A 115,343-nucleotide genomic window follows, 5' to 3' on the forward strand; every position below is an offset into this window, starting at 1 on the left:
GCGGCCGAGCACGCGCAGCGTCGCGCCGTCGGTGGTCCACCGCTGGTTGGTGCCGCCGTTGCAGTCCCAGATCACGGGGCGTGTGCCGTTGGCCGTGGCGCCGTTGGGCGCGTCGAGGCAGCGGCCGGACGCGGCGCTGACCAGCGTCGTCGTCGAGCCCGTCGGCGGCGGGGTCGTGGTGCCGGGGGTGACGCGGTACAGCGCGACGCCGTGCGCGGGCACGGTGGCCGTGATCCGGTCCGACGTCTGGCCGGTCGCCCCGGTCCACAGTTCGCGGTACGTCGCCGTGCCGGCGCCCAGCCCGGCCTCCGCGAGGGTCGCGGAGATGCTGCGGCTGCTGCCGCCGCGGTTGAGCAGGGCGACGGCGACCGAGCCGTCGGCCAGCGGCTTGGCCCAGACCTCGGCGTCGCCGTCGTCGCGCACACGGTCGGCCTGGCGGACCAGCGGGTCCTGGTCGATCGCGAGCACGTCACGGTTGGTCAGGATGCTGCGCACGTCGGCGCTCATGTTCCGGATGTCGTTGCCGGCGATCAGCGGCGCGGAGAGCATCGCCCACATGCTCATGTGCGCGCGGTTCTCGGTGGGGGTGAGGGTGTTGCGCACGCCGACCATGAGCATGTCGGGGTCGTTGTACTGGCCCGGCTTCGTCCACTCCCGCATCGGCTCGATGATGTCGAGCGCCTCGGTGATGCCGACGAAGCACCAGTGGTCCGACGGCGGGCAGCCCGTGGACCACGCGTCCTTGAGGTCCTCCGAGGTGCGCCACATGTCCGCGAACGCTCCCCAGCCGGAGTAGGTCGGCGCGGTGTTGGTGTGCGCGCTGTTCGGGTTGATGGAGTAGACGATGGGCCGCCCCGTGGCCTTGAGGGCGTCGCCGAACTTCTTGAACAGCGCCGCCTGCTCGGTGACGGTGCCGCGCGGGTCGCACCAGTCGTGCTTGACGTAGTCGACGCCCCACGAGGCGAACAGCTGCGCGTCGCGCGTCTCGTACCCGTTGGACGACGTGCCGGGTCGGTTGCCGAAGTACTGGTCGCAGGTCTTCTCGCGGGGGGCGTGGTAGATCCCGAACTTCAGGCCCTTGCTGTGGATGTAGTCGCCCAGGGCCTTCATGCCGGACGGGAAGCGCGACGTGTTCGCCCGCAGGTTGCCGTTGGCGTCGCGGGTGTCCTGCATCCAGCAGTCGTCGACGACGACGTACTGGTAGCCCGCCGCGGCCATGCCCGAGCTGACCATGGCGTCGGCCGCCTGCCGGATCATCTGCTCGTTGATGTTGCAGTAGAAGGTGTTCCAGCTGTTCCAGCCGAGGGGCGGCAGCGGTGCCGGCTCCTCGACGGTGGGGGTGGCGGCCGCGGCCGGTGCGGCGGGCGCCGCGAGGCCGGCCGCGGGGGCGACGAGCAGGGCCAGGGCGAGCGCGAGGACGCGCAGGCGGGGACGGGTGCGGGACACGGAGGTCTCCTCGGCGGACGCGGCCCGGGTGTGGGCCTGGACGACCCGGCGGACGTCGGTGTCGCGTCGGGGCGTCACGGCAGGGGCGGGGCCCGTGGCGTCGTGGCCCGGGCGTGGGTGCTGCGAGCACCTGCCGTGAACGTTCACATCACTGCTGAGCGTAGGGCGGTCCGGCACCGGGTCCACCGGTGAAACGGTTCGAGACCGGCGAGACCGCCGCGCCCTCGGGCCGGACGCACGACGGGCCCGGCAGCAGCTGCCGGGCCCGTCGCACGTGCGGGTGGTCCGTCGTCAGCCCTCGACGACGAACGTGGTGACGCTCTGCGCCGGCAGCGTCGCTGTGAACGCCCCGCCGGAGACCGCGATCCCGGTGCGCGGCGCGAGGTTGCGCGTCGCGTCGGTCGTGTACGACGAGACCTTCGAGGCCGTCGCGCCCTTCACCGAGAGCGGCTGGGTGACGCTCGCGTTGTTCTGGTTCACCACGACCACGGCGATCTTGCCGTCGGTGTTGCGGTACGCCGAGACGTACACGCCCTGCCGCGGCTCGGACTCGGCCTCCAGACGCACGGCACCGGGCCGGACGTACTTCGAGAACGCCGCCATCGCGTACCCGCGCTTGCTCAGCGTGCCGTCCTCCTGCATGGGCCCGTACCCGCGGCGGATGTACCACCACACGTACGCCTGGAACTCGGCGTCGGCCATCGCGTGGTGGATGTGCCGGGCCACCGACAGCGACTCCGGCCACGCGTTGCCCGAGGTCATGGTCGAGTTCGGGTAGTACACCTCGGTCATCCACAGGTCCTTGCCCGCGCCCTTCTCCTGGAAGAGCGGGTACGGGAAGTCCGCGTACGACGTGCCGTACAGGTGCGCCCCGAGGATGTCCATGTTCGCGAGGGCCTTCGGGTCCTCGAGGATCGGGTCGGACACCGACTTGGTGTACTGGAACGACTCGGGAGCGATCACGCGGGTGGTGATGCTGCCGGCGTGGTCACGCATGAACGTCTGGATCTCCGTGGGGGTCCACGCCGTCCACTCGTGGGCGTAGTCGGGCTCGTTCTGCACCGAGATGGCGTACAGGTCGACGCCGTTGCTCTTCATGAACGCCACGAAGTCGTTGAGGTGCTTCGCGTAGTCGGCGTACTTGTCGTGCCGCAGCCGCTTGCCCGTGGACTCGACCCAGCCGGTGACGCGCACGCTGTCGACGTTCGGGCCCTCGGTGCCCGTGGTCTCCAGCCGCACGGTGTTGCCGCCGATGCGCATGGGCACCTGCACCTGCACGCTGCCCCAGCTCGCCCAGCCGCCCGTCGGGTTGAAGGTCACGCCGGTCAGCGCCCGCGTCCCGTTGACGTAGACGTCGAGCGTGCGGGCCGTGGTGCTGCCCAGCGCGTACCGGATCGCGAGGTTCTTGGTCCCCGCGGTGCCGATGCTCACGTTGTCGAGCTGCATGCTCGCACCGCTCGCCGCGCTGAAGTCGACGAACCCGGTGCCGGTGTACCCGGTGTGCTCCGACCTCACGGCCGCGCTGCGCAGCGTCGAGCCCGTCTCCGCCTGGTACAGGGTGCCGGCGCCCTGCGGCGCGCCGACCGTCGCGGTCTCGGTCATCGAGGCCGGCGGGTTCCACGGGGACGCGAAGACGATCGCGCCCCGGTCGATCGCGGCCTTGGCGGTGGCGACCTCGCGGCTCCACTGCGAGCGGTCGTCGCTCACCCAGATCCGCAGCACCGACATGCCGAGCTGGTCGGTGCCGTTGCCGAATGCGGTGGCGCGCTGGGAGGCCGTGAGGTCGCCGATCCACAGCGGGTGGTTCATGCCGCCGAACCCGCGGATCGTCTGGTGCTTCGTGCCGGCGTCGACCACCACGGCGGGGCTGGTGACGGCCGTGACGCCGGGGGCCGCGCCGACCGACGTCGCGGCCAGCGGGACCGCCAGGGCGGCGGCGAGGAGGGTGCCGAGGAACGCCCTGCGGCGCACCCCGTGCGGACGGGTGGGACGGGTCATGGTCGTGCTCCTTCGTGTGCGGGAGGTCAGTGGCGCGGGCCGGCGGACCGGCGACCGGCGAAGGCGCCCCGGCTGCGGGCCCACAGCAGGGCCCCGGTGCCGAGGGCCAGGACGAGCGCGGCCAGGGCGACGACCGTGAGGGTCGTGCGCGTCGACGTCCCCGTGGCGGCCAGCACCTCGGAGCGGTCGTCGGCGGTCACGTCGGCCGTGGCGGACGCCGTCGGCGAGGGGGTCGGCGTGGCCGCGGCCGTGGCCTCGGCGGTCGCGACCGTCGTGGGCTCGGGCTCGACCTCCTCCTCGGCGACCGGCTCCGGGTCGGCGGGCGCCGGCGCCGGGACGGGCTCCGGCTCCGTCGGGGCCTGCGGGGCACCCACGGAGATCGGCGCGCCGATGATCGCGTCGAGGTCCAGGCCCGGGTCGGCCGACGTCGCGCCGGTCACGCACGGGGTGGACGTGTCCGGGCCGCCCGTGCCCCACTGCGTCACGCCCGAGCCGGTGCCCGTCTCGCTGCACGACATGGCCTGGCCCCACGGGTTGCCCGCGGAGTTGGCGACGAACACGGTGTCCTTCGCGGTGAACCCCTTGCCGAAGAACGCACCGCCGTGCCCGGCGGCCGTGTTCTCGGCGTAGAGCATGTCGGTGCTGCTGTGCCCGTCGCCGAAGACCGCGCCGCCGTAGCCGCCCGAGGAGTTGCGGGCCACCGTCGAGCGGCGGAAGTCGCACGTGGCGTAGCAGTCGACGTAGAACGCGCCGCCGTTGCCCCCGGACTCGTTGCCCACCGCACGGCTGTCGGTCACGGTGATCGACCCGGGCGTCGTGGAGTCCTTGCCCGTGCTCAGCCGCGCGGCACCGCCGATGCCCTGGCTGTTGCGCCCGTTCGGCAGCGCCTCGTTGCCCTCGAACACGGTCTTCTCGATGACGATCCGGTCCGGGGCGTACGTCCACAGGTACGCGCCGCCGCCGCTGCCGTGCCCGGTGTTGTTCTTGATCGTGGCACCGCAGATGCGCACGTCACCGCCCTGGCCGATGTCGGCGGCACCGTCGGTCGCGATCGCGCCGCCGTCGCCGAGCCCGCCCTTCGTGGTCGTGTAGTTGCCCTCGAAGTCGGAGTTCACGATCGTCAGCGGCGACAGCAGCGTGTACACCGCACCGCCCAGCCACGACCAGTTCTCGCGGAACTGGCTGCCGACGATGACGGTCGAGCCCTGCACCCCGCCGTACACCGCGCCGCCGCCGTGGCCGGCGCTGTTGCCGACGAACGTGCTGCCGATGACCTCGATGTGCGAGCGGAACATGCCCGCGATCGCCCCGCCCGCACCCTCGGAGCGCTCGAAGCTCTGCTTCGCGGCGCCGCCGACGAACGTCAGGTTGCGGAACGACGACGTGGTGCGGTCGGCGGCCTGCATGATGCGGACCTTGCCGCCGCCGTCCAGCGTGACCTTCCCGCCGCCGTCGATCACGGCGTCCTTGGTCACGACGATCGTCGAGGTCACGTCGATGGTCACGGGGTCGTCCCCGCAGTCGAACTCGATGCGCCCGCCGCGGCCGGCGGCGGCGCGCAGCACCTGCTCCGTGCAGGACGCGGCGGTGCCGTCGCCCACGGTGGTCAGGGCCTGCGGGACGGGCAGCGGGGTCGGTGCCTCGCACAGCTCGGCGGCGCTCGCGGTGGTCGCGGTCCCCATGAGCGTCAGCACGAGCACGAGCCCGGCGAGGATCCCCCGGCGGGGGGTCGATGTGGTCACGGCGTCTCCAGGTCGTCGTCGGTGTGCGGCGCAGGGGCGGGGCCCAGGACCTCGCTGCTGCGCCGTTCCCCCCACGAGAGGAGACGCGTGCCGACGACCGGGCGTAACGGATATCCCCGACGCACCGTGCGACGCCGTGCGGCCCGGGCGTGCCGGGCCGGGGCTCAGCGGTCGGCGTGGGCGTCGAGGAACGCGAAGACCTCGGACTCGTCGACGCCCGGGAACGTGCCGCTCGGCAGCGGCGCGAGCACGTGCGCGTGCACGGCCGCGCTCGGCCAGGCGTGCGGCGCCCACCGGCCGGCGAGCGCGGGGTCGGGCCGCCGGCAGCAGGCCGGGTCCGGGCACGTGGAGCGGGTGCGCACGCGGGTCTCGCGGCCGCGGAACCACGTCGACGACGCGTAGGGCACCCCGATGCTGATGGAGAACCCGCCCGCCGCGGTCGTGCCGGTCTGCGTCGAGGCCCAGTAGGTGCCCGCGGGCGTGTCGACGTACTGGTGGTACTCGGTGGTGCGGTCGCGGCGCGTGAACGCCATCCGCGCCGGCCACTGCCGGCACACGACCTGCCCCTCGATGGCCCCCGTGCCGTCGGTGGGCAGCGGCATGCCGTCGTTCTCGTACCCCTTGTACAGGGCGCCGTCGTCGCCGACGCGCATGAGGTGCAGGGGCACGCCCAGGTGCGACGTGAGCAGGTTGGCCATGCGCTGCGCGGCGGTCTCGTGGGTGACGCCGAACGCGTCGCGGAAGTCCTCGACGGCGAGGTTCTTGGCCTTCTTCGCCTCGGTCAGGTGCGCGACGGCCGCGTGCCGGGGCACCAGGCAGGCCGACGAGAAGTACGCGATCTCGATGCGCTGGCGCAGGAAGTCGCCGTAGCTGCGGGGGCGCTCGTGCCCGAGCACGCGGTGGGCGAGGGCCTGCAGCGCGAGCGCGCGCAGGCCGTGCCCGCCGGGGATCGACGCCGGCGGCAGGTAGATCCGTCCGTTCGCGAGGTCGGTGACCGTGCGCGTGGAGTGGGGCAGGTCGTCGACGTGGATGAGCGTGAAGCCCAGGTGCTGGGCCATGAGCGCGACGGAGCGGTGCGTGAGCGCGCCCGAGACGTACCCGCCGTGGCGCAGCATCTCCTCGGCGGCGTCCTCGACGTCCGGCAGGTGGTTGTCGCGCTCGCGCATCCACAGGCGCAGCGCGGTCATCGCCCGGCGCGCCTCCTCCGGGGTGGCCAGGGCGGCGTCGTCGCGGCGCGTCAGCTCGGCGTGCAGGCCGACCAGCGCCTCGAGCGCCTCGGTCGGCAGCGACCGGGTCACGCGGACCGTCGGCAGGCCCGTGGCGGCGTACAGGGTGGAGCGCTGCGCCCGGTCGAGGGCGATCTCAAGGGCCGCCCGCCGCGACGGCGGGGTGGGCTGCAGCAGGTCGCCGACGTCGGTGCCGAGCGTCCGGGCGATCGCCTGCAGCAGGGACAGGCGGGGCTCGCGGTGCCCGTTCTCGACGAGGGACAGCTGGCTGGCGGTGGCGCCGACGGCTGCGCCGAGCTGGTCCAGCGTCATGCCGCGCTGCGTGCGGCGGTGCCGGACCCGCCGTCCGAGCGTGAGGAGGTCCGCCGTCGTGGACGGCGTCGGGTCCGGGTGGCGGTCCGGGTCGGGGACGGCGATGGCCGGGTGGTGCGCGTCGTTGCCCACGCCTGTGACGGTAGCGAAACTTCTGCCGATCTTGCAGCCCTCGCGGCCGCCACGTCGGCCCGTCCGTGGCGCACCGTGGACGGACCGGCGGCCCGCTCGTGGCCCCGTGACGAGGAGGGCACGATGACTGCGGTGGAGCCGTTGACCCGACCGACCCCGCCCACGGGACCGGCGGCGCCCGCGGAGCCGGTGACGCCTGCCGGACCGGCGGGCCTGCCGCCGACCGCGCACGGCCGGCTGCGCGCCTGGGTGGCGGAGATCGCGGCGCTGACCCGCCCGGACGCGGTGGTCTGGTGCGACGGGTCGACCGACGAGTACGACCGGTTGTGCGACCTGCTCGTCGACCGGGGCACGTTCGTGCGCCTGGACCCCCGGCGCCGGCCGCGCAGCTTCCTCGCCCGCTCGACGCCCGACGACGTCGCACGTGTCGAGAGCCGCACGTTCATCTGCTCGGAGCGGGCGCGCGACGCGGGGCCGACCAACAACTGGCGTGCGCCGGCGCAGATGCGCGCCGAGCTGGACGCGGTGTTCGACGGGTCGATGCGCGGCCGCACGCTGTACGTGGTGCCGTTCGCGATGGGGCCCGTGGGCTCGCCGCTCGCGCAGTACGGGGTCGAGCTCACCGACTCGCCGTACGTCGTCGTCAGCATGCACCTCATGACGCGGGTGGGGACGGCCGTGCTCGAGCACCTGGGCACGGACGGCGCGTTCGTGCCCGCGGTGCACAGCGTGGGCATGCCGCTCGTCGACGACGCAGGCGGGCCGGTCGCGGACGTGCCGTGGCCGTGCAGCCGCACGAAGTACGTGGCGCACTTCCCGCAGACCCGGGAGATCTGGTCGTTCGGGTCGGGCTACGGCGGCAACGCGCTGCTGGGCAAGAAGTGCTTCGCGCTGCGGATCGCGTCGGTCATGGGCCGCGACGAGGGCTGGCTGGCCGAGCACATGCTGCTGCTGCGGCTGACGTCGCCGCAGGGCCGCGCGTTCCACGTCGCCGCGGCGTTCCCGTCGGCCTGCGGCAAGACGAACCTCGCGATGATCACCCCCACGCTGCCGGGCTGGACGGCGCAGACGATCGGTGACGACATCGCCTGGATGCGCCCCGACGCGGACGGGCGGCTGCGGGCGATCAATCCCGAGGCCGGCTTCTTCGGGGTCGCGCCCGGCACCGGGCCCCGCACCAACCCGGCCGCCGTGGCGATGGTCGCGAGCGACACGATCTTCACCAACGTCGCCCTGACCGACGACGGCGACGTCTGGTGGGAGGGCCTGACGCCCGAGCCGCCCGCGCACCTCGTCGACTGGCAGGGGCGGGACTGGACGCCCGACGCGGGACGCCCCGCCGCGCACCCCAACTCCCGGTTCACGGTGCGCGCGGACCGCTGCCCGACGATCGCGCCCGACCGGGACGACCCCGCCGGGGTGCCCGTCGACGCGATCCTGCTCGGCGGGCGCCGCGCCTCGACCGTGCCGCTCGTGGTGCAGGCGCGCGACTGGGCGCACGGCGTGCTGCTCGGCGCGACGATCGCGTCGGAGCAGACCGCTGCGGCCGAGGGCACCGTGGGCGAGCTGCGGCGCGACCCGTTCGCGATGCTGCCCTTCACCGGGTACCACGCGGCCGACCACTGGGCGCACTGGCTGGCCGTCGGCGAGCGCCTGGGCGCGGGCGCGCCCGCGGTGTTCTGCGTCAACTGGTTCCGCACCGACGCCGACGGCCGGTACCTGTGGCCGGGGTTCGGCGACAACGCGCGCGTGCTGGCCTGGGCCCTGGGGCGGGTGGCGGGCACCGCGGCGGCCGTCGACTCGCCGGTCGGGCTGCTGCCCGCGCCGGGTTCGCTCGACCTGACGGGCACGGACGTCACCGACGACGACCTCGCGGCCCTCCTGGCCGTCGACGCCGACGCGTGGCGGGCCGAGACCGACCTCGTGCTGGAGTGGTTCGCGGGGTTCGGGGACGCCGTCCCGCCGCAGGTCCTGGACGCGCTCGCGGACGTCCGGCGGCGGCTCGCCGGGGCCGGGTAAGCCAGTCCTGCCTTGCTGGCGTGATCCACGTCACGCCCTTACCGTCGAAGGGTCAGGCGCCGTCCGACGCCCCGCACATCGTCCCGGAGGTCCTCATGAGCACCCTCGCAGAGCTCCCCGCCGTCGCCGAGTGCTCGGTGGCCGGCTGCTCCTACAACGACCACTCCAGCTGCCACGCGGCGGCCGTCACCATCGGCGGCGCCGGCGACGCGCAGTGCGCCACGTTCATCCCTCTGGGCGTCAAGGGGGGCCTCGACCGCGTGGTCAGCCACGTCGGGGCCTGCCAGCGGCAGGACTGCTCCCACAACGACCACCTCGAGTGCGGTGCGCCGTCCGTGCGCATCGGCGCCGGCCACGACATCGCCGACTGCCTGACGTTCGCCGCCCGTCCGGCCTGACACCGGCACGTCCCGTCCGTCGCACGCCCCGCGGCCCGTGGTCGCGGGGCGTCGTCGTGCGCCCGCGGGCGGCGACGCCCCACAGGACGCGCCGACGGGACGGCGCGCGGCCAGGCCCGTCGCGGTGGGGCGCGGTCAGGCGGTGCCGTGCTGCGGCGGGGGCGGCTCGTCCTCCGGCCGGCTCGCCACCTGCACCAGCGCCCGCACCAGCTGCGCGGACCGGGTCACCAGCTCCCGCTCGCCCGGCATCAGGCCCGGGTCGACCGCCCGCAGCGCCGCGGCGTCGTCGAGCGCCGCCAGCGGGTCCGTCTCGGTCACCGCGAGGAACGCCGCCAGCAGCGCCCGGGCCGCCTGCGAGTACTCGCCGTCGGAGTCGGCCGCGACCTCGCCGATGAGCAGCGCGGTCGACGACACGTCCAGCTCCGGCGCACCGGCGCGGGCCTTGGCCCAGTCCACGAGCGCCGGGCCCTTCGTCTCGGTGAGGATGACGTTGCCCGGGTGCAGGTCCAGGTGCACCACCGCGGAGCCGCCCAGGTGCGGCCAGTCCGGGTCGGGCGGCGTGCGCCACGACTCCGGGGCGGCGATCCGGTGCAGCGCCCGGTGCAGGTCGTCCAGCACGCGCGCCGCGTCGTGCAGCGAGATCTCGCCCGCCCCGAGCGCCTGCAGCAGCGTCGGACCGTGCAGCCGCTCCAGCTCGGCGTCGGGCCCGCCCAGGTGCCGGGCGGCCGGTGCGGGGAAGCCGTGCGCCACGACGTGCTGCAGCAGCTCGACCTCGGGGCCGGCGTCGCGACCGCCCCGGTAGCGGCGCAGCACGTGCTCCTCGTCGATCGCGAAGACGTCGGCCGAGGTGCCGGCGGCCAGGAGCGGGCCAGGGGCCTCGGCAGGCGCTGCCGAGCCCTGCGGCGCCAGGTCGGCGGGGGGCATGGGTCGACGGTAGCCCCGGCCGGGCGATCTGTCGCGCCGTGGTGCAGGGAGGTGCGGGCCCGCGCGGCGCCGGGTGCGCGGGGGTGGAGCCGGCACCGCGCGGAGGTCAGGAGCCGGTGCTCGGGCGGGGCACGCCCGTCCACGGCTCGGGCCGCGAGAGCCGGTCCAGGCGCAGCACCGCCTCGGCGTGCGTCGCCGGCAGCGGCTCGACCCACAGCCGCACGGGCTGGCGGGTGGCGCTGCGCACGTCGACGTCGGAGCAGCGGCGCGCGACCTGCGCGCGCAGGTCCGCCAGGCGCCCGTCCACGTCGCTGCCGACCGACGTCAGGACGACGAACACCCCGCCGCCGAGCGTCGCCATGGGGTGACCGGTGCCGAACGTGTCGCGCAGCGCCGCCCCGACGACCGCCGACCGCGCCGCGCGCACCAGACCCGTCACGGGTCCGGCGGCGACGTCGACCACCGCGAGACCGTGCAGCATCGCCGCGTCGAGGTCGGCCTCCTCGGCCCGCAGGTACGCCTCCGCGAGGCGCACGCCCAGGTACTGGCGGGTCGGCAGCCCCGTCTCCGGGTCCACGCACGAGCCGGTCGTCACCAGCGCCGCCTGCGCGTCCGACCAGCCCTCGCCCAGCGCGCGCACCGCGTCCATCGGCGGCGTCGGGCGTCCTGTCGACCGGTAGAGGCAGACGAGGTCGTCGAGGGCCTCGCCCAGCCCCACGCCGTACTCGCCGCGCGCCTGGCCGAGCTCCCACGCCGGACCCGTCGGGTCGGCGTCGTCGAGGACGGCGAGCGCGAGCGCGTCGACGGCGGGGTGGTACCAGTCGGAGGGGCGGCGCCAGACGCTGGCGACGCTCTCCTCGCGCCAGCGCTCGCGCAGGCCGTCGGGGAACGCACGCCCGTCCTTGCCGGTGTTGGTCGTCACGTGGGATGAGAGTGGCCGAACCGGGGGGCATGACGCCACTTCCGCGAACTTTCACCCGCAGCGCAGGTGAGGGGGCGTCACAGCCCGTTGACGTGGCGTGTCATCACCCGGTGACCTGATGGCGGCGGCACGCGGGCGGCCGCATGGTGGAGGGGCGGTTCATCCGTTCGGTCCGATATGGCAGGCTGACTCGGACCAGGTGCAGGCTGACGGGACGACGCGGCGTGGTGCAGACCAGAGGAGTCGACGGCGTCATCGAGGATGACGCCGCCCTGCTGCATGCCACGCGCGAGGGTGACGCCGACGCCTACGGCCGGCTGTACGAGCGGCACGCCGGTGCGGCGCTCGTGGTGGCCCGCCAGTACGTCGACTCCGCGGCCGACGCCGAGGACGTCGTGCACGAGGCGTTCGCCAACGTGCACCGCGCGCTGCTGGGCGGCGGGGGTCCCGAGGTCGCGTTCCGCGCCTACCTGTTCACGGCCGTGCGCCGCACGGCCACGGTGCACCGGACGGCGGGCCGCCGCGCGGAGCCCACTGACGACCTCGCGACCCTCGAGGCCGGTGCCGGCGCGGTCGAGGCCGCCGAGGAGCCGGCCCTCGAGACGTTCGAGCGCGGCATCGTCGCCCGGGCGTTCCGCTCGCTGCCCGAGCGGTGGCAGGCCGTGCTGTGGCACTCCGAGGTCGAGGGGCTCACGCCCGCGCAGATCGGCCCGATCCTCGGCCTGTCGGCCAACAGCACCGCGGCCCTGGCGTACCGCGCCCGCGAGGGCCTGCGGCAGGCGTACCTCCAGCACCACCTGCAGGACCCGCTCGACGAGGGCTGCAAGGCGGTCGCCGGGCGGCTCGGGGCGCACGTGCGCGGCGGCCTCGGCGCCCGCGACACCGCCCAGGTCGAGGCGCACCTCGACGGCTGCGGCGAGTGCCGCGCCCTCGTGCTGGAGCTCGGCGACGTCAACCACGGCATGCGGGCCGTGGTCGCGCCCCTCGTGCTCGGGCTCCTCGGCCTCGGTGCGCTCGCGCACGAGCTGCCCGTCGGCGGCGGGCTGGCCGCGGGGGCCGCGAGCCTCGGGGCCGGCGGCCAGGGTGCTGCCGGAGGCGGCGCGGGTGCGTCCGGCGGGGCGGGCGGCGGTGCCGCCGCCGGCACGGCCGCGGCACCCGCGGGAGCCGGTGCGGCGGGAGGGGCCGCCGGCCTGGCGGTCGCCGGCACGGCGGGCACGACCGCGGGCGGGCTCGGTGCACTCCTCGCCGGCATGAGCGGCACCGCCATCGCCGTCGCGGTCGGTGCGGTCGCCGTGGTCGCCGCCGCGGTCGTGGCGGCCGTCAACCTCTTCGGCGGCGAGCCGGGTCCGCTCGCGGCGACGCCCACGGTCGAGGTCTCCGCCGGCACCTCCGCCGCGACCCTCGCACCCACCCCCGCCGCGACGCCCTCGTCGACGGCGTCCGCCACCCCCTCGCCGACGCCGACGCCGACGCCGACCGCGATCCCCGACGAGCCCGCCGACGAGGGAGCCGGCACCCCCGCCGTCGACGGGGGACCCGCGCCGACCCCGACGCCCGAGCCGACCGTCGACCCGACGCCGGACCCCGAGCCGCCCACGCCCCCGGCCCTCCCCGAGCTGACCGTCGTGGCGCCCGACGCGGGGATCGCCCTCTCGGCCGGGACCGAGCAGAACCTCGTCGTCTCGATCGCCAACACCGGCGACGGCGTCGCGCTCGACCTGACCGCCGAGGTCGACCTGCCCGACGGTGTGACGTTCGTCGACGTGACCACCGGGTTCCGGGTGGTCGGCACCTTCGCGCCGCCCGTCGTGCCCGGCTGGGCGTGCCTGCAGAGCGGGGCGTCCGCCTCCGCGCGCTGCAGCCTCGACGAGCTGCCCCCGCGGACCACCACGCAGCTCGTGCTGCGCGTCTCCATCGACGAGGGGTACGCGCAGGAGCAGAGCGGGGCGCTGTCCGTGCGGGTGCGCGGGGCCGGGCTGTCGTCGGCGCCGTGGGCCCTGCCCGTGCACGTCGAGCGGACCGGTCCGCGGCTGGTCCTGGTGGATGCCGACCGCACGGTGGACCTCGTGGCGGGGCGCCCCCGCGCGATGAGCGTCGAGGTCCGCAACGCGGGCGGCACGAGCACCGGCCCGGGGTCGGACGGTCGCGGCGCGGGCGTCGACCTGGCGCTGCCCGCCGGGTCGCAGGCGGTCGCCACGAGCGACGGCTGGGCGTGCGGCCCCACCCCCGCGGGGGCGACCTGCTGGCACGTGGCCGGGCTCGCGCCCGGTGCCCGCAGCGTGCTGACGGTCGACCTCAGCGGCCCCGCCGACGCCACCGCGGGCTCGGGCGCCTTCGAGGTCGCGCTGCGCCCCGCCCGGGGTCTGCCGTCCCGCTTCGGCGTGCCCTACTCCGTCGCGCGCCCCGCCGCGGTGGTCGTCACCGCGCCCGCGGACGCGCGGCTCGCCGCCGGGGTCCGGGCCGACGTCCCCGTCCAGGTCACCAACGACGGCGACCTGGTGGCGCGCGACGTCGAGGTGCGGGTCGACCCGCCCGCCGGGTTCACCTGGGCCGGCCCCGTCGGCACCCCCGCGGGCTGGTCCTGCACGGCCGCCGAGGGGTCCGGGCCGGTGACCTGCACGGTGCCGACGCTCGCCCCCGGTGCCGAGGCGGCCGTCACGCTCCCGGCCACCGTGCCGACCGCCACCGGCCCCGCCCTCGGGGAGCTGTGGGTGCGGGGGACGGCGTCCGACGGCCCCGGCCACGAGCACGTCGGCCCGTCGCGGGCGTCGACGACGCTCACCGCGGTGCTGCCGACCCTGACCGTCGAGGACCTCACCGTGCTGTCCGCGCAGGGCTCGCGGGCCGCGACCGTCGCCTTCGCCGTCACCGCGCCGGCCGCGCGGGGCGGGACAGACCCGCGGCCCGTCGTCACCGGCGCGACCGCGGACGTCCGGCTGCCGGCCGGCGTGCGGCTCGACCCGTACCCCGAGGCGCCGGTCGTGGGCGCGTGCGCGGCGACCGACGACCCCCGGACGGTGCGCTGCGAGCTCGGTGACCTCGTGAGCGACGACGGGGGCAAGGCCGTGGCGGGAGCGTCGTTCGCGGTCGAGGCGGGCGGCGCCCTGAGCGGCACCGTCCGGGTCACCGCGTCGGCACCCGGTGCGGCCGACGCCACGGCCGGCGCGGCGGTGCGGTTCGGGTCCGCCGGCCTGCTGCCCGTCTTCGCCGGGACGGGTGACCTCGAGGTCACCGAGGTCGGCGCCCCCCTGCTCACGTGCCTCCAGCGATCGACCGCCCCGTGCGCGGCGGTGCGCGACGGCTCGCAGGACAACAACGCCCTCACGATGGTCCCGCTCGACGAGCTCGCGTCCTCGCCGGCCGGGGTGCCCGGGTCCCGCGCGTCGGTGCCGGTCTCGTCCGGCGCCACGCTCGCCGTGCCACAGGGCCGCGACGTCGTGTGGGCGCGGCTGTACTGGTCGGGGGTGCGCGCGCCCGGCGACACGTGGTCGACGTCGACGGGCACCGCACGCCTGCGCGCGCCCGGCGGGCAGTGGTCGCAGGTGCAGGCCCGCGAGCGCACCACGAGCGTGCGGGACAAGGACGGCCGCGAGTACTACCAGTCCGCGGCCGACGTCACCGAGCTGGTCCGCGCGGGAGGCGCCGGGGAGTGGGGAGTCGCGGACGTCGCGGTCGCCGCGACCCGCACCGACAAGACGCCGACGTACTACGCGGGCTGGGCGCTCGTCGTCGTGCACGGCACGCTCGCCGAGCCCGCCGACGGCGCACCGGCCGCGTCGGCCGTGACCGTGTACGACGGCGGCACGTGGGTCGGCAGCGGTGCCGCGACGGCGCCGGAGTTCACGTTCGTCGCCGAGCCCGGCTCGCAGGCCCGCGTCGGCGTCGTCGCCTGGGAGGGCGACCGCGGCGGGTCGGGGGACCTCGCGACCCTCGGCAGCACCCCGCTGGTGCCGCAGCGCTGGGACGGGACCCGCTTCGTCGGCGGCGGCTCGGGGCAGAACGCGTTCGACTCCACCGCGACCGGCTCGCGGTACCTGCACTCCCTGGGCGTCGACGCCAAGGGCTTCCAGCCGGCGGCGCTCTCGGCCACCGGCGTCAGCACGCTGCGCCTGACCACGACGAGCGACCAGTACCTCGTCGGGGCGGTCACGCTGCGCACCGTCCCGCGGGACGGCACCACGGTCCCCGAGCCGTAGCCGGCCGGGCCCAGCCGGAGCGCCCGGGCGGACGCCTCGGTCATCCGTGCGCCTGCCGTGCGAGCGCCTGCCGTGCCGACGCCTGCGGTGCGGGCCTGTGCCGTCCGGACGGGTCAGGCGTCGTCGGGGGAGGCGATGAGGCGCAGGTGGGTGAGCCGGTCGCCGAGCTGCCGCACGTCGCCGCTCGTGCCCGGCACGAGGGAGAGGGCGGCCGACGTCTCGGCGTCGGGCAGCAGCTCCTGCGCGAACTCCCGCAACGTCTCCGCCGCCTCGGCGAGCGCGGTCGCGGACGCCGCCCGGGCGTCGTCACCGCCGGGCAGGCTCACGTACAGGACCAGGCCGGCGCGCGGCCGGTCGTCGGCGGGCTGAGGGGTGCGGCGGGGCGCAGCCGGAGCGGCGGCGGCGAGGCGGGCGGGACGAGCCATGAGGGTCTCCGTGACGACGGGTGACCGCGGTGCGGTCGGGCGGGTGGTGGTGGACGCGTGCGGTGCTGTCAGCGGTGACAGCAGGGCGTGGAGCGATACCACCCGCGTACGAGCACGTCACGCATGCCGGCGGCATGCGTGGACGACGTGCACGTGCGGAGACTCACACGACGATCGTGGCACGGGGCCCGCGATCGTCCCAGGGAAATCCGTGACCGTCTCAGGCTCTGAGAACGGCTCACCCCGCCCGCGGGGCGGCGCAGCGGTCAGACGATGCCGTAGAGACGGTCGCCCGCGTCGCCGAGGCCCGGCACGATGTACGCCTTCTCGTTGAGGCGCTCGTCGACGGCCGCGACGACCACCGACACGTCGGCCCGGTCGCCGACGAACTCCTCGACGAGCTTCAGCCCCTCGGGCGCGGCCAGCAGGCACACCACGGTGACGTCGCGCGCGCCGCGCTGCAGCACGTAGTCGATCGACGCGACCAGCGTGCCGCCCGTCGCGAGCATCGGGTCGAGCAGGAAGCACTGCCGGCCCGACAGGTCGTCGGGCAGGCGGTTCGCGTACGTGATGGCCTCGAGGGTCTCCTCGTCGCGCCGCAGGCCCAGGAACCCGACCTCCGCGGTCGGCAGCAGCCGCGTCATGCCGTCGAGCATGCCGAGACCGGCGCGCAGGATCGGCACCACGATGGGGCTCGGGTCGGCCAGCTTGATGCCCGTCGTCAGCGCGACGGGCGTCTGCACGGGCACCTCCTCGGTGCGCACGTGCCGCGTCGCCTCGTACGCCAGGAGCGTCACGAGCTCGTCCACCAGCTGGCGGAACGTGGGGCTCGGCGTCGAGACGTCACGCAGGACGCTGAGCTTGTGGGCGACGAGCGGGTGGTCGGCGACGTGCAGGCGCATGCCGCGAGCCTAGTGCGAGGATGCGGGCGGGCGGGACGGGCGACGGTCCCGGGCGGACAGCCGTGCGGCGCGACCGGCGCCGCGACGGGCGGCACGACGAGCGGGCGGGAGGTGGCGCGTGGACGAGCACGACGGCACGACGCCCGTCGTCACCCCGGCGTCCCCGGGGGCGACCGCCGCCGAGCACGCCGCCATGGGGCTCGCGCTCGACGAGGCCCGTGCCGCGCTGGGCACCGGCGACGTCCCCGTCGGTGCCGTCGTGCTCGGGCCCGACGGCGCCGTCGTCGGCCGCGGCCGCAACCTGCGCGAGGCCGACGCCGACCCCGTCGCGCACGCCGAGGTCGTCGCCCTGCGCGCCGCCGCCCGCACCCTGGGCCGCTGGCGGCTCGACGGCTGCACGCTCGTCGTGACGCTCGAGCCGTGCCTCATGTGCGCCGGCGCCACCCTGCTCGCCCGCGTGCCGCGCCTGGTGCTCGGCGCGTGGGACCCCAAGGCCGGCGCGTGCGGCTCGCAGTGGGACGTCGTGCGCGACCGGCGCAGCACCCACCGCGTCGAGGTGCACGGCGGCGTGCGCGCCGCCGAGTCCGCCGACCTCCTGCACGGCTTCTTCGCCGCGCACCGCTGAGGTCGCCCTGCTCAGGGGGAGGGCAGCAGCTCGACCAGGTCCGTCAGCGTCTCCGACGTGCCGGCGTCGAGGGTCAGCGTCGCGTACCGGTCCCCGCGCGTCGCCCCCCGGTTCACCACGACCACCGGCTTGCCCGCCTGCGCCGCGTGCCGCACGAACCGCAGCCCCGACTGCACCGTCAGCGACGACCCGGCCACCAGCAGCGCGTCGGCCGCGTCGACCATCGCGTACGCCCGCTCGACCCGCTCCCGCGGCACGTTCTCCCCGAAGTACACGATGTCCGGCTTGAGCATCCCGCCGCACGCGCCCGGCAGGCCGTCCGGGTCGTCCGCCCAGCACGCCTGCACCCGGAAGTCCGCGGTCTGCTCGACCACCGCGTCCGCGTCGGGCGCGATCTCCACGTCCGCGACCTCCCGCACCCGCTCGACGAACCCCGGGTTCAGCGCCTCCAGCCGCTCCGCCAGCGCCGACCGCGGCACCACCGTCCCGCACCGCAGGCACACGACCCGGTCGTACCGCCCGTGCAGGTCGATCACGTGCCGCGACCCCGCGGCCTCGTGCAGCAGGTCCACGTTCTGCGTGATCAGCCCGTGCACCACCCCGCGCCCCTCGAGCGCCGCCAGCGCCCGGTGCCCCGCGTTGGGCAGCGTGCGGTGCACGTGCCGCCAGCCCACGTGGTTGCGTGCCCAGTAGTGCCGCCGGAACGCCTCGTCGCCCACGAACTGCTGGAACGTCATGGGCGTCCGCGGCGGGGAGTCCGGGCCGCGGTAGTCGGGGATCCCCGAGTCCGTCGAGACCCCCGCACCGGTCAGCACCGTCAGCCGGTGACCGCGCAGCACGTCGACGACCTCGCCCACCGACGCCGCGCTCGCGGGCCGGGCGGCGGGGGTCGACGGGGTCGTGGTCGGGTGCGGCACGCTCACCCGCCCACGGTACGTCCGCGCCCGCCGCGTGCGCCCGAGGAGATCGATTGGCTGCCCGGTACCCCGAGCGGGTACTGTGTGCCGCCGAGGTAGCGTGTCCGAGCGGCCTAAGGAGCACGCCTCGAAAGCGTGTGTGGGTGAAAGTCCACCGTGGGTTCAAATCCCACCGCTACCGCCGAACGAAGGGCCCCGACCAGCGGATCTCCGCAGGTCGGGGCCCTTCGTCATGCAGGTCGAGGGGCCCTCGCGTGCGGGTTCCTCTCCGCTGCGCACGGGCGGTACCGTCGTCCTCAGGACGTGAGGAGGTGAGGGGTGTGACGACCAGGCCGTCGGAGGAGCTCGCGCGTCATCGGGCGGAGGTCCTCGAGCTGGTGCGTTCCGCCGGTGCGTCCGACGTGCGTGTCTTTGGTTCCGTCGCCCGGGGCGACGACCGTCCGGGCTCAGACCTCGACCTTCTCGCCACGCTCCCCGAGACGATGGGGCTCGTCGAGCTGGTGGCCCTCGAGCAGGCCCTCGAGGACGTGCTCGGCGTCCGGGTCGACATCGTGGATGACCGCTCCCGCTCACGGGTTCTTGAGCACGCCCTCGTGGAGGCCCGGCCACTGTGAGGGACAGCGGTGCCGCGTCGGACCGCGACGCCCTGGTGCTCCGGGATCTCCTCGAGTTCGTCGAGACGGCAGCGGACATCGTCGGCCGAGGGCACGACGCCTTCGTCGCGGTCGATGCCGACGGCAGGCTGCTGCGCTACGCGGCACGGACCGTCGTGGTCAACGTGTCGTCCGCCGCGGACCGCCTGTCCGACGGGTTCCGTGCTGCACACCCGGACGTGGACTGGCGTGCGATCCGTGGCATGCGCAACCGCATCGCCCACGACTACGCCGGCGTGAACGACGAGATCGTCTGGGTCGCACTCCTGCGCAACGTCCCGGCGTTGGCCCAGCAGCTCCACCTGGAAGGGGCCGACGGGCAGAGCTGAGCAGCGCGTGGTGCACATGTCCACGTCGCCGGAGGTCATGCGCGGCTGACGTCCCTGCAGATCGTCATGCCACGAACGTCGCTGTCGCGACCAGGCCGCCGTTGGCGCGGGGGACGAGGGTCAGGGTGCCGCCGTGGGCGCGGACGATCGACGTGGCGATCGCGAGGCCGAGGCCGGCGCCGGCGTGGTCGGGGGCCTGCGTGCGGCCCGCGCCGCGGCGGAACGGTGCGGCCAGAGCGGCGACCGCGTCGGTGGTCAGGACGGGGCCGGTGTTCTCCACCGTCAGGTGGGTGGCGGTGTCGGTGCGGTGCGTGCTCGCGCGGACCCAGCCCCCGGTCGCGGTGTTGTGGACGACGGCGTTCTGGAGGAGGTTCGTCGCGAGGTGGTGCAGCAGGGTCGCGTCGCCCGGGACGACGGCGGGCCGGGAGTCGAGGTGGATCGTGGTGCCGCGGGCGTCGGCCGTGCCGGCGAGCGTCTCGACGGCGTCCTCCAGGACGAGGGAGAGGTCGACGTCGTCGCGGCCGACAGGTGCGGCGTCGGTCCGAGCGACGAGCAGCAGCGCCTCGGTGACGGCGACGGCGCGCGCGTTGGCCGCGGCCAGCTGCGCGAGCACCTGCGGGACGTCGGGGTCCGGGTCGGCGGCCGCGACGTCGAGGATCGCGCGGGTGGTGGCGAGCGGGGTGCGCAGCTCGTGCGAGGCGTCGGCGGCGAACCGGCGGTACCCCTCGACGCTCTGCTCGACCCGGGCGAGCATCGTGTCGAACGTGTCGGCGACCTCCCGGAACTCGTCGTGGGGCCCGGTCAGGTCGATCCGGTGGTCCAGCGACCCGGCTGCGGCGCGCCGTGCGGCGGCGCCGATCGCGGTGAGCGGCCGCAGCACCCGGCCGGCGAGGACCCAGCCGCCGAGCAGTCCCAGGCCGAAGGCCGCGAGGCCGGTCAGTGCGGCGGCGGGCGCGAAGGTGCGCAGCAGGTCGGACCGGTCGGGTGCGAACGCCGTCGTCCCGCCGATGTCGAGCAGGACGAGGTCGCCCTCCGGCACGTACCGCAGGAGGAAGGCGGCGACGACCGTCAGCAGCATCGCCTCGACCACGGTCACGAGCGCCGCGTAGCTCAGGGCCAGCCGCCACCGGACGGACAGGCCGCGCCTACGCACCGCCGGGCCCCGCCGTCTCGATGCGGTAGCCCACGCCGGGGACCGTGCCGATCAACCAGGGCTCGCCGAGGCGCTTGCGCAGCGACGAGATGGTGATGCGGACGGCGTTGGTGAACGGGTCGGCGTTCTCGTCCCACGCCCGCGCGAGCAGGTCCTCGGCGCTGACCACGCCTCCGCCCGCAGCCACGAGCACCTCCAGCACCGCGAACTGCTTGCGCGTGAGGGCCACGTACCGGCCGTCGCGGAAAACCTCGCGCCGGAACGGGTCGACGCGCAGGCCGGCCAGCTCCAGCACCGGAGGCGTGGGGGCCGGCGCCCGCCGCGCCAGGGCGCGCACGCGGAGCACGAGCTCGCGCATCGCGAACGGCTTGGTCAGGTAGTCGTCGGCACCGATCTCGAAGCCGCTGGCTTTGTCGTCGAGCCGGTCTGCGGCCGTCAGCATGAGGATGGGCAGGCCCGACCCGGAGGCCACGATCCACCGGGCCACGTCGTCCCCCGACGGGCCGGGGACGTCGCGGTCGAGGACCGCCACGGCGTAGTCGTGGACGCCCAGCAGCTCCAGCGCCGCGTGGCCGTCGGGCGCGACGTCGGCGGCGACCGCCTCGAGCCGGAGCCCGTCGCGGACGGCCGCGGCGAGGTCCGGCTCGTCCTCCACGATCAGCACACGCACGGGCCGACCCTAGGCGTGGCGGTGTGTCGTGCGCGTATGCATCGGCGCATACGCCGTGGCGACGCGGCGTCCGGTGGTCTCGTCGCATGGACGACACCACCCTGCTCCCTCCTCGCGCCCCGGCGACGGGCGCCGAGCGGCCCCGTCCGCGACGGCGTCGCGCTGTCGCGGTCGTCGGCGGACTCGCTGCGCTCGTCGTCGTCGCGGCGGCCGCCACCGCCGGCCTGGCGGGCGGCACGGTCCCGCTGCCCGGGCCGACCGCACCGAGCGAGCCGACGACGGCCGACGGACGGATCCCCGACGGCGAGACCGTCTCGCCGTTCGACGACTCGCTGCCGGCGATCGCAGGACTCGACCCGGCCCTGCTCGCCGCGCTGCGCGAGGCCGCCACCGCGGTCGGCGTCGACGGTCGCACGCTGCACGTCACCAGCGGCTGGCGGTCGGCGGCCTACCAGCGGTGGCTGCAGGACGACGCCCTGCGCACGTTCGGCAGCGCCGACGAGGCGTCCCGCTGGGTGGCCTCCCCGGAGGACTCCGCGCACGTCACCGGTGACGCCGTGGACGTCGGCCCGTACGCGACCGCCGAGTGGCTCAGCCGGCACGGGGCGCAGTTCGGCCTGTGCCAGGTCTACGCCAACGAGGTCTGGCACCTCGAGCTGCGCCCTGATGCCGCCGACGAGGGCTGCCCGCCGATGTCGGCGGACGCGGCGGGGTGACGGCGCCCGGACGTCGCGTCGTCACCCCGTGCCGATCCCGGGGCTATGCGCCCACGTCGCGCAGCCACTGCGCCACGGTGCGCGGCTGGAGGCCGAGGCGCTCCTGGGCGCTGTCCTCGCGCGCGATCACGTCACCGGGCTGCGTGGCCCGCCAGTGGTACGACGCGACGACAGGGGCGATCGCCTCGGCACCGAAGATCGGTGCGACAGCCGTGCCGAAGTCGTCGGGGTCCTGCGCCTCGAAGCGGACGTCACGCCCGAGGTGCTCGGCAAACCCCGTGGCGAGATCGGCCCCGAGCAGCCCGGGCAGCGCCCCCACCGCCACGGTGCCGGTGGGCGCGAGGTCGTCGAGGAGGCGGACGGCGACGTCGGCGACATCCAGGTGCGAGCTCCAGGAGACGGGGTAGTCGGTGCGGAGCGGATAGGGCAGCACCCCGTGCTCGCGCGCGGAGGCGGTGACGGGCGGCAGGAGGAGGTTCTCGAGGTACAGGCGGGGGGCGATCACGGCCGTGGGGACGCCGGAGCCGCGCAGGCCCCGCACGAGCACCGATACGGGGCCGTCGTCGGTCCCGTCCTCCGCGAACGGGTAGCCGCTGGTCGAGACGACGACCCTGCCGGGACGCCCGTCCTCGACGCCCTGCACGATCGCCCGAGCGTGCGCGAGCTGCTGCTCGGGCGTGCCCAGGGGCAGGTGGACGAAGACACCCTCGGCGCCCCGGTAGGCGGCGGCAAGGGTGCCGGGGTCGGCGTAGTCGACGGCGACGGCGTCGCCGTCGTACGACTGCGGGGTGCGGACGGCGGCCGTGACGGACCTGCCTGCGCGGGCGAGTGCGGCGGCCACCGGGCCGCCCTGGGCGCCGGTGGCGCCGTGGACGATGAAGGTCATGTCTCCATTAGTGCATGCACTGCATCAGTTACGTCAACTGCACTATCGGGTACCCTGGCGCCATGCCGTCCCCCGGAGAGACCTGGCCCGAGTGCGGCGTCGCCCGCTTCCTCACTCTTCTCGACGGGCCGTGGGCCACGCTCATCGTCCGCGAGCTCCTGCACGGGCCGCTGCGGTTCTCGGAGCTGAAGGACGCCCTGCCCGGAGTCAGTGCGCACACGCTGACCAACCGGCTCCGGCGCTTCGAGACCTACGGCATCGTCACCCGGTCCGTGTACGCAGAGGTGCCGCCGCGCGTGGTGTACGAGCTGACCGAGGTCGGCCAGGGGCTGAGCGTCGTGCTCGACGCGATGAACACCTGGGCGCTGAGCGTCCCGCGTGCCACCGGTGACGACGCCGTCCCCCTCGCCTCCTCCTGCGACCCCGCCCCGCCCGTGCGCGCCGTCTGACGACTGCTCAGGCGCCTGCGGCCTGGCGGACGAGGGCTGTCGCGGCCTCGACGACCCGCGCCGGCATCGAGTAGCGGGCGCGGTGCTCGGCGACCTCGTCGAGGCGCGCGGCAGGGTCGGCGCCGTGGTCCGCAGCGAGGAAGGCCTCGAACATGTCGCGCACGAGCGCGGCCGGGACGTCGTGCGCGCCCGCGTCGCCGGCCTCGCCGTCGACGCCGAACAGGACCGCTGCCGCCAGCACGACCGCCGTGTGGCCCACGTCGGTGTCGCGGTGGCCGGGCCGGCCGGACGCCCAGTCGATCACGACGGGCCCGGACGGGCTGAGCAGCACGTTGGCGGGGTGCAGGTCGAGGTGGACCACGCACGTGCCGGCGAGGGAGCCGGGCGGCGCGGGCAGCAGGTGCAGGTCGTGGTGCAGGCGGGCGAGCACCGCGGCGGCCTGCGCCGCGGTGGTGGTGCCGGCGAGGAGGGCCTCGAGCAGCGTGGGACCGACGACGCGCTCGAGGAGCATCCCGCCCGGCTCCTGCCGCAGCACCTGCGGCACGGGGTAGCCGTGCGCGCCCACGTGCCGGTGCAGCGCGACCTCGGCCGTCGTGTCCCGCCCGTCGAGGTAGCGGCGCAGCACGAGCCCCGGTCCGGCGTCGAGGACGACCGCTTCCCGGCCCCGCGCGACCACGTCCATCGGGGCATCGTAGGGCGGTCGGCGCCCGGCGCGAGGGCCGGCCGACCCGTGCCCCGACATCGATCGCATATACCCTGGGGGGTATGCAGATCTCTCGTCGCCCCGCCCTCGCGGCGCTCGCCGTCACCCTGACCGTCGCCGCGCTCGCGGGGTGCTCGGGCGGCGGGGCCGTCACCGACGTCGACGTCGAGGACGCCGCCGCCCTGCTCGAGGACCCCGACGTCACGGTCGTCGACGTGCGCACGCCCGCGGAGTTCGCCGAGGGGCACCTCGACGGCGCCGTGAACATCGACCTGTCCGACCCCGCGTTCGCCGACCTCGTCGCCGACCTGCCGCAGGACGGCACGTACCTCGTCTACTGTCGCACCGACAACCGATCGGGCACGGCGACGGACCTCATGGCGGAGGCGGGCCTCACCGACATCCACGACCTCGACGGCGGCGTCGTCGCGTGGGCGGAGGCGGGCATGCCGCTGGTCGTGGGCTGACGCGCACGGCGCCCCCGGCGCGACGGAGGCAGCACCGTGACCGCTCCCGCGGCAGAGCAGGTGGACCCGCACGGGGTTGCGGGCGGCGGTGCCGTGAGCGTCGTCGAGCGCCTCGTCCCCGTGCCGCTGGCCGACGGCACCGTGCTGCGCGCGACGGTGCACCGGCCCGTCACCGACGCCCCGGTGCCGGTGGTGCTCGCGCTCACCCCGTACCCGGTGGACGGCGCCCGGGCCGAGATGGGGGAGGACGCCCTCGTCGAGCGGGGTCTCGCGGTCGTCGTCGTGGCGCTGCGCGGCACGGGCGCCTCGGACGGGACCTTCGAGCCCTGGGCCGGGCACCGCGACGACGGCCGCGACGTCCTCGACTGGTGCGTGCGGCAGCCGTGGTGCTCGGGCGCCGTCGTGGGGTGGGGGCGGTCGTACCTCGCCCAGACGCTGCTCGCGGTCGCCGCGGCGGGCCACCCGGCGCTGCGCGCCCTGCACCTGGGCGTGGTCCCGGGCGACCCCGTGGGCGTGGTCTACCGCGGCGGCGCGCTGCTGCTCGGATCGGCGCTGGGCTGGGTGACGGCGATGGGGCGGGGCGAGATCCTGCGCGCCGCGGCCGCCGGGCAGGACGTCGCCGCCGACCTCGCCGCGTGGGAGGAGCTCGCGGAGGCGGGGGAGCGGGTCGCGCTCGACGGCGTCGTCGCCGACCACCCGGTGCTCGCCCGCTGGTTCCCCGCCTGGCGGGACTGGGTCACGCACCCGCCGGCCGACCCGTGGTGGGCCGAGCGTGCCCTGCCGCCGCGTCCCGCGCTGCCGACGTTCCTCGTCGCGGGCTGGCACGACATCTTCCGCGACCTCACGCTCGACCTGTTCGCGACCTGCCCGCCCGGCTCCCGCCTCGTCGTCGGCCCCTGGGGGCACGGCCCCGCCGGGCGGGCGATCGGCGCGGTCGACCACGGGCGCGCTGCCGCCCGCGGCGCCGAGGAGGTCGGGGCGCAGGTCCTCGACCACCTCGTCGGTCACGCCACGGGGGAGCCCGTCGCGGACGCCCCGCGGGTCCGGGTCTTCGTCATGGGCGAGGACGCGTGGCGCGGCCTGGAGACGTGGCCGCCGCCGGCGAACCCGACGGCCTGGTACCTGCGGCCCGGCGGGTCCCTCGGCCCGGAGCCCGCGCCGGCCGCGGCACCGTCCGCCTTCGTCCACGACCCCGCCGACCCCGTCCCGACCGTGGGCGGTCCCAACCTCTTCGCCCGCGGCGACGCCGCCCGGGGCACCGGCGCGTGGGACCGCCGCGTGCTCGACGGCCGTGCCGACGTCCTGCGCTTCGACTCCCCGCCGCTCGCGGACGACGTCACCGTGATCGGGGACGTCGAGGTCACGCTCGTCGCGTCGACGGACGCGCTCGACACCGACTGGACCGCCACGCTGGTCGACGTGCACCCCGACGGGACCGCCCTGGGGGTGGTCGACGGGGTGGTCCGGGTCGGGCAGGTTCTCGGCGCGGTCCCGCCGGACGAGCCCCGCGAGGTCACCGTGCACCTCGGGGCCACCGCGCAACGCTTCGGTGCGGGGCACCGGCTGCGGCTGGAGGTGGCGAGCTCGTCCTTCCCGCGGTTCGACGTCAACCCCGGCACGGGTGCCCTGGCGGCGCTCACCGGCCCCGCCGGGCGCCGCGTCGTGCACCAGCGGGTCCACCACGACGCCACCCGTCCGTCCCGGCTGGTCCTCCCGGTCGTACCGGACCTGCCCTGACCCGCTCAGTCCGCCCGCTGCCGCGGGTCTAGTCGTCCGGGTGCCCGCGACGGGCGGGTGCCACGAGCCTGGAGGTCTGCGTGACCGCGACGATCGTCTCGACCCTGTTCATCTCCGTCGACGGTGTCGTCGAGATCGACCCCGCCTGGCACTTCCCGTACTTCGACGAGCAGATGGGCGCGGCGGTCGCCGAGGACTACGAGGACGTCGACGTGCTGCTGCTCGGGCGCGTCACGTACGACAGCTTCGCGGGGGCGTGGCCGGAGCGGGAGGCGGCGGGCGAGGACGACGCGACGTTCGCCGCGCAGCTCGGGGACGTGCGCAAGGTCGTCGCGACGCACGGCGACCAGGACCTGGGGTGGCGCAACGTCGAGCCGACGGCCGACCTGCTGGGGACCGTGCGGGCGGTCGCGGCGGAGCCCGGGGTGCGCAAGGTCCTCGTGGCCGGGTCGCCCTCGGTGGTGCGCCAGCTGCTCGCGGCCGGGCTGCTCGACGAGCTCCGGCTGCTCGTGCACCCCGTGGCGGCGCGGCACGGCGGTCGGCTGTTCGACGAGGGCGACGTCCAGCCGCTGCGGCTGCTGCGCTCCGAGGCGTTCGGCTCGGGCGTGCTGCGTCTGGTCTACGCGCCGGGCGAGCTGCCCGCGGCGGCGGAGTACGAGGACGTCGTCGACAAGGTGCCCGGCGAGCGGGACTGACGCCGCGCGGCGGTGACGGGCGCCGGCCGGGGGCGGGGTGGGTGCCAGCACCCAGCCGGGACGTCGGGAGCAGGTGAAGTCCGCGTGCGCGGCTTCAGCCCGTCGCGGCCGCACCCGAGGCAGGGGGGTCATGCTCCACCGATCCCCCGAGGTCTCCTTCATGCGTCGAGCCGTCCCGCACCTGTCCCGTCCCGCCCTCCTCGCGATCGGGGGGATCGCCGTCGTCGGGGCGATGGCAGCCCCTGCACCGGCCTCCGGCGACCCGGGCCCCGCGGCGCCGCACCCGGACGTGCAGGTCGCGCTCTCGTTCAGCACGGCCAGCCCGTGGGGCGACACGGACCTGCGCACGGGCGACGAGCTGACGTACTCGCTCGTGGTCGAGAACCAGGGGGACGACACCGCGACCGGCGCCGTGCTGTTCGACGCGGTCCCGACGGGCACCACGTACCTGCCGGGGTCCCTCACGCTCGACGGGGACCCGCTGACCGACGCGGACGACGCGGACGCGGGCCGCTTCTCGCCGGCGGACGGTGACCTCGGCGCCGTGCACGTCGACCTCGGCGACATCGCCCCGGCCGCCGACGGGGGACCGACGCACCTCGTCACGTTCACCGTCGTCGTGGACGCGTCGGCCGCCGGCTGGCAGGCGCTCGTCAACGGCGCCCAGACCAGCTACCGCGGGGCCACGTCGGGGGTGGCCGACGGCACCGTCACGAACATCGTGCTCGGCAGCGTGCGCGGCGGCTTCGGGGACCTCCCGCCGACGCTGGTCGACCACGTCGTGAGCATCCGTCCGACCGCCGACGCGCCGTCCCTCGTGGTCGACGTCCTCGGCGGGGCCCAGACCGCAGCGCCCGAGGTGCTCTCGCTGGTCGGCTGGACGCCGGCCGCTCGCGGCACCCTGGCCGCGGGCCCCGGCGGCTCCGTCGTGTACACGCCCGACGCCGACTTCGCCGGTGACGACCTGCTCACGTACACGGTCACGGGCGAGACCGGCAACGCCACCACCGCGACGGTCCTCGTCGAGGTGCTGAACGACGCGCCCGCACCGCAGGCCGACGCCGTCACCCTCGACGGTGCCGAGCAGGTGACGGTCGACGTCCTGGCCAACGACACCGACCCCAACGGCGACGTCCTGACGGTGCGGACGGTCGGCGCGGGTGCGGGCGCCGTGGCGTCGGGGACGCTGCTGACGTCCCTCGGCGGGCGTGTGACGTTCGACGGGACGACGCTCCGCTACGCCGCCCCTGCCGGAGGGCTCGAGGCCGGCCGGACGGACACGTTCGTCTACGTGGTGGCCGACCCGCGCGGCGCCACCGCCGTCGGCTCCGTCGTGGTCGCGGCGGGCGAGAGCGCCGGCACGAGCGCGGGTGGGGCGGCGACCCCGGCGACCGCCGACCCCGCCGCGTCCCCCGGGGCCGAGCTGGCCGACACGGGCGTCTCGGGGACGGCGACCGCCGCCTCGGCCGCGGCGCTGCTCGCGCTGGGGCTCGGCCTGGTCGGGGTGGCGCGCCGCCGACGGGCGTGAGCGCCGGGTGTGGCCGTCGTCCGACGGCCACACCCGGGCTGTGACCCGCGTCACCGCAGGTCAGGGGCGGTGGGGGTGCTAGCACCCGGGACCTGGGTCCTAGCGCCCAGGGAACTGAGACGGAGCGGGCGAAAGAACGTGGACGGGCGTTCAGTTCGCCCGCTGCGGGGTCGATCGACCGGACGTCCCCACCCGTCGACCCCTCTCGAGGTCTCCGCATGCTGCACGCCGTCCTGCGCCGCGCCCGCGCCGTCGCCGTCCTCCTCGTCGGCACCGCCGTCCTGGGCGGTGTGCTCGCCGCGCCCGCGCAGGCGGCGAACATCGACCCGTTCGCCGCGGTGTTCTCGGCCAACGCGCACGGCACGATCGTCATGGCCGCGAACACGCTCATGACGTGCACCGTCTCCGGGGCCAACGGCGACAACTGCAACGCCGCGCGCACGTCGACCGACACGAGCATCTCGAGCACCGCCCGCAACAACAACTACACCGGGCAGTTCGTCGACGTGCTCGCCGACGGGGCGACGACGTTCAGCTCGTCGTCGTCGACGCTGACGGTCCCCGCGGGCGGGTCCGTGCTGTTCGCGGCGCTCGTCTGGGGCGGCCGGGTCGACACGGTGCAGGCCGGCACCGCCGACCCGGCGCTGCGGGACCGGGCGTGGCTCGCGGTCGACAGCGCCACCGGCACCGACCGGGCCGGCGCCACGATCACCGCCGACCACTTCGCCCAGGCGGGCACGGCCTCCGGGTACCAGGCGTACGTGGACGTCACCGACGTCGTCACCGCCGCCGGGTCCGGCACGTACACCGTGGGGAACGTGCAGTCCTCGACGGCCGGCACCAACCAGTTCGCCGGGTGGTCGCTCGTCGTCGTCGTGGCCGACCCCGCCGAGCCCATGCGCAACCTCAGCGTGTTCCGCGGCTACTCGGAGATCTCGAACTCGACGGGCAACAACGACGTGTCGTTCGACGTCAGCGGCTTCCTCACCCCGCCGTCGGGCACGGTCCTGACCACGCTCGGCGCGGTCACCTACGAGGGCGACCGTGGCCTGTCCGGCGACCGGTTCAGCCTCAACGGCACCCACCTCAGCGACCCGCTGAACCCGGAGACCGACGTCTTCAACTCCACCATCAGCAACCGCGGCACCCGCGTCAGCGCCGGGCAGAACCCCGACTACGCCAACCAGATGGGCTTCGACTCCGACCTGATCGCCGCCGACGGGATCCTCGGCAACGGCGTGACCAGCGCGACCCTGAGCGCCACGACCTCGTCCGAGCAGTACTGGATCGGCATGGTCACGTTCGCCACCGAGCTCTACGAGCCGAACGTGCACGGCGCCAAGTCGTTCAGCAGCAACAGCGTCCGGCAGAACCCCGACCTGCGCGCCGGTGACGAGCTGACCTACTCCGTGGTCGTCGAGAACGACGGCCTGGACGCCGCGACCGGCACCGTCTTCTTCGACGCCGTGCCCACGGGGACCACCTACGTCCCCGGCTCGATCCTCCTCGACGGCAGCCCCCTCACCGACGCGGACGACGCCGACGCGGGCCGGTTCCTGCCCGGCACCGGCACCCCCGGTGCCGTCCGGGTCGACGTCGGCGACGTCGACGTGCTCGCCGACGGCGGCGCCTCGCACGTCGTCAGCTTCACCGTCGTGGTCGACGACGACGTCGTCGCCGGGCAGACCCTCGTCAACGCCGCCCAGACCACGTCGCGCGGCTCCACCACCGGCACCGTCGCCGGCACGGTCACCAACATCGTCCAGGCCGTCGTCGAGGGCGACACGGGCGACGCGCCGCCCGCGCTGCGCGACCACGTGGTCGCGCACACCCCCACCGCGGCCACCCCGTCGGTGAGCATCGACCTGCTGGCCGGTGCGGTCGACACCGGGGGACCGGTCATGCTCGTCGGCACGACGCAGCCCGCCCGCGGCACCCTGACCCTCGACCCCACGGGCACGGTCGTCTACACCCCGGACGCGGACTTCGCCGGCCGCGACGTGTTCACGTACACCGCGACCGACTCCACCGGGAACGTCAGCACCGCCACCGTCATCGTCGAGGTCGTCAACGGCGCCCCCACCGCCCAGGACGACGCGCTGACGCTCGACGTCGACGTCCCCGTCTCCGCGGCGACCACCGTCGACGTGCTCGGCAACGACACCGACCCCAACGGCGACGCCCTCACGGTCCGCTCGATCACGGTCGACGGCACCACCGCGACCTCGGGCGCGCTGGCCACCGCCCAGGGTGGCACGGTCACCCTCGCCGGCGGGACCGTCACCTACACCAAGCCCGCCGGCGGGCTCGCCGCCGGTCGCACCGAGGTCTTCGGGTACACCGTCGAGGACGCCCGCGGCGCGTCCGACGTCGGCGAGGTCACGATCACGTCGGCCCAGGTCAACAGCGCACCGGTGGCCGTCGACGACACCGCCGACGCCGTGGCCGGTGCCGGGCCGGTGACGATCGACGTCGCCGCCAACGACACCGACCCGGACGGCGACACCCTCGTCGCGTCCGCCGTCGGGACGCCCGTGGACGGCGACGGCACGACGCGTGGCACGACCGCCGTGAGCACCGACGGCCGGGTCGTCTACACGCCCGCCGCCGGCTGGGGCGGGACCGTCACCTTCACCTACACCGTCACCGACCCGTCGGGCACGACCTCCGACGCCACCGTCACCGTCACCGTCGACGCACCGCCCACGGGCGTCGCCGACACCGCGAGCACCGCCGCCGGCACCCCCGTCGACGTCGACGTCCTCGCCAACGACTCCGACCTCGACGGCGACCCCCTGGAGCTGCTGTCCGTCGACGACACAGCCGCCGTCGGCACCGCCGTCGTCGTCACCACCGACGACGGACCCCGCGTGCGGTACACGCCCGCGGCCGGGTTCGTCGGCGACGACACCGTCACCTACACCGTCGGCGACGGCCGTGGCGGCAGCACCGACGTCACCCTCACCGTGACCGTCGCCAACGCGGCACCCGTGGCCCAGCCCGACACCGCCGGCACCACCGTCGGCGTCCCGCTCACCGGCGTCGACGTGCTCGGCAACGACACCGACGCCAACGTCGACGCCGGCTACGGCGACCAGGAGCTCACCGTCACCGCCGCCACGGCCGACCAGGACGCGACCGTCACCGTCAACCCCGACGGCACGCTCGACGTCACGCCCCTGGGCGCCTTCGTCGGCACCGTCACCGTGACCTACACGCTCAGCGACGGCGTCACCACGACCACCGGCACCCTGACCGTCACCGTCGGCAACGGCGCACCGGCCACCACCGCAGACACCGCGACCACCCCCACGTCGACCACCGTCGTCGTGGACGTCCTCGCCAACGACACCGACCCCGACGGCGAGACCCTCGTCGTCGCCACCGGCTCCCTCACCCCGCCGGTCGACGCCGACGGCACCCCCCGCGGCACCGTCGAGATCGTCCGCGGCGGCGTGCAGTACACGCCGCCGACCGGCTGGACCGGCACCGTCACCTTCGGGTACGCCGCCAGCGACGAGCACGAGAGCACCCCCGGCACGGTCACCGTCACCGTCACCAACGCGGCCCCGACCGCCGACGCGACCACGGCCCGCACCGCCTCGGGCACCCCCGTGACCGTCGACGTGCTCACCCACGCCGCCGACCCCAACGCCGCCGCCGGGTTCCAGACCCTGCGCGTCACGTCCGCGACCGCAGACCACGGCGCCCGCGCCACCGTCGGCACCGACGGCCGCATCACCGTCACCCCCGCCCGCGGCTGGGCCGGTCCCGTCACCGTCACGTACGTCGTCTCCGACGGCCTCGCGACCGTCACCTCGACGCTCGTCGTCACGGTCGACAACGCCGCACCCGTCGCCGCCGCCGACCAGACCGTCACCGCCCCCGGCAGCCCCGTGCGCATCACCCTGCTGCGCAACGACACCGACCTCAACGGCGACACGCTCACCGTCGTCAGCGTCGGCACTCCCGTCGACGCCGACGGCCGCACCCGCGGCACCGTCACCCTCGCCGGCGGCGTCGCCACCTACACCCCCGCCGACGGGTTCACCGGCGTCGTCACCTTCCCGTACACGATCAGCGACGGGCAGGCCACGAGCACCGCCGACGCGACGATCGCCGTCGCAGCGGCCGGCACCCGCGACGGCGACGCCTGGGCCACCCCCGACGACACCGTCCTCGTCATCGACGTGGTCGGCGACGGCGAGGAGCTCGTCTCCGTCACCCCGCCCGCGCACGGCACCGCCGAGGTCGTCGACGGCCGCCTCGTCTACACCCCCCGCCCCGGGTTCGTCGGCACCGTCGAGGTCGAGGTCGTCGTCCGTGACGCCGACGGGGCCGAGACCACCCGCACGGTGCGGATCGTCGTCACCGACCCCGACGCGGAGGTCGCCGCCGCACCCGCGCTCGCGGCCACCGGTGCGCAGGCAGCCGCCGGTGTCGCATGGGCCGCGGCGCTGCTCCTCATCGGCCTCGGCCTGGTCCTCGCCGCCCGCCGCCGCCGCGCCTGATCCGGCGTCGAGCCCGTCCGCCCTCGCGCACGCGTGAGCGCGGACGGGCTCAAGCCCGTCGGCCGGTCCTGGCAGTCGGTCGTCGCGGGCTACGTCGCCCTCTTCTCGGTGGTCGTGTGGGCGCTCGGCCCGCTGAGCCTGGGGCTGGGCGTCTGGGCGATGGTCAGGGCGCGGACGGGCGGGCACGGCCGTGGTCGTGCGGTGTTCGCGATCGTCGTCGGCGTGCTCAGCAGCGCGGCAGGGCTGTGGGCGCTCGTGCAGATGTCGTGACCGGCAGTCATCGCGGGTGCGAGTCATCGAGCTGCTTCTGCGCGCAACCGCGGCGCGTCACGCCAGAGTCAGCGCTTCGATCGGGGCGTCGTTGCAGTTCACGGCACTGCGTGTCCTCCGATCGGGTGATACTCGATCAAGTTGCCTCAGGCGATGCACAGGGTGCCCTAAGGTCCGTGACACCGGGATCACTCGTGTGGCCTTGGGCATGACTCGGGTGGTCCGGTCATGGGGGAGCGGCACCGCTGGTGCGGTGCTGGAGGTCGACAGGAGTGCCCGTGACCGGGTGTGTTCGTGCTGCCCGGAACCGGGTGGCGGTCGTGCTGGTGGCGGCGCTGGTGGCCGGGGTGGCGGGTGCGCCGGTCGCGTCCGCGCGCGCGGCCCAGGAGCCGGTGGCGGGTGCGGCGGAGGTGCCGTGCGTCGAGGAGGCCGCGGACGATGTCGCGATGGCGACGGCGGTGGCGTGCGACGCCGATGTCGAGGTCGTGGACGAGCGGACCGAGTGGAACACGGTGTTCGCCCAGCCGGACGGGCAGATGCGTCTGGACGTGTCGGCGCTGGCGGTGCGCACGCTCGCTGACGGGCGGTGGGTCGAGCCGGACCCTGACCTGGTCGAGCAGGACGGTGTGCTGACGCCTGGTGCGGGTGTCGCTGCCATGGTGTTCAGCGGTGGTGGTGACGAGCCGTTGGCCACGATCGCCCGCGACGGGCACGAGCTGGCCCTGGACGTGGACCTGGACCTGCCCGCCCCGACGGTGGACGGTCCGCAGATCACGTACGCGGACGTGCTGCCGGACGTGGACCTGGTGGTGACGGTCAACCAGGACGCGACGGGCTTCTCCGAGGTGCTGGTGGTGCACACCCCGCAGGCTGCGGAGCACCCCGAGCTGGACGAGCTGCGGTTCGCGCTGCAGACGTCCGAGGGGCTGACGACCGCGGAGTCCGCCGGCGGGTTCGTCGCGACGGCCGGCGAGGAGGAGGTGTTCACCGCTCCGGCGCCGCTGATGTGGGACTCCTCGGGCGTGGAGTCCGAGCACGTGACGACGTCGGCGCCGTTGGGCACCGACGCGCTGGAGACCATGGACCTGACCGTCGAGGCGGACGCGGTCGTGGTCGAGCCCGACGCGCAGATGCTGACCGACCCGGGCACCGAGTTCCCGGTGTACATCGACCCGGGCGTGAGCGCGTCGCTGAACGACTGGACCGCGGTGCGCGACACCTACGGTGCGGACTACCGGTTCGCCCCCGACCAGGGCATCGGCCTGTGCTCCACGGCGACGTCCTCGACGTGCTCGAAGACGTTCACGAGCCGCATCCTGTGGAAGTTCACGGGCCTGGCGACCGTGAACAACCTCGCACCGGAGAACGTCACCGGGGCCACGTTCCGCGTCTTCGGGTCCCACTCGTACGACTGCACGGCGCGCCCGGTGACGCTCTACCGGGTCGACAACTTCACCTCGGGCACGGGCTGGCCCGGCGGTCCCACGTGGATCTCGCAGAGCTCGGCGAGCGTGGCGCACAAGGACTCGTGCGCCGGTTCCCCGACGCGCTGGATCGAGTTCAGCGCGATGGAGGCCGCACGCGCGGTCGCGAACTCCAGCAGCGGTCAGCTCACGCTGGGCCTGCGCACCGACGAGTCGTCGATGGCGTCGTGGAAGAGGTACCGCAACGACGCCCAGCTCTCCATCACCTACGAGCGGGCGCCGAACAAGCCCACGGGCGCGAAGTTCTCCCACCCGGGGACATCGGCGTGCACCACGGGTAGCGGTCGGCCGGTCCTGCGCTCGCTGAACCCCCACTTCTACGCCGTGTTCTCCGACCCCGACGGTGGCAACGTGCACGCCAACGTCGACGTGTACAAGGCCAGCGCCGCGTCCGGCTCGGCGAACATCCTCTGGCACGCCCGTCCGGCGGCGCAGGCCTCGGGCAAGGGGCAGTCGATCGTGCTGGGTGGGATGGTGCACGGGCAGATCTACCGGGTCCAGGTCAACGGTGTCGATGGCACCGGCCGAGGCGGAGCCGCCGTCTCCTGCGAGGTCGAGATCGACACCGTCCCGCCGAAGACGCCCACGGTGACGCCCGTCGCGGGGCAGCCGGCGGTGTACCTGGAGGACGTCTCCTCCGGCGGGCCCAACCTCAAGGGCCGGTTCGCGCTCGGCAACGGTGGGTCCAGCGACATCGTGACGTACCAGTACTCGTTCACCAGCAGGACGGCCTTCGACAACAGCGTCACGGCGGCGGCGGCCGCGTTCGACTTCACGCCGACCTCGCGCGGCGCGAAGACCCTGTACGTGCGGTCGGTCGACCGTGCGGGCAACACCAGCCCGGTACGGCTGTACACGTTCGACGTGAACGAGGCCCAGCGCACCTGGCTGCTGGACGACGGGGGCAGCACCGCCGCCCCGTGGGAGGAGCAGCCGGTCCTCGACGTGAGCGCCTCGACGGCGTGGGCCCCGGGGCCGCTGGCTGAGTCGGGCTTCAGCCCGAACGACAAGGCCCTGCTCTTCGACGAGGACAGCGACGCTGTCACGGGTCCGGTGTGGGCGGACACGTCGACGGGCTACGGGGTGATCGCGACGCTGCGGGCCGACGACCTGGCGGCGAGCCGCGCGACGGCCGTCAGTCAGGACGGGACCGCGGTCAGCGCGTTCGAGCTGGGCTTCGCGCCGTGCGCTGACGGCGACGGACGCTGCTGGGCGTTCACGGCCAACTCGTCCGCCACGACGGCCTCCGCGGTCAGCGCCGTGTCGACGATCAAGGTGACGCCGGGCCGGTGGGTCAGCGTCACGGGGACGCACGATGCGGCGGCGGACCAGATCACGGTGCGAGTCTGTCCGCGCGGCCAGTACCCCGACGAAGGCGTCGCAACGTCGTTCACGACGCCGTGGTCAGCGACCGGATCGACCGTGATCGGCCGGGCGCAGGGTGGCACGTCGAGTCCATGGCGGGGTGCCGTGGCGGATCTACGGGTGTTCAGGGGGCTTCCGATGGCTGATGACCTGCTTCGTGCGTGCCACGGCGTGGTGCCCGAGTGAGCGCGCGACTGGCCGGGATCGTCCCGGCGCGGGTCCGGCGCTCCGCCGTCGGCATGGCGGTGGCATCCGCCCTCTTGGTGACGCTCGGTCTGTCGCCGACCGCTGCCGAGGCTGTGGCGGCCGACGAGAATGCGCTGCCCTCGCTGGAGGAGCGGCGTGCGGCGGGCGAGGAGGTCGCGCCCGACGTCGACTTCAGCGACCCGATCGCGGTGCGCACCACCCCGCGCAAGGGCGCGACGGACCCCGCTGACGTCCCGGGTGAGGAGCTGGGCACGGCTGAGGTCGTGGCGCCCGACTGGCCGGAGGCCGACGAGGCCGTGGCGATGCCCGACGCGGCCGCGGACCTGGGCGTCGTGACCGTGGACGTGGTGGAGGAGGGCGACGCCGACGGGGTCGCGGTGCGCACGCTCGCGCAGGACGACTCCGAGGACCTGGGTGTCGAGGGCGTCGTGTTCGAGCTCTCGCCCGTGCAGGAGGTTCCGGCCGAGGGCGCCGTGGCGGAGAGCCCCGAGGCAGCGCCGTCGGCCGACGCCACGGCGCCGGAGCCGACGCCGTCGGACGAGGCTCCGTCGCCCGCGGTGCCGACCGAGGAGCCGACCGAGGAGCCGACCGCGACGGTCGCCCCGGAGGCGGCGACCGCACCGGTGCCGTCGCCGACGGGTGAGACGCAGGAGCTCGTGGTCGAGCAGGCCGCGTTCGTCACTGCTGTGGACGAGCCGGCGCCGGACGTCGTGCCTGCCGACGAGGACGTCGCGGTCCCGGCCGTGGACCTCACGCTGGACTACTCGTCGTTCGCGCAGGCGTACGGCGGCGACTGGGCGTCGCGGCTGCGCGTCGTCGAGCTTCCGGCGTGCGCCCTGACGCACGGGGTGCTGGCCCGCTGCCGCGTGCAGACGCCCGTGGACTCGGTCAACGACCCGGTCGCGCGGACCGTGACGGCGTCGCTCGCCGCGTCGTCGACCGGCGTGGTCGCGCTGGCCGCGGCGCCGGGCGGGTCGTCCGGCTCGTGGGGTGCGACGTCCCTGTCGCCGTCGTCGTCGTGGGACGTGTCGGAGCAGACCGGTGACTTCTCGTGGTCGTACCCGATGCGGGTGCCGCCGTCGCTGGGCGGCCCTTCGCCGGAGCTGTCGCTGAGCTACTCCTCGGGGTCGCTCGACGGGCGCGTGGCCTCGACGAACAACCAGACGTCGTGGGTCGGCGACGGGTGGGACCTGTCGACCGGGTTCATCGAGCGGCGGTACGTGGCGTGCGTCGACGACGAGAAGAACGGCAACAACGTCGACAAGCCCACCGGTGACCAGTGCTGGAAGTCCGACAACGCCACGATGGCGTTCGCCGGGCACTCCGGAGAGTTGGTCAAGGACGCGTCGTCGGGGCAGTGGCGCCTGAAGAACGACGACGGCACGCGCATCGAGCGCAAGACCGGCGGGTGGAACGGTGACGACGACGGTGAGTACTGGGTCGTCACCACCACCGACGGCATCAAGTACTACTTCGGCCGCGGCAAGCGGTCGGCCGACGACACGCTGGAGCTGAACTCGGCGTGGACCGTGCCGGTGTACGGCAACCAGGCCGGCGAGCCCTGCTACAAGGCCGACTACGACTCGGCCTGGTGCCAGCAGGCGTGGCGCTGGAACCTCGAGTACGTCGTGGACCCCTCGGGCAACTCCATGACGTACGTGTACGCCAAGGAGACCAACAAGTACGGCCGCAACCTCGACGACGCCGTCTCGACGTACGACCGCGGCGGGTACCTCGCACGTATCGAGTACGGCCAGCGGGCGGGGTCGGAGGCCGACTCCGTGGCCCCGGCGCGGGTGGTGTTCGGTGTCGCCGAGCGGTGCCTGCCCAAGGACGGGGTCAGCTGCGAGCCGGACACGCTGACCAAGGACACGGCCAAGTCGTGGCCGGACGTCCCGTTCGACCAGATCTGCACCTCGGGCACCACGTGCGCGTCGCAGATCTCGCCGTCCTTCTTCACGCGCAAGCGGCTGACCACGGTGACCACCCAGGTCCGGTCGGGCAGCGCGTGGCAGGACGTGGACCGGTGGTCCCTGACGCACACGTACCCGGACCCGGGCGACTCGACGAGCCCGGCGCTGTGGCTCTCGAAGATCGGGCACGAGGGACGCGTCGGTGACGCGATCACGCTGCCGGACGTCACGTTCGAGGGTGTGCAGATGGCTAACCGGGTCGACACGACCGGTGACGCCGGCCCGGCGATGAACCGCTACCGGATCTCCTCGATCACGGCGGAGTCCGGCTCGACGACCTCGATCAGCTACACCCCGCAGGACTGCACGACCGGCAGCCTGCCGGCCTCGGCGGACTCCAACACCCGTCGCTGCTTCCCTGTCCGGTGGCAGCCGGAGGGCTCGGGCAAGGAGGTCGTGGAGTACTTCCACAAGTACCTCGTCGACACGATCGCCGAGAACCCGAACGACCTGATCAGCCCGGCCATCGAGACCGCGTACGCGTACCAGGGCACGCCCGCGTGGGCGTACGACGACAACCCGCTCGTGCCGGAGAAGCAGCGCACGTGGGGCCAGTGGCGCGGGTACGCGACGGTCGACATCTACACCGGCGCCAAGACCCTCGCGAGCAGGTCGTGGGACCGCAAGCGGTTCTTCCGCGGCATGAACGGCGACCACCTGGCCGACGGGTCCAAGCGGTCGGTCAGCGTCGACGGGATCGCCGACGACGCGCGCCTCAACGGGTTCGTGCGTGAGGAGATCACGTACAACGGCGTCGGCGGCGCCGAGGTCGAGGGCGTGGTCAACACCCCGTGGGTGTCGCCGCCGACGGCCACGAGCAGCGACGGCGTGAAGGCCACCTTCATGTCGACCCGGACGGTCGAGTCCCGCACCATCGGCAGCCAGCTGCCCGGTGGCAAGCGCGTCACGCGCACCGTCACCACCTACGACGACACCTACGGGCTGCCGGTCTCGGTGGACGACCAGGGTGACGTCGCCACGGCCGCGGACGACCGGTGCACGCGCACCGAGTACGCCCGCAACACCGCCGCGCACATCGTCGGGGCGATGCGTCGGACCGAGACCGTCGGGGTCTCCTGCTCGGCCACGCCCGCCCGCCCGGGTGACGTGCTGGCCGACATGCGGGTGTCCTACGACGGGCAGGCCTACGGCGAGGTGCCGACGCGCGGGCAGGTCACGCGCAGCGAGACGCTGAAGTCGTACTCGGGTACCACCCCGGTGTACGTCACGGAGTCGACGTCGACGTACGACGCCTACGGGCGCCCGACGTCCAGCACGGACGCGCTGGGCCGCAAGGGCACCACGGCGTACACCCCGGCGACGGGCGGGCCGCTGCGGTCGGTGACGACCACGGCGCCCGACCCCGACGGGTCGGGACCGCTGACGGCGGCGTCGTCGACCACCGAGGTCAACGCCGCGTGGGGTGCACCCACCAAGGTGACCGACCCCAACGGCAAGGTCGCCTCGGCGACGTACGACGCGCTGGGCCGCACCACCGCGGTGTGGATGCCGGGCCGTACCCAGGGCAAGGACACCGCGGACCAGACCTTCGCGTACAAGCTCGCGCGGAACGGGGCCAACTCGGTCACCACCAAGACGCTGACGGCGTCCGGGGCATACCTGACGTCGGTGGCGATCTACGACGGCCTGCTGCGCCCGCGTCAGACGCAGTCGCCGTCGGCGTCGACGGAGAACCCGGGCCGGCTGATCACCGACACGATCTACGACTCGCGCGGCCTGGTGGAGTGGGAGAACGGTGCCTGGTTCACCACGGGTGACCCGGCCGGCACGGTCGTGTTCCCGTCGGTGGCGGTGCCCACCCGCACCCGGTACGCCTACGACGGCGCCGGGCGGGTCACCGCCCAGATCAGCGACGTCGACGAGAAGGAGGACGTGCGCACCACGACGTCCTACGACGGCGACCGGGTGAGCGTGGACCCGCCGACCGGTGGTGTGCCGTCGATGTCGATCACCGACGCCGCCGGCCAGGTGGTCGAGCTGCGGCAGTTCACCGGTCTGGCGCCCACCGGCACGTTCCGGTCCACGAAGTACGCCTACGACCGGTCGGGGAACCTGACCTCGCACACCGACCCGGCGGGCAACGTGTGGTCGTACACGTACGACCTGCGGGGCCGGCAGGTCACGGCCAAGGACCCGGACAAGGGCACGACCACCTCGACGTACGACGACGCCGGGCAGCTGGTGTCCACCAAGGACGCCCGCGGGGTCACGCTCGCGTACGTGCGTGACACGCTCGGGCGAGTCACGGAGCTGCGGGAGGGCTCGGCCACCGGGACGCTGCGCTCCTCGTGGACGTACGACACCCTGGCCAAGGGGCAGCTGACGTCCAGCACCCGCCACGTGGGGACCAACGCCTACACCACGGCCGTCACGGCCTACGACGACGCGTACCAGCCGCTGGGCCAGTCGGTCACGCTGCCCGCGTCGGAGGGTGCACTGGCCGGCACGTACACCACGGGGTACACGTACACCGCGGACGGTCAGCTGGCGACGATGAAGCTGCCTGCCGTCGGGTCGCTGCCCGCTGAGACGGTGACGACCGAGTACAACGCGCTGTCGCAGGCGATCTCGCTGAGCGGCGGTGACGGGTGGGGCACGTACGTCGCCAAGGCGGTGTACGACACGACCGGTGAGCTGCTCCAGCAGGACCTGGGCAACTTCAAGTCGTACTCGCAGAACTTCGCGTACGAGAAGGGCACCCGCCAGCTCGCCCGCACCTGGTTGGTGCGGCAGGGCGCGTCGGGTCGTGACTTCGACAAGACCTACACCTACGACGACGCGGGCAACCCGACGAAGATCGTCGACAGCCCCACGGGTCAGGCCGTGGACGCGCAGTGCTTCGCCTACGACGGTCTGCGGCGCCTGAAGGAGGTGTGGACGCCGGCGAACGCGGACTGCTCGGTCGCGGCGTCGGCCGCCGGCCTGGGCGGCCCGGCGCCGTACTGGAAGGCGTACGCGTTCGACGTCGCGGGCAACCGCACGAAGGAGGTCATCCGGTCGGCGTCGAGCACGACGACGAACACGTACACGTACGCGGCGTCGGGTGCGACGGCGGTGCAGCCGCACGCGGTCACGTCGATCACGTCGGTGACTGGATCGACGACCAAGACCGGGTCGTACACGTACGACGCGAACGGTGCGACGGCCACGCGCACGCCTGCGGGTGGGACGGCGCAGACGTTGACGTGGGACGCCGAGCAGCGGCTGACCACCGTCAAGCAGGGCACCTCGACGGTCGGCTCGTACGTGTACACCGCTGATGGTGAGCGGTTGATCCGCAAGCAGGGTGGCAAGACGACGGTGTACCTGCCCGGTGGGCAGGAGCTGACGTTGACCACGTCGTCCGGTGCGCTCGCCGCGCAGCGGTACTACGCGTTCGCGGGTCAGACGGTGGCGACGCGTACGGGCACGGCGGCCTCGACGGTGTCGTCGTTGTTCGCCGACACGCAGGGCACGGCGTTGGTGTCGGTGCAGAACATCACCGACACGGTGACGGTGCGTCGGACGGATCCGTACGGGAACGTGCGGGGGACGAACCCGTCGTGGCCGGGTGACCACCTGTTCTTGGACAAGGTGCGCGACTCGACGGGTCTGACGCAGGTCGGTGCCCGGTACTACGACGCGTCGATCGGCCGGTTCGTGTCGGTGGACCCGGTGCTGGACCTGAAGGACCCGGCGCAGTGGTCGGCGTACTCCTACGGCGAGCACAACCCGGTCACGTACTCCGACCCCACCGGCATGCTGTCGTGGGCATCGTCGTTCAAGAGCGGCCTGTCGAAGATCGGGTCGGCGGTCAAGAACGGCGTCTCCTCGGCGTGGAAGTCGACCGGCAGCTTCGTCAAGAAGCACCAGGCGTCGATCGTGGGCTTCGCGGCTGGTGCGATCGTGACCGGTGGGTGCTTGGTCGCGACCGGTGGTGTGGGGTCGGTCGGGTGTGCGGCGCTCGGTGGTGCTGCGGCCGGGGCGGCGTCGAACCTGTGGCGGACCCAGGTGCAGAAGACCTCGCGGTTCACTGTCGGTGGGTTCGTGCGCGAGACGGTCTTCGGTGCCGCGATGGGCGCGATCGGTGGGGCTGCGGCTGCGGCCAAGCCGCTGGCCTCCGCGGCCGCGTCCTGGGCGGGCCGGGTGGTCGGGCCCGCGGCCCAGCGCTTCGGTGCCGGCGCGCTCTCAGCAGCACGACAAGCAGCCTCGAAGGCCTCCCAGGCCCTGGCCCAGACGGCCCAGAACATCCGCACCCAGGTCGTCCAGCAGGTGCGATCGGTGGTTCAGAACGCCTCCCGCCTGCTACCGTCCCGATCAAGCGGTGCCGCAAATGCCGCGGACGATTGGGTCAACGTCAGCGGGATCCTGCGTGACGCGGTCCGCGGGAAGGGCAACTTTGGCCTGGGCTGGGGCACCGCCGCCGAAGCTCAGACGGCGGGGCGTGCCTGGGTCGGCGAAGGCGCGCGCCTTGCGAGCGATGGGAAGACTCTGTTGAGTCAGGATGGCTTGCGTCAGTGGCGCCCGCCGAGTTTCAAGCCCAAGTGGCAAGGGGGGTCTTGGCAGTCCAACTTCGAGTCTCGATGGGTTCCACGTGGACAGTGGCAGACCAACGGTCACCTCAATATTTCGGACATGCCATGAGAGCTGAGATCAGATCGATCTTCTCCAGTGATGTGCAGAGCCTGGAAGATTTTCGACCGCCAGAAGACGCCTTCGCCATCCCCATCCGACTCCAAATCGGACCCGCGGGGCAGGATGGTGAGGAGTCTTTTGACTTCACTGTCTGCTCGGCGGCCTGGCTCAACAAGCAGGTCGAGCAGATGCCGGTTTTCGATGCGCGCCATCATCTTGTCGTTCGCGATTTTCACTGGGCTGTGATACGACGCTACATCGAGGGGCGGGTGTCTCGGTGCGTGGGCAAGGATTGGGAAGAGCTTGCCCAGCAGTTGAGCCGATTCGCATACTGGGAGTTCGAGGACTACTCGTGACGGCTCCCGAGGTCAGTCACCAGAGTTCTCGGCCGACTGCTTGTCTACGTGTTCGGCGCCTTGCGTGATGCGGACGTCGCCCTCCGCAGTCAGGTCGAATTGTGGTTGCAGCTCCGCATCCTGCTCGATGCCGTGGACGCGCCTGTCCGCCGTGGGCGGTGCGGCCGCGGCGGCGGCGGGAATTCTTGCGCGTCCGGGTGGCATGTTTTGGGAGATTTAATTCCGCTGTGCAAAATGGATTCGGCGGGCGTTGCGGGCAAATCTGAAGGGCAAGTGGCAAGAGGTGTCACCTATCGGTGCAGCACGTCCTGCCTGGTGATGATCAACTCGGCGCCGAGTCGCCTATTCCGGCGCGTTGATGACTGACCTCTATCCCGAGCCGCCTCATCTGTCGGCTTTTATCGCGCCCGGGTTGGATCGTTCCGAGGCCCTTGTGGCCGCATGGGACGTGCTGACGGCGGCTGGTTGCGTCTTCACAGGTAAATTCTTAGTGGCTCGCGGTCAGGAGTGGTTCCAGTACGTCAGCGATGTCGATCGCGAGGTGATCCGACATGACGGCTCGCCTCGTGACTTGTTGGCGAGCCGTCAGGTTCTCCGAATCGAGTTCCGTCATCGGAGCATGGGCATCGTTGTGCTGGGGCTGTCCTCCGCAGTCGAACATGGGGAGCCTCATCCTCTGGAAGTGGCGATCCACGCCGGCCCGTTCTCCTTGCCGGACGAGATGTGGTCCCCGTCTGACCGGCGAGCGGCGAAGCGGGTCATGGGCTGGATGGAGAGACTGCTGCTCGCTCTGACCGAACCGGTCCAGGCGCAGTACGGTGCGATCGGGATCGAGGCCGTGTTCCCGACCCCGGTGTCGCTGGCGAGGGCCCAGCGGTCGGTGCTGTGGCCCTCAACGTGGTTCTGGTCCTCGGAGCTTGGCTCGCGCGCGGAGTCCGCGGAGGAAGATCTGTTGTCGTCCTTGCGCCCCGGTGCTGTGACCCGGTCACGAGAGGGCACGCTCTTTCGAGCGTGGCGCCCTTGGGCCGAGCCGCGGGTCGACGAGCCCGGTCTCGGCCTCGTCTTGGCTTTTCTGGGCCGGGTCGTCAGGGCGCCGCGCTAACGTCCGGGGCCGCGGCAGAGCAGGTCACGATGGTGAGCGAGGGTGAGATGAGCGATGAAGGAGAGAGGCGGAACAAGGAGTACGTCGGGATCATCTGGATCGGCGACGGCCCCGGTATTCGATTGCGAGTCTTCGCGCCGTCGGCACTCGAAGCGCGAGCTCTGGTGGTCGAGGAGTACGGCGAGGGCCACGTGATCACCCTGCGCAACGAGGGAGACGCGAGTCGCCCGCGGTGAAGCCGCGGTGGTAGCGCGTCGCGCGGCCGCAGCGGCGCCCGTCCGAGACTGCATGCACGTCTCCTGGTTGCGCACTTCCTCAACCCGACGACGGGCTTGAACGTCATCTTGCCCGGCGGGATCTTCGTCAGTGGACGAAGACTCACATCGAATCCGCTCGCCAATGTCCCCAGGGACGGGAGTCTCGGTTGTGGATGACGACGTGTCAGTCAGCCTGAAACGCGATCTTGCGCTCGTGCTGTACGACTGGCTCGCGCGCACCTCGGCCGCGGGCCGGCCTGTGGAGGTCGCCGACCAGGCCGAGCAGCGCGCGCTCTGGGACCTCGAGTCGGCCCTCGAGTCGATACTCCCCGAGACGCTCCAGGAGGGCTACGCCGAGCGCGTCGCTCGGGCTAGGCATCGAGTCAGGGATCAGGGGGCGTGAGTGTGGTCACCTGATCTGGCCCCGCCTGGGGCATTGTCCGGCCTAGGCTGTCGACCGTGGTGGTGGACTGGGAACAGCTCGACGTCGCTCGGCGCCGTTTCCCGGTGGGCCGCCAGGTCCCCGGCACCGTCACTCGGATGCCGCAGCCCGGCGCAATAGGTCTGTTCGTCAGCCTCGGCGAGACGCCCGAAGGCTTCGTCGACGTTCTGGCCCTCCCAAGAGACCCGCACCTGTGGCCGCCTCCAGGCACGACGATGGGTTTCGAGGTGCTTCAACACCGTCCTGGCCAGGTGCGCCTATGGCCGGTCGATCCTCGCTGGCGACACGCGGATGCTCGTGACGACCAGGAGAGCATCACCTGGGCGCGGACGAAGTCGCGCTACCGCGAAGGCCAACTGGTGACTGCTCGCGTCACACACGTCGTCACCGGCAACCGGGAGTACATGGTGGCGTTCGGCGACGACCATGCCGTCCTCGAGTGGTCATATGAACGTCCGACGCTGGGCACCACCGGCACCTTTCGGGTCGAGGCCCTCCTGGACACGACGCGACGGATCTTGCTGGCTCCAGTCGAGCTCTCAGAGTCCTGAACCTAGAACCGCAGACAGCCGTCGGCGCTCCGCCGGGGCCACGACTCGCGACCGTCGATGGGGCCGAACGTCTTGACGACACTCAGGGGGCGTGATGGGTCAGCGGCCGACTGGCACGCGGGCGGGGAGCCCGCTAGGGCGTGTCTCCCAACGGCTCGCGAGGTGCGGGACGATTGAAGCGTGGTCAGCCTCGAGGACCTTCGAAGTCGCTTGATGACGCAGTTCAGCCAGATGTGCGCTCGCACGGGCATGTTCGCCAGGACTGCAGAGGGTGCCTACCGCGCCTCGGTGCAGCTGCAGCAGACCCTCGCGTACATCGACGAGCGCGAGGACGCCTACGACGCCGAGCACACGCGGTGCCGGACCGAGGACTTCCGTGAGTTCGGGCCTCCGCGCATGGGCGCGTGGTTCGACGCTGCCCCGAACAACGTGGCGAGAGGCGCAGCCGAGGTGTTCGCCTGGCACGCCGAGCTGGGAGCACGGTTCGGATGGGTCGACGCTCCCCGTCTCTCACCGCCCGACTGGGAGCGGCTGGTCGCCACCGCGGCAGCCCTTCAACCGACGGACGGCACGTGGACCCGAGAGCGGGTCCAGTCCGAGCTGCCGACCGCGTCCCTGGTCGTGGACGGCATCATCTACTGCTACGCCCCGCCACAGGACGACGGGCGCTGGTTGTTCGCTGACATCGTCCAGCCAGCCGGGAATCCCCGTCTCTTTCCCGAGGCCCCGCTCCGCTCGTTCCGGCTCCCGGGGCCAGGTCCGATGTACGACCGTCTGGCACTCACTCCGGCCGGTGCCGCACTCCTGGCAAGCGGCTACTAGCCATCGCAGGCGCGTTGGCGGCTCTCGTGGTCAGCGGGATGCGGCCGCGGACTACGGTGCGCAAGTGAAGTACGTGCAGCTGAAGGGCGACGACGGGGGCGTGATGCTCGATGCCCGCCGGTACCTGGAGGTTCTGCCGGAGATGGTGGACCGGTTGCCCGAAGGAGCGCGTCGGTTCGCCACCGATCCGGACCGCTACGACTTCTACAGCACGAGGTGCGTCAAGGACCTCGTGCTGGACCGGCAGGTCTTCGACGTGGACTCGGAGACGTGCGTGCTCGTGTTCACGCCCAACCTGCACAAGCACGACGAGGGGCTCACCGTGACCTACGTCGACGTCAGGTCGATCGAGGTGCAGATGGAGCCACCGTCGGGGTTCGACCCGATGCGCTTCCATGTGCTCCTCGACGAGATCCTGCCGACGGAGGGCGGTGTTCGACACGAGTACGGGCTGCGACGCGGGACCGTGGTGATCCGTGCTGCTGATCTCGAGGCGCGGTGGGGAACGGTTGAGTAGCGCGATCGCGGACTCGCTCCGTCGAGCAGCGCGAAGGAGCAGGCTGCTGGCGACTAGCCTCGTGGCTCTGACCTGCGGCGTTCACCCGTTCGTGTGAACGGGGTCAAAGGGCACGCACAGGGGAGGGGTGCTTCCCTAGGGTCCTCCTGCCGCCACCTGCTCGGGTGACGGCGTCCGTCCGGCGCGGCGGGGCCGTGCGCGGCCTGCGGGCTGTCGAAGCGAGGGGGAGACCGTGCGACGGTCCTGGTGGGGGCGCGGCGTGGTCGTCGCCGCCCTGGTGTCACTGCTGACGGCGGGGGTGACGGCGCCGGCGGCCGTCGCGACCGAGAGGCCGGTGTCCGGTGTCGCGGTCACCGCGACACCGAACCGGCCACCGAGTCGCCCGACGGAGGTGCGCTTCACGACGCCCAGCGAGGCGGTGTGCGTGACCGGCGCGGACCGACCGCTCATGCGCAGGCCGGACGTCGGGCTTTCCGCCGTGCTGTCTGACCCGGAGGGTGGCAACGTCGCCGCGGTCGTCGAGGTGCGCCGGCTCTACCGGCCGAACACGCTGGTCTGGCAGGGCGGGACCGTCCCGCAGGCCAGCGGGCGGAGCCAGTCCGTGACGGTGGACGGCCTGCCGGTGGGCTCGTACCGGCTGCGTATCGCGGGGCGTGACAGGGCGGGCCACGTCGGCCCGTCCGTGACGTGCGACTTCTCGGTGATCGAGGCCCGTCTGGCGGCGCCCACCATCACGCCAGTGGCGGGGTACCCCGGCCTGTACCCGGACGGTGGGTACGTCTCCACCCCGGGCCTGCCCGGCGCCTTCCGTCTCAGCGACGGCGGCGCCGACGCCGTCGAGTACCAGTACTCGTGGGGTGACGACACGTTCGGGCAGAGCGTGCCCGCGTCGGACCCGGTGGCCTTCTACACGCCGCAGACCTCGGGCCCGCACACGCTGATGGTGCGTGCCGTCGCGGCGGACGGCGCCACCAGCACGACGACCACGCACTCGTTCTCCGTGGGCAACGGGCGTACGCGCTACGTCTTCGACGACCTCGTGAGCCCCACCCTGCCGACCGGTGGCGGGCCGGGCATGACGGTCTCCCCGACGGTCACGTGGGTGCCCGGCCCTCTCGCGGAGATCGGCGCGTACGAGGAGGACCGCGCGCTGCGGTTCGACGAGCCCGACGACCGTGCGCAGACCTCCGAGGCCCCGTTGACGGACGTCGACTCGTTCGCCGTCACCGCGACCCTGCGCGCGGCGGCCGATGCTCCCGTGGAGGCGTCGGCGGTCACCCTCGACGGTGCGACGGGCGGCGCGTCGCTCGGCTACCGGGCCTGCGCCGACGGTGTCGGATCGTGCTGGTCCTTCGAGACGACCGGCCCCGACGCGACCCTCGTGCTGACGGCGCGCAAGGTCGTCACGGGCAGGTGGATCCACGTGTTCGGGCTCTACGACGCCGACGACGGCGTGGCCGAGGTGCTGTCGTGCACCGTCGACGACGTGACGCCTCGCCCGGGCGCGCAGGCGGCCGTCGGCACGGTCTCCGTCGAGGGCGCGACCGCACTGGTCGGCTCCGGCGTCGCGGGCCGCTGGCACGGTGACGTCGCGGACGTGACGTTCGCACCGGGTCGCCCGACGAGCGGCGACATGACCCGGGCCTGCTCCGGCATCATCAGCTGACCCGGCGCCTGCCGAGCGCGCCGATGGCCCGTCCCAGGAGGGGCGGGCCGTCGGGGTCGAGAGGCCGTGAAGGAGTTGGCTGCGTCCGTGACCGACCTACCCGCGCCGAGGAACCACGGGGCCTCCCGGGGTGAGTTCCGTTGATCGAGTCGGCAGCTGAGTTCGTCCGCCTCCGCACGAGCGAGGACCCCGTGAACTACCAGCGGGCGGCTCGCGAGGAGGCGCCGCTGGAGTTGTGGCTTGCGGTCATCGAGGACCACCCCGAGATGAGGCAGTGGGTGGCTCACAACAAGACGGTCCCGGCCGTGGTGCTGGAGAGGCTCGCCGGTGACAGCGACCCCACGGTCAGGTGGACGGTGGCGATCAGACGCAGTGCGCCGGCACACGTCCCGGGTATGCGCGCACGACGAGTCGGCCTTCAGTGCGGAGCAGGATGCCGAGGCGATGGAGGCCCTGTTCGGCCTGCTTGAGGCGTTCTATGGCGAGCAGTCGGCTGGGTCGACCCCGCCCTGACGGGTGAGGACTCACGACGGGCCTGTGCCTCGCTGATGCAGCAACGCTCGTCGAGTCCGATCTGATCGGAGGACCATGATGTGGGAGTTGGACTACCTCACTGGGGTCGGCGCGCTGCGGGAGGACGTGGCCGCCATGGTCGGGGAGTTGCTCTCGACGGACGATCCTGACCGGGCGGCGTGCCTGATGGGGTTGATCGAGGCTGCTGTCGTGCCGGTGAGCGGCGGGCTGGCGGACGACACCCCCGCGGTCGTGGCGGCTGTCGTGGCGGGGTTGCCTCGTACGGGCGCCGCGAGCAGGCCGGAGGCGTTGCTCCTTCTCTCTCAGATCGTCGGATCGATCGAGGCGAGCGGCAGCCAGCCTGCCGCTGAGGCCGGGCGCCTGGTCGAAGGGGCGCTTCCGATGATCGGCGCCCTGATCGAGACCGGCACGGAGGCCGAGATCGCCCAGGGCGTCGATCTGATATCGATGGCTTCGACGCTGAGCCGGCCAGCCGCAGAGCGGGCTGTCTTCTACCTCTCGCGCATCGCGGCAACCGCTGACGGGCAGATCAAGGCGAGCGCGGAGAGGGAGATCGACGAGGTGAGGAGGGGCCTTGCTGGTGGACACGCTGACTGATCCGTCGACGACCCGCGGGGCGTGGGTGGGGTCGAGTCCTGGCTCCGCACTCCGGCGTACGGGGCGTCCGTCTTCCCAGCGGTCGCGGTGCAAGACTCTCGCTCGCGGGCGTATCCAGGTGCTCTGCGATCAGGAGGTGCGGTGAAAGCAGTTTCTTTGCCCCCGTTCGAGGTGACGGTTCAGGCTGTCGAAGGTGTGGGTGTCGACGGTGTGGACGAGGTCTCGCTGGAGTTCAAGGTCGTCGGTGGTGCGGGTCCGTCGCTATGGTTCGCGATATTCAAGACCGAGGGGGCGTCCACGAGTGAGGCGTGTCTGGAGGTGGACCCTCAATCAGGGCCCATCCCGCTGCCGGTCGTCGCATGGGCGGTGAGCTATGCGGAGAGCCATCTGTAGTGCTTCTTCACCAGCCTCTGGTTCTCCCGCGCCGGCTGGTGGCCACGAACTCATTCTTGAGAGTGGTCGGACCCGACGACCGCATCGTTCGCGGGCCGCTTCTCCCTGTGCCCGATGAACGAGCGCTCGTCGCTGCTACCTCGCTCGAGACCGGTCGGTTCATCTCTGCCGAGCTGTCGGTCGACCGAGACGACCTGGTCGCCCTGATCGATCGACTCTCCATGATCGAGCAGGCGTACGTCGAGGTTCGACTGGCCAACGACGAGTTCCCGGCCCTGCTGGTCGGCTTCCGGAGGGGGATCGCCGTCGTGCAGTGCATGTCGGGACCGGATTCGATGGCCCTTCTTGCGGGGGATGGTTCGTCGGCCGCTTCGGAGGTGGTCGATGTGCTGATCATGGACGAGCTCGCGACCTTCACGGGAGAGTACGTCCGAGGTTCCGCGCGGGCACGGGACGTGGTCGTGAAGTTCGTGGACGGTGCAGATCTGTGGTCTCTCGGAGAGTGGCATGACCTCTGAGCGTGTCCTCACCGACGTGGGAATGACGACGCGCGCCGCGGGAACCACTCGTTGCTGGCGATCGACTGCTCTGGAGGCCGGATGAGTGCCGAGACCGTGACCGCGGTCGGTGCTCTGGTCTACGCGAACCGCGAGCTGCTGCCCATCCTCGACGAGCACCTGGTCGACTACGAGGGGGAGGTCTTGCCGACCATCCTGCTCGACGACATCGTCCGCTGGCTGGTGGCGCACCGCGCGTCGCACGAGGACCTGTGCCGGTCCGTCTTCTCGTGGTTGGAGTCGGCGCTCTGCGACGGCTCGAAGGTCGTGCGGGGGCTCATCACGGTCAGCGGTGTCGTCATGATCCCTGCACCCGGTCAGCCGGGTGCGGAGGTGCGCGATCTCCTCGGGCCCGGACTCCGCGAGGTGGACCCGTGGTCCACGTGAGCGCGTCGTCCGAACGACTTCTGCCTCCGTGCCACGGAGGTTCCGGGCACGGACCTGCGGTGGGCGCACCGACAGCCCGCCCCGGGCGAGGGCGGGCCGTCGGTGTCGGGGTCAGTGGGTGTGGCGGCCCGCTGCCGAGGTGATCTCGTTGGGCGTGACGTCGAGGGTGGTCTCCTTCCAGACCTCGCCGCTCTCGACATCGACGGCCAGGACGCGGTCGGTGGCCGGGTCGGTGACGTAGGCGGTGCCGTCGAGCACGTGGATCGCCGGGCGCGGCTGCTGCCACTCGTCGGGCTCGGTCCACTCGTCGATCACGGGGATGGAGCGGACGAGCTCGGCGGTGTCGGGGTCGATCACGTGGATCTGCCCGTCGGTGCCGAGCACGAGGGCCTCGCCGTCGGCGCCGCGCGCGAGGGAGCGGAACGTGTAGGACGCCGGCAGGTCGACGAGCGTCAGCTCACCGGTCGCGGTGTCGGTCAGGGACACCCGGGTGGGGCGCTCGAGGTCGGCGTCCGGGTCGGACTTGTAGTCGCCGAGCACGACCGTGGACTCCTCGGAGCCCGACTGGTTGCCGATGCGGCCGTAGTCGGTGGGGGCGTCGACCTTGGTGACGGTGTCGCCGTCGATGACGACGATGCCGTCCTGGCAGCCGACGGTGACGACCTCGTCGGCGGCGACGGTCTCGCCGTGCACGCCGGGGCACTGGTCGGTCGCGGCGACCTCGGTGTCGTCGGCGTCGAGCAGGCGCACGCCGGTGCGCTCCTCCTCGGTGCCGTCGGTGACGACGAGGTGGTCGTCCTCGCGCAGCACCGCGACGCCGTGGTGCGCGGCGGGGGTCGTGTAGGTGCGCACGGCCGCGTCGGGGCCGTCGGCGAGCTGGTGCGGGTCGAGGACGGTGACCTCGCCCGTGCCGTCGTCGAAGAGGACGGTGCGGTCGCCGTGGACGACGACGTGCCCCGGCGTCTCGGCCGGGAACGTCACGTTGGTCGGCGTGGGGTCGGCGGTCCAGTAGTGGTCGTGGTCGCCGTGCTCCTCGGCCCAGGTGCCGGCGTCGAGCAGGTGGAAGCCGCCCTCGGCGGAGACCATGACGTGCCGGCCGTCGCCGGCGGGGTTGACGCGCAGGAACCCGGGCTCCTCGATCGTGGAGACGGTCTCGAGGGTGGTGGCGTCGAGGACGACGAGGCCGCCGTCGTAGGTGAGCACGAGGCGCGGGGTGTACGTCGCGGCCTCGGTGCGGGCGCCGGCGGTGGCCTCGTCGGTGGCTGCCGCGGTGGCGGCGGGCTCGGCGGTGCCGGCGCAGGCGGTGAGCAGCGCGAGCGGCAGGGCCAGTGCGCCCAGGCGGGCGGCAGTGCGGCGGGGTCGGGCGGTGCGGTGCTGGGTCATCGGGGTGTCGGGCGCCGCGGGTGCGGTGCCGGCTCCTCTCCGGTCGGTCGTGCGCGGCGGGTGCCGCACCCGCACGCTAACAGATGACGAGAGCCGTTCTCATTTAGCGACTCCCGGCACGGACGGCGACGCCCGCCCCGCGAGGTCGCGGGACGGGCGTCGGAGGGCCGGCGGACCGGTCAGAAGGCGGGCAGCACCTCGCCGTCGGGCCAGCGCTCCTCGATGAAGGACCGCACCTCGTCCGAGCGCAGCAGCTCGTCGAGCGCCACGAGCGCCGGCTCGTCGACGTCCTCGGCGCGGACCGCGAGGAAGTTCGCGTACGGGTTGTCCTCGCCGGACTCCAGCAGGATCGAGTCCGTCGCGGGGTTGAGCCCGGCCTCCAGCGCGTAGTTGCCGTTGATGATCGCCGCGTCCACGTCCGGCAGCGACACCACGAGCTGCTCGGGCGCGGTCTCGACGAGCTCGAGGTCCTTCGGGTTGTCCTCGACGTCGAGCAGTGTCGGGTCGCCCTCGGTCTCCGCGAGCGTGATCAGCCCGGCCTCGACCAGCAGGTCCAGCGCCCGCGCCTGGTTGCCGGGGTCGTTGGTGATCCCGATCGTGCCGCCGTCGGGGATGTCCTCGATCGCGTCGACGGAGTCGGAGTACACCCCGTACGGCTCGATGTGCACGCCCGCGTAGTGGTCGAACTCGAAGCCGTTCTCCGCCACCTGCGCCTCGAAGTACGGCAGGTGCTGGAAGTAGTTCGCGTCGAGCTCGCCCTCGGCCAGGGCCGTGTTCGGCAGCACGTAGTCGGTGAACTCGCGGATCTCGAGCTCCAGGCCGGCGTCCGCGGCCAGCTCGTCCTGCACGAACTGCAGGATCTCGGCGTGCGGCACGGGGCTGGCGCCCACGACGAGCGTGGTGACGCCGTCGGCGTCCGCCGTGGGGCCTGCGGTGCCGCCGGAGCCGCCCGCGCAGCCCGTCATCACCAGGGCCGCTGCGGACAGGACGGCTGCGGTGCGGACGGTGCGGTTCATCGGGTGTTCCTCTCGGTGCACGCCCCCCGTGCGGGGGCGGGGACTGGCAGGCCGCGGTCGCGGCCGGGCGCGCTCACCGGTGGTCCAGGCGGCGCGCGACGGCGTCCCCGACGACCTGGACCACGGTGACCAGGACGACGATGACGACGATGGACGTGTAGAGCACCACGGGGTCGAACCGCTGGTACCCGTAGGTGATCGCCAGGAAGCCGAGCCCCCCGGCGCCGATGGCCCCGACCATCGCGGAGAAGCCGATCAGGGTGATCACGGTGACGGTGGTCGCCGACACCAGGGCCGGCAGCGCCTCGCGCACCAGCACCTGGACCTGGATCGTGAACCGCGTCGACCCCATGACCCGCGCGGCCTCGACCTTGCCCGGGGCCACGTCACGCACGGCGGTCTCGACCAGCCGTGCGAAGAACGGGATCGTGCCGACGCTCAGCGGCACGACGGCGGCCTCCCACCCGAGCGACGTGCCCACCAGCGCCCGCGTCAGGGGGATCAGCGCCAGCGCGAGGATGATGAACGGCAGCGAGCGCAGCACGTTGACGACCGCGCCGAGCACCGCCGCGACCGGGCGGCTCGGCGTCAGCCCGTCGGCGGCGAGCGAGCGCAGCAGCAGGCCCAGGGGCAGGCCGAGCAGGACGGTGATCAGCGCCGACAGCCCGACCATCTGCAGGGTCTCGAGCGTCGCCTCCGGCAGCTTCTCGAGGATGACGCGGTTCGTCGTCAGCTCGGTCCACAGGTCGCCCATCAGGCCACCTCCTCCTCGGACGACGGTGCGGCGAGCGGCTCGAGACCCGCGGCCCGCAGCCGGGCGACGACCTCCTCGACGCGGTCCCGCGGGGCGTCGACGATCAGCCGGCCCACCCGCTCGCCGGCCAGCGGCTCGACCGTCGCCGACGTGACCTCGACGTCGTCGCCGAGGCTCGCGACGGCCGCGAACGCGGCGCTGGTCGCCACGGCCCTCGTCGAGTACACGGCCTCGACGAGGGCCCGGCGCGCACCGGGCGGCAGGTCCGGCACCGGCACGAGCGCCCGCGACAGCGGCGACCCGACCTGCGTGACGACGTCGGCCAGCGCACCGGACTGCACGACCCGCCCGTGCTGCAGCAGCGTCACGGCGTCGCACACCTCACGGACGACCGCGGGCTCGTGCGTGATGATGACGACCGTGATCCCGAGCCGGTCGCGCAGGTCGCGCACCAGCCCGAGGACCTCCCGGGTGGTCTCGCCGTCGAGCGCGGACGTGGGCTCGTCGCAGAGCAGCACCGACGGCTCCGTGGCCAGCGCGCGGGCGATGCCGACGCGCTGCTTCTGCCCGCCGGACAGCTGGGCCGGGTGGGCGCCGGCCCGGTCGCCCAGCCCCACGACGTCGAGCAGCTCCGCCACGCGCGCCGCCCGCTGCCGGCGCGGGACCCCGGCGACCTCCAGCGGGTAGGCGACGTTCGCGGCGATCGTGCGGGAGTCGAGCAGGTTGACGTGCTGGAACACCATGCCCGTGCGGCGGCGGGCCGCCCGCAGGCGGGCCTCGGGCAGCGCGGAGATCGTCACCCCGTCGACGGTCACGGTGCCGGACGTCGGGCGCTCGAGGCCGGTGAGGCAGCGGATCAGCGTGGACTTGCCGGCGCCGGAGCGCCCGACGACGCCGTGCACGGTGCCGCGCTCGACGGTCAGGTCGATGCCGTCGAGCGCGACGACGTCGCCGTCGGGGGACGGGTAGACCTTGCGGAGGGCGGACAGCTCGATCAACGGGGGTCCTTCGGGGGCGGTGCCGGGCCGCGGACCGCCGGGCGTCCCGGGGCGTCCGTCAGCGGCGAGGGGGTGACCCGGGCACGGGGGCCGAGCGGGTCGGGGCAGCGCGAGGTGCGCGCGTGGTCGCCGTCAGCGACACATTCGGGCACGACACGAGCACGCGGCGACGGCGTGCGCCGGTCGCGGTGCGTGCGTGTCGGGGAGTGCCATGCCGTCGATGCAAGCACGGCGGTCGCACCCCGTCGGCACGCGTCTCGCATCACGAGACGCGATCTCAGGACGAAAGCCCCGTGCGACGACCGGGGTGCCGGCGCTGCGGGGCACAAACCCGGCACCTGCCGCGGCGGCCGCCCGGGCCCGTCAGAGGACGCCGGCGTCGACCAGCGCGGCGTACTCCTCGTCGCTCAGCACGCGCGACCGGATGAGGAACCGCACCCCCTCGGGCGCCTCGAGGCTGAACCCCGCCCCGCGGCCCGGCACCACGTCGATCGTCAGGTGCGTGTGCTTCCAGTAGGCGTACTGCGCGCGCGTCATCCACACCGGCACCGTCACCGGCCCGGCGTCGTCGCCCACCTCCAGGTCGCCCAGGTGCACGTCCGCGTCACCCGTGATCAGGTCGCCCGCCGGGTAGCACATCGGCGACGAGCCGTCGCAGCACCCGCCCGACTGGTGGAACATCAGCTCCCCGTGCTGCGCGTGCAGGCGCCGCAGCACCTGCGCCGCCCCCTCGGTCACCCCGACCCGCTCGACCACGACCCACCTCCACCTCGTCGCCCCACCCCTGCCGCCCCCGCCGCCACCCCCGCGCCCCGCCCTCCACGTCGGCCCGGCGAACGGGCCTGGCTCACGGTGCAGCGCACCGGAGCGTGAGCCAGGACCCGTTCGACGCCGGGGAGCGGTGGGGGAGGGGCCGGGAGTCGCGTGCGGGTCAGAAGAAGCCGAGCTTCGTGCCCGCGTAGCTGACCAGCAGGTTCTTCGTCTGCTGGTAGTGGTCGAGCATCATCTTGTGGTTCTCGCGCCCCACGCCCGAGCCCTTGTAGCCGCCGAACGCCGCGGCCGCCGGGTACGCGTGGTAGCAGTTGGTCCACACGCGGCCGGCCTCGATGTCGCGGCCTGCCCGGTACGCCGTCGCCTGCTCGCGCGACCACACGCCCGCGCCCAGCCCGTACAGGGTGTCGTTGGCCGTGTGGATCGCGTCCGCGTAGTCCGAGAACGACGTCACCGCGACCACGGGCCCGAAGATCTCCTCCTGGAAGATCCGCATGGAGTTCTTGCCCTCGAACACCGTCGGCTCCACGTAGTAGCCGCCCGCGAGATCCCCGTCGAGGTGCGTGCGCGAGCCGCCCGTGAGGACCTTCGCGCCCTCCTCCTTGCCGATCTCGATGTACGACAGGATCTTCTCGAGCTGGTCGTTCGACGCCTGCGCGCCGATCATCGTCTCGGTGTCCAGCGGGTTGCCCTGCTTGATCGCCTTCACGCGCGCGATGCCGTCCGCGAGGAACTCGTCGTAGATCGACTCCGCGATCAGCGCCCGCGACGGGCACGTGCACACCTCGCCCTGGTTGAGGGCGAACATCGCGAACCCCTCCAGCGCCTTGTCGTAGTAGTCGTCCTTGGCGCGCGCGACGTCCTCGAAGAAGATGTTCGGGCTCTTGCCGCCCAGCTCCAGCGTCACCGGGATGATGTTCTGCGACGCGTACTGCATGATCAGCCGGCCCGTCGTCGTCTCGCCCGTGAAGGCGATCTTGCGGATCCGCGGGCTCGACGCCAGCGGCTTGCCCGCCTCCACGCCGAAGCCGTTGACGACGTTGACCACGCCCGGCGGCAGCAGGTCCGCGATCAGCTCCATCAGCACGAGGATCGACGTCGGCGTCTGCTCCGCCGGCTTCATCACCACCGTGTTGCCCGCCGCCAGCGCCGGCGCGAGCTTCCACACCGCCATCAGCAACGGGAAGTTCCACGGGATGATCTGCCCGACCACGCCCAGCGGCTCGTGGAAGTGGTACGCGATCGTGTCCGCGTCGATCTCCGAGATCGACCCCTCCTGCGCCCGCACCGCCCCCGCGAAGTAGCGGAAGTGGTCGATCGCCAGGGGCAGGTCCGCCGCGAGCGTCTCGCGCACCGGCTTGCCGTTCTCCCAGGTCTCGGCCACCGCGAGCATCTCCAGGTGCGCCTCCATGCGGTCGGCGATCTTGTTGAGCACCACCGCGCGCTCCGTCGCCGACGTGCGGCCCCACGCGCGTGCGGCGCCGTGCGCGGCGTCCAGCGCCCGCTCCACGTCGTCCGCGTCGCCGCGCGCGACCTCGGTGAACGTCCGCCCCGTCACGGGCGTGGGGTTCTCGAACCAGCGGCCGTTGACCGGGTCGACGAGCTCGCCGCCGATCCAGTGGCCGTAGCGCTCGCGGTACGTGGCGGGGCTCCCGGTGGTCCCCGGTGCTGCGTAGACGGTCATCAGACGCCCTCCGTCCGGTGCGCGGGCGTCGACGACGACGCCCGGACGCGGCGCCGTTGCCGCGTCCCCGACGACGCTACGGGCGGGGGCGTTGCACGGGTGCTGCATCGTCGGCGCTGCCGCGGCGGACCGCCCGACGGCGGGCGGTGGGCGTCGTCAGCGCGGGACGGCGAGGGCCGCGTCGAGGCGGCGCACGTGCGTCACGGCGCGCAGGTGAAGCGCCGACGCCGGGGCGCTCGCCCCCGCCAGCGCCCGCCAGGCCCCGTGGTCGTCCGCGCCCTCGGCGGACGCCGTCCACCGCACGATCAGCCGGGGGTCGCCGCTCGCCAGGACCGCGGACCGGACCTCGGCCGACACGGCGTCGCGCACCTCGCCGACGCCCGGCGACGCGGACCGCGGCAGCACGCGACCGCCGTACGAGGCCAGGGCCTGGGACACGTCGCCGAGCGCGAGCGCGTCCCGCACGGCGTCGACGTCCGTGCGCACCGCGCGCGTCAGCCGGTACGGGCGTGACGCGCTGACCAGCGGCCCCACCAGGCGCCGCAGCCGCGACACCTCCGCACGGACGGTCGCCCCCGACAGCTCGGTCTCGCTGAGCAGCACCGCCATCTCGTCGGCGCCCAGCCCGGCCGGGTGCGCCGCCAGCAGCAGGAGGATCTCCGCGTGCCGGCCCGACAACCGGTGCGCGGTGCCGTCCAGGACGAGCGTGCCGCCCTGGCTGCCCAGCACCCGCAGCGTCGGGTGCGCCGGACCGTCCGCGGGGGCGGCGGTGGAGCCGAGCGTCGCCTCGACCGCCGCGACCGTCGCCCGCACCAGCTGCATCGCCAGCCCGGTGGCCACGGGCGGGCCGCCGGTGATGTCGAGCACCCCGAGCACCCGGCCCGTCGCGTCGTGCACCGGTGCCGCCGCGCAGTTCCACGGCTGCACCGGCCGCACCCAGTGCTCCGAGCCGATCACCTGGACCTCGCGGTTGGTCGCCAGGGCCGTGCCCGGGGCGTTCGTGCCCGCGCAGTCCTCGCTCCACACCGCGCCCTCGACGAAGCCCACGCTGCCGACGGCGCGCAGCACGGACCGGTTGCCCTCGACCCACAGCAGCCGCCCGTCCGCGTCGGTCAGCGCCGCCACCCACTGCGGGTCCACGTCGAGCAGCAGCCGCCGCACCACGGGCAGGGCCGGGGCCAGCGGCGACCGCCGCCGCAGGTCGGCCAGGTCGGTGTCGGACAGCTCGGTGCGCGGCGTCGGCAGCTCCGGGTCCACACCGATGCGCCGGCTGCGCCGCCACGAGTCCGCGACCAGCCGCCGCACGCGGGACAGCCCGTGGCCGGTGGTCACGAACGCGTCGTGGGCAGCCGTGACGTCCGACGTCGTCAGCACGCGCACCCACCCGCTCTCCGGACACGGCGCGGGCCACGACGGCGACGCTGCCGGTCGCCGTCGAGTGTAGGGACCAACGTCCCCCGGCGGCAGGGTGGAATCCCGCGCCCCGACCGTCCGGGTGCGGCGGCGGCGCAAGCCTGCCGGCCGCTGCGACACAGACAGGTCAGGGCGGGCGGCGCCAGGGCCGCCCGCGACGAGAGGGGCACCTCGTGCGACCACGCAGGATCGCGGCTCTCGCGGTGGCGGCCGTCGCCGCAGGGCTGGCGGTCGCGATCGGCGCGTCCGCTCCCGGTCACCCCGGACGTGCCGACCCGACCTGGGTCGCGCCGGAGGCCGCACCGGGCACGGTCGTGAGCATCGACGTCCGCCGCGTCCTGGAACCCGACGACCTGCTGCTCCGCGCCGGCGGCGCCCAGATCGAGCAGACGCCCTACGGCGAGGGTGCCGTGCTCGTGCGGACCCTGCGCGACCCTGCGGCGGTCGCCGCGCTCGCCGAGGAGCTGCTGGGCGCGGAGCCGCTCGACACCGGCGGCGCGGTGTACGACATGCCCGCGCCCGAGGTCGACGTCCTCCTGCGCGCCGCGGACGGTGCACCGGTGGCCCGCTTCGGGCACTGGCCCGACGGGCGGATCACCGGTGTCGACGGGGTGAACAGCTCCTGGGTCGACGAGGGAGGGACCCTCCTGGCCACCGACGTCGCCCTCCCGTCCTGACCCCGCTGCACGTCCTCACCGGCGACCCGTCGCCGGGCCCCCGGTCAGGCGCCAGGCTGCACGGGGCCCGCGACGACGTTCTCCAGCGGTGTCCCGGCGACGAGCGCGGTGAGCTGGCGGCGCACCAGCTCGGTGACGCGGACCTCGGTCAGCGGGGTGTCCCCGCCGACGTGCGGGGTGATCAGCAGGTTCGGGGCCCGCCACAGCGGGTGCTCGGGCGGCAGCGGCTCGGGGTCCGTCACGTCGAGCGCCGCGCGCAGCCGGCCGGAACCCAGCTCCGCGAGCAGGGCCGCGGTGTCGACGACCCTGCCGCGCGCGACGTTGACGAGCAGCGCACCGTCGGGCATGGCCCCGAGGAACGCGGCGTCCACCAGGCCCTCCGAGAGGTCGGTCAGCGGGATCACGACGACCACGACGTCCGCGTGCGGCAGCAGCGAGGGCAGCTCGTCGACGCCGTGCACGTGGCCGTCGGGGGTGTCGCGGGAGGTTCGGCCGACCAGCGTCACGGTCGTCCGGAACGCCAGCAGCCGCGACCGGATCTCCGTGCCGATCGACCCGGCGCCCACCACCAGGACCCGCTTGCCGGCGAGCGACGGGCGCTTGACCAGACCCGGCTCCCAGTACTGCACCGCCATGCGGCGGGCGAACACGTCGATCCCGCGCAGCTGGGCCAGCACCAGGCCCACGGCCAGCTCGGCGGTCTCGTCGGAGTGCACCCCACGGCCGTTGGCGACCGTCACGTGCGCGGGCAGCACGCCGCGCACGTGCTCGTACCCGGCGGTCGAGAGCTGCACGAACCGCACGCGCGGGGCCCGGGCGATCCGCTCGAACGGCTCGGGCACCACCCAGTCCGGCGCCAGCACCGCGTCGACCTCGTCGAGGGGCACGTCCGCCGGCTCGTCGTCGACGAGCTGGTCCCACAGGCCTACGCGCACGCCCGCGGGCGGCTCGCCGAGCATGTCGCGCAGCTCCGCGGTCGGGAAGGTCCAGGTCAGCACGCGGCGGCACCCTTCTCGAGCGCGGCGCGCAGCACCTGCTCGATCTCGTCGAACACGCCCTGGTCGCTGATGAGCGGCGGGCACAGCTGGATCACCGACGAGCCCGAGCCGAACACCCGGCAGTGCAGGCCCGCGTCGAGCACGGCCGCGCGGATGACGTCGGCGACGTGGCGGCCGTCCGCGTCGGCGACGATCGGGCGGCGGGTCGCGCGGTCCGCGACCACCTCGACGGTCCAGAAGTGCCCCACGCCGCGCACGTCCCCGACGAGCTCGAGGTCGCCCAGCCCGCGCATCGCGTCGCCGAACGCCCCCTCGGTCGCCGCGACGTGCTCGACCAGGCCCAGCTCGTCGAACAGGTCGAGGTTCGCCAGCGCCGTCGCGGCCGCGACAGGGTGCCCGCCCCACGTGTTGCCGTGCACGAACTGCCCGCCGCCGGCGCGGAACGCCTCGAAGATCCGCTCCGACGCGATCACCGCCGACAGCACCGCGTACCCGGAGGTCAGGCCCTTCGCGCAGGTGATCATGTCGGGCACCACGTCGAAGCGCTCGCAGCCGAACATCGCGCCCGTGCGGCCGAACCCGCAGATCGTCTCGTCGGAGACCAGCAGCACGTCGTGCCGGTCGCAGATCTCCCGGACCCGCTGCAGGTACCCCGGCGGCGGGAGCAGCGAGCCGCCCGCGTTCTGCACCGGCTCGAGGAAGATCGCCGCGACCGTGTCCGGTCCCTCGGCGAGGATCGTCGCCTCGACCTGGTCGGCGGCCCACGCGCCGAACGCCACGGGGTCGTCCGCGTGCACGGGCGCCCGGTACAGGTTCGTCGACGGCACCTTGACCGCCCCGGGCACCAGCGGCTCGTACATGTGCCGGATGCCCGTCATCCCCGTGATCGACAACGCCCCCAGCGACGTGCCGTGGTACGCGCCGACGCGGGAGAGCACCTTGTACTTGCGCGGCTTGCCGACCGCCGCGAAGTACGAGCGCGCGAGCTTCCACGCCGCCTCGACGGAGTCGCCGCCGCCGGTGCCGAAGAACACGCGGTCCAGGTCGCCCGGCGCCAGGTGCGCGAGCCGCTCGGCGAGCTCGACCGCCGGGGCGTTCGCCGCGCCCCACAGCGGGAAGTACGCGAGGTCGCCGGCCCGGTCCACGGCCTTCTGCAGCAGGTCGCGGCGGCCGTGCCCGACCTGCACGGTGAACAGCGCCGCGAGGCCGTCGAGCCACCGCTTGCCGTCCGCGTCCCACATCTCCACGCCCTCGCCGCGCACGAACACCGGCAGGTCGCCGCGGGCCGCCTGGTCGGCGGGCGTGAAGTGCGGCCACAGGTGGCGGGCCGCGGCCGACCGCAGCCGGCCGGGGTCGGACCAGCCCGCGGGCGCGGTGTCGGGGGTGCTCGGCAGGGCGTCGTCGGGTGCGTGCACGCACGGCAGTGTTCTCCGCGCGTGTTCCGGGGATGTGTCGGGCATGGGTCGGCCCGAGGTCCGGCGGGAGGTCCGGCGTGGCCCGCCGGGTGCCGGCACCTGGGTGCACGGTCACCCCCTGTGCCAGGCTGCCCCCATGGACGACGACGTGCTGCCGCCGCACCCGCCCGCGACCGTCGGCACCGTCGTCCACGACCCCCACGTCCTGCCCACGCCGGCGCTGTCCAACCTGCGCGACATCGGCGGGCGCGCCACCGCCGACGGGGCCCGGGTCCGCCGCGGCGTGGCGTTCCGGTCCGCCGAGCTGCGCTCGCCCGCGGTGGCCGACGACCCGACGGTGGCGTCGCTCGGCCTGCGCACGGTCGTCGACCTGCGCACGTTCGCCGAGCACGCGGTCGCTCCCGACGTCCTGCCCCCCGGTGCGCAGGGCGTGCACCTCGACGTCCTCGCCCTCGACCCGCACGCGCCCGCGGCCGACCTCACGCAGGTGCTGGCCGACCCGCGCCTGGCCGAGCAGGTGCTCGCCGACCTCGACCCCGCCGGGCAGATGGTCCGGACCTACGTCGACCTCGTCGCCGGGGCTCCCGCCCGGCGCGGGTACGCGACGCTGCTGCGCCGGCTCCTCGACCCCGCCGACCGGCCGCTGCTCTACCACTGCACCGCCGGCAAGGACCGCACGGGGTGGGCCACGACCGTGCTCCTCGTCGTCGCGGGCGTCGACGAGGACGGCGTGCACGAGGAGTACCTCGCCGTGAACCCGACCGTGCGGGCCATGTACGCGCCGCTCCTCGACGGCTTCGCGGCCGTCGGCGGCGACCCGGAGCTGCTCGTCCCGCTGCTCGAGGTCCGCGAGGAGTACCTCGAGGCTGCGCTCGACGCGACCGAGGAGCACTACGGCGGGTTCGACGGCTACCTGCGCCGCGGCCTGGGCCTGCACGACGCCGAGCTCGCGGAGATCCGGGCCGTCCTGCGCGACGAGGGCTGACCGGCCCCGGTGCGCCGCCCCACGTAGGGTGGGCGACCGTGCCCGAAGGCCACACCGTCCACCGCATCGCGCGCCAGCTCGCCCTCGACGTCGTCGGGCGTCCGCTGGCCGTCACGTCCCCGCAGGGGCGGTTCGCCGACGGCGCCGCCCGGCTCGACGGCCGCACCATGACCGCGGCGACGGCCGTCGGCAAGCAGCTGTTGTGCCCGTTCGACTCCGGCGAGGTGCTGCGCGTGCACCTCGGCCTGTACGGCGCGTGGGACTTCCACGGCGACGTCAGCCCGCTCGTCGACGGCGACCGGGCGCGCGGCAGCCTCGGCGCGCCCCGCGTGCGCCGTGCCGTGCGGATGGGCGAGGACGAGTCGGAGCGCACGGCCCGCGACGGGCTCGCGTGGCCCCCGCCGCCCGTGGGTGCCGTGCGTGTGCGCCTCGCGACCGACGTCTTCGTGGCCGACCTGCGCGGCCCGTCCGCCTGCGAGGTCCTCACCCCGGACGAGGCCGCCGCCGTGCGGGACCGTCTCGGCCCCGACCCCGTCGACCGGGCTGCCGACCTCGACGCCGCGGGCCGGGAGGTCGTCGAGCGCGTCACCACCCGGGGCGTGCCGGTGGGGCAGCTGCTCATGGACCAGGCCGTGGTCGCCGGGATCGGCAACATCTACCGCGCGGAGCTGCTGTTCCGGGCCCGTCTGGACCCCTGGACCCCCGGCCGTCGCGTGCCCGCCGAGGTGGTGCGCGGGCTGTGGGACGACTGGGCGGGGCTGCTCGCCGACGGCATCCGTGACGGCGTGATGGTCACGCGCGAGGACCTCGACGCCGACGGGCGGGCCGCGGCCCTGCGCGACCGCGACCTGCGGCACTGGGTGTACGGGCGGGCCGGTCTGCCGTGCCGGGTCTGCGGCACGCCCGTCGTCGTGGAGGACATGGCGGCCCGCAAGCTGTACCGCTGCCCGACCTGCCAGGTGTGAGGGTCAGCCCACGAGCTCGGGGGGCGGTGCGAGCTCGCCGACGGGCACCGCGGCGTCCAGCGCGTTGGCCCGCGTCGGCAGCGGGCACGCCCACGCGGGGTCGTAGGCGCACGACGGGTTGTAGGCGAAGTTCAGGTCGACCACGAGCCGTCCGACGTGGTCCACGCCCAGGTCGGCGCCCTTGATCGTGTCGAGCACGTACCGCCCGCCGCCGTACGTGCGGTCGCCGGACAGCGCGTCGCGGACGGGCATGAACAGCCCGCCGCCGTACCCGCGCAGCGACCACAGGGCCAGCCGCCCGAGGTCGCCGAGCACGACCGCGCCGATGCGGTCGTAGCCGACCACGCCGTCGGTGCCGGTCGACACGTCCAGGCGCTGCTCGCCCGCCGGCTCGACGGCGACCTCGAACCGGTAGGCGGGGTCGTACGGGGCCACCGGCAGACCGGCGAACGCCGCACGGGCGTCCGGGCTCAGCGGCGACGCGGCGTGGAACGCGAAGAGCTCGTCGCGCTGCTGCACCCACACCGCGTGCGCCCCGGCGGGGTCGTCGGTGGCCAGGGCGCGGACGTCGGCGTAGGTGCGCGCGGTCCGGCGCCGCCAGTCGGCGACGTCGAGCGCGGTGGTCAGAGGGCTGGCGTGCACCCGTCCCACGCTGCCAGCCCCCACCCACCTCCGCCACCCCACCGCCCCCTGCTCAGCCCCCGCCGGCAGACCCCTCCTCCACCCTCCGCCGACCCCGTCATCGATGACGCCCGGCACGTCCGGGACGACACCGATGACGGGGTCGGCGGGGAGGGATGACGGGGTCGGGGTCAGAGTCGGTGGAGGGTGCGGATCTCGCGGAGGGCGATCGCCGCCGCGACCGCGCCGGGGGCCAGGGCCCAGGGGCGGCCGCGCAGGGCCGCGACCACGCAGACCAGGACGACGAGGGTGCAGCCGGCGACGAGGGCGAGCGAGGCCCAGCGCACGGCGCGCAGGCGCGGGGGGCGGCGGTCCACGCCCGCGACGCTACCCGTGCTGTGCCGTGCGAGGCTGGCGGCATGGATCTGCGCATCTTCACCGAGCCCCAGCAGGGCGCCTCCTACGACGACCTCCTCGCGGTCGCGCGCGCGACCGAGGACCTCGGGTTCGACGCCTTCTTCCGCTCCGACCACTACCTCGCGATGGGCGACGGCGACGGCCTGCCGGGCCCGACCGACGCGTGGACGACGCTGGCCGGGCTGGCCCGCGAGACGAGCCGCATCCGCCTCGGCACGCTCGTGTCGTCGGCGACGTTCCGCCACCCCGGGGTCCTCGCGATCCAGGTCGCGCAGGTGGACCAGATGTCCGGCGGCCGGGTCGAGCTCGGGCTGGGCGCCGGCTGGTTCGCGCAGGAGCACGCCGCGTACGGGATCCCGTTCCCGGCCAAGCGGTTCGGGCTGCTGACCGAGCAGCTCGAGATCGTCACGGGCCTGTGGGGCACGCCGGTCGGGGAGCGGTTCGACCACGCCGGCGAGCACTACACGCTGACCGACTCCCCGGCGCTGCCCAAGCCGGTGCAGGCGTCGCCGCTGGACGCCTCCCGTGCGGGCGTTCCCGTGATCGTCGGCGGCAACGGCCCGACGCGCACCCCGCGCCTGGCGGCCCGGTTCGGCGCGGAGTACAACCAGTCGTTCCCCGAGCTCGCGGACGTGCCCGGGCGGATCGCCCGGGTGCGCGAGGCGTGCGTCGAGGTCGGCCGCGACCCGGGCACCCTCGTGCAGTCGGTCGCCCTGGTCCTGTGCGTGGGCCGCGACGAGGCCGAGCTCGCCCGCCGGGCCGCGGCGATCGGCCGCGAGGTGCCCGAGCTGCGCGAGCACGGCATCGCCGGGACGGTCGACGAGGCGGCGGCCCGGCTGCGCGAGCTCGAGGCGCAGGGCGTGCAGCGGGTGTACCTGCAGGTGCTCGACCTGCACGACCTGGAGCACCTGCAGCTCGTGGCCGAGCAGGTGGGCACGCAGCTGCGCTGAGCCGGACGAGACGGCCGGTCCCGGGGTGCGTCCCAGGGGCCGGCCGTCGTCGTCCCCGGGGGTGCGACGCCGGCGGGCCCGGGCCGTCGGACACCCGTCCGGGTGACACGTGCGGGTGGACTTCGTCGGGTGATTTGTCCGGATAGTGGGACACAGGGCCTGTGACCGAAATGTTCACATGCGCGACGCATAGGGATGAAAGTCCAGGTCGCGACGATTCACCACGCCTTGTGACCATGACAGTCGCCCGCGTCGTGCCGTCGGTCACGCGAACCCGCCACCGACGCGCGGGGCGATTCGGGCATACCGTCGTCACAACCCACGGGGGGACCGCGGGGCCGAGACGGCCCGTCGCACCTCGTGCACCGGGCGCCAACGGAGCCGTCGCAACCGCGACGACGCACCGCCCGACCCCGGGTGGTGGACGTCGCACGCCGTGCCGACGACCACCCCCAGGAGCGCCCGTGGCGACCACCTTCGACAGGCTCATCCTCGAGCCCCGACGCACCGACGACGGCCGCTCGCGGCCGCAGACCCGGCGTGCACCGGACCACGAGGCGGTCCAGAGCCCGTCGACGACCCTCCTCATGCTGCTCGCCGCAGCGGGGGTCGTGGTCTACGCGGTCTTCCTGCTCAACCCCGGCAACCGCGGCGACTGGCTCCCGTACACGCTGGTCATCGTCGCCGAGTGCGTCCTGGTGGCCCACGCGCTGCTGTCGATGTGGACGACGCTGTCGAGCGGGTGGAACCCCCGCGACTTCGCGTTCCACCACGCGCAGGAGCGCCTCTACGACCTCACGGAGATCATCCGCGACGGCGCCGAGGACCGGCCGTGGGACTGGCAGATGTACCTCGAGGACCGCCCCGTCGCGGTCGACGTGTTCATCACCACCTACGGCGAGGACGTCGGCACGATCCGCCGCACGGTCGAGGCCGCGCTGCGGATGCAGGGCCGCCACACGACCTACGTGCTGGACGACGGCCGCTCCGACGAGGTGCGCGAGCTCGCGGCCGAGCTGGGCGCCCGCTACGTGCGGCGCCTGTCCGGCGGCGGCGCCAAGGCCGGCAACATCAACCACGCGCTCACGCTCGCCAAGGGCGACTGCTTCCTCGTGCTCGACGCGGACTTCGTGCCGCGCCCCGAGATGCTGCACGAGACGGTGCCGTTCTTCGTCCGCGACGACGTCGCCTTCGTGCAGACGCCGCAGACGTACGGCAACTACGACACGGTGATCTCCCGCGGCGCGGGCTACATGCAGTCGGTGTTCTACCGGTTCGTGCAGCCGGGCCGGAACCGGTTCAACGCCGCGTTCTGCGTGGGCACGAACGTCGTGTTCAGCCGCCGCGCCATCGACTCGGTCGGCGGCATCCACACCGACTCCAAGTCGGAGGACGTGTGGACCTCGCTGCTGCTGCACGAGGCCGGCTGGCGCACGGTCTACATCCCCATGACCCTCGCGGTCGGCGACACCCCCGAGACGGTCGAGGCCTACACCAAGCAGCAGCTGCGCTGGGCGACCGGCGGGTTCGAGATCCTGCTGACGCACAACCCGCTCTCGCGCCGGCGCAACCTCACGATGGACCAGCGCATCCAGTACCTGGTCACCGCGACGCACTACCTCACGGGCATCGCGCCCCTGCTGCTGCTCATGGTCCCGGCGCTGGAGATCTACTTCGACCTGTCGCCCATGAACCTGTCGATCACCCCGGCGACGTGGGCGCTGTACTACGCGGGCTTCTACGTCATGCAGATCCTGCTCGCGTTCTACACGCTCGGGTCGTTCCGCTGGGAGGTCCTCCTGCTGGCGTCCGTCTCGTTCCCCATCTACACCCGGGCCCTGGTCAACGCGTTCCTCAAGCGCGACCAGGCCTGGCACGTGACGGGCCGCAAGGGCGCCTACCGCTCGCCGTTCGCGTTCATGGTGCCGCAGGTGCTGGTCTTCCAGTTCCTGCTCCTGACCACGGTCGTCGGGCTGTGGAAGGACCTGTCCGGCGCCAACGCGACGCTCGCGCTCGCCTGGAACGCCACCAACACCGCCATCCTCGGGGTCTTCGTCGTGATCGCCTGGCGCGAGGGCCGTCGTGCCCGCGCCCAGCTGCGCGCCGAGCGCCGCGCGCGCCACGCCGTCGCCCCGGCCGCCCCCGCCACGACCCCCGCCACGCCCGCACTCACCGGAGGTGCCGCATGACCTGGGCCAGCCGCGTCCGACTCGTCCTGGGCATGCTCGTCGTGCTCGCCGTCGCCGCACTCGCGACGTTCCACCTCAACGACACCCGCGGCATCGCCACGAGCGACTCCGCGCAGATCCTCGGCCAGACCTACGCCGTCGGCACCCCGTACGCGGGGCTGGTCGCCGACCAGCTCGTCGAGGACGGCGACGAGGTCGCCGAGGGCGACGCGCTGTTCGTCGTCGACTCCTCCGCGCTGACGTACGACCTCGAGAACGGGCTCGTCTCCGACGCGCCGGAGTTCACCGAGGTCGACGCCGAGGGTCGCCTCGTCGTGCTCGCCAGCGGCGACGGCACGGTGACGACGGTCGACGCCACGCGCGGCACCTTCGTGCAGGCCGCGACGACGCTCGCGACCGTGCAGCGCGAGGACTCCCTGTACGTGCAGGCCGAGTACACGCTCAGCGCCACCCAGTACGCCCGCGTGCCCGAGGGGGCCCCGGTCACGCTGACGCTGCCCGACCAGAGCACCATCACCGGCACGGTCGAGGAGATCTCCGTCGAGACCGTCGCCGGCCAGGCCCAGGCCGTGGTCCGCGTGGCCTCGGACGGCCTCGCCGACGGCGACCGCGACGGCCTCGTGTCCGCCGGCACCCCGGTGGTGGCCGCGCTGCACCTCGAGAACGACGGGGTGGTCACGACCGTCGCCGACACGGTCCGCAGCTACGTCGCCGGGGTGGTCGGGTGACGGCGGGCCGTCGCACGCCCGTCCTCGTGGCCGCCGTCCTCGTGGTCGTCCTCGTCGTCGCCCTCCTCGTCGTGCGCCCCTGGGACCGCGGGGGAGCGGCCGACGGGGCCGCCGGGCAGGCGTCGCGGGGCGACGTCCCCGGCCCGGTCGACGCGACCGTCCCGCAGGTCGACACCGAGGCGCTGACCTCCGGCGTCACGCAGGCCGACGACGCGGACGTCGACCCGGTGCGCCTCGCGGACGGGCTCGTCCCGCCCTCGAACCGCTGGTACTCCGGGCTGGTGTTCGGCGACGAGCCGCAGCCGGTGTACCCGCTGCCGCTGTCGTTCGCCCTGACCGCGAGCGGCTTCACCGTCGGGCTGCCCGACCCGGTGACGAACGACGCCGTCATCGCGGGGCCGCACGTGCCGGCGCTGACGGTGGACGCGGGCGCGTCCGCCGCGCAGGTCGTCAGCGCCGACCCCGTCGCCGTGGGCGTCGGGCTGCTCGACGCCGACGGGGCCACGCTCGGCACCGTGCACCTGGCGGGCGGCTCGCCGTTCGTCTCGTTCACCGCGGACGCCGACGTGGAGCTCGCCGCCGGCGCCGCGTTCACCGGCGACGGCCCGGCGCCGACCGCCGAGGTCGCCGGGACCACCTGGGCGCTGGCCGCACCCGACGGAGCCCTCGACGGCGACCGCCTCACGCTCGCCGCGGGCCAGACCGCCGCCTGGTACGCCCTGCCCGACGACGCCTCGCCCGACGCCGCGCAGGCGCTGGCCGACGCCGCGGGCGACCCGGTCGTCGCCGTCGACGTCGCCTACGGCGTGGACGACGACGTGGCGCGCACCAGCCTGACCTACCGCACCGCCGGCGACGGGCCGGGCGCGCACGTGCTCATGCCGCACCACACCGCGGGCACCCAGCCCGAGCGCGACGGCTGCGGGCTCGGCACCTACCGGAGCGTCTACGGCACGCTCGAGCTGTGCGCCGGCACCACCCTCGACGCCTACGCGCCGACGCTGACGCCCACCGGCACCCTCGACCTGGCCGGGATCGACGACGCACGCCGGGACGCCGTCCTGGAGCAGCTCGAGACCGACGTCGCGGGCACCGGGGCGTTCGCGTCCGACACCTACTTCGGCGCCAAGCACCTGTACCGGGCGGCGACGCTCGTGGTCCTCGGCGAGGAGCTCGGGGCCGACGACGTGGTCGCCGACCTGCGCGCACGGGTCGCGGACGCGCTGCGCGAGTGGGCCCAGCCCGACGGCTGCGACGAGCGCGACGCCCGCTGCTTCGTCTACGACGCGCAGGCCCGGTCCGTGATCGGCCGGACCGTGGCGTTCGGCTCCGAGCAGCTCAACGACCACCACTTCCACTACGGCTACCTGCTGTCCGCGGCCGGGCTGATCGGCGCCGACGACCCCGACCTCGTCGAGGACGTCCGGCCCGTGATGGACCTGCTCGTGCAGGACGTCGCCGCGGCCGTCGCCACCGACGAGCTGCCGCAGCTGCGCACGTTCGACCCGTACGCCGGCCACGCGTGGGCGTCGGGCACGTCGCCGTTCGCGGACGGCAACAACCAGGAGTCGTCGTCGGAGGCCGTGACCGCGTGGAACGGCGTGGGCCTGTGGGCGGCGGCGTCCGGTCAGGACGACCTGCTCGTGCAGGCCACGTGGCTGGCGTCGACCGAGGCGGCGTCGTCGCGCGCCTACTGGACCGCGCCCGACCTGAGCGACCCCGTGTACGACGGGTTCGGGCACCAGGTGCTCTCGCTCAACTGGGGCGGCAAGCGCGACTGGGCCACGTGGTTCAGCCCGGAGCCGTCGGCGATGCTCGGGATCCTGCTCATCCCGATGGCGCCGGTCGCGGACTACCTGGCCGTCGACGTCGACCCCACGGTCATCACGGCGGCGGCCGACGAGGCCGCGCCCGACGGGCCCGACGTGATGTTCGGGGACTACGTGCTGATGTACCGGGCGCTCGCCGGGCCCGAGGCGGCCGCGGCGGCGTGGGACGACGCGCTCACGCTGCCCGACACGTCCGTCGACGACGGCAGCTCACGCGCGTACCTGCTCGGGTGGCTCGCCGCCCACGGCGCCTGACGGGGCCCCTGGCCCGGCGCCCCGGCGCGGGGGCCAGGGCAGGCGCGCGGTCCGGCCGTCGGCGGGGGAGTCCTCCTCGCCGGCGGCGGGCCGCAGCAGCCGGACCACGGTCGCGACGAGGAGCGCCAGGAGCGCGACGTTGCGTGCCGCGAGCAGCAGCGTGACCACGGTCCCGCCGCGCACCACGTCGGCGTAGAACCACGGGTAGGCGACCTGCGTGACGAACGCCGCGCCGGCCACGGCGGCGGCCACCCGACCCCACCGGGGCAGCCCGTGCGCGAGAGCGACCGCGACGGGCGGTGCGAGCCACGTCATGAACTGTGGGCTGCCGACCTTGTTCAGCACGATCAGCACCAGGGCCATGAGGAGCGCGCCGCGCAGCACCAGGTCGAGGCGCAGCGCGTCGTCGGACCAGAACCGTGCCCCGTCGCGGCGCCGGCACCACCACAGCAGCGCCGCGGCGGCCGCGAACCCGACGACGAGCAGCGCGCCCAGCGCGTCGGCCGTGGTCTGGGTGCCGGGGCCGGCGATCTCGAACGTCACGAGCGGCTTGTTGAGGTAGCGGCGCACCGCGTCGGACCACAGACCCACGACGAGCCACGGGGTCGCGGCCACGGACTCGATCTGCAGCCCCCGCTGGCCCTGCTCCGCGACGAACGACGTGACGCGCGGCAGCCCGCCCAGCGCGGCGACCGACCCGACGACGACCACGCACACCGCGGCGGCGGGCGCCACGACGTCGCGCCACGGCCGGCGGGCGGCCAGCGCCAGCGGCACGATCGCGGCGCCGGGGGAGACCTTGACCCACGCCCCGAGCGTGACGAGGGCGGCGGCGACGCGGGGGCGGCGCAGGGCGCCGAGCAGCGCGAGCACGCTCAGCGGTGCCACGACCGCGTCGAGCCGGCCGATCGCCGCGGGGCCGAGCAGCAGCAGGAACGTCATCCACCACAGCACCGCCGTCTCGCCGTGCCGGCGCCGCAGCAGCGCCGCGACGGCCACCGCGTTGAGCGCGGCGACCAGCGCGCACCAGGCCAGGGCGTACGGCAGGTAGGCGTCCGTGCCGACGACCGCGGGCACCAGCATCGGCAGCAGCGCCGCCGCCGGGTACACCCACGCCTCGTCGACGACCGGCCACCACCCCAGGCGCAGCCCGTCGCGCACCCACTCGCGGTACAGGTCGACGTCGCCGAACGACTGCTCGGCGAGCAGGACCGCGCCCAGCCAGGTCAGCCAGGCGTGCACGACGAGGACGACGACCCAGACGGCGACGGTCGTCGGTGCAGGAGCACGGCGCAGCAGGGGAGCCTCCGGGGTGCGGGGTCGGTGCAGGCGTCGACGCCCGGCCCGGCCAGGGTAGCGCCGGCCCCTGGGCGCGGGGCGGGACGGTCCGCGCCCCGGGGGTCCCGGCCGCCGCCGCCCCGCGCACGCTAGCCTCCCCACGCGCACCGGTGCCGCACCGGTGGCGGACGAGGGGAGCCGGACGTGGGCCGCTGGGGCTGGGACGTGCACGGCGACGGGCGCACCGTCGCACCGGGGGCGGTCGTCGCCCCGGGGGAACGGCTGGCGTGGGGGCGCACCGTCGGGATCGGGATGCAGCACGTCGTCGCGATGTTCGGCGCGACGTTCCTCGTCCCGCTCATCACGGGGTTCTCGCCGCAGACCACGCTGTTCTTCAGCGCGGTCGGCACGGCGCTGTTCCTGCTGCTGACGCGCAACCGGCTGCCCAGCTACCTGGGGTCGAGCTTCGCGTTCATCGCACCGATCGGGGCGGCGACGGCGAGCGGCGGGCAGTCGGCCGCGGTGGGCGGGATCCTCGTCACCGGCCTGGCCCTCGTGGCGGTCGGCGTGGTCGCGCACGTCGCGGGCACCCGGTGGATCGACGCGCTGATGCCGCCGGTCGTCACGGGCACGATCGTGGCGCTCATCGGCTTCAACCTGGCGCCCGCGGCGTGGGGGTCGTGCACGGACGACGGCTGCACGGGGTTCCGGGCGGCGCCCGTGACGGGCCTGGTCACCGTGCTGACGATCGTGCTGGTCACGGTCCTGTTCCGCGGCATCCTCGGGCGCCTGTCGATCCTCGTGGGTGTGCTCGTCGGGTACGCGGTCGCGCTGGTGCGCGGCGAGGTCGACCTGTCGGCCGTGGCGGACGCCCCGCTGGTGGGCCTGCCCACGTTCGTCGCCCCGAGCGTCGACCTCGCGGTCCTGGGCCTGTTCCTGCCGGTCGTCCTCGTGCTCGTCGCCGAGAACGTGGGCCACGTGAAGTCGGTGGCGGCCATGACGGGCCAGGACCTCGACCCGCTCGTCGGCCGCGCGCTCATGGCCGACGGCCTGGCGACCACCCTCGCGGGCGTCGGCGGCGGGTCGGGCACGACGACGTACGCGGAGAACATCGGTGTCATGGCCGCGTCGCGCGTGTACTCCACGGCCGCGTACTGGGTGGCCGCGGCCACGGCGCTGCTGCTGTCGATGTCGCCGCGCTTCGGGGCGGTCGTGGCGACGGTGCCGGACGGCGTGCTCGGCGGTGCGGCCACGGTGCTCTACGGGATGATCGGGCTGCTCGGCGCGCGGATCTGGGTGCAGAGCAAGGTCGACTTCTCCTCGCCGACCAACCTGGTGCCGGCGGCGGTGGCGCTGATCGTCGGCATCGCGGACTACGCGTTCACCGCCGGTGCCCTGGAGTTCCGGGGGATCGCGCTGGGCACCGCGGCCGCGATCGGCCTGTACCACCTCATGCGGGTGCTGGGCCGGTGGCGCGGGACGACCGAGGAGCCGGCGACGCCCGCGTCCGTGCCCGGTGGCGACGAGCTGAAGCACTGAGCCGCAGCACCGGGCGGGCGACCCGTGGCGCTGGGCACGGCCCTTGGCGCGGGGCACGGCCCTGCGCCAGGGGTCCGGGCCGGTCAGCCCTCGGCGGCCGCCTCGGTGGGCTCGGCGGTCGGGGTCGCGGTGATCTCCGCGAACGGGCGGCAGCCGGTGACGCCCTCGAGCGGCGTGTTCGCCTCGAGCGCGACCTCCTCCGGAGCGGCGAGGCGCTCGTACTCGTCGCCGAGCACGAGGTCGACGGTCGCGTCCGTGCGGGCGTCGGGGAACAGCACGGCACCCGGCACGTAGGCCAGCAGGGTGTACGCCTGCGCGGTGCCCTCGATGCCGTGGGCGATCCGGGCGACGCCGGCCGTCGGGGCTCCGTTGTCGGTCGCCCCGACCGTGAAGCTGCGCTCGGCGAGGCTCGCGGCGGTGGCCGCGGCGAGCCCGTTCTGCCCCGAGCCGTTGAGCACGTTGACCGTGATCTGGTCGTTGGGTACCGGCAGCGCACCCTCGGGCGGGCAGTACGCGTTCACGGGAGCGGCGCTCTCGGTGGGATTCGTCGAGAAGCCACGGTCCAGGAGCGGCAGCGCCAGGTTGTCGGTGTACACGGCCGCGGCGCCGAGGCCGGCGACCGCGAGCACGGCCAGCAGGACGCCGAAGATGACGGCCTGCCGCTCGTGCATGTGCCGCCGTCTCAGCTGACGGGCCCGGTCCTGGTCGCTCATGCGTCTCCCCCGCTCACACGCTGGTCCTGCAGGTCGTCACGGCACCACCAGGACGCGTGCGTGCAGCAGCGCGCGCTGGTGCAGCGCCGCGCGCACCGCGCGGTGCAGCCCGTCCTCGAGGTAGAGCACGCCCTTGTGCTCCACGACGTGGGCGAACAGGTCGCCGTAGAAGGTCGAGTCCTCGGCGAGCAGGGCGTCCAGGTGCAGCGTCACCTTGGTGGTGACGAGCTCGTCCAGCCGGACCTGCCGCGGAGGGACGGTGGCCCACTGGGCGGGCGTCACGAGCCCGTGGTCCGGGTACGGGCGCCCGTCGCCCACCGCCTTGAAGATCACGGGCCGAGTCTAGGGGGTCGCGCGGCGCGGGGGGCCGGACGTCCGGCGCGCGAGGCCCCTGCCCGCCGTCCCCGCCCGACCGGGTCCTCGGCCACGACCTGCGGGGACGTCATCGTCGTCGTCCAGGTGGTTGACGCGGGCCGTGACCGGACGTTTGAATCGATCAAACCGGACGGGAGAGCGTATTCCAACGACGGCTGCGCCCCGTGCCGCGTCACCGACGACGCCGCGCGCGCCCCGACCGGCCGACGGAGAGGGATTCGACGATGAGTCTGCGCAGTCCGGCACGCCCGCTCGTCCTCCCCGCGGTGCTCTGCACCACGGCGCTCGCACTCACCGGCCTCGCGGCCCCGGCCTCGGCGGGCGGCGGTGCCCACGGCCCCGGTGCCGGCCTGGGGGCCGTCCAGCTCGAACGGCTCGACCGCGGCCTGGTCGCGGTCGCCACGTCCGACGGCGTCTTCCTGTCCTGGCGCCTGCTCGCGCCGGAGGTCACCGGCGCCACGGCCACCACGCAGACCGGGCCGCAGTTCGTCGTCCGCCGCGACGGCGAGCCGATCGGCACCGTCGAGGGCGCGACCAACCTGCTCGACGCCGAGGGCACCACCGACGCCAGCTACACGGTGGCCGCGGTCGTCGACGGCGTCGAGGTCGACGTCAGCGAACCGGTGACGCCGTGGGGCGACGGGCACCTCGACCTGCCCCTGAGCAAGCCCGCCGACGGCGTCACGCCGGCCGGCGAGGCCTACACGTACTCCGCCAACGACATGAGCGTCGGCGACCTCGACGGCGACGGACGGTACGAGTACGTCGTCAAGTGGGACCCGTCGAACTCCAAGGACGTCTCCCAGATCGGCTACACAGGGAACGTCTACCTCGACGCGTACGAGCTCGACGGCACGCAGCTGTGGCGCATCGACCTGGGCGTGAACATCCGCGCCGGCGCCCACTACACGCAGTTCCCGGTGGCCGACTACGACGGCGACGGCACCGCCGAGCTCATGGTGAAGACGGCGCCCGGCACGACGATCACCCGCTACCGGGCCGACGGCTCCGTGCGCAGCACGCGGCCCGTGACGCTGCCGCGCGACGACGTGCGCGCCGGCGTCACCCACGCGGACGACTACCGGCTCAGCCGCGAGGGCTACTACGAGCACGTCGTGGAGATGTTCCGCGGCTGGGCGGACCGTGAGGAGGTCGTCTCCGGGCAGTGGCCCGCCACGCTCGAGGAGGCCTTCGGCATCGAGCCGCGGTACGACTACCCGCTCTCCGACGCGGATGCCCGCGCCGTCGCGGACTACTTCATGGACGTCTACGCCCCGTCCCGCAGCGCGCGCAACGTGCTGCGGAACTTCGAGGGGTTCATCGTCGACGGGCCCGAGTACCTGACCGTGGTGGGCGGCGACGGCCGCGAGCTGCAGACCGTCGACTACACGCCCGGGCGCACCGACGACGGCCTGCTGTGGGGCGACTACGCCATGGCGCGCATCGAGCCCGGCAACCGCGTCGACCGGTTCCTCGCCGGGACCGCGTACCTCGACGGCGAGCGGCCCTCGGCGGTCTTCGCCCGCGGCTACTACACGCGCACGACCCTGGTCGCCTACGACTGGGACGGCACCAAGCTCCGGGAGCGCTGGTCCGTCGACTCCGGCTGGACGCCGATGACCAACCCGTTCAACGACGGCCCGCACGGGCGCGACGGCACGGACCCCGAGTTCGGCACCCTCACCACCCAGGGCTTCCACTCGTTCTCCGTGGCCGACGTCGACGCCGACGGCCGCCAGGAGGTCGTGTACGGCTCGGCGACGATCGACGACGACGGCTCGCTGCTGTACTCGTCGTTCGCGACGATGCCGCCGGGGTCCGCGACCCCCGGCGAGGAGGCGCGGCTGGGTCACGGCGACGCCATGCACGTGACCGACATCGACCCCGCCCGTCCGGGCCTGGAGGTCTTCACCGTGCACGAGGGCGGCACCTACGCGCCGTACGGCATGGCGATGCGCGACGCCGCCACCGGCGAGACCCTGTTCGGCGTCTACTCCGGCCGTGACACCGGGCGCGGCATGGTCGGCGACGTCCGCCCCGACGTGCCGGGCCTCGAGGCCTGGGCGTCCCTGCCCGGCGGCTCCGACGCGTCCGGGCTCTACTCGGCCGACGGGCGCGTCCTGCAGCCGACCATCCCCGGCACGAACATGAGCATCCGCTGGGCCGCCGACGGCACGACGCAGATCGTCAACGGCTCCGGCGCCGCGACGCCGACGATCGACGACGCCACCCGCGGCACCCTGCTCACCGCGACGGGCGCGCTCACGAACAACGGCACCAAGGGCAACCCGTCGCTCGTCGCGGACGTCCTCGGCGACTGGCGTGAGGAGCTCTTCGTCCGCACCGCCGACTCCTCGGCGATCCGCGTCCACCTCTCGACCGAGGTCACCGACCGCGGGCTGGTGACGCTCATGCACGACCCGCAGTACCGGGCCGAGGTCGCCCGCCAGCAGACGACCTACAACCAGCCCGCGTACCCGGGCTTCTACCTCGCCTCGGACACCGACATGACCACGGTCCCCGTGGCGCAGGCGTGGCTGCCCGGCTCCGTCGGTGCGCTGCGCGAGACGTTCGACGGCCTCGTGCGGTCGAAGGACCTCCAGGGCCTCGTGGTGGTCGAGGGGAAGGTCGCGCTGGCGGCGGCGCAGGAGGCTGCCGACCGGGGTGACGAGAGGGCGCTGGTGCGCACCCTGGACCGGTTCGCCGACCGCGTCTCCACGATGCGCGACTCCCGCGTCTCGAAGGCCACACCCCAGGCCCGTACGACCCTGACCACGGCGATCACCCGGATCACGACCCCCCTGGGCTGACGGAGGGCGGCGGACCGCCGCCTGCCGACCCCGTCATCCGTGAGGCCCCGCCGATGCAGGCCGTCACGGATGACGGGGTCGGCCGCTCGGGTGGCCCCGCCCCGACCGGTGAGCCCGTCATCGGTGGCGCCTCGTGGATGCCGGGCGTCAGGGATCACGGGGTCGGCGGCCGGCGGAAGGAGCTGGCGCCGGGGGCGTGTCGGACCGGGGGCCCGGGGAAAGGCGAAGGGCGCCGCGACCCGGAGGTCGCGGCGCCCTTCGTGGCGCTGGTGTCGCTCAGGCAGGCGCGACGTTCGACGCCTGCGGGCCCTTGGGGCCCTGCTGGACGTCGAAGGACACACGCTGGTCCTCCTCGAGCGAGCGGTAGCCGCTCGACTGGATGGCCGAGTAGTGGACGAAGACGTCCGGGCCGCCGTCCTCGGGGGCGATGAAGCCGAAGCCCTTCTCAGCGTTGAACCACTTCACGATGCCGTTGGGCATGTCATTCTCCTCATGCGGTGTACTGCGGACCCGACGACCGGGACCGGTGAATCACGGTGGTCGTCGTCCGCTCCGGAGAACGTATGCCCGCCCGCCACGAGGGCGGTCGGACCGACAAGCGATGCACTGCGACTACGTGCCCCACCCTAGCGGCATTTCGGCGCGCGCCAGAAGTGGCGAGAAGGTCACGGTGAGGTCACGACTCGCCGTGGTGCGGTTGCGGCTGCACCAGGACGCTCGGGCCCTGGTCAGCGGGCCGCCCCGGCGCGCTCCGCACGGTCGCGGATGCCGCGCAGCATCTTCTCGGACATCACGGTGCTGGCCACGCTGGCGATCTCCGTCACCACCTTCGCCGCCGTGCCGGCGCGCACGTACCTCTCGCGCACGACGAGCCGTGTGCCGCCACCCGGCGCGGCGCGCAGCACGAACGCCCACGTGAACCCGTACGGCGGCTGCTGCTCGCCCGGGGCGGCGTTGCCCTCCAGCACGAGGGCGCGCCCGGGCTCGACGACGGCGACCCGCAGGACGAGGTCCGGGTGCAGCGCGACCGCGTCGCCGACGCGGACGGTCTGCCACGCGGGCTCGACCCGGTCCGCGGACCGCACGCCGCAGCCGACGAGGTTCTCGAGCGCGTCGTAGGAGTAGAAGCCGCCGCGGTCGGCGCCGATCTGCGCGACCCACGGCCACACGACGTCCGCGGGGGCGCGCACCGTGATCGCCCGCGTCGCGACGAGGTCGGCCGACGGGGTGCGGTCGTCGCCGGGCAGCGTGGCGTCGAGCTCGGCCTCCGTGGCGCCCAGGTGCAGCGCCCAGGTCCGCAGCACGGGCAGCCCGGCGAGCCCGGCGAGGAGCAGGCCCAGCGCGACCTCCCCGGCGGTCGGCAGGGGGATCGACACGCGGCGTCGGCTCACGCGCCCACCCCATCACGTCCGCCCCCGTGCCGGGCAGGGTCCTCGGTCCCTGCCCGGCAACCGTGCGGCGCCTCAGGCGGTGCGGTCGAGGACGCCGCGCAGGTAGGCGGCCTGGCCGGCGTGCTCCAGGTCGTCCGCGAGGACGCTGACCAGGCGCACGCCCAGCGTGACGGGCGGGTCCCAGCCGGGGTCGACCACGACGTCGAGGTCGTCGTCCGTCAGGCGCGCCAGGTACGCCAGGGTCTGCGCGGTCGCGGCCCGCAGGTAGTCGAGCAGGAGCGGTGCGGGGGCGGCGACGCGGGCGACGTCGTCGGGGGTCTGACCGTAGCCGTGCGCGTCGTCGTCGAACGGCAGGTCGAAGCGGCGTGCCCAGCCCTGCGCGGTCCACACCTGCTCGACACCGGCGAGGGGCGCGACCTGGGCGTCCTGCACGCGGGCGATGTGCCAGGCGAGCCACGCGAGGGTGTTGGCCTCCGGGTCGGGCCGGCGCACGAGGAGCGCGTCGTCGGCGCCGTCGAGCGCGGCGGTGACGAGCTCCTCGATGCGTCCGAAGCCGTCGGCGAGCACGTGCCTGGCCTGCATGGCGTGGTCCCTCCTGCCCGGGCGCCCGGACGGCGCCGCCGCGTCCGACGCTAGGCACGCCGCGACGTCGGCGCGCGGCGAGGGTTGACGGTGTGCGGTAGTTACCCGGTAATCTCGATGGTAGTTACCGAGTAACCCAGGGGGTTCGATGACCGTCCGGAACGGCGTCCTCGCGCTGCTCGCCGAGCAGCCCATGCACGCGTACCAGCTCAAGCAGCAGTTCGAGCAGCGCACCGGCGGCACCTGGCCGCTCAACATCGGCCAGGTCTGGACCACCGTGCACCGCCTCGTCCGCGACGGCCTCGTCGAGCCGCTGCCCGCCGACGAGCAGCCCGACGCCGAGCACTTCCGCCTCACGGCCGACGGGCGCGCCGAGGCCGCGGCCTGGTGGGCCCGGCCCGTCGACCGCGGCGCCCCGGCCCGCGACGAGCTCGTCATCAAGGTCGCCCTCGCCGTGACCGCGCCCGGTGTCGACGTGCAGGACGTCATCCAGCACCAGCGCCGCGAGTCGATGCGCGTGCTGCACGAGTACACCCGCCTCAAGAGCACCGACGGCGCCGACGACCTCGCCTGGTCCCTCGTGCTCGACCACCTCGTCTTCGCCGCCGAGGCGGAGGTGCGCTGGCTCGACCACGTCGAGTCACGGGCGTCCCGGGCCGCGTCGGAGGGACGCGCGCCCGGGACGTCGGACGTGGCGGACGCGCCGCGGCCGGCTGCCCGCCGCGCCCCCGCGGGCGGCACCCGATGAGCGCCCACCCCGTCCTCGTCGCCCTGCGCGGTGTCGGTCGTGTCCACGGCACCGGCCCCGCGGCCGTGCGCGCCCTGCGAGGCGTCGACCTCGAGGTGCACGCCGGCGAGCTCGTCGCCGTCATGGGACCCTCCGGCTCCGGCAAGTCCACGCTCCTCAACGTCGCGGGCGCCCTCGACACCCCCACCTCGGGCCGGGTCGTGATCGACGGGGAGGACGTCACCGCCTTCGACGAGCGGCGCCGCGCCGCCCTGCGCCGTCGCGCCGTCGGGTTCGTCTTCCAGGACCTCAACCTCGTGCCCGCCCTGACCGTCGCGGAGAACGTCGCCCTGCCGCGCGAGCTCGACGGCGTCGCACCCCGTCCGGCCCGCGCCGAGGCCCTCGCCGCGCTCGACGAGGTCGGCACCGCCGCGCTGGCGGACCGCTACCCCGACGACCTGTCCGGCGGGCAGCGCCAGCGCGTCGCGATCGCACGCGCCCTCATCGGCCCGCGGCGGGTCGTGCTCGCCGACGAGCCGACCGGGGCGCTCGACTCCGCGACCGGCGAGGAGGTCATGCGCGTGCTCCGCCGCCGCATCGACGCCGGGTCCGCGGGGCTGCTCGTCACGCACGAGCCCCGCTTCGCCGCATGGGCGGACCGCACCGTGTTCCTGCGCGACGGCGTGCTCGTCGACGGCACCGGAACCGCGGGCGGCCCCGAGGTGCTCCTCGGTGCGGTGCACCGATGAGCGTCACCGCCCCCGCGCGTCCCGCGCTGCCCGCACGCCTCGTCGCGTCCTGGCGGGTCGCCGGCCGGATCGCGCTGCGCGACGCCCGCGACGAGCGCGGTCGCACCGCCCTCGTCGCGGCCCTCGTCGCGCTGCCCGTCGCGGCCGCCGTCGCCGTCTCGACGCTGTCGCTGTCGGCGACGCCCGCACCCGCACGGCTCGTCGCGGCGACGCTCGGCGACCACGCGCAGGCGCTGGTCGGCGAGCAGGCCGGGGCGGCCGTGCTGCAGAGCACCGACGGGTCGTCCTGGGAGACGGAGGGCGCCGTGCCGCGCGGCGAACGGACCGATGTCGCGACGTACGGGCGACGCCTCGCTGCCGCCCTGCCCGCCGACGCCCGGCTGGTCCGTGCGGTCCGCGGACCGGCAGACCTCGGCTCGGACGCGCGCACGGCCGACCCCGCGGCCGTCGTCGGGTCCGGTGCGCAGGCGCAGGTGCTCGAGCTCGACCTCGACGACCTCCCCGAGGTCGTGACCGCACCCCTGCACAGCGGGACCCTGCCCCGGCGGGCCGACGCCGTGCTCGTCTCCCACGCGTGGGCCGACGCCCTCGACGCCTGGGTCGGCGACACGGTCACCGTCACGCCCGCGCAGGGCGGCCCCGTCACCCTGACCGTCTCCGGCGTGCTCGCCCCCGGGCCGCTGACGCCGGACGTCGTGGCGACCGCCGGCGCGGTGCTCCCCGAGCCGACCCACGCCGGGGCCCTGCTGCCGTCCGCACCCGCCTGGTACGTGCTCGGGCCCTCGCCCGTCACCTGGGACGACGTCCTGGCGGTCAACGACCTCGGGTCGACGGTGGTCAGCCGGGCCGTGGTCCTCGACCCGCCGACCGCCCCGGCACGCGACGACGACGGCACCGCCGTGCTCCTCGGCGGCGCCGTCGTCCTCGGGCTCCTCGAGGCGGTCCTGCTCATCGGCCCCGCGTTCGCGATCGGCGCCCGCAGCAGCCGCCGCCGGCTCGCCCTGCTCGCCGCCGTCGGCGCCGACCGCCGCACCGTGCGACGCGTCGTCCTCCTCGGCGGGCTGCTCGTCGGCGCTGCGGCGTCCGCCGCCGGCGCGGCGACCGGCCTGGGCGTCGCGGCCGTCGTCCGGTGGGTCGACCTCGCGACCGGCCGGTTCACGTACCCCGACCTGCGGGTCAGCGCGTGGCACGTGCTCGCCGCGGTGCTCACCGGGACGGCCGTCGCCACCGCGGCCGCGTGGCTCCCCGCCCGCCGTGCCGCCCGCGTCGACGTCGTCGCCGCGCTCGCGGGACGTCGGGCGGAGGACCCGCCCCGCCGCCGCGTCGTGGTGGTGGGGCTGCTGCTCGCCGCGGGCGGTGCGGCGGTCATCGTCCTGGAGATGTTCGGCTTCATCCGCTCCGGCTCGATCGGCGCGAACGGGGCCCTCATGGTCGCCGGTGCCCTGGCCATGATGCTCGGCGTCGTGCTGGTCTCGGGCGGGCTGGTCCAGGTGCTCGGGCGGCTCGCCCCGCGGCTCGGCCCGGCGGGGCGGTTCGCCGTCCGTGACGCCGTCCGGCAGCGGTCGCGCACCGCACCGGCGGTCGCCGCCGTGCTCGCGGCCGTGACCGGGGCGACCGCGGCGCTCGTCGTCGTCGCGTCGACGGAGGCCTACAACGTGGCCATGTACCGCGGCATCGGGGCCCCGGGCGTCGTGGCCGTGGGCGCCGGGACCGAGGACGGTCCGCTGACGCCGGAGGAAGACCTGCTCCTGCGGGAGACGCTGCGCGACCAGCTCCCCGTCGACGAGATCGTCCCGGTCAGCGCCGGGGGTCCGGCCGACGAGGTGGACGGCGCGTCCGTCGCGTACACCGTGGTGCGGCACCCCGACGCGCTCTGCCCCTGGTACCGGGACGACGGGTCGTCCCGGCACGCCGAGCCCGGTGACACGCGGTGCACGCTCGACCCCGGCGGGTGGCAGGTCTGGCGGAACGGACCCGGCCTCAGCGTGGTCGTCGACGACGGGACCGCCGTCGGGCGCCTCGGGGTGCCCGGCGCGGACTCGGCGGCCGCGGCGCTCGCGGCAGGGCGCGTGGTCGTGGCGTCGCCGCACGACGTGTGGCCCGACGGCACCGTGCACCTCGCGGTCGAGGCGCGGCCGGAGACCGGCGGCCCGGCCGAGCGGCTCCGGACCGTGGTGCTGCCCGGCACCGCGGTCGACCTCGGGCACCAGCTCCAGCTCGGCGTCGTGCTCCCGGTGGGCGTCGCGGAGCTCGGGTCGCGCGTGGATCCGGCGGGGTACCTGGTCACGACGACGCGGATGCCCACCATGCAGGAGGAGGCCGACGCCGAGCGCGCGGTGCGTCAGGCCGTGGCCGTGAGCCTGCACGTGGAGCGCGGGTGGCAGGGCACCGGCCCGGGCGTGCTCTGGGCCGTCGCGCTGGTGGCGCTCGCGCTCGGCGTCGGTGCCGTCGCCATGACGGTGGCCCTCGCCGCGCGGGACGCCCGGCCCGACCTGGCCCTGCTGTCCGCGGCAGGTGCGGCACCGGCGGTGCGACGACGGGTCAGCGCCGCGCAGGCGACCGTGCTGTGCGCGGTCGGGGTGCCGCTCGGGGCCGGCACGGGGCTGCTCCTCGGGCACCTGATGATCCGGGCACGGCACTACCGCGACCTCGACTGGGTCACGGTCGTGCCCTGGCCCGCGGTCGGGCTGCTCGTCGTCGGGCTGCCGCTGCTCGCGGTGGCAGGGGCATGGCTCCTCGCCCCGCGGTCCGCTCCCGTGGAGCGTCGCGTCGACCTGTAGCCGTCCGCGTCGGCCCCTGCACAGCGTGCTCCCAGGCTCCGCTGGGCATGCGTGCAGGTGGCCGCGGCACGGTGCTGCCGAGGGCCCCGCCGGCACGTCCCCTTCCGGCGGGGCCCCGGCACGCCCGCGGCGGGCGTGCCACGGCCCGCAGCCAGAAGGAGCACGACGCATGAGCCGGTCCCGGGACCTGCGCCGCAAGGCCACCGCCAAGGAGCGTCGCGCGGCCGACCGGGTGCTCGCGCGGGCCGAGCGGGAGCGGCGCCGCCGCCGCGCGCGACGGTGGCGCGTGGTGCGCCGCACGAGCGCTCCCGTCGCCGCCCTGGCTGTGGTCGTGGCGGTGGCTGTCGCGCTGCACGCGCAGGCGCAGGCGGCCGGGACGGGCCCGGCGAACATGGCCGCGGACGGCGTCCTGCTCGCCGGCGACGGCACCGCCACGACCGCGGTACGCACGCACGCGCTGGCGCCCGGCGAGGAGCCGACCGCGACCGTCGTCGACGCGGCCGTGCCCGACGTCGTGCTGTACGTCGACTACCGCGACCCGCAGGCCGCGGCGTTCTGGGCGGCGAGCGGGGAGCAGGTCGAGAGCTGGGTGACGATGGGCTACACGACGGTGGAGATCCACCCGGTCGCGGTGCTCGACGGCGCCGACGTGCCCGCGGCGACCGCCACCGCCGCCCCCTCCAGCACGGCGACGGCGGACGCCGAGCCCACCGCCGCCGCGACGCCGGACGCGCAGGCGACGGGCGAGCCGTCCGCGCAGGCCACCGCGACCGCCGCGACCGGGGACTACTCGGCGCGCGCCGCGGGCGCGCTCGCGTGCGTCGCCGACGTCCAGCCCGACGCCGTGCTCATGGCGCACGCGGCGCTGCTGGAGCAGGTCGACGGCCTCGACGCCGACGGGCTGTCCACCGACGAGCTCGTCGCGGTGGTCACGACGGCGATCGGCGCGGACGAGGCCGTGGAGGCGTGCGTGCGCGGCGGCGACTTCGTCGACTGGGCGCAGGAGGCGACGGCCCGCGCTGCCGAGGCCGTGCCGTACGCCGAGGTCGGTGCGGTCACGACGTCCCCCGTCGTGCTGGTCGCGGGCCAGCCGTACACGGGCGACCTCGGGGACGCCGACGACTTCGTGTCGTTCCTGTCGAACGCGTACTCCGCCGCCCTCAGCACGGCCGAGGGCGCGACGGGCGACGCCACGACGGACGGCGCCACGACGGACGAGGGCGCGTCGGACGGCGCAACAACCACGCAGGAGCCGACGGCGACGCCGTGATGCGGCCCGTCAGGTCGCGCTGACCCGCGCGACGACGTGCAGCCGTGCGCCGAGCTCGAGGTGCTCCACGTGCACGGCCGCGCCGCGGCCCCCGCCCGGCAGCATCCCCGCGACGACGGGGCCGACCCGGTCGAGGTCCACGTCGACGACGACGGCGCCGCCCGAGGTCCGCACCAGCGCCACGCCCGGGGGCAGGTGGGCGAGCTGGCCGCGGACCGCGTCCGCGACGAACGACGACAGGTCGGCGCGCACCACGGGGTGCTGGGCGACGATCGCGACCTCCCAGCTGCGGCCGGTGATGCCGCGGTCCTCGACGCGCACGTCGACGGGACCGGCCATGCGGGTGGCCATGCGGATGGGCGCGGGCACGCCGGGCAGCTCGTGCACCGCCACGCGGGCGAGCACCACCGCCCCCTCGGCACGGACGTCCGTCACGGCCGTGGGAAGGGCGCCGCTGGCGCGCGCGGCGACGAGGGCCTCGTCGAGGCCGAGGGTGAGCTCCATGGGCGCTGAGCCTAGGCGTCACCGGGACGTCGTGCCCGCGTGCGGGGCCGGGATGGCGCGCGAGGATGGGCAGGTGGGCCCCGTCGGGCCCGGGGAGGGGAGCGTCATGCAGCACCAGCGCTGGGACGAGCTGAGCACGCGCCGCAAGGTCGGGGTGGTGGTGGTCTCGGCCGCGCAGATCGCGCTGACCGTGGCCGCCTACCGGGACCTGGTGAAGCGGCCCGCGGAGCAGGTGCACGGCCCCAAGCTCGCGTGGGGGGTCGCGCTGCTCGTCAACTGGGTCGGGCCGATCACGTACTTCGCGAAGGGGCGCCTGCCCGCCTGAGCCGTCCCGGCGAAGGGGTGCCTGCCCGCACGAGGCGTCCCGGTCCGCCGCCGGCGACCACGCTCAGGCGTCGAGCAGGGTGAGCTCGACGTGCACGACGTCGCCGTCGTCGACCCCCGCGGCGTCCCGCACGGCGCGCTTGACGGGGAGCACGAAGCTCTCGAGGCGCTTGTCGGGGAACAGCGACGTCCGCCACGTCGTCGGGCCCAGCACGGCCTCGACGCGCACCGAGCCGAACCCGCGCTGCGCGCCGTGCGACGCCTCGTCGATCGCGTCCGCGACGTCGAACGGCACGGTGACGAACACCCAGGAGCCGTTCTCGGTGCGCCACAGGGGCGCGTCGAACCGGTAGTCACCCACGGGCCGCACGCTACCCACGCCTGCCGACACCGGCGGCGCTCCCGCCCGGGCGCCTGCCGGGTGAACGCGGAACCCGGCATACCGGGAGGTATCAGACCTCCCGCGCGCGGGGTCCTCCTCGCAGGGGGCGGCGCACCGGCGCGGCCGGACGGGGGACGGGCAGATGAGCACCACGGCGACGCTGGGCGTGCGGGTCACGAGCGTGGAGGGCGGGCCGGTCGTCGGCGCGCAGGTCACGCGGACCGCGCCGGACCGCACGCGCACGACCGTCGAGACGGACGCCCGCGGGCGCGCCGCGTTCGACGCACCCGCGGCCGACCCGGCCACGGTCACGGTGGTCGCCGAGGGCTTCGCGCCCGACGCCCGCGACGTCGGCGGCGCGTACCCCGTGCGGGGGGACGGGCTCGAGGAGTTCGTCGTCGGCCCGCCCGGGTGGCCGCACCTGTTCCGCGGGCGGGTGCGGGTGCCGTTCCGGCCGGTGCTCGACGCCGTCGGCGTGCGGACCACCGTGCCCCGGGACGACGGGACCGGTCCGGCCCTGGACGGTTTGACCGACGGCCCGACCACGGCCCTGACGTTCCCCGACCCGCACGTGCAGGTGCTGCGCGTGCCGGGGCTCGGCACCGGCGCGGACGGCGACGCCGTGCTCCGCGACGTCGACCCGCACCGCTCGCGCGCCCTCGACGACGCGGTCCGCGACCTCGCGCACCGCGCGGAGGTGGTCGACGACGTCGAGCAGGTCGGCGCGATCGTCCAGCTGTCCGACGCGGCCGTGTCGTTCCTGTCCGGCACCGTGCACGTGTCCCTGCTGGGCGACGACGTCGACGTGGTGGCCCTCGCGTCCCGGCACGGCCTGGAGGTCGTCCGGCGGTTCGGCGCCCTGCCGCGCACGTACCTGCTGCGCTCGCCCGACGGCGCCGGGTACGACCTGCTCGACAAGGTCGCGGGCCTCGCCGCGGAGCCCGGGGTGCGGTACGCCGAGCCCGACCTGGTGTCCAGCGTCGTGCCGGACGCGGTGACGCCGAGCGACCTGCTGCGCCCGCAGCAGTGGGACCTGACGGTCGAGGGGCTGGCCGACGCGTGGCAGGTGCTGCGCGACCTCGACCCCGCGCACACGTTCGGCGACCCCGACGTCGTCGTGGCGGTCGCCGACAACGGCGTCGACCCCGGGCACCCCGCGATCACCGGCACCGTCAGCGACGGGCGCGCCAAGGTCGTCCAGCTCTTCGACTTCGGCACCATGGTCGCGAACAACGACGCGACGAACACCGGACCGCTCGCGGACCACGGCATCTGCTGCGCGTCTGCCGCCGTGGGCCGGGCCGACGACGGCGTGGGCACCGCGGGCGTCGCGGGCAACGCGCGCCTGATCGCCACCCGGCACGCGGGCAGCGAGGAGCGGTACGCGGAGGCGTACCTGTGGATGGCGGGGCTCGACGCGGGCAGTGCGGCGGCGGGGTTCCCGGCGCAGCTGGCCGACGGCGCATGGGTGATCTCGAACAGCTTCGGGTTCAGCGTGGACATGCCGATCTCGGCGCTCATGCAGGACACGTTCGACGCCGTGACCGACCAGGGCCGCGGGGGTCGCGGGACGGTGCTGTACTTCTCCGCCGGCAACGACGCGGTCGACCTCGACGACACGAACCGGCGGCCGTGGAGCATGTACGACCGCTGCTACGGCGTGGCCGCGGCCTCGCTCGACCCGGACGGCACCACCGAGCGACGCACCTGGTACAGCAACTGGGGCTCGACGGTCGACGTGTGCGCGCTGACCAACGACGCGGAGGCGGGCGGGCACAACCCGCCGCAGAGCTGGGGCGCGTTCACCGCGACGCACCGGGCCACGCCCCGCGGCACGGCGGTGCCGGGCACCGCGGCGGCGGCGACGACGCTGCGCACCGCGTCGGGCGCCGGTGCGACCACGATCGACGTCCAGTCCGTCGCCGGGGCGGTCGTGGGCGGCTCGGTGCTCGTCGGCCCGGCCGCCGCCGCGACCAGCCGCGGGCGCACGATCACCGCGGTCGACGCGGGCAACCGACGCGTCTCGCTGGACATGGCCCTGCCCGCGGGCTTCGCGAACGGTGCTGCCGTGACCTTCGGGCCGCGCGAGTGGCGCACCGACTTCGGCGGCACGTCCTACGCGACGCCGGTCGTCGCGGGCGTCGCGGCGCTCATGCTGTCGGCCAACCCGCAGCTGGGGTGGCGCGACGTCGGCGACATCATGGAGCGCACCGCGGTCCGGATCGACGCGGGGAACACGGACGCGGTCGGGCGCTGGCGCGACGTCGACGGGCGGATCTCCACCGACCCCGGGTACCGCGGCCCGGCCCGCAGCGAGTGGTACGGCGCCGGCCGGGTGGACGCGCGCGCCGCGGTGCTGCGTGCCGCGTGGACCGTGGACCTCGTCACCGACGTCCTGGAGTTCACCGACGTGCCCGAGGGAGAGACGACGTTCCGGGCCGTGCGCATCGACGTGCACAGCCTCTACCCGTCGACGTTCTCCGTGGTCGCGGGGCCGGCGGCGCCGTTCTCGCTGCCGCTGGGCTCGTCCGACGCCCTCGCCGGGACGCCGCAGTGGACGACCCTGGAGGAGGGGCTGATCTGGGTCGCGTTCACCGGGCGCACCCCGGGCACCACCGACTCCGGCTCGATCACGGTGCGCCACGACCCGACGGGCCAGGTGTGGACCGTGCCCATCACGGCGAGCAGCGTCCCGCCCGTCACCGCGGCCGTCATGCTGGTGCTCGACCGGTCCGGGTCGATGGACAGCCCCTCGGGCGTGGGCACGAGCAGCCGCCTCGACGTGCTGCAGTACTCCGCGAACATCCTCGTGGACTACGCGCAGGAGGGTGACGCGGTCGGCATCGTCGCGTTCGACACCGACGCCGCCCCGGTCCTCGTGCCCCCGGCGGGTCCGCTCGCCGCGCCGACGGGCGGCATCGACGTGGCCCGCGACTCGATCCGCGCCGAGATCGACACGTTCGCCACCAACACGGCGGGCTTCACGTCGATCGGCGACGGCCTCGACCTCGGGCAGGCCGAGCTCAACCCCGTCACCGGGTTCGACACCAAGGCGACCATCGTCTTCACCGACGGGTTCGAGAACCGCGACAAGTTCATCGCCGACGTCGCCGGGTCCGTCACCGACCGCACGTTCGCGGTCGCGCTGGGCCGCGCCGAGAACATCCGACCCTCGGCGCTCACGCAGGTCACGAACGGCACCGGCGGGTACTGCGTGCTCACCGGCGACCTCGGCCTGGACAGCCGGTACCGGCTCGCGAAGTACTTCCTGCAGGTGCTGGCCGGGGTCAAGAACCACGAGGTCGTCGTCGACCCGCCCGTCGCGGTGGGACTCGGGCAGACCGTCGACGTGCCGTTCCGGCTGGCCGAGACGGACATCGTCGTCGACGTCGTCCTGCTCACCCGGCACCCGCACCTCGTCGAGCTGACGCTGGTGACGCCCGACGGCGACGTCGTCGACCCCGGCTTCGTCGCCGGGATCGGCGGGCGCAGCTACACCCACGTCGGCGAGGAGGTCGTGCTGTACCGGCTGAGCCTGCCCGTGCCGATCGGCTCCGGCGCGCACCTGGGCACCTGGCTCGCGCGGGTGCACCTGCCCGAGGAGTCGCTCAAGCGCGCGTCGGCGGGGGAGGGCAAGCTGACCCGGGCCGAGCTCCTCGAGCTGCGCGGCAAGGGCATCACGGGGACCGTCCTCGTGCACGCGTCGAGCAACCTGCGCCTGGCCGTGGACGTGCGGCACGAGTCGTTCGAGCCCGGCGCCAAGGTGCTGGTGCGGGCCACGCTCACCGAGTACGGCGTGCCCGTCGAGGGGCGGGCGAAGGTCCGGGCGACGGTCACCGACCCGGGCGGCGGCGTCCACGTGATCGGCCTGCAGGAGGTCGGCGGCGGTGTCTTCGAGGAGGCGTTCGAGGCGAACCAGGAGGGCACGTGGACGGTCCTGGTCACCGCCGAGGGCGAGACGTTCCGCAGCACGCCGTTCACCCGGGAGGCCGTGCGCACCGCGTCGGTGTGGAAGGGCGGGGACTCGGAGAAGCCCACCGAGGGCGAGGAGCCGAGCCCCGGGCGCGACAAGGAGCGGGACGAGCAGAGGGACAAGGAGCGTGACGTCCTGCGCGACCTGCTGCGGGATCGCGAGCTCTCCGCCCGGGTCCGCGAGCGCCTCGTCCTGGCCGGCCTGAGCCCGGAGTCCCTCACCCGCCGCCCCTGACCGCCCCTCCCCCCCGGGCCCCGACGACCCCCTCCGCCCCGCGACCCCGTCATCCGTGCCTCGACGCCACCCCGTCCCGCCACGGATGACGGGGTCGCCCCTGGGGTGCCGCGGCGGCGTGGTCGGCGAACCCGTGATCGGTGGTGCTCCGGGGGTGCGTCGATGCACGGATGACGGGGTGGGCGGGAGGGGATCGGGGAGGGGTCGGCCGGGCGGGTCAGGTGCGTTCCACGACGACCGTCGTGCCGCCGACGACCGTGGACGTGCCGTCGCTGCGGACCGGGTCGGTGCCGGGGGTCGTGGTCGTGGTGGTCGTCGGCGAGCGCGTGCCCGCCAGGTACCCGGCGATCGTGCCGAGCAGGGTGAACGCGGCGGTCTTGGCCTCGGTCGGGGCCTCGGCGACGACCAGCACGACGGCCGCGGCGACGACGAACATCAGCGCCAGGATCCGCACCAGCGTCAGCGGGCGCGTCTTGCCGTTCAGCACGTGCACCAGGTGGATCCCGCCGATGACCACCAGCGCCAGCACGGTGATCCACAGGAAGAGCGACAGGTCCACGGCCAGCGCGTCACCTGCGCCGGGCACGGGTGTCGCCGACGGGCTCGGCGTGCCGGGCGTGGTCGTCGTCGTCGGGTCAGGCGTGGTCGTGGTCCACATGGTCGCCCCCAGGGACGCGGGCGCGCCGTTGCGCCCGGTACGCCCCCATCGTCCGCCCGCGCGTCCTTCCGCGCCCGTCCGCGCCCGTCCGCGCCCGGCGGTGCGCTCAGGCGGCGCGGCGGCGGGCCACGACGACGGCCGACGCGCCCAGCGTGACGAGGACGAGCGCGACCAGCGCGGCGGCACCCGGGCGTCCGCCGGTCGCGGCGAGCGTGCCGGTCGCCGCGGGCACGTCGGCGAGGACCTGCAGGGTCGCGCGCCCCTCCAGCCCGGACTCCAGGCCGACGACGACGACCGTGTGCGTGCCGGCGCGCGTGCCCGGCGGGAGCGCGGTGGTCAGGTCGACCCGGCCGTCGGCGTCGGTGGTGACCACGCCGAGCAGCACGGGGTCGGAGTACATCCACACCTGCGCGGGCTCGCCCGGGCGCAGCCCGCTGGCGACGACGGTCACCCGGCCGTCCTCCTGGACGCGGGGCTCGGACAGCCGCACCCGGACGCTGCCCGGTGCCGTCGGGGACGGCGAGGGCGTGGCGGTCCGCGACGGTGCCCCGGTCGGACGCGGGGTCGCGGTCGGCGTGGGCGTCGCGCTGGGCGTGGGTGCCGGCGTGGGCGTCACGCTCGGCGTCGGCGTCGGCGTCGGTGTCGGCGTCGCGCTGGGCGTGGGTGTCGGCGTGGTCGTGACGCTCGGTGTCGGCGTCGGTGTGGACGTCGGCTCGGAGGTGGGAGAAGGCTCGGGTGTGGGTGTGGGTGTGGGTTCCGGGGTCGGCGACGGGGTCGGCTCGACGGCGGGCGGCCACACCGGGTCCTCCCCGCCCGTCGGGTAGACCGCGACCCGGCTCACCAGGTCGGCGCCGCCCGCGGGGCTGCCGACGCCGTTCACGACGTGCGCGAAGTTCCCCTCGCCCCCCAGGGACACGACGGTGGTCCGGTGCAGCACGACGCCCGGCGTCTGCGGCACCTCGAACCCGTTGTCGACGGTGATCTCGTCCTGGTCGGTGTCCTCGGTGAAGTTGCCGTAGACGCCGAGCCCCCACGCCTCGTGCGCGGTCACGCCCTCGTCGACCTTGTAGCCGGCGTACCCGCGCACGGCACCGTTCTGCCAGGCCGCCTGGTCGGGCACGTCGTACGGCAGCTCGTTCTGGTAGAAGACGGTGCGCCCGCGCTCGCCGGACCACCGGGTGCTCCACGTCTGGAAGTGCTCGGAGAACAGGCCGTAGGCGTGCACGTCGTCGCCGGTCACGTGGACGCCGACGTCCGCGGTGTTCTGCCCCCAGCCGACACCGGTGCCGTGGTCGGCGCGCCACGCCCACACGTGGTCGAGCAGGGTGTCGTCGGCGTGCACGGCCAGCGCGGTGCCCGTGCTGCCCGCGGTCGCCCCGCCGACGCGCAGCACCACGTCCTGCAGCACCGTCGGGTCGGTGGCGTGGTCGGCGTGCGTGCCGGCGTCGCCGACGACGACGAGCGCGGTGGAGCCGCCGCCAGGGGCGTCGACCACGAGCCCGGCGACGCGCACGCCGTCGACGTCCGCGACGTGCAGCGCGGGCCCGCCGTGCTCGGGCACGAGGGTCGCGTACCCGAGGCCGAGGACGACGGTGCCGGGCTCGGTGACCTCGAGCGTGCGGTCGAGGTGGTAGACGCCCGGGGTGACGATCAGGTTCCGCCCGGCGTCGAGCGCGGCCTGGATCGTGTCCGCGGAGTCCGTCTCCTGGGCGACGTAGAAGTCGTCGATGGCCAGGGACGTCGTGGGCGGGGCCCACGTGGTGCCGGTCGTGCCGTCGCGCAGCTCGGGGACGGCGACGCGCCAGCCGGTGCTGGCCCGGTACAGGTACGGCTTCTCGGCGACGGGGCCGGTGGTGGCCAGCGCGGTGGCCGGCGGTGTCGGCCACGCGTCGGCGTCGGGCAGCGGACCGGTGACGCCCGAGAACACCATGTTCCACACGCCGCCGTCCCAGCCGCCGACGCTGCTGTCGCGGGTGTACCACTGCTGCTGCGCGTACGCCGTGACGGTGCCGGTGACCTCGGTGTCGGCCACGTACCCGCCCGACGCCCACCCGTACCGTGCCGAGTCCAGCGCCAGGTCGCCGAGCACCTGCACGCGCCGCATCGGCGAGGCCTGCGCGACCGCCCACCGCAGCGGGCCCGTCTCGACCGGGGCCGTCAAGGGGTCGTCGAGGTCGACCGTGAGGTTCTCCGCCGACCGCCAGAAGTTCTGCGTCGCGTTGCCGTCGGACCAGGCCGCGTCGACCCAGCCACCGTCGCCGCGCACGACCACGTCACCAGGCATCTGCCCCGTCCCGGCGACCGACGTGGTGAACCCCAGCCGCACGTCCACGTCGTACTCCCCGGGCAGGAAGAGCAGCTGGCGACGGTTCGTGCCGAACTGGTCGTCCTCCTGCTCCTCGTACACCGCGTCGACGACCGCCTGGACGTCCGCCGCGGGCATGGCCGGGTCGAGCACCAGCACGTTCGGACCGAAGAGGTCCGTGGTGGGCAGCGCGACGGTCGTGGGTCCGAGCACCCGCAGGTCCCACACCCCGTACGGGTCGGCCGTCGCGCGGGCGACGCCCTGCACCCGCACCCAGCGGGCGGTCGTCTGCGCGAACCGCGACGTCACCAGGCCCACCGTGGTGCTGCCGCGCACCTCGTCCACCGTCGTCCATGCCACGCCGTCCGTCGAGACCTGCACGTCGTAGTCGGCAGCCGCCGACCAGTACACCTTCAGCGCGCACACCGGCTGCTCGGAGCCGAGGTCGACGGTCAGGTGCTCGTCGTCCTGGGCCGGGTGGTCCGCGTCGTCCTGCGCGACCCACCGGCTCCACGCCGCGTCGGCGTCGAGCGCGCGCTCCGGCCCGGTCCAGGCGGGCGAGCCCGACGACGACGCGGTCGCGGCGGCGCTCGCGGACACGTCCGTGCCGCAGAGGGTGGCGTCCGGTGCGGCGGCGGTGGCGGGCTGCGCCTGCCCGAGGTGCGCCGAGCCCACGCCGAGCCCCGCCAGCCCGAGGGTGAGGAGCGCGGCAGCCGCCCGACGGGCGAGAGGACGACGATGGCGCGGGGCAGGGACGGGCACGGCACGCTCCGACGACGGACGACAGGGGACCGACCGGTGCGGTGGCCGCGGCGGCGGCGACGGCGCGCTGCGCGGGGTGCGGCGCCGGTCTGCCTGACATGTCGTCCACGTGGCCCCGTCCGTCCAGCGGGCGCCGGGGTGAACGTGCGTCCAGATCGGGTGAACTCCCACATCCGGTCGGGTCCGCTCCTGCCCGGGTGGTCAGACCTCCAGCGCCGGGCGGGTCATGGTGACGTGGGGGATGCCGTCCTCGTGGAACGGCGCGGACGCGGCACGGAAGCCGAACCGGGCGTACCAGTGCTCCAGGTGCGCCTGCGCGTCGAGCACCTGCTCGCCCGCACCGCCCGCCTCGACGGCGGCCGCCATCATCCGCGACGCCAGCCCCGTGCCGCGCTCGGACGCCGCGACGCAGACCCGACCGATGCGCGCCCGAGCGGGGGAGTCGCCGCGTGCCGCATCGTGCAGCAGCCGCAGCGTCCCCACGACCGCGCCGTCCCGCACCGCCAGCAGGTGGCGCGCCGACGGCTCCAGGTCACGGCCGTCGAGCTCGGGGTATGCGCACTCCTGCTCGACCACGAACACGTCGACCCGCAGCCGCAGCACCTCGTACGCCTGGCGCGGCGTCAGGGCGTCCCACGCGGCCCAGGTCAACGTCGTCTGCGGTGCGGGTGCGCTCATGCGCCCATCGTCCCAGCCCGTCCCTGCCGCCCGCCCCTCGCGTCTGTCGGTGCGCGGTGCGACCGTTCGGGCATGGAGATCACCCGCCTGCAGCCGGCCGGGCTCGTCGTGAGCCCGGCGTTCAGCCACGTCGCCGTCGTGCCTCCGGGCGCGACGACGATCTACCTCGGCGGTCAGAACGGCGTCGACGAGACCGGTGCGCTCGTCTCGCCCGACGTGGGAGCCCAGGCCTCCCGCGCCCTCGACAACGCCGCCGTCGCGCTCGTCGCCGCGGGCGCCACGCTCGCCGACGTCGTGCAGTGGACCGTCCTCATCGCTGCCGACGCCGACCTCGGCGCCGCCTACGGCGCCATCGCCCACCGCCTCGGCGGGTCGGGCGCCCCGCCGCTCGTCACCGCCGCCCGCGTGGCGGGCCTCGGCGTCCCCGGCGCCCTCATCGAGGTCAGCGCCGTCGCGGCGACGGTGCCCGCGCGGCAGGACTGAGGGTCGCGGCTCACCCCGATCGGCCCTTGCTCCCGTGCCGGCGGGGTGATGAGCTCACGCTGTGCGGGGGCGACGAGGGTGGGGTGACGGGCGGTGACGGGCAACGCCTGGAGCTGCTACACCGGCGTCTCGGACGTCGTCGGTGACGCCCTCTACGAGGACCGTCCGGGCAGCCGGTACGCCTACGACTCGCACGTCGTGAACCATCTCGGCATCAGCGTGGGCGACGTCATCCTGATCCGCGACCGGCACCTCGTCTACGGGCATGCGGTCGTCGAGGACGTCGAGGCGCGGCCCGACGAGAAGACGATGCTGCGCTGCCCGCGGTGCACGTCGTCGCGGCTGACCGAGCGGCGCGTGGCGCTGCCTCGGTTCCGGTGCCTGGCCGACGGGTTCGAGTTCGACGAGCCGCTGGTCGAGCAGAAGACCGTCACCGCCTACACGGCGCACTACGAGAGCACGTGGCTCGACTTCGACCCTCCTGCGCCCGTGCGGTGGCTGACCGACGTCTATGCCGGCGCCGACCGGCAGAACGCGATCCGCCGGCTCGACTACGGCCGGGCGCTGGCGCTGATCGAGCGGTTCGGCGGCGCCGAGGGGCAGCTGCACCTCAACCTGCTCGGCGCGGGTCAGGTGCCGACCGGGGGTCACGTCGACGCGGTCGTACGGCGCAGGCGCGGTCAGCACCAGTTCCGGGAGCGGCTGCTCGACCGCTTCGGTGCGGTCTGCGCGGTCACCGGTCCGCAGCCCGATGCGGTGCTCGACGCCGCACACCTGCGAGCGTTCGCCGTCCACGAGGACCACGACCTCAGCGGCGGGCTGCTCCTGCGTGCCGACGTGCACCGCCTCTTCGACCGGCTGCTGCTGACGATCGACACGCACGACTGGACGGCGCAGGTCGCCCCCAAGCTCGTGCACCGCCACCCCGGCCTGGCCGAGCTCGACGGGCGTCCCCTGCAGGTGGCCGAGCACACGTTGCCGCGCCCCGACCTGCTCGACGTCCACCGCGACGCCGCCCGCGCGCGGTGGCGTGACCTGCGCGAAGCCAGCTGACATCTCAGTCGTCACCCACCACACTCCGCCGCGGAGGTGTGACATGTGGCGGAAGATGCGCGTCGATGCGCCGGCGGACCGGATGGACGATCTGGTGGCGGCCGCCGAATCGGCCGGGCTCGAGCTCGACGACTGGGGGATCGACGCGCCGGGCGGCGGATGGCCGCTGTGCGGGAGCGGTCAGGCCTTCGTCACTCCCGTCGTCGACGACGACGAACGCGACCTGGGAGCGGTGTGCGCGGCGATCCGGGCCGCGCACGAACGCATCACCGGCGATCCGGCCGACTGGATCACGCCGGGCGGCTCGTTCGTCTTCCTCCCCGACGGCATGGAGTCCGAGTGGTACGACCACGTCGGTCCCGTCGCCGAGCGGCTGCACGGCGCCGAGGCCCGTGGCGCCACCCAGGAGGTGGTCGCACTGCGAGCGGCACTCGTCCGCGTCATCGAGCCCGCGATGCACACCGGCGGGTCGCGATGGGCAGACTTCGCCGCAGCGCTCGACGGTCTGCTCGAACCGCCAGCGGGCGGCTGACGGGCTCAGGCCAGGAGCTCGCCGGACACGATCGCGACGAGCCGTTGCGCTGCCTCGGGGGTGAGCATGGGCATCTCGGCGAGCACGGCGTCGACGGCCCGTCGCCGGGCGGCGTCCGGGTCCCGGCGTGGCGTGGTCGGCCGGGAGCGCGCCTCGTGCGGATCAGGGAGGCCGGGTACCACGATGTAGCCGTCGGCGGCCGTGCCGAGGACGACCATGCGCTCGGGCTCGTGGTGCCAGAGCCAGGCCAGGTAGGCGCAGACGATCGCGTCGACCTCATCCTCGAGGCGGTCCAGGTCGACCGGTCGACGGGCTGTGGCGGTCGCGTGCCGGATCTCGGCCCAGCGCGGGTTCGAGGGCAGGCCGAGCAGCGTGCCGGCGACGCGGTCGAGGTGGTCGAGCAGCAGCTGCCACGCGGCGGTGCGGGAGGCGACATCACGGCCGCGCCTCGCCTTGTACGGCAGCACGCGGTCCAGCCCGAAGAGCATGACCATCGCCGGGTGCGGGTACACCTCGACGGCGACGGATGTGGCGTCGTCGGGGCGGACGCCCGGGTCGGTCGCCCAGCCGTGCCGGTGCGCCAGGCACTCGGCGCGGGGCGGGTCGAAGTGCGGGTTGGCGCGGTTGGCGGGGTACGCGCCGGCGGAGAATCGGCCGAAGTGGCGGGTGACCAGCCGCTCGGCCTCCCGCATCCCCGTGGCGTTGGGGACGACCAGCGGGGCGTCGATCGCCGCGACGACGGGCGCGGTGCCGACGTGCTCGGCCAGCAGGTCGTCGATCTGCGCGTCCGTCACCACGCTCGACGAGTGCACCAGCCGGCCGCCCTCGTCCAGCACGGCGACGCCGGTGCGCGCGGTGGTGCCCCAGGCGAGGTCGATCCCGACGTGCCGCGTCACCCTGCTTGTCTAGCGCACGACCCGCTGGGGCGCGCGTGCTCGGCGGGTATCCACCGTCGCAGTGCCCACGGTCCCCGAGATGACGGGGCAGTCCTACCGAGTGGCGCGGGTGACGGCCGCCAGGTGCGACTCGACCGCGGGCAGCAGCCTGGCGGCCAGGGCCTTCGCCGAGCCGTCCCGGTCGTCCACCTCGTCCAGCGCTGCGCGCATCGCACCGGGGATCGTCTCCGCGTACCGGTGGACCCGGTCGAACACGGTGGCAGGGTCGAGCCGGTTGTCGTCCGCGAACCGGCGCCAGGTGTCGCCGGTGACGGCGGAGGGGTCGAGCTCGCCGGCGATGCTCATCGCCAGGCGGCGGTCGTCTCCGGCCCGGTACGAGTGCGCGAGGCCGGAGGCGACGTCGAAGGCCGGCGCCAGGCGCACCTCGTCGGCGTCGAGCAGCACGGCGTAGTTGCGTGCGTGGCCGTCCGGTGCGGCGATCGCCGTGTTGAGGACCAGGGCGTCGACGAAGCGCTCGACGTTCGTCGTCGCGTCTGCCGCCGTGCGCGACCGGTCGCGCAGCATCTGGATGAGCGTCCGGGGCGACGGGCCGCCCCGCTCCTCGTACTTCTCGCTCACCCCGAGTGCCTGGCACAGGTCCTCCTGGTGCAGCCGGACGAGGTCGCCGTCGTCGCCCGGTGACCGGTCGAATCGCGTGACCACGAGGGCCTGCTCGGTCTTGAAGGACAGGTACTCGGTCGGGGCGACGTCGACGCCGCACGCGGCGGCGGCCTGCATCGACACGTGCTCCAGCAGGGCCTGAGCCGTCATCTTGTAGATCCCCGGCTTGACGATGTGACTCGTCGCCGACGATCCGTGCGCCTCGCACCACCCGTGAGGCGTGCGTCGCAGCGCGAACTTCTGCTGGCTCCCGCCCAGCGACCAGTGCTCGCCGGGCATGACCCAGCCGGCGTCCTCGTCCGTGCGCAGCTCGGCCAGCCGCATCTCGATGTCGGCGTCCGACAGCGGCACCAGGGTCCCGTGTGGTGATGTCGTCGCCTCGACCTCGTCAGGTGTGCAGAACTGCACGGCACCGGCACAGTCCTGGCCGACCGCCGCGAGCATCGAGAGCGGGTCGCGGGCGTCGGCGCCGTGACGCGCGGCGATCGTCCGTAGCGCGCGGTCGTTGTCGGGGAGCAGGCCCCCGAGGAAGTCCTCGACGAGCGCGCCGCTGAAGGTGCCGACGCCGGGCGGCAGCGACAGGGACAGCGGGGTGCTGGCGGGGTCGCGGGCGTCGTCCTCGTAGGTCAGGCGCAGGACACCCGCTCGGGTGCGCTGCACGTGGGCCACGAGGCGTCCGGAGAGGATCACGGCGAGGGCTTGCGGCGACCTCATCGCGTGGCCCTGTCGTCGCGGACCACGAGAGACGCATCGAGGGCATCGAGGACGCGGAGCACGCGGTCCAGCTCGATGTTCGTGCGCGTCCCTGCCTCCACCTCCCCGACCCAGCGTCGGGAGACGCCCGCCGTCGCGGCGAGCGCGGCCTGCGTGGTCGCGCGCTCGCGCCGCAGCGTCCGGATGGTCTCGCCGAGGCGAGGGAGCGACCTCGCGGGCAGCAGCCGGTCTCCACTCATGAATGCCACACTAGCGTGGCATTGCTGCAATGTCACACGCGTGTAGCAGTACTGCGATGCTACACACGTGTGACACTCGACTGGTCGGCGCCAAGTGATCCACGTGCCCGGGGTGACCTGTTTGGAATTAGCGCAAGAGCGCGCTAATTTTCGGTGGTGACTCAGCCGACGATCGACCATCCCGCGGCGACCGTGAGGGTGTCCCGCGCGGGCGCCGTGCGCCGGACGTTCATCGCGTCCGGCCCGCCCTCCGCCCGGCGCGACATCGCCGTCTCGGTCGTCGCGGCTGTGCTGCTCACCGGGGCCAGCTACGGGATCGGCGTGCTCGCCGGGTGGATCGACGCGGTGGGCTGGCTGGAGGCCTTCGCCGTGGCGACGTCGTACTCGTGCACGATCCTGTGCATCCGCCAGCGGCGCGCCAACTACGTGGTCGGGGCGGTCAGCACCGCCGCGTACGCGGTGCTCTTCCTGCAGAACGGGCTCCTGGCGTCCGCGCTGCTGAACCTCTACCTCACGCCGCAACTCGTGTACGGGTGGTTCCGGTGGGGGCGGGACGAGCAGACGCGTCCGGTGACGTGGCTCGTGCGCGACCGGCGGTGGATCCCGGTCTACCTCGGTGTCACGGGCGCCGCGTACCTCGGGGCGATCTGGCTGGTCGGGGCCCTGGGCGGGCGCCTGGTCTGGGCGGACGCGGCGATCCTCGCCGGCTCGCTGCTGGCGCAGTTCCTGCTCGACAACAAGCGCATCGAGACGTGGTTCGTGTGGGTCGCGGTCAACGTGCTGGCGGTCGGGACGTACCTCAGCGCCGGCCTCGTCGTGGCGGGCCTGCAGTACGTCGTCTTCGTCGTCACGGCCGTGCTCGGCTTCCGTGCGTGGCTGCGGAGCACGCGATGACCGGCGACGCCCGCCCCGGGGCCGACCGTGCGTGGGTGCTGCTCACCGCCCTCCCGCCGACGACCGGGCACGAGGACCTCGTGCGGTTCGCCGCCCTGGCCGCGCGCGAGGTCCACGTGGTGCTGTGCACGCAGCCCAGCGAGCCGATGCCCGCAGAGCGGCACGCCGCGGTGCGCGCGATGGCGGCCCGGCTCGACCCGCACGGAGCCGTGCACGTGCACCACGTCCACGAGGAGATGCCGCAGGAGCCGGCCGACACCCCCGACTTCTGGCCGATGTGGCGCCGCCTCCTCGTCGGTTTCGGCGCCCGCCCGGGCGACCTCGTCGTCGCGTCCGAGCCGTACGGCACCGAGCTCGCGGCCGTGATCGAAGGTCGTTTCCTGCCGTACGACCCCGGCCGCCTCGCCAACCCCGCCAAGGCCACCCGCCTCCGCGAGGCGCCGATCGAGCACTTCGCCGACCTGCTCGACGAGTTCGCACCGGTGCTGCGCAAGCGCGTGACCCTGTTCGGCGCCGAGTCGGTCGGCAAGACCACGCTGACCCGGCGCCTGGAGGAGCGCGGCCTCGCCGTCGCGCAGCCGGAGTGGGCGCGCCCCTACCTCGAGCTCGACGCCGTCGGCCCCGACGTCACCGCGGCGAAGATGCGCGCGATCTGGCACGGACAGCTCGCCCAGCAGCGGGCCGCCGAGGCGATCGCGGCCCGCCGGCGCCGGCCGTTCGTCGTCCAGGACACCGACCTGTACTCCACCGTCGGGTACTGGCTGCTCAAGGGCGAGGAGTTCGGCGAGCCCGACGTGCCCGCGGGCCTGTGGGCCGACGCCGCCGCGCACGCGAGCGACCTCTACGTGATCCTCGGTCAGGACCCCGTGCCGTTCGCCGCCGACCCCCTGCGCTACGGCGGCGACCGCCGTGAGACCACCGACCAGTTCTGGATCGACCTGTGCGAGCAGGTCGGCGTGCCCTGGGTGCTGGTCGACGAGAACGGGCTCCAGGCGCGGGAGGAGCGCGTCGTCGCCGAGCTCCTGCGCCTGTTCGGCACCCCGCTGGCCTACCGCCGCCGCGGGTCGGAGTACGCGCCCGCCGCGGTCGCACCGTGACCGCGCCCGACCCGACGGGCCGCTCGCTCGACGACTACCCGCGACCGTCCGTCGCGGTGGACACCGCGGTCCTGACCGTCGAGCGCGGCGCGCTGTGCGTCCTGCTGGTCCGCGCGCCCGACGCCGAACCGGCGCTCGCCTGGCGCCTGCCCGGCACGTTCCTGCACGTCGGCGAGACCCTCGCCGACGCCGTCACCCGCTCCCTGCACCAGAAGGCCGGGGTCACCGGCCTGCACCCCCAGCAGCTGCACGTCTTCGACGCCCCCACCCGCGACGACCGCGGCCGCGTCCTGTCCGTCGCCCACCTCGCCGTCGTCCGGGCCGATCGCATCCCCGCCCGGGACGGCAACCGTCTCGTCCCCGTCGCCGACGTGCCCGCCCTGCCCTTCGACCACGGCGCCATCATCGGCTTCGCAGTCGCCGCCCTCCGCGAGCGCTACCGCACCGCCCCCGACCCCTCCGGCCTCGTCGACGCCGCCGAGCCCGACGGCTCCTTCACCCTCCGCGAGCTCCGCCTCGTCCACGAGGCCGTCGCGGGCCACCGCCTGCCCCCGGACGCCTTCCGCCGCACCATGCGCCACCACCTCACGGAGACTGGCCGCACGAGCACCGGCCGCCGCGGCAAGCCGGCCGAGCTCTACCGTGCGCGCCCCGGGCGGAGCGTCCCGGAGTAGCCGCACCGGGCTGCGGCCGCCCGGCGCACGCTCCGAGGGGACGATGTGCCCGGTCGCGTCGCCCGTCGTCAGGAGAGCCCCGTGTCGCCCCACCCCTCAGCGCCCCGCCCCTCCACGGGCGACACCCGGCGCCCGGCGGTCCGCCGGCCGATCCCGCAGGACGGCCTGCTAGCCGGGGCCCTGGGGCGCGTGGACGACGGCGACGTCTGGGAGACCCCCCTCGTCGCCGACGACAGCCGCGCGGTCGACGCGTGGCACGCCGCGCTCGTCTCGGCGACCCCCGGCTGGGTGGACCGGCTGATGGCCCTGCGCAACCGGCTCGTGCGCATGATCGGGATCGACCCCGTGCCGAACGGCTCCGCCGGCCCCGAGGCGGGCTTCCCGGTCCTCGCCCGGACCGACGACGAGATCCTGCTCGGCATCGACGACGTCCATCTCGCGTTCCGCGACAGCATCCGCGTCGTCGAGGCCGCCGTACGCGTCGGCACCGTCGTCGAGATCCGCAACGGCCGGGGCCGCGCCTCCTGGGCCGTGGTGCAACGCATCCACCCGCTCGTCGTCCGCGCACTGCTGCGCCGTGTGCCGGCGCCGGTGCGCTAACTGAGGTCAGGGCCCGCCGGCCGGCGTCGCGGGCACAGCAAGACGAGGGGCCCCTCGTCTTGCTGGTGCAGGTAAGGGGCCCTTCGGAGTGCGGAGGATGGGGATTCCAACCCCGAGCGTGCTACCCCAACACGCCGTCCAAGTGGCCTGCCGGGCTCACGACGTACAGGCTGGTCATCGCGTCGTGAGGAGCGAGCGGCAAGGGGGCGGGGCCTAGCTTCTGGCGGCGAACTACTACCAGAACTGCTACTGCTACTCGGTCCTCCAGCCACGGTGACAGTGACTGCGCCGACCGAGCCCCAGGTGGCCGACCGCGTCGTCTATCGCGCTGACTCGTCGGGGGTCTCGACGACCAGGAGCCCGATCTCGGGCTTCTCGCCGTCAGCTCCACTACCAGGACCGCCGACCCACCGATACCAAGACGGTTGAGTCGAGGGCGCCATCGCGGACAGCTCATCGCGGGACCGCCGGCTCACGTCCGCCAGCCAACCAGGCTCAGTCACAGTCATGGTTCCTCCTAGCCAGGTTCTGCTCCGGTTCGCACATCATCTATCGAACGTCCGACATCCGCAGGACTGTCCGCCAGCTGTCGCAGTCTGTCCTCGAGTGCCAGAGGAACTTGAGCTTCAAGGGCCTCCGAGCCGAGCAGGGGATCGAGCTCAGCCAGCCGCATCCTCGCATCGCGCCGCGACCAGGGCTCGAACCTGGAGGTCGAGGGATCCCGTCTCCGATTTACGGACTGGAAGACATCCGGGTACACGCGCCACGATGCGCCGAGGAACGAGTCCACGGCCACTCTCGTCTCACCGCCCTCATCCTTCAGTCGAATCTCAGTCGCATACATCTCCCCAGCGAGCGACTTTGGGTAGGGGTCGACGTAGACGATGCGTATGATCCCTGAGGCGATGATCAGCCGCATGCACATGTGACACGGGAACGCAGTGGTGTAGAGGGTCGACCCCTTGATGGGCACCCCGAGGCGGGCTGCGTCTGTAATCGCCGCCATCTCAGCGTGGACGATCCTGCCGAACTCGATCAGGTTGCGTATGCGGGTTGAGTCGATTCCGGGACCGCTCTTGGCGACGACCTCATCCAGGAGCTCACGGCTCTCAAGTCCGCTGAGCGCGGTGGCCAGGTGGCCCTCGGTGGACAGTACGCTGAGGAGTTCCTGGAGTGCCCGTCGTACCTCTCTCCGGTTGAAATCACTACCGAGCTTGAAGTCCCGATGGTCGGGCTTGTCGCCGTCCCAGTACTCCCCTCCGCCAGCCCTCGGAACCTCGTTCGATCCGACCGCCAGCACTTCGCCGTCTACCGTGGTAATGACTGCTCCGACCTGGCGACCGGGGTCGGCAGAACGCAGCGATGCGGCGAATGCCAGGTACATGCTCTGCTCGTCCCTCCGCGGGGTGAGGAACGGCTCACCAAAGAGGAGGCCCACCAATCGATCGAGTTCAGTCCTCGGCCCCGCCGCGGAGTCCAAGTCGACGAAGAAATCACCGAGCGCGAAGGCGTCGCGGACATGTTGTCCATACGGCGTGGCCGGGTCCTGCTCATCTCGGAGCATAAGTTCAGTCACACGTGCGTCAAGTTGGGTGCTCTCGGGGCTTGCGTCCCGCAGTCCGCTCAGGATGCTCGCTCGTCGAGACGCCTCCGATGCCGTGGCCGAGACGAGCACGAAGCGGCGCCCGTATGTCGCGCGCAGCAGTCGGATCTCTTCAGGATGCTTGATCGTTCTGAGGATCCATGCATGCCGAGCCGTCTGTTCGTTGGAGGAAGCTCGCTGGAATCGAGTGCTGCGGATCTTGGCGATCGCGTAGGCGGCTAGGGCGTCGCTGGATCCGAGTGACTCTCGAAGCTCGTCGCCCGCGCCCATCCGGGCCTCGTAGTACCTCGGGTCGCTAGAGGTGTGAGGCAGCTCGCGACCGCTTGGTGTCTCGTCCAACAGCCCGCTGAGGCGCAGGCACTCCGTCTTGTAGTTGACCTTTTCGAGGGAAGCCTCAAGGTATGCAACGAGTGAGTCGACGTCTGTCCCGATCGGCGCGACCAGCCCGATCACGATCTCGAAGTTGGCAACTGCTTCGCTGTCGATTAGCACGAGTCCCCCTCCGTCTCGGCAATTGAACCACCCCGGCGCTCCCCGATCCGTGAGTCGACAAGGGCGCGTCGCTGCGTCCTCGCTGAGTAGGCCGACGCGAGCACCGCATCGCGATCGGGTGAGCAGGCCGTGGCCACCCACGCCGGCAACTAGGGCGTGTCGCCTACACCCGTGGCCAGGTGATTCAGGCAGCGAGGACGACGGCGGCGCGGTAGGCGGTGGCAAGCTTGTCGTAGCAGGTGGCCAGCCCTCGTCATTGCTTGGTCAGGGCGAAGTGGCGTTCGACGACGTTGCGACCGCGGTAGGCGGCGGCGTCCAGGCCGGGCGGTCGCCCGCCGCGTGAGCCGCGCCGTCGGCGGGCGGCGATCGTGTCGAACTTCTCGGGGATGACGGCCTTGATCCCTCGGGCATGCCTGGCCCGGCGGTAGGCGCCCGCGGAGTACGCCTTGTCGGCCACGACCGCCTCGGGTCGGGCGCGCGTGCGGCCCGGACCCAGACGTGGGACCCGCAGGTCGGCCTGGACCGCGGCGAGCACGGCCCCGTCGTTGCGGTGTCCGCCGGTGACCACCGCCGCGAGCGGGCGCCCGTGCCCGTCGACCGCAGCGTGGATCTTCGTGGTCAGCCCACCCCGGGAACTCCCGATGCCGTGACCTGCAGGTTCACAGTCCTCCAGCGGCATATTCCTGTGATTCGACGCTGCCCCCTGTGTCCTGGTCGGGGCGGGTGGTGTTCGTCGCGTGCTGGTGGGCCCGGGTGATCGTGGCGTCCACCGACACCCTCCAGTCGATCTGGCCCGCGGCATCAGCCTCGGCCAGCAGACGGGCCAGGACCCGGTCCCAGGTCGCGTCGGCGGCATAGCGGCGGTGCCGCTTCCAGGCCGTCTGCCACGGCCCGAACCGCTCACGCGGCAGGTCAAGCCACGGGATGCCGGTCCGGTACCGGTAGGCGATCGCCTCGACCACCCGCCGGTCGTCACCGAACGGATGCCCCCGCCGGCCCACGTTCGAGGGCAGCATCGGTTCGATCCGCGCCCACTGCTCATCGGAGAACACCCGAAACCGCGAAGACGACGTCACCACACCGGCGTGCCGCGAAACTAACCCCTGGTAGGGAGACGCGCCCTAGCCACCCCGACAACGTAGAAGGGCCCGCCACCAACATCGCTGCAGGTCACGGGCCCTTCGCGCGGCGGAGGATGGGGGATTCGAACCCCCGAGGGTGTTACCCCAACACGCTTTCCAAGCGTGCGCCATAGGCCACTAGGCGAATCCTCCTGGCACGCGGAGGCGGTCGGGACCGCGCAGCGCGCCCGAGGAGTCTAGCCGAGCCGGAGTGCTCCACGGGACCTCGTGCGCGACGACCCGCGGGAGCGCGACGCGGGCCCGGTGTCGCAGGGGCGTGGTGGGGTGGGCGCATGGTGCAGGGGACGGGTCGAGGGCTGAGCAGCAGGTTGCCGGTGTGGCGGGTCGAGGCGTCCGGCGTCGGGCCGCCGGAGCCGGCTGCGGAGGACGACTGGCGGCCGCCCGCGGACTGGTACCGGCAGGTGCCCGCGGTGGCGCAGGTGCTCGACGAGGGGTGGGACCTGTCCGCGGTCACGGTGCTGGTGGGCGAGAACGGCGCGGGCAAGTCCACGCTCGTCGAGGGCGTCGCCGGGGCGTTCGGCATGGGTCCGGAGGGCGGGTCGACGGGGTCGCGGCACAGCACGCGGCCCACGGAGTCGGCGCTCGCGGACGAGCTGAAGCTGCTGCGGGGTGCCGGGGCACCGCGGCGGGGGTTCTTCCTGCGGGCCGAGACGATGCACGGGTTCTACACGTACCTCGAGGAGCACCCCGGCGGGTCCGACCCGGACTTCCATGAGATGTCGCACGGCGAGTCGTTCCTCGCGCTCATCGGCAACCGCATGATGAAGCCCGGCTTCTACGTGCTGGACGAGCCGGAGTCGGCGCTGTCGTTCACCGGCTCCCTCGCGTTGCTGCAGCACCTGCACGAGCTGGCGAGCGGCGGCTCCCAGGTGCTGCTGTCGACGCACTCGCCGCTGCTGGCGGCGCTTCCCGGTGCGCAGGTGTGGGAGGTCGGGGAGTGGGGGATGCGGCGGTGCGCGTGGGAGGACCTGGAGCTCGTGCAGGCCTGGCGCGGCTTCCTCGACTCCCCGCAGCGCTACCTGCGGCACGTCCTGACGTGAGCCCGATGCCTGGGCTCGCGGGCGTCAGGCCAGGTCGACGGGCCGTGGCCGGTGCCGGGCCGGGAGCTCCAGGTCCGCGCCTCGGGCCCCACGGGTGGCGTCCACCCACTGTGTTCCGACGTCCGCCGGGACGGGCGCGATCATGATCGCGCGACCTCGGCCTCCGGTGAGCACTCGTTCGCGGCGGCTCGTGGTCGCAGGGTGTCCGTGACGGCCGAGACGAGACCGTCGATCGGAAGTGTCTCCACGGTGTCTCCTCCCCTCCCGTCCGAGGTGCCCGCCCATGCTAGTGATCGCCAGGAAGGAGTCTCGATGGAGATGCAGGACGGCACCGGACGGAGTCTGTCGCTGACCGAGCTCTTGCGCGGTGACCCCGCTGGAGGGGAGTTCGAGCCAGGGCGCGTGCCGATCGAGCCCCGACCGGTCGACTTCTCCGACACGACCGGGCCCGACGGCGACCACCGTGCCTACGCTGGGCAGATGAGCTCTGGAGCGCACGCGCCTGCCGGTCATGCCGCTGCCGGTGGTGACGACGCGGTCCTCGCCGCCGTCGGTGCCCACCTAGGGGTCGCGCTCGTGCCGCGCACGTTCGTGGTGCGTGGCGACGTGCGGGTGAGCGTCGACGGCACGGACGCCGCCGACGCCTCGGCGGTGCCGCGGGTGCTGGTGCTGGTCAACGGGGGCACGGGGCAGCTCAAGAGCCTGCAGCGCAACAAGCTCATCGCGGACGCGTTCAAGCTGGACTGGCTGCGCGGCGTCGTCGCCCCGGGGGCGCGGGCGCTGCTCGCGGTGACAGAGCCGTACGCGCGGCTGGTCGCGCCGGGGGCGTGGCTGCCCGCGGCGCTGCGTGAGCGGGGCATCGACGTGCTCGTGGTCGGGCCTGCAGGGAGCGTGCGGGACGCGGGCTGACCGCGTGGGTCTCTGCGGGTTCCGTCAGACCGTCGCGCCGCGTGTCCTCTGTACGTACCGACACCTGAAGTGGTGGTGTCTGATCCTCTCGACGAGGAGGGACGCTCTGCGTATGGACGAGGATGACGGTCGATCTCTGACGCACCAGGTCCTGCCGCAGTGCGTGCCGCGTACCCCCGGTCGACGCCGACGTCGCACTCGGTGCTGCTGCCTTGTTTGTGCCTGACCGTCGGCCGATGTCGGACGGGCTCGTCGCTGCGACGGCGCTCGTCGATCGTGCGGGACGTGTGCGGGTCCTCGGCTGATCCGCTGATGCGTGACGTCCCTGAAGTCGTCGCACACGGTGGATGTCGTGAGTCGCCTGCGGGTCAGCACCTGCCGACGACATCGTTGACCGCGACCAGCCAGCCACCGGTGCCGGAGCGGGTGATCGTGAGCCGCTGCGCGAGATCGTCGAGGCCCACCTCGACGGGCGTGTAGGTCCCGTTCGGGTCAGCAACGACCACATCACGGAAGTCGTCGCAGACCGAGGCCGTGGCGGAGTCGCCTTCGACGGCGACGTCGCTGACGGTGGTGTGGAAGGTGCCGGTGATCTTCAGCTCGAGGCCTGCGTTCTGCGTAGCGGACTCCGCCATGCGTTCGACGACCTCGGGGGCGGCGACGACGCCGGCGCCGGGGCTGACCTGGTTGGTCGTCATCATCCGCCAGTACTCCTTCTGGTACGCCGCGACGACGTCGTAGACGTCGGCCTCGGCGCCCGTCAGGTCGGGGACGTCCTCGAAGACGATGCCGAGGTCGGGGTCGGACGTCTCCTGGATCCCCGTGTCGACGGCGGCGGTCGTGGGCGGGCTCGATGTGGCCGCTGCGGCGTCGGACGGGGCAGGCGGAGTGCCCGGTGCGTCAGCGGGGGTGGCCGAGCACGCGCACAGGAGCGCGCCCAGGAGCACCAGGTGCGCGGCGGTGCGAGTGCGGAGTGCGGCGGGGCGGCGGCGGGAAGGCATGCGGTCGGGTCGTCTCTCGGGTGGGTGCGGCGGCTGCGGGTCAGCCCGTGACGATCGTCTGGACCTCGGCGACGGGGATCTCGCCGGTGGTGGTCAGCGTCTGGGTGCCGAGGGGACGGGCCGTCGGGTCGAGCGACGACGTCCACGTCGCCTCCCAGGTGGCCGTGGCCGTGAGGGTCACGGTGGGCAGCGTCTGCCCGTCCTTGACGGGCATGCCGGCCGTCGAGCGCGTGAACGTGATCGCGCAGGTGCTGGTGGTCATGCCAGGGGAGTACGGCGTGCCCGTGTCGGGGCAGGTGCTCGCGTCGGTGCCGGGTGCGCTGAGCGTCATCGACGTCATGCGGGCCTGCACGCGGGACCAGACGCCGGGCACGGACGCCGTGACCTCGACCGCCGTGGTGGAGTTCTCCACCCAGACGAAGGTCTCGGTGTTCACGACCGTGGCGCCTGACCCCTCCAGGGTCGGGTTCCAGCGGATCGTGCCCGTCGGCAGCTGCATGTGCTCCGCAGCGATCTCGGCCAGCACCTGCGGGTCGACGGACTCCTCGACGGCGGGAGCGGGCTCACCCGGCATCACGTACACGCCGGGGTGGGACAGCATGTACTCGACCTGCTCGGCGACGGGCACGTGCGCCGCGCACCGGGGCTCGTACCACCGGCCCTCGGTGTCCGTGGCGTGGTCCTCGTAGCCGTCGTGGAGCAGGCCCTGGGCCCGGTACGCGTCGAGGGTCGGGATGTCGCTGGCCGGACCGCCGGGTCCCCAGTAGTCGTAGTACGCCTTGCCCGTCGAGCCCGGGCCGTACCAGCAGCGCCGGGGAACCGGCACGCTGACCGACTGCCGGAACGTCTCACGCGTCTCGGTCTGCCCGCTCGTCTCGATGACCGCCTGCACCGATCCGGCGGAGATCGCGCCCCCGGAGGAGCCCCCGCTCGCCTCCGCCCCTTCTCCAGTCCGCTGATCCAGCGAAGGACCCTTCGCGGCGGCGGGCAGTGCGAAGGCAAAGGTGAGCGCCGCGCCCAGGCATGCGCTCGTGATCGCCCTGGACGCTCGCGTCAGCATGCGCCGGCCGACTCGTTGGCCAGGACGGTCCATCCGCCGTGCGCTGCCTTGCCGAGCGTGACATCGACGGCGAGGCTCTCGAGCCCCGCTTCCTCCGCTGTGTACGTTCCGTCAGCGTCGGCGACGGTGACCTCGCGGTAGTCGTCGCAGACGCGGGCCGTCGCCGTCTCGTCGCTGACGGTGACGTCGCTGATCGTGGTGTGGAAGGTGCCGGCGATCACGGCGGACTGGGCGGCGTTGTTGTCCGCGATCTCCTGCATCCGTGCCGCGATGTCGGGAGCCGCGATGACACTGAACGCCGGGCTGACCTCGAGGGTCGTCATCATCCGCCAGTACTCCTTCTGGAACGTCGCCGCCGCGTCGTAGACGTCGGCCTCGGTGCCGGTCAGGTCGGGGACGTCCTCGAAGACGATGCCGAGGTCGGGGTCGGAGGTCTCCTGGATCCCGTCGGCGGTGGCGGTGGCCGTCGGGGTGCTGGTCGGGGTGGTCGTGGGTGCGCCGGTCACGCCGGGCATGGTGCTCTTCTGCGCGGCGCATCCGGTCAGCAGCACGAGGGTCAGGGTGAGGGCAGCGGTGGCCCGGGTGCGGGCGGTGGTGGAGCGCTGAAGGTGCATCGGGTGGTCTCTCGTTCAGGGGAGGTGGAGCGCTGGGTCAGTCGGTCGGGTCGTCGGTGGCCGGGGGGACGTCCTCGCCGTGGCAGGCCCAGGGGAGCATGGAGGTGAGCAGGTGGGTCACGTCCGCGGTCCGGTCGCGCCCGGGGACGGGGTCTCCGGCGGCGTAGACGGTGATGACGCGCCCGTCGCAGACCCACCCCGCAGAGGCATCACCCCAGGTGAAGCCGGAACCCGGGGCATCCAGGTCCAAGGGTGCGGATGCTGATGAGGACCCCATCACCGCCAGTACGTCTTCCTCTGTACGGCCCCAGGGAGACTGCACCACAGATGTCTCGTCGACCGTGACGAGTCCGTGCTCGCCCGTCAGGTCGCAGAGGAACGTGTCGTACTCAGCGCCCCAGTCGTCGGTCGCGTTGCTGACCTCCACAGGACCGCCGACGATGAGCTCGACACTTGCCCGGGGCACGCCGTCGCACGCGTACGGGGCCGACGCCGTGGTAGGGACCGCCGTCAGGTCGGGCCCAGCGCATCCGGTGACCACGAGGGCGAAGAGGCCGGCCAAGATCATCGAGACGTGGCGACGAGTCACGACGTGGACCGCACCCGGCCGCGTTCGAGCGCCTCCGACAGATCGGGCAGGTGCTCGGCGATCGCGCCCGCGTCGTCGTACATCCATCGGATGAACAGTCTCCTCGTCTCGGGATCGGTGATGGTGCCCTCGACGGTCGCGCCGTCCTCGAACCAGGGGTACACCTTGCCGTAGGTGTCGGTGCGCACCGAGGCGGGCAGGTGGGCCGAGCCGGCCAGCGCGGTCGCGGCGGCGATCTGCAGGTTGACCGTGGCCATCTCGGCGGACTCCTGGCCCGCCGCCGCGGCTGCGGCAGCGTTCCCGGTCAGGCGTTGCGAGATCTGGTCCTTGCCGGCGGATCGGGCCTGGTCGGCCACGAACGAGGCGAGCGTGCCGCCGGTGGGGATCAGGCCGACCAGGTCGGACGCCAGCCCGATGAACTGCTTGTTGCGCTCGTCGACGCGCTTGCCGGCCTCCACCGAGGCCTGCTCCAGGTTGCCCGTCAGGTACCCGACGAGCCGCGCGGACGAGCCGAGCGGACCCGAGATGCCGACCGTCGGGTCGGCCTCGTACTCGGCGACGGCCGCCTCGATGCGTGTGCCGTTGAACGCCGCTGCTGCGTCTGCCAGCTGACCTGCAGCGGTGTCGTCGGTCATCACGGAGCGGAGCACGGTGTTCAGGTCACCGACCGCGAACGCCGCGCCCCGGGGGAGTCCGCGCAGCCACGACGCGGTGGTGTGCGCCTCGCTCGTCACGGCGGGGACGTCGGTGGGTGCGGTCGCCTGCGCGACCACGTCGATGTCCGCCACGTACGCGGCGAGCAGGTGGCCGAGGCTGGCCTTGGCGGCGTCGCCGACGCGGTCGCCGGAGAGCCCGGGCGGGCGGGCAGCCAGGTGGTGCACGGCCGCCGAGGCGATCCATGCCGACGTGCGCTGCTGCGCGGGCGTGGCGTCGGTGGTGTGCCAGACCGTCCCGCCGGCGTCCAGGGCACGGGCGAGAGCGGTGAGGTCGTCCTGGGCCCAGGTGCGCTCCTCGACCAGGTAGCGGGCGCGGTCCTGGGACTTCTCCCCGCCGCCGTCGGGCGCGAGGAAGGTCGCGGCCAGCGCGGGCCGGCGGGCGAGCGCCGCCATCACCCCGACCATCGGGTCGGTGTTCAGGGCGCCGGTGACCGGGTCGTGCAGGCCGGCCCCGCCGGTGACGGCCGTGGACGAGCGCTGGTACCAGACCCGCGAGCCGTGCGCGTCGGCGTAGGCCCGCTCGTAGGCGTAGACGCCCTCAGCGACCGGGGTCAGGAACGACGGGGCGAACGCCCCGCCCGCGCCCAGCAGCATGCCCAGCGCCGCGGCCTGGTCCGGCAGCGCCGTGCCCGAGCCGTCGCCGAACAGGTCCGTCGGCGTCTCGGCGGTGATCGCCCGCACCCAGGCCTGCGCCTGGTCCCGGGGAGGGGCGAGGTCACCGGTGCCGTGGCTCGCGGTCGCCAGGGTCGTCGACATCGCCGTGAGCACGCGGCCGTACCAGGCGTTCGCCTGCGCGGCCTCCTCGGCGGTCACGGAGCCGTCGACGGGCAGACGGGTCCCCGACAGGCGGGTGACGACGCGTGCCAGCTCCGTCGGGTCCAGCGTGGAGGCGAACCCCGCCGCGAAGTACGGGTCGCCCTGCATCTGCTCGAGCTGCGCGAGCAGGGTCGCGTCGGGCACGCCCGAGCCCGTCAGCAGGGCCCGGGCGGCGTCCGCACCGTCGCGGCGTGCCTGCGCCGGGTCGACGAGGCTGATCCTGCTCTCGTCGATCGTGACCGTCCCCGTCGACCACGTCGGGCTGCTCGCCTCGAGGGAGCGGGCCAGCGCCACGCGTCGGCGCAGCCCCGGCAGCTCGTCGTCGGCCCAGGCAGCCACGTCGACGAGCCGCGCGGTCGACCACGTCGGCAGGTCGAAGCGCCGCAGGGTCGCGTTGAACTCGGTGCGGATGCCCGGCACGGTCGTGACCACGTCCTCCATGGCGCCCACCAGGCGCGCCATGCCCTCCAGGTCGATGCTCGCCATCGTCGCCCTCAGCCCTGGAACCGGGCGCGCCGGTCGGTCACGGGCACCGTCACCGGCTCGCGCGCGTACCGGTCGGTCAGCTCCTCGTACGCGGCGTCGGCCACGCCGGCCAGGATCCGGCCCTGCTCCGCGCACACCGCGGCGAAACGGTCGGCCGTGGTGCTCACCCACGCGCCCTGCGCGAGGGCGTCCTGCACGGTCCGGAGCATGCCGGCCGTCACCTCCGCACGGAACCTCTCCGCCGGGAGCGCCGCCCCGAGCTCGTCGCGGTACCTGTTCTGCACCTCGTCCTGCACCCTGCGTCCGTCCGGTTTGTCCGGATCCGACGATAGGCGACGTCGCGCGCGGGCCCTGGGACCCGACCCCGCAGCGGTCCCTCGGAGCAGGGGCGCTCCCGGTGCGTCCCGTGCACGCCCACCGGGACCTTCGGACCTGGTGCGCGTTCACCGCGTTGTCACACAGGTGTCCAGATCGGACCCGCGGCCGTAACGGGAGCGGGGGGACCGGCGTAACACGGCGTGGGTAGCGTCGTCCTCGTCAACGATCCCCGCGGGCCGTCGACCATGCAGCTTCCGCCCGCTCTCCGTGCGATCCGTGGTCCGACGTCCGGGCTGCGGAGAGAAGGGAGGGCCCATGGGCCTGCCGTACCCACCCACCGCCGCCGACGACGTGGTCGTCCTGGTCGGCAACCCGCGCCCCGGGTCGCGCACCGCGACCGCCGCGCTGCGCGTCGCCGAGGTGCTCGACCCCGGTGCGACGCCCGTCCTGGTGGACCTGGCCGCGTTCGGCCCGGCCGTGCTCGACCCGGACGACGCCGACGTCACGGCCGCCACGGCCCGCGTGGCCGCCGCGCGGCTGCTGGTCGTCGCCAGCCCCGTCTACAAGGGCGCCGCGACCGGGCTGCTCAAGGCGTTCCTCGACCGGTACGGGCCCGGCGGCCTGGCCGGCGTCGTCGCCCAGGCCGTGATGGTCGGGGCCAGCCCTGCGCACGGGCACGCCGTGGAGACGACGCTGCGCCCCGTGCTCGTCGAGCTCGGTGCCGTGTGCCCGGCCGCGGGCCTGTACCTGCAGGAGCAGCGGCTGCCCGCGTTGCGCACCGACGAGGACCCGGTGGTCGCCTGGGCCGACGCGCACGCGTGGCCCGTGCACGCCGCCCTCGCCGCCCCGGCCCTCGCGGCGCTGTAGCGCCCATCTCTTCCGTCCGACCCCCGGTCACCGACCCCGACGTCGTGACCGCGACCCCGTGCACCCTCGTGCACCCCGGAGACCTCCCATGACCCTGCTGCAGCCCGCGCCGGCCGTCCGCCGGACCACCACCCTCACCGAGCAGCCGCGTGCGTTCCGCGACGGCCTGTCCGCCATGGTCACGTCCGTCTGCGTGATCACCACGGCCGTCGACGGCCACCGCCACGGCTTCACCGCCAACTCCGTCACGTCGGTGTCGATGGACCCGCCGCTGGTGCTGGTGTGCCTGGCCGACACCGCCGAGTGCCACGACGCGTTCTGGGCCACCGACTGCGTGGCCGTCAACGTGCTCGCCGACGACCAGGCCCACCTGTCGACCGTGTTCGCCACCCGCGGCGCCGACAAGTTCGCCGCCGCGACGTTCCACGCCGGTGCCACCGGCGCCCCCGTGCTCGAGGGCGCGACCCTCACGCTCGAGGGGCGGGTGCACGAGCGCACCACCGCCGGCGACCACACGATGATCCTGGTCGAGGTCACCGCGGTGGCCCAGGGCGACCGCACCCCGCTGACCTACCAGGGCCGGCGGTTCCGCCGGCTGCTGCCCACCGAGGAGTGAGCATGGCCGCCACCGCCCCGCTGCCCGAGCACGTCGTCACCGACCCCGACCACATCGTGGTCCGCGGCCTGCACAAGACGTACCCGGGCGCGCAGCAGCGTGTCCTCGACGACGTCGACCTCGTCGTCCCGCGCGGCACGTTCGTCTCCCTCATCGGCCCCAGCGGGTGCGGGAAGTCCACGCTGCTGCGGGCGGTGGCGGGCCTCGAGCCGTACGACGGCGGCGAGCTGAGCATCTTCGGCGCGACCCCGCAGGAGGCCTGCGGGTACAAGGCCGTGGGCCTGGTGCCGCAGACGCCCGCGCTGCTGCCGTGGCTGACCGTGGCGCGCAACGTCGAGCTGCCGGGCCGCGTCA

100 protein-coding genes, 2 tRNA genes and 1 pseudogene (2 of these 103 running past the window's edge) are annotated in these 115,343 nt (G+C 74.0%); 56 read left to right on the plus strand and 47 right to left on the minus strand.

What is annotated here, in order from left to right:
- The 4 genes from FBY24_RS08800 to FBY24_RS08820 form a co-directional block, all read right to left on the minus strand.
- Positions 1–1,446, minus strand: the 5' portion of a protein-coding gene (locus FBY24_RS08800; RefSeq protein ID WP_142159871.1) for a ricin-type beta-trefoil lectin domain protein. The gene continues 222 nt to the left of window position 1, outside the view; the window shows 1,446 of its 1,668 coding nt (coding positions 1–1,446); the start codon lies at positions 1,444–1,446; the stop codon falls past the left edge of the window.
- Between the two features lie 291 nt (positions 1,447–1,737).
- Positions 1,738–3,444, minus strand: coding sequence for a carbohydrate-binding protein (locus FBY24_RS19655; RefSeq protein WP_304515640.1), 1,707 nt, complete (start codon positions 3,442–3,444; stop codon positions 1,738–1,740).
- Positions 3,445–3,470: 26 nt separating this feature from the next.
- Positions 3,471–5,186, minus strand: a complete 1,716-nt coding sequence (locus tag FBY24_RS08815) for a hypothetical protein (protein ID WP_142159873.1) — start codon at positions 5,184–5,186, stop codon at positions 3,471–3,473.
- Between the two features lie 164 nt (positions 5,187–5,350).
- Positions 5,351–6,829, minus strand: coding sequence for an XRE family transcriptional regulator (locus FBY24_RS08820; RefSeq protein WP_255432503.1), 1,479 nt, complete (start codon positions 6,827–6,829; stop codon positions 5,351–5,353).
- A 150-nt stretch (positions 6,830–6,979) separates the two neighbouring features.
- On the opposite strand from FBY24_RS08820, the gene FBY24_RS08825 reads away from it, so the two are divergent.
- Together FBY24_RS08825 and FBY24_RS08830 are read left to right on the plus strand one after the other, a co-directional pair.
- Complete coding sequence (locus tag FBY24_RS08825; RefSeq protein WP_142159875.1) at positions 6,980–8,875, plus strand: phosphoenolpyruvate carboxykinase (GTP); 1,896 nt, start codon at positions 6,980–6,982, stop codon at positions 8,873–8,875.
- 95 nt (positions 8,876–8,970) lie between these two features.
- A complete protein-coding gene (locus tag FBY24_RS08830) occupies positions 8,971–9,273 on the plus strand; it encodes a DUF1540 domain-containing protein (RefSeq protein WP_142159877.1) in 303 nt (100 codons plus the stop codon).
- A gap of 135 nt (positions 9,274–9,408) precedes the next feature.
- Here the strand turns inward: FBY24_RS08830 and FBY24_RS08835 are convergent, their stop codons facing one another.
- Both FBY24_RS08835 and FBY24_RS08840 read right to left on the minus strand, forming a co-directional pair.
- Positions 9,409–10,197: a phosphotransferase family protein gene (locus tag FBY24_RS08835; protein WP_142159879.1), complete on the minus strand. Its 789-nt coding sequence runs from the start codon at positions 10,195–10,197 to the stop codon at positions 9,409–9,411.
- Between the two features lie 106 nt (positions 10,198–10,303).
- Positions 10,304–11,119, minus strand: coding sequence for a hypothetical protein (locus tag FBY24_RS08840; RefSeq protein WP_142159881.1), 816 nt, complete (start codon positions 11,117–11,119; stop codon positions 10,304–10,306).
- A gap of 224 nt (positions 11,120–11,343) precedes the next feature.
- Between FBY24_RS08840 and FBY24_RS08845 the strand changes: the two genes are divergently transcribed.
- A complete protein-coding gene (locus tag FBY24_RS08845) occupies positions 11,344–15,315 on the plus strand; it encodes a sigma-70 family RNA polymerase sigma factor (protein WP_160158468.1) in 3,972 nt (1,323 codons plus the stop codon).
- A gap of 113 nt (positions 15,316–15,428) precedes the next feature.
- Here FBY24_RS08845 and FBY24_RS08850 read toward each other — a convergent pair whose 3' ends face one another.
- Together FBY24_RS08850 and upp are read right to left on the minus strand one after the other, a co-directional pair.
- Positions 15,429–15,740 (minus strand): hypothetical protein, encoded by a 312-nt coding sequence (locus tag FBY24_RS08850; protein ID WP_142159885.1) that lies wholly within the window; start codon positions 15,738–15,740, stop codon positions 15,429–15,431.
- Between the two features lie 266 nt (positions 15,741–16,006).
- Complete coding sequence (gene upp / locus FBY24_RS08855) at positions 16,007–16,642, minus strand: uracil phosphoribosyltransferase (protein WP_140457839.1); 636 nt, start codon at positions 16,640–16,642, stop codon at positions 16,007–16,009.
- Between the two features lie 193 nt (positions 16,643–16,835).
- Here upp and FBY24_RS08860 point away from each other — a divergent pair, with 193 nt between their 5' ends.
- Positions 16,836–17,267 carry a nucleoside deaminase gene (locus FBY24_RS08860; RefSeq protein ID WP_142163345.1) on the plus strand — a complete coding sequence of 144 codons (432 nt, stop codon included), beginning with the start codon at positions 16,836–16,838 and terminating at the stop codon, positions 17,265–17,267.
- A gap of 11 nt (positions 17,268–17,278) precedes the next feature.
- On the opposite strand, the gene FBY24_RS08865 is transcribed toward FBY24_RS08860, so the two are convergent.
- Positions 17,279–18,184, minus strand: a complete 906-nt coding sequence (locus tag FBY24_RS08865; RefSeq protein WP_142163347.1) for a Sir2 family NAD-dependent protein deacetylase — start codon at positions 18,182–18,184, stop codon at positions 17,279–17,281.
- 94 nt (positions 18,185–18,278) lie between these two features.
- Between FBY24_RS08865 and FBY24_RS08870 the strand changes: the two genes are divergently transcribed.
- The 3 genes from FBY24_RS08870 (at position 18,279) to FBY24_RS08880 (ending at position 19,166) form a co-directional block, all read left to right on the plus strand.
- A tRNA-Ser gene (locus tag FBY24_RS08870) sits at positions 18,279–18,365 on the plus strand.
- Between the two features lie 139 nt (positions 18,366–18,504).
- Complete coding sequence (locus tag FBY24_RS08875) at positions 18,505–18,798, plus strand: nucleotidyltransferase family protein (RefSeq protein ID WP_142159887.1); 294 nt, start codon at positions 18,505–18,507, stop codon at positions 18,796–18,798.
- The gene (locus FBY24_RS08880) at positions 18,795–19,166 is read left to right on the plus strand and encodes a DUF86 domain-containing protein (RefSeq protein WP_142159889.1); all 372 of its coding nucleotides are present in this window, start codon (positions 18,795–18,797) and stop codon (positions 19,164–19,166) included. The genes FBY24_RS08875 and FBY24_RS08880 overlap by 4 nt, the downstream gene beginning before the upstream one ends.
- 64 nt (positions 19,167–19,230) lie before the next feature.
- Here the strand turns inward: FBY24_RS08880 and FBY24_RS08885 are convergent, their stop codons facing one another.
- Positions 19,231–20,319, minus strand: a complete 1,089-nt coding sequence (locus FBY24_RS08885) for a HAMP domain-containing sensor histidine kinase (RefSeq protein WP_255432307.1) — start codon at positions 20,317–20,319, stop codon at positions 19,231–19,233.
- Positions 20,312–20,989 (minus strand): response regulator transcription factor, encoded by a 678-nt coding sequence (locus tag FBY24_RS08890; protein ID WP_142159891.1) that lies wholly within the window; start codon positions 20,987–20,989, stop codon positions 20,312–20,314. The genes FBY24_RS08885 and FBY24_RS08890 overlap by 8 nt, the downstream gene beginning before the upstream one ends.
- Before the next feature lie 86 nt (positions 20,990–21,075).
- Between FBY24_RS08890 and FBY24_RS08895 the strand changes: the two genes are divergently transcribed.
- Positions 21,076–21,705, plus strand: a complete 630-nt coding sequence (locus FBY24_RS08895; RefSeq protein WP_142159893.1) for a M15 family metallopeptidase — start codon at positions 21,076–21,078, stop codon at positions 21,703–21,705.
- Between the two features lie 43 nt (positions 21,706–21,748).
- Here the strand turns inward: FBY24_RS08895 and FBY24_RS08900 are convergent, their stop codons facing one another.
- Positions 21,749–22,591 (minus strand): SDR family oxidoreductase, encoded by an 843-nt coding sequence (locus FBY24_RS08900; protein WP_142159895.1) that lies wholly within the window; start codon positions 22,589–22,591, stop codon positions 21,749–21,751.
- Positions 22,592–22,653: 62 nt separating this feature from the next.
- Between FBY24_RS08900 and FBY24_RS08905 the strand changes: the two genes are divergently transcribed.
- Positions 22,654–23,040, plus strand: a complete 387-nt coding sequence (locus tag FBY24_RS08905) for a helix-turn-helix domain-containing protein (RefSeq protein WP_142159897.1) — start codon at positions 22,654–22,656, stop codon at positions 23,038–23,040.
- Positions 23,041–23,047: 7 nt separating this feature from the next.
- On the opposite strand, the gene FBY24_RS08910 is transcribed toward FBY24_RS08905, so the two are convergent.
- Positions 23,048–23,722, minus strand: coding sequence for a phosphotransferase (locus FBY24_RS08910; protein ID WP_160158469.1), 675 nt, complete (start codon positions 23,720–23,722; stop codon positions 23,048–23,050).
- Positions 23,723–23,805: 83 nt separating this feature from the next.
- On the opposite strand from FBY24_RS08910, the gene FBY24_RS08915 reads away from it, so the two are divergent.
- The 20 genes from FBY24_RS08915 (at position 23,806) to FBY24_RS09035 (ending at position 50,796) form a co-directional block, all read left to right on the plus strand.
- Positions 23,806–24,210: a rhodanese-like domain-containing protein gene (locus FBY24_RS08915; protein ID WP_142159901.1), complete on the plus strand. Its 405-nt coding sequence runs from the start codon at positions 23,806–23,808 to the stop codon at positions 24,208–24,210.
- Between the two features lie 36 nt (positions 24,211–24,246).
- A complete protein-coding gene (locus tag FBY24_RS08920) occupies positions 24,247–25,947 on the plus strand; it encodes a CocE/NonD family hydrolase (protein ID WP_142159903.1) in 1,701 nt (566 codons plus the stop codon).
- Between the two features lie 80 nt (positions 25,948–26,027).
- Entirely contained in the window at positions 26,028–26,642 is a 615-nt protein-coding gene (locus tag FBY24_RS08925) for a dihydrofolate reductase family protein (protein ID WP_142159905.1), read from the plus strand.
- 130 nt (positions 26,643–26,772) lie between these two features.
- On the plus strand, positions 26,773–28,170 hold the full coding sequence (locus FBY24_RS08930; protein ID WP_142159907.1) for an Ig-like domain-containing protein: 1,398 nt from the start codon (positions 26,773–26,775) through the stop codon (positions 28,168–28,170).
- 218 nt (positions 28,171–28,388) lie between these two features.
- The gene (locus tag FBY24_RS18990; protein WP_160158470.1) at positions 28,389–32,681 is read left to right on the plus strand and encodes an Ig-like domain-containing protein; all 4,293 of its coding nucleotides are present in this window, start codon (positions 28,389–28,391) and stop codon (positions 32,679–32,681) included.
- 33 nt (positions 32,682–32,714) lie between these two features.
- On the plus strand, positions 32,715–32,951 hold the full coding sequence (locus FBY24_RS08965; RefSeq protein ID WP_142159909.1) for a hypothetical protein: 237 nt from the start codon (positions 32,715–32,717) through the stop codon (positions 32,949–32,951).
- Positions 32,952–33,271: 320 nt separating this feature from the next.
- The gene (locus tag FBY24_RS19660; protein WP_160158471.1) at positions 33,272–35,986 is read left to right on the plus strand and encodes a LamG-like jellyroll fold domain-containing protein; all 2,715 of its coding nucleotides are present in this window, start codon (positions 33,272–33,274) and stop codon (positions 35,984–35,986) included.
- A complete protein-coding gene (locus tag FBY24_RS08975; RefSeq protein WP_142159913.1) occupies positions 35,983–42,624 on the plus strand; it encodes an RHS repeat-associated core domain-containing protein in 6,642 nt (2,213 codons plus the stop codon). Before FBY24_RS19660 ends, FBY24_RS08975 begins: the two co-directional genes overlap by 4 nt.
- The gene (locus FBY24_RS08980) at positions 42,621–42,971 is read left to right on the plus strand and encodes an immunity 8 family protein (RefSeq protein WP_160158472.1); all 351 of its coding nucleotides are present in this window, start codon (positions 42,621–42,623) and stop codon (positions 42,969–42,971) included. The genes FBY24_RS08975 and FBY24_RS08980 overlap by 4 nt, the downstream gene beginning before the upstream one ends.
- A 358-nt stretch (positions 42,972–43,329) precedes the next feature.
- The gene (locus tag FBY24_RS08985) at positions 43,330–44,073 is read left to right on the plus strand and encodes a hypothetical protein (protein ID WP_142159917.1); all 744 of its coding nucleotides are present in this window, start codon (positions 43,330–43,332) and stop codon (positions 44,071–44,073) included.
- A gap of 32 nt (positions 44,074–44,105) precedes the next feature.
- Entirely contained in the window at positions 44,106–44,309 is a 204-nt protein-coding gene (locus FBY24_RS08990) for a hypothetical protein (protein ID WP_142159919.1), read from the plus strand.
- Between the two features lie 190 nt (positions 44,310–44,499).
- Positions 44,500–44,733 (plus strand): hypothetical protein, encoded by a 234-nt coding sequence (locus tag FBY24_RS08995; protein WP_255432308.1) that lies wholly within the window; start codon positions 44,500–44,502, stop codon positions 44,731–44,733.
- A 56-nt stretch (positions 44,734–44,789) separates the two neighbouring features.
- Entirely contained in the window at positions 44,790–45,323 is a 534-nt protein-coding gene (locus FBY24_RS09000; RefSeq protein WP_142159921.1) for a hypothetical protein, read from the plus strand.
- 180 nt (positions 45,324–45,503) lie between these two features.
- Entirely contained in the window at positions 45,504–46,145 is a 642-nt protein-coding gene (locus FBY24_RS09005) for a hypothetical protein (protein ID WP_160158473.1), read from the plus strand.
- A gap of 64 nt (positions 46,146–46,209) precedes the next feature.
- A complete protein-coding gene (locus FBY24_RS09010) occupies positions 46,210–46,662 on the plus strand; it encodes a hypothetical protein (RefSeq protein WP_142159925.1) in 453 nt (150 codons plus the stop codon).
- A 478-nt stretch (positions 46,663–47,140) separates the two neighbouring features.
- Positions 47,141–48,328 carry a hypothetical protein gene (locus FBY24_RS09015; RefSeq protein ID WP_142159926.1) on the plus strand — a complete coding sequence of 396 codons (1,188 nt, stop codon included), beginning with the start codon at positions 47,141–47,143 and terminating at the stop codon, positions 48,326–48,328.
- 600 nt (positions 48,329–48,928) lie between these two features.
- On the plus strand, positions 48,929–49,459 hold the full coding sequence (locus tag FBY24_RS09020; protein ID WP_142159927.1) for a hypothetical protein: 531 nt from the start codon (positions 48,929–48,931) through the stop codon (positions 49,457–49,459).
- 156 nt (positions 49,460–49,615) lie between these two features.
- A complete protein-coding gene (locus FBY24_RS09025; RefSeq protein WP_142159928.1) occupies positions 49,616–49,852 on the plus strand; it encodes a hypothetical protein in 237 nt (78 codons plus the stop codon).
- 38 nt (positions 49,853–49,890) lie between these two features.
- On the plus strand, positions 49,891–50,370 hold the full coding sequence (locus FBY24_RS09030; protein WP_142159930.1) for a hypothetical protein: 480 nt from the start codon (positions 49,891–49,893) through the stop codon (positions 50,368–50,370).
- An 81-nt stretch (positions 50,371–50,451) separates the two neighbouring features.
- Positions 50,452–50,796, plus strand: a complete 345-nt coding sequence (locus FBY24_RS09035; RefSeq protein ID WP_142159932.1) for a hypothetical protein — start codon at positions 50,452–50,454, stop codon at positions 50,794–50,796.
- A 111-nt stretch (positions 50,797–50,907) separates the two neighbouring features.
- Here the strand turns inward: FBY24_RS09035 and aztD are convergent, their stop codons facing one another.
- The 7 genes from aztD to FBY24_RS09070 form a co-directional block, all read right to left on the minus strand.
- Positions 50,908–52,179 (minus strand): zinc metallochaperone AztD, encoded by a 1,272-nt coding sequence (aztD, locus tag FBY24_RS09040; protein ID WP_142159934.1) that lies wholly within the window; start codon positions 52,177–52,179, stop codon positions 50,908–50,910.
- Positions 52,180–52,358: 179 nt separating this feature from the next.
- Positions 52,359–53,195: a MetQ/NlpA family ABC transporter substrate-binding protein gene (locus FBY24_RS09045; RefSeq protein ID WP_142159936.1), complete on the minus strand. Its 837-nt coding sequence runs from the start codon at positions 53,193–53,195 to the stop codon at positions 52,359–52,361.
- A gap of 73 nt (positions 53,196–53,268) precedes the next feature.
- Entirely contained in the window at positions 53,269–53,949 is a 681-nt protein-coding gene (locus FBY24_RS09050; protein WP_142159938.1) for a methionine ABC transporter permease, read from the minus strand.
- Positions 53,949–54,947: a methionine ABC transporter ATP-binding protein gene (locus FBY24_RS09055; protein WP_142159940.1), complete on the minus strand. Its 999-nt coding sequence runs from the start codon at positions 54,945–54,947 to the stop codon at positions 53,949–53,951. The genes FBY24_RS09050 and FBY24_RS09055 overlap by 1 nt, the downstream gene beginning before the upstream one ends.
- Positions 54,948–55,310: 363 nt before the next feature.
- The gene (locus tag FBY24_RS09060; protein ID WP_140457810.1) at positions 55,311–55,703 is read right to left on the minus strand and encodes a DUF779 domain-containing protein; all 393 of its coding nucleotides are present in this window, start codon (positions 55,701–55,703) and stop codon (positions 55,311–55,313) included.
- Between the two features lie 175 nt (positions 55,704–55,878).
- Entirely contained in the window at positions 55,879–57,402 is a 1,524-nt protein-coding gene (locus FBY24_RS09065; protein ID WP_142159942.1) for an aldehyde dehydrogenase family protein, read from the minus strand.
- 156 nt (positions 57,403–57,558) lie between these two features.
- The gene (locus FBY24_RS09070; protein WP_142159944.1) at positions 57,559–58,776 is read right to left on the minus strand and encodes a GAF domain-containing protein; all 1,218 of its coding nucleotides are present in this window, start codon (positions 58,774–58,776) and stop codon (positions 57,559–57,561) included.
- A gap of 212 nt (positions 58,777–58,988) precedes the next feature.
- On the opposite strand from FBY24_RS09070, the gene FBY24_RS09075 reads away from it, so the two are divergent.
- The gene (locus FBY24_RS09075) at positions 58,989–59,492 is read left to right on the plus strand and encodes a hypothetical protein (protein ID WP_142159946.1); all 504 of its coding nucleotides are present in this window, start codon (positions 58,989–58,991) and stop codon (positions 59,490–59,492) included.
- 44 nt (positions 59,493–59,536) lie between these two features.
- On the opposite strand, the gene FBY24_RS09080 is transcribed toward FBY24_RS09075, so the two are convergent.
- Entirely contained in the window at positions 59,537–60,490 is a 954-nt protein-coding gene (locus tag FBY24_RS09080; RefSeq protein WP_142159948.1) for a 2-hydroxyacid dehydrogenase, read from the minus strand.
- Positions 60,484–61,905, minus strand: coding sequence for an aspartate aminotransferase family protein (locus FBY24_RS09085; protein ID WP_255432309.1), 1,422 nt, complete (start codon positions 61,903–61,905; stop codon positions 60,484–60,486). The genes FBY24_RS09080 and FBY24_RS09085 overlap by 7 nt, the downstream gene beginning before the upstream one ends.
- Before the next feature lie 136 nt (positions 61,906–62,041).
- On the opposite strand from FBY24_RS09085, the gene FBY24_RS09090 reads away from it, so the two are divergent.
- Positions 62,042–62,890: a tyrosine-protein phosphatase gene (locus FBY24_RS09090; RefSeq protein WP_174243476.1), complete on the plus strand. Its 849-nt coding sequence runs from the start codon at positions 62,042–62,044 to the stop codon at positions 62,888–62,890.
- Between the two features lie 38 nt (positions 62,891–62,928).
- The gene (locus FBY24_RS09095) at positions 62,929–63,855 is read left to right on the plus strand and encodes an Fpg/Nei family DNA glycosylase (RefSeq protein ID WP_142159953.1); all 927 of its coding nucleotides are present in this window, start codon (positions 62,929–62,931) and stop codon (positions 63,853–63,855) included.
- Between the two features lie 3 nt (positions 63,856–63,858).
- On the opposite strand, the gene FBY24_RS09100 is transcribed toward FBY24_RS09095, so the two are convergent.
- Positions 63,859–64,497, minus strand: a complete 639-nt coding sequence (locus FBY24_RS09100) for a DUF1684 domain-containing protein (RefSeq protein ID WP_142159955.1) — start codon at positions 64,495–64,497, stop codon at positions 63,859–63,861.
- Positions 64,498–64,667: 170 nt separating this feature from the next.
- Entirely contained in the window at positions 64,668–64,853 is a 186-nt protein-coding gene (locus FBY24_RS09105; protein ID WP_142159957.1) for a hypothetical protein, read from the minus strand.
- 42 nt (positions 64,854–64,895) lie between these two features.
- Between FBY24_RS09105 and FBY24_RS09110 the strand changes: the two genes are divergently transcribed.
- The 4 genes from FBY24_RS09110 to FBY24_RS09125 all read left to right on the plus strand — a co-directional run bounded on the left by FBY24_RS09110 (position 64,896) and on the right by FBY24_RS09125 (position 70,844).
- Positions 64,896–65,843: an LLM class F420-dependent oxidoreductase gene (locus FBY24_RS09110; RefSeq protein ID WP_142159959.1), complete on the plus strand. Its 948-nt coding sequence runs from the start codon at positions 64,896–64,898 to the stop codon at positions 65,841–65,843.
- 464 nt (positions 65,844–66,307) lie between these two features.
- Positions 66,308–68,032: a glycosyltransferase gene (locus FBY24_RS09115; protein ID WP_142159961.1), complete on the plus strand. Its 1,725-nt coding sequence runs from the start codon at positions 66,308–66,310 to the stop codon at positions 68,030–68,032.
- Positions 68,029–68,760: an HlyD family efflux transporter periplasmic adaptor subunit gene (locus FBY24_RS09120; RefSeq protein ID WP_142159963.1), complete on the plus strand. Its 732-nt coding sequence runs from the start codon at positions 68,029–68,031 to the stop codon at positions 68,758–68,760. The genes FBY24_RS09115 and FBY24_RS09120 overlap by 4 nt, the downstream gene beginning before the upstream one ends.
- Positions 68,757–70,844: a glycosyl hydrolase gene (locus FBY24_RS09125; protein WP_142159965.1), complete on the plus strand. Its 2,088-nt coding sequence runs from the start codon at positions 68,757–68,759 to the stop codon at positions 70,842–70,844. Before FBY24_RS09120 ends, FBY24_RS09125 begins: the two co-directional genes overlap by 4 nt.
- On the opposite strand, the gene FBY24_RS09130 is transcribed toward FBY24_RS09125, so the two are convergent.
- Entirely contained in the window at positions 70,800–72,086 is a 1,287-nt protein-coding gene (locus FBY24_RS09130; RefSeq protein ID WP_255432310.1) for a glycosyltransferase 87 family protein, read from the minus strand. The two genes, FBY24_RS09125 and FBY24_RS09130, sit on opposite strands and share 45 nt — an antisense overlap.
- A 240-nt stretch (positions 72,087–72,326) precedes the next feature.
- On the opposite strand from FBY24_RS09130, the gene FBY24_RS09135 reads away from it, so the two are divergent.
- Positions 72,327–73,661 carry a uracil-xanthine permease family protein gene (locus tag FBY24_RS09135; RefSeq protein ID WP_142159967.1) on the plus strand — a complete coding sequence of 445 codons (1,335 nt, stop codon included), beginning with the start codon at positions 72,327–72,329 and terminating at the stop codon, positions 73,659–73,661.
- A gap of 83 nt (positions 73,662–73,744) precedes the next feature.
- Here the strand turns inward: FBY24_RS09135 and FBY24_RS09140 are convergent, their stop codons facing one another.
- Positions 73,745–74,374, minus strand: a complete 630-nt coding sequence (locus FBY24_RS09140) for a LytR C-terminal domain-containing protein (RefSeq protein ID WP_142159969.1) — start codon at positions 74,372–74,374, stop codon at positions 73,745–73,747.
- 36 nt (positions 74,375–74,410) lie between these two features.
- A complete protein-coding gene (locus tag FBY24_RS09145; RefSeq protein ID WP_140457796.1) occupies positions 74,411–74,707 on the minus strand; it encodes a type II toxin-antitoxin system VapB family antitoxin in 297 nt (98 codons plus the stop codon).
- A 266-nt stretch (positions 74,708–74,973) separates the two neighbouring features.
- On the opposite strand from FBY24_RS09145, the gene FBY24_RS09150 reads away from it, so the two are divergent.
- Positions 74,974–77,559, plus strand: a complete 2,586-nt coding sequence (locus tag FBY24_RS09150) for a rhamnogalacturonan lyase (protein ID WP_160158474.1) — start codon at positions 74,974–74,976, stop codon at positions 77,557–77,559.
- A 276-nt stretch (positions 77,560–77,835) separates the two neighbouring features.
- On the opposite strand, the gene FBY24_RS09155 is transcribed toward FBY24_RS09150, so the two are convergent.
- The 3 genes from FBY24_RS09155 to FBY24_RS09165 all read right to left on the minus strand — a co-directional run bounded on the left by FBY24_RS09155 (position 77,836) and on the right by FBY24_RS09165 (position 79,532).
- The gene (locus FBY24_RS09155; RefSeq protein WP_140457795.1) at positions 77,836–78,039 is read right to left on the minus strand and encodes a cold-shock protein; all 204 of its coding nucleotides are present in this window, start codon (positions 78,037–78,039) and stop codon (positions 77,836–77,838) included.
- Positions 78,040–78,287: 248 nt separating this feature from the next.
- Positions 78,288–78,950, minus strand: coding sequence for an SRPBCC family protein (locus tag FBY24_RS09160; protein ID WP_142159971.1), 663 nt, complete (start codon positions 78,948–78,950; stop codon positions 78,288–78,290).
- Positions 78,951–79,022: 72 nt separating this feature from the next.
- Entirely contained in the window at positions 79,023–79,532 is a 510-nt protein-coding gene (locus FBY24_RS09165; protein ID WP_142159973.1) for a DUF664 domain-containing protein, read from the minus strand.
- Positions 79,533–79,680: 148 nt separating this feature from the next.
- Here FBY24_RS09165 and FBY24_RS09170 point away from each other — a divergent pair, with 148 nt between their 5' ends.
- The 4 genes from FBY24_RS09170 (at position 79,681) to FBY24_RS09185 (ending at position 85,058) form a co-directional block, all read left to right on the plus strand.
- Positions 79,681–80,280 carry a PadR family transcriptional regulator gene (locus FBY24_RS09170; protein WP_142159975.1) on the plus strand — a complete coding sequence of 200 codons (600 nt, stop codon included), beginning with the start codon at positions 79,681–79,683 and terminating at the stop codon, positions 80,278–80,280.
- A complete protein-coding gene (locus FBY24_RS09175) occupies positions 80,277–81,008 on the plus strand; it encodes an ABC transporter ATP-binding protein (RefSeq protein WP_142159977.1) in 732 nt (243 codons plus the stop codon). Before FBY24_RS09170 ends, FBY24_RS09175 begins: the two co-directional genes overlap by 4 nt.
- The gene (locus tag FBY24_RS09180) at positions 81,005–83,788 is read left to right on the plus strand and encodes an FtsX-like permease family protein (protein ID WP_160158475.1); all 2,784 of its coding nucleotides are present in this window, start codon (positions 81,005–81,007) and stop codon (positions 83,786–83,788) included. Before FBY24_RS09175 ends, FBY24_RS09180 begins: the two co-directional genes overlap by 4 nt.
- 169 nt (positions 83,789–83,957) lie before the next feature.
- Positions 83,958–85,058 (plus strand): hypothetical protein, encoded by a 1,101-nt coding sequence (locus FBY24_RS09185; RefSeq protein ID WP_142159981.1) that lies wholly within the window; start codon positions 83,958–83,960, stop codon positions 85,056–85,058.
- 9 nt (positions 85,059–85,067) lie between these two features.
- Here the strand turns inward: FBY24_RS09185 and FBY24_RS09190 are convergent, their stop codons facing one another.
- Positions 85,068–85,562, minus strand: coding sequence for a hypothetical protein (locus tag FBY24_RS09190; protein ID WP_142159983.1), 495 nt, complete (start codon positions 85,560–85,562; stop codon positions 85,068–85,070).
- Between the two features lie 106 nt (positions 85,563–85,668).
- Between FBY24_RS09190 and FBY24_RS09195 the strand changes: the two genes are divergently transcribed.
- The gene (locus FBY24_RS09195; protein ID WP_222117225.1) at positions 85,669–85,887 is read left to right on the plus strand and encodes a PLD nuclease N-terminal domain-containing protein; all 219 of its coding nucleotides are present in this window, start codon (positions 85,669–85,671) and stop codon (positions 85,885–85,887) included.
- A 63-nt stretch (positions 85,888–85,950) separates the two neighbouring features.
- On the opposite strand, the gene FBY24_RS09200 is transcribed toward FBY24_RS09195, so the two are convergent.
- On the minus strand, positions 85,951–86,247 hold the full coding sequence (locus FBY24_RS09200; RefSeq protein ID WP_142159987.1) for a DUF1905 domain-containing protein: 297 nt from the start codon (positions 86,245–86,247) through the stop codon (positions 85,951–85,953).
- A 163-nt stretch (positions 86,248–86,410) separates the two neighbouring features.
- On the opposite strand from FBY24_RS09200, the gene FBY24_RS19665 reads away from it, so the two are divergent.
- The gene (locus FBY24_RS19665; RefSeq protein ID WP_142159989.1) at positions 86,411–90,475 is read left to right on the plus strand and encodes a S8 family serine peptidase; all 4,065 of its coding nucleotides are present in this window, start codon (positions 86,411–86,413) and stop codon (positions 90,473–90,475) included.
- A gap of 217 nt (positions 90,476–90,692) precedes the next feature.
- Here FBY24_RS19665 and FBY24_RS09210 read toward each other — a convergent pair whose 3' ends face one another.
- The 3 genes from FBY24_RS09210 to FBY24_RS09220 form a co-directional block, all read right to left on the minus strand.
- Positions 90,693–91,133 (minus strand): hypothetical protein, encoded by a 441-nt coding sequence (locus FBY24_RS09210; protein WP_142159991.1) that lies wholly within the window; start codon positions 91,131–91,133, stop codon positions 90,693–90,695.
- 106 nt (positions 91,134–91,239) lie between these two features.
- Positions 91,240–94,200 carry a discoidin domain-containing protein gene (locus FBY24_RS09215; protein WP_160158476.1) on the minus strand — a complete coding sequence of 987 codons (2,961 nt, stop codon included), beginning with the start codon at positions 94,198–94,200 and terminating at the stop codon, positions 91,240–91,242.
- 201 nt (positions 94,201–94,401) lie between these two features.
- Positions 94,402–94,878 carry a GNAT family N-acetyltransferase gene (locus FBY24_RS09220; protein WP_142159995.1) on the minus strand — a complete coding sequence of 159 codons (477 nt, stop codon included), beginning with the start codon at positions 94,876–94,878 and terminating at the stop codon, positions 94,402–94,404.
- A 72-nt stretch (positions 94,879–94,950) separates the two neighbouring features.
- On the opposite strand from FBY24_RS09220, the gene FBY24_RS09225 reads away from it, so the two are divergent.
- The 3 genes from FBY24_RS09225 (at position 94,951) to FBY24_RS09235 (ending at position 96,946) form a co-directional block, all read left to right on the plus strand.
- The gene (locus FBY24_RS09225; protein ID WP_142159998.1) at positions 94,951–95,361 is read left to right on the plus strand and encodes a RidA family protein; all 411 of its coding nucleotides are present in this window, start codon (positions 94,951–94,953) and stop codon (positions 95,359–95,361) included.
- A 93-nt stretch (positions 95,362–95,454) separates the two neighbouring features.
- Positions 95,455–96,414, plus strand: coding sequence for an HNH endonuclease (locus FBY24_RS09230; protein ID WP_142160000.1), 960 nt, complete (start codon positions 95,455–95,457; stop codon positions 96,412–96,414).
- Positions 96,415–96,457: 43 nt separating this feature from the next.
- Positions 96,458–96,946 carry a hypothetical protein gene (locus FBY24_RS09235; protein WP_142160002.1) on the plus strand — a complete coding sequence of 163 codons (489 nt, stop codon included), beginning with the start codon at positions 96,458–96,460 and terminating at the stop codon, positions 96,944–96,946.
- 5 nt (positions 96,947–96,951) lie between these two features.
- Here FBY24_RS09235 and FBY24_RS09240 read toward each other — a convergent pair whose 3' ends face one another.
- The 3 genes from FBY24_RS09240 to FBY24_RS09250 all read right to left on the minus strand — a co-directional run bounded on the left by FBY24_RS09240 (position 96,952) and on the right by FBY24_RS09250 (position 99,455).
- Positions 96,952–97,842: a DUF429 domain-containing protein gene (locus FBY24_RS09240; protein WP_142160004.1), complete on the minus strand. Its 891-nt coding sequence runs from the start codon at positions 97,840–97,842 to the stop codon at positions 96,952–96,954.
- 93 nt (positions 97,843–97,935) lie between these two features.
- Positions 97,936–99,216: a type II toxin-antitoxin system HipA family toxin gene (locus tag FBY24_RS09245; protein ID WP_142160006.1), complete on the minus strand. Its 1,281-nt coding sequence runs from the start codon at positions 99,214–99,216 to the stop codon at positions 97,936–97,938.
- Positions 99,213–99,455: a helix-turn-helix domain-containing protein gene (locus FBY24_RS09250; protein WP_142160008.1), complete on the minus strand. Its 243-nt coding sequence runs from the start codon at positions 99,453–99,455 to the stop codon at positions 99,213–99,215. The genes FBY24_RS09245 and FBY24_RS09250 overlap by 4 nt, the downstream gene beginning before the upstream one ends.
- Before the next feature lie 156 nt (positions 99,456–99,611).
- Here FBY24_RS09250 and pnuC point away from each other — a divergent pair, with 156 nt between their 5' ends.
- The 4 genes from pnuC to FBY24_RS09270 all read left to right on the plus strand — a co-directional run bounded on the left by pnuC (position 99,612) and on the right by FBY24_RS09270 (position 102,720).
- On the plus strand, positions 99,612–100,349 hold the full coding sequence (gene pnuC / locus FBY24_RS09255) for a nicotinamide riboside transporter PnuC (RefSeq protein ID WP_255432312.1): 738 nt from the start codon (positions 99,612–99,614) through the stop codon (positions 100,347–100,349).
- Entirely contained in the window at positions 100,328–101,446 is a 1,119-nt protein-coding gene (locus tag FBY24_RS09260) for an AAA family ATPase (RefSeq protein WP_142160010.1), read from the plus strand. The genes pnuC and FBY24_RS09260 overlap by 22 nt, the downstream gene beginning before the upstream one ends.
- Positions 101,443–102,120, plus strand: a complete 678-nt coding sequence (locus FBY24_RS09265; protein WP_142160012.1) for an NUDIX domain-containing protein — start codon at positions 101,443–101,445, stop codon at positions 102,118–102,120. The genes FBY24_RS09260 and FBY24_RS09265 overlap by 4 nt, the downstream gene beginning before the upstream one ends.
- An 81-nt stretch (positions 102,121–102,201) precedes the next feature.
- Positions 102,202–102,720: a DUF2867 domain-containing protein gene (locus FBY24_RS09270; RefSeq protein ID WP_160158477.1), complete on the plus strand. Its 519-nt coding sequence runs from the start codon at positions 102,202–102,204 to the stop codon at positions 102,718–102,720.
- A 517-nt stretch (positions 102,721–103,237) separates the two neighbouring features.
- Here the strand turns inward: FBY24_RS09270 and FBY24_RS09275 are convergent.
- From FBY24_RS09275 to FBY24_RS09285, 3 genes and pseudogenes are all read right to left on the minus strand, one after another.
- Complete coding sequence (locus tag FBY24_RS09275; RefSeq protein ID WP_142160016.1) at positions 103,238–104,815, minus strand: anti-phage dCTP deaminase; 1,578 nt, start codon at positions 104,813–104,815, stop codon at positions 103,238–103,240.
- 184 nt (positions 104,816–104,999) lie between these two features.
- Positions 105,000–105,831: pseudogene (locus FBY24_RS09280) on the minus strand (IS5 family transposase).
- Between the two features lie 173 nt (positions 105,832–106,004).
- Positions 106,005–106,089: transfer RNA gene (locus FBY24_RS09285), tRNA-Ser, on the minus strand.
- Positions 106,090–106,229: 140 nt separating this feature from the next.
- Here FBY24_RS09285 and FBY24_RS09290 point away from each other — a divergent pair.
- Complete coding sequence (locus tag FBY24_RS09290) at positions 106,230–106,997, plus strand: AAA family ATPase (RefSeq protein WP_142160018.1); 768 nt, start codon at positions 106,230–106,232, stop codon at positions 106,995–106,997.
- Between the two features lie 480 nt (positions 106,998–107,477).
- Positions 107,478–107,906 (plus strand): hypothetical protein, encoded by a 429-nt coding sequence (locus FBY24_RS09295; RefSeq protein WP_186343256.1) that lies wholly within the window; start codon positions 107,478–107,480, stop codon positions 107,904–107,906.
- 368 nt (positions 107,907–108,274) lie between these two features.
- Here the strand turns inward: FBY24_RS09295 and FBY24_RS09300 are convergent, their stop codons facing one another.
- The 6 genes from FBY24_RS09300 to FBY24_RS09325 all read right to left on the minus strand — a co-directional run bounded on the left by FBY24_RS09300 (position 108,275) and on the right by FBY24_RS09325 (position 113,484).
- Positions 108,275–108,907: a hypothetical protein gene (locus tag FBY24_RS09300; protein ID WP_142160020.1), complete on the minus strand. Its 633-nt coding sequence runs from the start codon at positions 108,905–108,907 to the stop codon at positions 108,275–108,277.
- 40 nt (positions 108,908–108,947) lie between these two features.
- Positions 108,948–109,799, minus strand: coding sequence for a hypothetical protein (locus FBY24_RS09305; protein WP_142160022.1), 852 nt, complete (start codon positions 109,797–109,799; stop codon positions 108,948–108,950).
- 161 nt (positions 109,800–109,960) lie between these two features.
- Positions 109,961–110,581, minus strand: a complete 621-nt coding sequence (locus tag FBY24_RS09310) for a hypothetical protein (protein ID WP_142160024.1) — start codon at positions 110,579–110,581, stop codon at positions 109,961–109,963.
- Between the two features lie 37 nt (positions 110,582–110,618).
- Positions 110,619–111,170, minus strand: coding sequence for a hypothetical protein (locus FBY24_RS09315; RefSeq protein WP_142160026.1), 552 nt, complete (start codon positions 111,168–111,170; stop codon positions 110,619–110,621).
- Positions 111,167–113,188, minus strand: coding sequence for a DUF6571 family protein (locus tag FBY24_RS09320; protein ID WP_142160028.1), 2,022 nt, complete (start codon positions 113,186–113,188; stop codon positions 111,167–111,169). The genes FBY24_RS09315 and FBY24_RS09320 overlap by 4 nt, the downstream gene beginning before the upstream one ends.
- Positions 113,189–113,196: 8 nt before the next feature.
- Positions 113,197–113,484: a hypothetical protein gene (locus FBY24_RS09325; RefSeq protein WP_142160030.1), complete on the minus strand. Its 288-nt coding sequence runs from the start codon at positions 113,482–113,484 to the stop codon at positions 113,197–113,199.
- Positions 113,485–113,821: 337 nt separating this feature from the next.
- Between FBY24_RS09325 and FBY24_RS09330 the strand changes: the two genes are divergently transcribed.
- From FBY24_RS09330 to FBY24_RS09340, 3 genes are all read left to right on the plus strand, one after another.
- Positions 113,822–114,373, plus strand: coding sequence for an NADPH-dependent FMN reductase (locus tag FBY24_RS09330; RefSeq protein ID WP_142160032.1), 552 nt, complete (start codon positions 113,822–113,824; stop codon positions 114,371–114,373).
- 88 nt (positions 114,374–114,461) lie between these two features.
- Positions 114,462–114,989, plus strand: a complete 528-nt coding sequence (locus tag FBY24_RS09335) for a flavin reductase family protein (protein WP_142160034.1) — start codon at positions 114,462–114,464, stop codon at positions 114,987–114,989.
- Between the two features lie 2 nt (positions 114,990–114,991).
- On the plus strand, positions 114,992–115,343 hold the start of the coding sequence (locus FBY24_RS09340) for an ABC transporter ATP-binding protein (protein WP_142160036.1). 527 nt of this gene lie beyond the right edge of the window; the window shows 352 of its 879 coding nt (coding positions 1–352); it begins with the start codon at positions 114,992–114,994; its stop codon lies beyond the right edge, outside the window.

Origin of the sequence: Cellulomonas sp. SLBN-39 (assembly GCF_006715865.1) — a bacterium.
Lineage (GTDB): Bacteria > Actinomycetota > Actinomycetes > Actinomycetales > Cellulomonadaceae > Cellulomonas.

Bases quoted from the DNA above. Each gene is read 5' to 3' on its own strand.
- FBY24_RS09140 (WP_142159969.1), bottom strand. From the start codon at position 74,374: ATGAGCGACCAGGACCGGGCCCGTCAGCTGAGACGGCGGCACATGCAC.
- FBY24_RS08910 (WP_160158469.1), bottom strand. From the start codon at position 23,722: ATGGACGTGGTCGCGCGGGGCCGGGAAGCGGTCGTCCTCGACGCCGGA.
- FBY24_RS09090 (WP_174243476.1), top strand. From the start codon at position 62,042: ATGGACGACGACGTGCTGCCGCCGCACCCGCCCGCGACCGTCGGCACC.
- FBY24_RS09320 (WP_142160028.1), bottom strand. From the start codon at position 113,188: ATGGCGAGCATCGACCTGGAGGGCATGGCGCGCCTGGTGGGCGCCATG.
- FBY24_RS09180 (WP_160158475.1), top strand. From the start codon at position 81,005: ATGAGCGTCACCGCCCCCGCGCGTCCCGCGCTGCCCGCACGCCTCGTC.
- FBY24_RS09310 (WP_142160024.1), bottom strand. From the start codon at position 110,581: ATGCACCTTCAGCGCTCCACCACCGCCCGCACCCGGGCCACCGCTGCC.
- FBY24_RS09155 (WP_140457795.1), bottom strand. From the start codon at position 78,039: ATGCCCAACGGCATCGTGAAGTGGTTCAACGCTGAGAAGGGCTTCGGC.
- FBY24_RS09045 (WP_142159936.1), bottom strand. From the start codon at position 53,195: ATGAACCGCACCGTCCGCACCGCAGCCGTCCTGTCCGCAGCGGCCCTG.
- FBY24_RS08980 (WP_160158472.1), top strand. From the start codon at position 42,621: ATGAGAGCTGAGATCAGATCGATCTTCTCCAGTGATGTGCAGAGCCTG.
- FBY24_RS09250 (WP_142160008.1), bottom strand. From the start codon at position 99,455: ATGAGTGGAGACCGGCTGCTGCCCGCGAGGTCGCTCCCTCGCCTCGGC.
- FBY24_RS09165 (WP_142159973.1), bottom strand. From the start codon at position 79,532: ATGCAGGCCAGGCACGTGCTCGCCGACGGCTTCGGACGCATCGAGGAG.
- FBY24_RS08830 (WP_142159877.1), top strand. From the start codon at position 8,971: ATGAGCACCCTCGCAGAGCTCCCCGCCGTCGCCGAGTGCTCGGTGGCC.
- FBY24_RS09235 (WP_142160002.1), top strand. From the start codon at position 96,458: ATGTGGCGGAAGATGCGCGTCGATGCGCCGGCGGACCGGATGGACGAT.
- FBY24_RS08850 (WP_142159885.1), bottom strand. From the start codon at position 15,740: ATGGCTCGTCCCGCCCGCCTCGCCGCCGCCGCTCCGGCTGCGCCCCGC.
- FBY24_RS09220 (WP_142159995.1), bottom strand. From the start codon at position 94,878: ATGAGCGCACCCGCACCGCAGACGACGTTGACCTGGGCCGCGTGGGAC.
- FBY24_RS18990 (WP_160158470.1), top strand. From the start codon at position 28,389: ATGCTGCACGCCGTCCTGCGCCGCGCCCGCGCCGTCGCCGTCCTCCTC.
- FBY24_RS19655 (WP_304515640.1), bottom strand. From the start codon at position 3,444: ATGACCCGTCCCACCCGTCCGCACGGGGTGCGCCGCAGGGCGTTCCTC.
- FBY24_RS09195 (WP_222117225.1), top strand. From the start codon at position 85,669: ATGCAGCACCAGCGCTGGGACGAGCTGAGCACGCGCCGCAAGGTCGGG.
- FBY24_RS09120 (WP_142159963.1), top strand. From the start codon at position 68,029: ATGACCTGGGCCAGCCGCGTCCGACTCGTCCTGGGCATGCTCGTCGTG.
- FBY24_RS09110 (WP_142159959.1), top strand. From the start codon at position 64,896: ATGGATCTGCGCATCTTCACCGAGCCCCAGCAGGGCGCCTCCTACGAC.
- FBY24_RS09330 (WP_142160032.1), top strand. From the start codon at position 113,822: ATGGGCCTGCCGTACCCACCCACCGCCGCCGACGACGTGGTCGTCCTG.
- FBY24_RS19665 (WP_142159989.1), top strand. From the start codon at position 86,411: ATGAGCACCACGGCGACGCTGGGCGTGCGGGTCACGAGCGTGGAGGGC.
- FBY24_RS09175 (WP_142159977.1), top strand. From the start codon at position 80,277: ATGAGCGCCCACCCCGTCCTCGTCGCCCTGCGCGGTGTCGGTCGTGTC.
- FBY24_RS08930 (WP_142159907.1), top strand. From the start codon at position 26,773: ATGCTCCACCGATCCCCCGAGGTCTCCTTCATGCGTCGAGCCGTCCCG.
- FBY24_RS08860 (WP_142163345.1), top strand. From the start codon at position 16,836: ATGGGGCTCGCGCTCGACGAGGCCCGTGCCGCGCTGGGCACCGGCGAC.
- FBY24_RS09300 (WP_142160020.1), bottom strand. From the start codon at position 108,907: ATGCCTTCCCGCCGCCGCCCCGCCGCACTCCGCACTCGCACCGCCGCG.
- FBY24_RS09245 (WP_142160006.1), bottom strand. From the start codon at position 99,216: ATGAGGTCGCCGCAAGCCCTCGCCGTGATCCTCTCCGGACGCCTCGTG.
- FBY24_RS09290 (WP_142160018.1), top strand. From the start codon at position 106,230: ATGGTGCAGGGGACGGGTCGAGGGCTGAGCAGCAGGTTGCCGGTGTGG.
- FBY24_RS08985 (WP_142159917.1), top strand. From the start codon at position 43,330: ATGACTGACCTCTATCCCGAGCCGCCTCATCTGTCGGCTTTTATCGCG.
- FBY24_RS08905 (WP_142159897.1), top strand. From the start codon at position 22,654: ATGCCGTCCCCCGGAGAGACCTGGCCCGAGTGCGGCGTCGCCCGCTTC.
- FBY24_RS09035 (WP_142159932.1), top strand. From the start codon at position 50,452: ATGAGTGCCGAGACCGTGACCGCGGTCGGTGCTCTGGTCTACGCGAAC.
- FBY24_RS09210 (WP_142159991.1), bottom strand. From the start codon at position 91,133: ATGTGGACCACGACCACGCCTGACCCGACGACGACGACCACGCCCGGC.
- FBY24_RS08915 (WP_142159901.1), top strand. From the start codon at position 23,806: ATGCAGATCTCTCGTCGCCCCGCCCTCGCGGCGCTCGCCGTCACCCTG.
- aztD (WP_142159934.1), bottom strand. From the start codon at position 52,179: ATGACCCAGCACCGCACCGCCCGACCCCGCCGCACTGCCGCCCGCCTG.
- FBY24_RS09190 (WP_142159983.1), bottom strand. From the start codon at position 85,562: ATGGAGCTCACCCTCGGCCTCGACGAGGCCCTCGTCGCCGCGCGCGCC.
- FBY24_RS08895 (WP_142159893.1), top strand. From the start codon at position 21,076: ATGGACGACACCACCCTGCTCCCTCCTCGCGCCCCGGCGACGGGCGCC.
- FBY24_RS09150 (WP_160158474.1), top strand. From the start codon at position 74,974: ATGAGTCTGCGCAGTCCGGCACGCCCGCTCGTCCTCCCCGCGGTGCTC.
- FBY24_RS08900 (WP_142159895.1), bottom strand. From the start codon at position 22,591: ATGACCTTCATCGTCCACGGCGCCACCGGCGCCCAGGGCGGCCCGGTG.
- FBY24_RS09050 (WP_142159938.1), bottom strand. From the start codon at position 53,949: ATGGGCGACCTGTGGACCGAGCTGACGACGAACCGCGTCATCCTCGAG.
- FBY24_RS09170 (WP_142159975.1), top strand. From the start codon at position 79,681: ATGACCGTCCGGAACGGCGTCCTCGCGCTGCTCGCCGAGCAGCCCATG.
- FBY24_RS09295 (WP_186343256.1), top strand. From the start codon at position 107,478: ATGAGCTCTGGAGCGCACGCGCCTGCCGGTCATGCCGCTGCCGGTGGT.
- FBY24_RS09065 (WP_142159942.1), bottom strand. From the start codon at position 57,402: ATGACCGTCTACGCAGCACCGGGGACCACCGGGAGCCCCGCCACGTAC.
- upp (WP_140457839.1), bottom strand. From the start codon at position 16,642: ATGCGCCTGCACGTCGCCGACCACCCGCTCGTCGCCCACAAGCTCAGC.
- FBY24_RS08835 (WP_142159879.1), bottom strand. From the start codon at position 10,197: ATGCCCCCCGCCGACCTGGCGCCGCAGGGCTCGGCAGCGCCTGCCGAG.
- FBY24_RS09335 (WP_142160034.1), top strand. From the start codon at position 114,462: ATGACCCTGCTGCAGCCCGCGCCGGCCGTCCGCCGGACCACCACCCTC.
- FBY24_RS08825 (WP_142159875.1), top strand. From the start codon at position 6,980: ATGACTGCGGTGGAGCCGTTGACCCGACCGACCCCGCCCACGGGACCG.
- FBY24_RS09185 (WP_142159981.1), top strand. From the start codon at position 83,958: ATGAGCCGGTCCCGGGACCTGCGCCGCAAGGCCACCGCCAAGGAGCGT.
- FBY24_RS09225 (WP_142159998.1), top strand. From the start codon at position 94,951: ATGGAGATCACCCGCCTGCAGCCGGCCGGGCTCGTCGTGAGCCCGGCG.